The organism is Streptomyces sp. WG5, assembly GCF_049974565.1.
GTDB lineage: Bacteria > Actinomycetota > Actinomycetes > Streptomycetales > Streptomycetaceae > Streptomyces.
Genome location: NZ_JBNGGC010000001.1, coordinates 169505 through 282087, shown reverse-complemented (window position 1 = coordinate 282087; position 112583 = coordinate 169505). Strand labels below are relative to the sequence as shown.

Annotated in this window: 98 protein-coding genes, 4 tRNA genes and 1 pseudogene (1 of these 103 cut by a window edge); 56 read left to right on the top strand and 47 right to left on the bottom strand. The window is 72.2% G+C overall.

Annotated elements, in window-relative coordinates:
• Window positions 1-439: 439 nt before the first annotated feature.
• Entirely contained in the window at window positions 440-2290 is a 1851-nt protein-coding gene (locus ACP4IX_RS01220; RefSeq protein ID WP_426554474.1) for a glycoside hydrolase family 3 protein, read from the top strand.
• 123 nt (window positions 2291-2413) lie between these two features.
• Complete coding sequence (locus ACP4IX_RS01215) at window positions 2414-3091, top strand: hypothetical protein (protein WP_426554473.1); 678 nt, start codon at window positions 2414-2416, stop codon at window positions 3089-3091.
• Window positions 3092-3147: 56 nt separating this feature from the next.
• On the opposite strand, the gene ACP4IX_RS01210 is transcribed toward ACP4IX_RS01215, so the two are convergent.
• From ACP4IX_RS01210 to ACP4IX_RS01195, 4 genes are all read right to left on the bottom strand, one after another.
• Window positions 3148-4572 carry a S28 family serine protease gene (locus ACP4IX_RS01210; protein WP_426554472.1) on the bottom strand — a complete coding sequence of 475 codons (1425 nt, stop codon included), beginning with the start codon at window positions 4570-4572 and terminating at the stop codon, window positions 3148-3150.
• Window positions 4573-4665: 93 nt separating this feature from the next.
• On the bottom strand, window positions 4666-5058 hold the full coding sequence (locus ACP4IX_RS01205; protein ID WP_426516976.1) for a hypothetical protein: 393 nt from the start codon (window positions 5056-5058) through the stop codon (window positions 4666-4668).
• Between the two features lie 86 nt (window positions 5059-5144).
• Window positions 5145-8885: an ABC transporter ATP-binding protein gene (locus ACP4IX_RS01200; RefSeq protein ID WP_426554547.1), complete on the bottom strand. Its 3741-nt coding sequence runs from the start codon at window positions 8883-8885 to the stop codon at window positions 5145-5147.
• A 96-nt stretch (window positions 8886-8981) separates the two neighbouring features.
• Complete coding sequence (locus ACP4IX_RS01195) at window positions 8982-9971, bottom strand: esterase-like activity of phytase family protein (RefSeq protein ID WP_426554471.1); 990 nt, start codon at window positions 9969-9971, stop codon at window positions 8982-8984.
• A 92-nt stretch (window positions 9972-10063) separates the two neighbouring features.
• Between ACP4IX_RS01195 and ACP4IX_RS01190 the strand changes: the two genes are divergently transcribed.
• Window positions 10064-10435, top strand: coding sequence for a hypothetical protein (locus ACP4IX_RS01190; RefSeq protein ID WP_426554470.1), 372 nt, complete (start codon window positions 10064-10066; stop codon window positions 10433-10435).
• A 16-nt stretch (window positions 10436-10451) separates the two neighbouring features.
• Here ACP4IX_RS01190 and ACP4IX_RS01185 read toward each other — a convergent pair whose 3' ends face one another.
• A complete protein-coding gene (locus tag ACP4IX_RS01185; RefSeq protein ID WP_426554469.1) occupies window positions 10452-10643 on the bottom strand; it encodes a hypothetical protein in 192 nt (63 codons plus the stop codon).
• A gap of 100 nt (window positions 10644-10743) precedes the next feature.
• On the opposite strand from ACP4IX_RS01185, the gene ACP4IX_RS01180 reads away from it, so the two are divergent.
• Both ACP4IX_RS01180 and ACP4IX_RS01175 read left to right on the top strand, forming a co-directional pair.
• The gene (locus tag ACP4IX_RS01180) at window positions 10744-12966 is read left to right on the top strand and encodes an ArnT family glycosyltransferase (RefSeq protein ID WP_426554468.1); all 2223 of its coding nucleotides are present in this window, start codon (window positions 10744-10746) and stop codon (window positions 12964-12966) included.
• A gap of 157 nt (window positions 12967-13123) precedes the next feature.
• A complete protein-coding gene (locus tag ACP4IX_RS01175) occupies window positions 13124-13948 on the top strand; it encodes an endonuclease I family protein (RefSeq protein ID WP_426516966.1) in 825 nt (274 codons plus the stop codon).
• Window positions 13949-13952: 4 nt separating this feature from the next.
• Here ACP4IX_RS01175 and ACP4IX_RS01170 read toward each other — a convergent pair.
• The 3 genes and pseudogenes from ACP4IX_RS01170 to speB all read right to left on the bottom strand — a co-directional run.
• Window positions 13953-14279, bottom strand: a pseudogene (locus ACP4IX_RS01170) (sortase domain-containing protein); the annotation flags it as partial.
• Window positions 14280-14337: 58 nt separating this feature from the next.
• A complete protein-coding gene (locus ACP4IX_RS01165) occupies window positions 14338-16023 on the bottom strand; it encodes a thiamine pyrophosphate-binding protein (protein WP_426554467.1) in 1686 nt (561 codons plus the stop codon).
• Window positions 16020-17009, bottom strand: coding sequence for an agmatinase (gene speB / locus ACP4IX_RS01160; protein WP_426516962.1), 990 nt, complete (start codon window positions 17007-17009; stop codon window positions 16020-16022). The genes ACP4IX_RS01165 and speB overlap by 4 nt, the downstream gene beginning before the upstream one ends.
• Before the next feature lie 309 nt (window positions 17010-17318).
• Between speB and ACP4IX_RS01155 the strand changes: the two genes are divergently transcribed.
• Together ACP4IX_RS01155 and ACP4IX_RS01150 are read left to right on the top strand one after the other, a co-directional pair.
• Window positions 17319-19043: a helix-turn-helix domain-containing protein gene (locus ACP4IX_RS01155; RefSeq protein WP_426554466.1), complete on the top strand. Its 1725-nt coding sequence runs from the start codon at window positions 17319-17321 to the stop codon at window positions 19041-19043.
• 61 nt (window positions 19044-19104) lie between these two features.
• A complete protein-coding gene (locus tag ACP4IX_RS01150; RefSeq protein ID WP_426516958.1) occupies window positions 19105-19893 on the top strand; it encodes a phosphatase in 789 nt (262 codons plus the stop codon).
• 33 nt (window positions 19894-19926) lie between these two features.
• Here ACP4IX_RS01150 and ACP4IX_RS01145 read toward each other — a convergent pair whose 3' ends face one another.
• The 4 genes from ACP4IX_RS01145 to ACP4IX_RS01130 form a co-directional block, all read right to left on the bottom strand.
• Window positions 19927-20910, bottom strand: coding sequence for a cation diffusion facilitator family transporter (locus ACP4IX_RS01145; RefSeq protein ID WP_426554465.1), 984 nt, complete (start codon window positions 20908-20910; stop codon window positions 19927-19929).
• A 5-nt stretch (window positions 20911-20915) separates the two neighbouring features.
• Window positions 20916-21797, bottom strand: a complete 882-nt coding sequence (locus tag ACP4IX_RS01140; protein ID WP_426516954.1) for an acyl-CoA thioesterase — start codon at window positions 21795-21797, stop codon at window positions 20916-20918.
• Between the two features lie 10 nt (window positions 21798-21807).
• On the bottom strand, window positions 21808-22965 hold the full coding sequence (locus ACP4IX_RS01135; RefSeq protein WP_073723288.1) for an acyl-CoA dehydrogenase family protein: 1158 nt from the start codon (window positions 22963-22965) through the stop codon (window positions 21808-21810).
• 117 nt (window positions 22966-23082) lie between these two features.
• The gene (locus ACP4IX_RS01130) at window positions 23083-23748 is read right to left on the bottom strand and encodes a TetR/AcrR family transcriptional regulator (RefSeq protein WP_426516951.1); all 666 of its coding nucleotides are present in this window, start codon (window positions 23746-23748) and stop codon (window positions 23083-23085) included.
• A 105-nt stretch (window positions 23749-23853) separates the two neighbouring features.
• On the opposite strand from ACP4IX_RS01130, the gene ACP4IX_RS01125 reads away from it, so the two are divergent.
• From ACP4IX_RS01125 to glmS, 13 genes are all read left to right on the top strand, one after another.
• On the top strand, window positions 23854-25470 hold the full coding sequence (locus tag ACP4IX_RS01125) for a carboxyl transferase domain-containing protein (protein ID WP_426516949.1): 1617 nt from the start codon (window positions 23854-23856) through the stop codon (window positions 25468-25470).
• Window positions 25471-25507: 37 nt separating this feature from the next.
• On the top strand, window positions 25508-27439 hold the full coding sequence (locus tag ACP4IX_RS01120; RefSeq protein ID WP_426554546.1) for an acetyl/propionyl/methylcrotonyl-CoA carboxylase subunit alpha: 1932 nt from the start codon (window positions 25508-25510) through the stop codon (window positions 27437-27439).
• Window positions 27436-28401 (top strand): hydroxymethylglutaryl-CoA lyase, encoded by a 966-nt coding sequence (locus ACP4IX_RS01115; protein WP_426554464.1) that lies wholly within the window; start codon window positions 27436-27438, stop codon window positions 28399-28401. The genes ACP4IX_RS01120 and ACP4IX_RS01115 overlap by 4 nt, the downstream gene beginning before the upstream one ends.
• A 5-nt stretch (window positions 28402-28406) precedes the next feature.
• On the top strand, window positions 28407-29567 hold the full coding sequence (locus ACP4IX_RS01110; RefSeq protein WP_426554463.1) for an acyl-CoA dehydrogenase family protein: 1161 nt from the start codon (window positions 28407-28409) through the stop codon (window positions 29565-29567).
• Window positions 29568-29699: 132 nt separating this feature from the next.
• On the top strand, window positions 29700-30746 hold the full coding sequence (locus tag ACP4IX_RS01105; protein WP_426554462.1) for an ABC transporter substrate-binding protein: 1047 nt from the start codon (window positions 29700-29702) through the stop codon (window positions 30744-30746).
• A 28-nt stretch (window positions 30747-30774) separates the two neighbouring features.
• Window positions 30775-31635 carry a siderophore-interacting protein gene (locus ACP4IX_RS01100; RefSeq protein ID WP_426554461.1) on the top strand — a complete coding sequence of 287 codons (861 nt, stop codon included), beginning with the start codon at window positions 30775-30777 and terminating at the stop codon, window positions 31633-31635.
• Window positions 31636-31817: 182 nt separating this feature from the next.
• Window positions 31818-33260 (top strand): lysine decarboxylase DesA, encoded by a 1443-nt coding sequence (gene desA, locus ACP4IX_RS01095; protein ID WP_426516939.1) that lies wholly within the window; start codon window positions 31818-31820, stop codon window positions 33258-33260.
• Complete coding sequence (locus tag ACP4IX_RS01090; RefSeq protein ID WP_426554460.1) at window positions 33244-34524, top strand: lysine N(6)-hydroxylase/L-ornithine N(5)-oxygenase family protein; 1281 nt, start codon at window positions 33244-33246, stop codon at window positions 34522-34524. Before desA ends, ACP4IX_RS01090 begins: the two co-directional genes overlap by 17 nt.
• Window positions 34521-35078: a GNAT family N-acetyltransferase gene (locus ACP4IX_RS01085; RefSeq protein WP_426516935.1), complete on the top strand. Its 558-nt coding sequence runs from the start codon at window positions 34521-34523 to the stop codon at window positions 35076-35078. Before ACP4IX_RS01090 ends, ACP4IX_RS01085 begins: the two co-directional genes overlap by 4 nt.
• Entirely contained in the window at window positions 35075-36847 is a 1773-nt protein-coding gene (locus tag ACP4IX_RS01080) for an IucA/IucC family protein (RefSeq protein ID WP_426554459.1), read from the top strand. Before ACP4IX_RS01085 ends, ACP4IX_RS01080 begins: the two co-directional genes overlap by 4 nt.
• Window positions 36848-36929: 82 nt before the next feature.
• On the top strand, window positions 36930-37823 hold the full coding sequence (locus ACP4IX_RS01075) for a DUF4429 domain-containing protein (RefSeq protein ID WP_426516931.1): 894 nt from the start codon (window positions 36930-36932) through the stop codon (window positions 37821-37823).
• Between the two features lie 76 nt (window positions 37824-37899).
• Window positions 37900-38157, top strand: a complete 258-nt coding sequence (locus tag ACP4IX_RS01070) for a hypothetical protein (protein WP_311575464.1) — start codon at window positions 37900-37902, stop codon at window positions 38155-38157.
• A 33-nt stretch (window positions 38158-38190) separates the two neighbouring features.
• Window positions 38191-40008, top strand: coding sequence for a glutamine--fructose-6-phosphate transaminase (isomerizing) (glmS, locus tag ACP4IX_RS01065; protein ID WP_426516929.1), 1818 nt, complete (start codon window positions 38191-38193; stop codon window positions 40006-40008).
• A gap of 128 nt (window positions 40009-40136) precedes the next feature.
• On the opposite strand, the gene ACP4IX_RS01060 is transcribed toward glmS, so the two are convergent.
• Window positions 40137-40664 (bottom strand): universal stress protein, encoded by a 528-nt coding sequence (locus ACP4IX_RS01060; RefSeq protein ID WP_055417064.1) that lies wholly within the window; start codon window positions 40662-40664, stop codon window positions 40137-40139.
• 294 nt (window positions 40665-40958) lie between these two features.
• Here ACP4IX_RS01060 and ACP4IX_RS01055 point away from each other — a divergent pair, with 294 nt between their 5' ends.
• The 4 genes from ACP4IX_RS01055 (at window position 40959) to ACP4IX_RS01040 (ending at window position 43962) form a co-directional block, all read left to right on the top strand.
• A complete protein-coding gene (locus ACP4IX_RS01055) occupies window positions 40959-41330 on the top strand; it encodes a hypothetical protein (protein WP_426516926.1) in 372 nt (123 codons plus the stop codon).
• Window positions 41331-41717: 387 nt separating this feature from the next.
• Window positions 41718-42908 (top strand): helix-turn-helix domain-containing protein, encoded by a 1191-nt coding sequence (locus ACP4IX_RS01050; protein WP_426516924.1) that lies wholly within the window; start codon window positions 41718-41720, stop codon window positions 42906-42908.
• Window positions 42909-43166: 258 nt separating this feature from the next.
• Window positions 43167-43769, top strand: coding sequence for an oligoribonuclease (orn, locus tag ACP4IX_RS01045; RefSeq protein WP_426516922.1), 603 nt, complete (start codon window positions 43167-43169; stop codon window positions 43767-43769).
• 120 nt (window positions 43770-43889) lie between these two features.
• Window positions 43890-43962: transfer RNA gene (locus tag ACP4IX_RS01040), tRNA-His, on the top strand.
• Between the two features lie 221 nt (window positions 43963-44183).
• Here ACP4IX_RS01040 and ACP4IX_RS01035 read toward each other — a convergent pair.
• The gene (locus tag ACP4IX_RS01035) at window positions 44184-45239 is read right to left on the bottom strand and encodes a LacI family DNA-binding transcriptional regulator (RefSeq protein WP_426516920.1); all 1056 of its coding nucleotides are present in this window, start codon (window positions 45237-45239) and stop codon (window positions 44184-44186) included.
• Between the two features lie 363 nt (window positions 45240-45602).
• Here ACP4IX_RS01035 and ACP4IX_RS01030 point away from each other — a divergent pair, with 363 nt between their 5' ends.
• The 4 genes from ACP4IX_RS01030 (at window position 45603) to ACP4IX_RS01015 (ending at window position 50418) form a co-directional block, all read left to right on the top strand.
• Window positions 45603-46928 carry an ABC transporter substrate-binding protein gene (locus ACP4IX_RS01030; protein WP_426516918.1) on the top strand — a complete coding sequence of 442 codons (1326 nt, stop codon included), beginning with the start codon at window positions 45603-45605 and terminating at the stop codon, window positions 46926-46928.
• Between the two features lie 5 nt (window positions 46929-46933).
• Window positions 46934-47944: a carbohydrate ABC transporter permease gene (locus ACP4IX_RS01025; RefSeq protein WP_426517249.1), complete on the top strand. Its 1011-nt coding sequence runs from the start codon at window positions 46934-46936 to the stop codon at window positions 47942-47944.
• A gap of 12 nt (window positions 47945-47956) precedes the next feature.
• Window positions 47957-48865: a carbohydrate ABC transporter permease gene (locus tag ACP4IX_RS01020; protein ID WP_426516916.1), complete on the top strand. Its 909-nt coding sequence runs from the start codon at window positions 47957-47959 to the stop codon at window positions 48863-48865.
• Window positions 48866-48978: 113 nt separating this feature from the next.
• On the top strand, window positions 48979-50418 hold the full coding sequence (locus ACP4IX_RS01015) for a GH1 family beta-glucosidase (RefSeq protein ID WP_426554457.1): 1440 nt from the start codon (window positions 48979-48981) through the stop codon (window positions 50416-50418).
• 137 nt (window positions 50419-50555) lie between these two features.
• Here the strand turns inward: ACP4IX_RS01015 and ACP4IX_RS01010 are convergent, their stop codons facing one another.
• Window positions 50556-51965, bottom strand: a complete 1410-nt coding sequence (locus ACP4IX_RS01010) for a sensor histidine kinase (RefSeq protein ID WP_426554456.1) — start codon at window positions 51963-51965, stop codon at window positions 50556-50558.
• Window positions 51962-52747, bottom strand: coding sequence for a response regulator transcription factor (locus ACP4IX_RS01005; RefSeq protein ID WP_426554455.1), 786 nt, complete (start codon window positions 52745-52747; stop codon window positions 51962-51964). Before ACP4IX_RS01005 ends, ACP4IX_RS01010 begins: the two co-directional genes overlap by 4 nt.
• 120 nt (window positions 52748-52867) lie before the next feature.
• On the opposite strand from ACP4IX_RS01005, the gene ACP4IX_RS01000 reads away from it, so the two are divergent.
• Complete coding sequence (locus tag ACP4IX_RS01000; RefSeq protein WP_426554454.1) at window positions 52868-53434, top strand: hypothetical protein; 567 nt, start codon at window positions 52868-52870, stop codon at window positions 53432-53434.
• A 70-nt stretch (window positions 53435-53504) separates the two neighbouring features.
• Here ACP4IX_RS01000 and ACP4IX_RS00995 read toward each other — a convergent pair whose 3' ends face one another.
• Together ACP4IX_RS00995 and ACP4IX_RS00990 are read right to left on the bottom strand one after the other, a co-directional pair.
• Window positions 53505-54374, bottom strand: a complete 870-nt coding sequence (locus ACP4IX_RS00995; RefSeq protein WP_426516906.1) for a spermidine synthase — start codon at window positions 54372-54374, stop codon at window positions 53505-53507.
• A 61-nt stretch (window positions 54375-54435) separates the two neighbouring features.
• The gene (locus ACP4IX_RS00990) at window positions 54436-54819 is read right to left on the bottom strand and encodes a hypothetical protein (protein WP_426554453.1); all 384 of its coding nucleotides are present in this window, start codon (window positions 54817-54819) and stop codon (window positions 54436-54438) included.
• A 294-nt stretch (window positions 54820-55113) separates the two neighbouring features.
• Here ACP4IX_RS00990 and ACP4IX_RS00985 point away from each other — a divergent pair, with 294 nt between their 5' ends.
• The gene (locus ACP4IX_RS00985) at window positions 55114-56682 is read left to right on the top strand and encodes a hypothetical protein (protein ID WP_426554452.1); all 1569 of its coding nucleotides are present in this window, start codon (window positions 55114-55116) and stop codon (window positions 56680-56682) included.
• A gap of 264 nt (window positions 56683-56946) precedes the next feature.
• On the opposite strand, the gene ACP4IX_RS00980 is transcribed toward ACP4IX_RS00985, so the two are convergent.
• Window positions 56947-57543: a histidine phosphatase family protein gene (locus tag ACP4IX_RS00980; protein ID WP_426516900.1), complete on the bottom strand. Its 597-nt coding sequence runs from the start codon at window positions 57541-57543 to the stop codon at window positions 56947-56949.
• A 194-nt stretch (window positions 57544-57737) separates the two neighbouring features.
• Between ACP4IX_RS00980 and ACP4IX_RS00975 the strand changes: the two genes are divergently transcribed.
• From ACP4IX_RS00975 to ACP4IX_RS00945, 7 genes are all read left to right on the top strand, one after another.
• Complete coding sequence (locus ACP4IX_RS00975; RefSeq protein WP_426516898.1) at window positions 57738-58691, top strand: phosphatase PAP2 family protein; 954 nt, start codon at window positions 57738-57740, stop codon at window positions 58689-58691.
• Window positions 58588-59901, top strand: coding sequence for a hypothetical protein (locus ACP4IX_RS00970; protein ID WP_426516896.1), 1314 nt, complete (start codon window positions 58588-58590; stop codon window positions 59899-59901). Before ACP4IX_RS00975 ends, ACP4IX_RS00970 begins: the two co-directional genes overlap by 104 nt.
• Entirely contained in the window at window positions 59892-61520 is a 1629-nt protein-coding gene (locus ACP4IX_RS00965; protein WP_426554451.1) for a hypothetical protein, read from the top strand. Before ACP4IX_RS00970 ends, ACP4IX_RS00965 begins: the two co-directional genes overlap by 10 nt.
• On the top strand, window positions 61517-62878 hold the full coding sequence (locus tag ACP4IX_RS00960; protein ID WP_426516892.1) for an AAA domain-containing protein: 1362 nt from the start codon (window positions 61517-61519) through the stop codon (window positions 62876-62878). Before ACP4IX_RS00965 ends, ACP4IX_RS00960 begins: the two co-directional genes overlap by 4 nt.
• A gap of 54 nt (window positions 62879-62932) precedes the next feature.
• Complete coding sequence (locus ACP4IX_RS00955) at window positions 62933-63571, top strand: DUF5753 domain-containing protein (protein ID WP_426554450.1); 639 nt, start codon at window positions 62933-62935, stop codon at window positions 63569-63571.
• A gap of 8 nt (window positions 63572-63579) precedes the next feature.
• Window positions 63580-63774 carry a DUF397 domain-containing protein gene (locus tag ACP4IX_RS00950; RefSeq protein WP_426554449.1) on the top strand — a complete coding sequence of 65 codons (195 nt, stop codon included), beginning with the start codon at window positions 63580-63582 and terminating at the stop codon, window positions 63772-63774.
• Between the two features lie 69 nt (window positions 63775-63843).
• Window positions 63844-64944, top strand: a complete 1101-nt coding sequence (locus tag ACP4IX_RS00945) for an LLM class flavin-dependent oxidoreductase (protein WP_426554448.1) — start codon at window positions 63844-63846, stop codon at window positions 64942-64944.
• Here ACP4IX_RS00945 and ACP4IX_RS00940 read toward each other — a convergent pair.
• Window positions 64920-66857, bottom strand: coding sequence for a putative bifunctional diguanylate cyclase/phosphodiesterase (locus tag ACP4IX_RS00940; protein ID WP_426554447.1), 1938 nt, complete (start codon window positions 66855-66857; stop codon window positions 64920-64922). The genes ACP4IX_RS00945 and ACP4IX_RS00940 overlap by 25 nt on opposite strands.
• A 284-nt stretch (window positions 66858-67141) precedes the next feature.
• Here ACP4IX_RS00940 and ACP4IX_RS00935 point away from each other — a divergent pair, with 284 nt between their 5' ends.
• Window positions 67142-68518, top strand: a complete 1377-nt coding sequence (locus ACP4IX_RS00935) for a M6 family metalloprotease domain-containing protein (protein ID WP_426516882.1) — start codon at window positions 67142-67144, stop codon at window positions 68516-68518.
• A 135-nt stretch (window positions 68519-68653) separates the two neighbouring features.
• Here ACP4IX_RS00935 and ACP4IX_RS00930 read toward each other — a convergent pair.
• The 6 genes from ACP4IX_RS00930 to ACP4IX_RS00905 form a co-directional block, all read right to left on the bottom strand.
• Window positions 68654-68727: transfer RNA gene (locus ACP4IX_RS00930), tRNA-Lys, on the bottom strand.
• A complete protein-coding gene (locus ACP4IX_RS00925) occupies window positions 68718-69488 on the bottom strand; it encodes a bifunctional DNA primase/polymerase (protein ID WP_426554446.1) in 771 nt (256 codons plus the stop codon). Before ACP4IX_RS00925 ends, ACP4IX_RS00930 begins: the two co-directional genes overlap by 10 nt.
• A gap of 135 nt (window positions 69489-69623) precedes the next feature.
• Entirely contained in the window at window positions 69624-69995 is a 372-nt protein-coding gene (locus ACP4IX_RS00920; protein WP_426516878.1) for a hypothetical protein, read from the bottom strand.
• A 162-nt stretch (window positions 69996-70157) separates the two neighbouring features.
• A complete protein-coding gene (locus ACP4IX_RS00915) occupies window positions 70158-71726 on the bottom strand; it encodes a pectate lyase family protein (RefSeq protein WP_426516876.1) in 1569 nt (522 codons plus the stop codon).
• Window positions 71727-72299: 573 nt separating this feature from the next.
• Window positions 72300-73031 carry a maleate cis-trans isomerase family protein gene (locus ACP4IX_RS00910; RefSeq protein ID WP_426554445.1) on the bottom strand — a complete coding sequence of 244 codons (732 nt, stop codon included), beginning with the start codon at window positions 73029-73031 and terminating at the stop codon, window positions 72300-72302.
• Window positions 73028-73897 carry a maleate cis-trans isomerase family protein gene (locus ACP4IX_RS00905; protein WP_426516872.1) on the bottom strand — a complete coding sequence of 290 codons (870 nt, stop codon included), beginning with the start codon at window positions 73895-73897 and terminating at the stop codon, window positions 73028-73030. Before ACP4IX_RS00905 ends, ACP4IX_RS00910 begins: the two co-directional genes overlap by 4 nt.
• 187 nt (window positions 73898-74084) lie before the next feature.
• Here ACP4IX_RS00905 and ACP4IX_RS00900 point away from each other — a divergent pair, with 187 nt between their 5' ends.
• Entirely contained in the window at window positions 74085-75038 is a 954-nt protein-coding gene (locus tag ACP4IX_RS00900; protein WP_426516870.1) for a D-2-hydroxyacid dehydrogenase, read from the top strand.
• Window positions 75039-75066: 28 nt separating this feature from the next.
• Entirely contained in the window at window positions 75067-76461 is a 1395-nt protein-coding gene (locus tag ACP4IX_RS00895) for an amidase (RefSeq protein WP_426554444.1), read from the top strand.
• Between the two features lie 155 nt (window positions 76462-76616).
• Here ACP4IX_RS00895 and ACP4IX_RS00890 read toward each other — a convergent pair whose 3' ends face one another.
• Window positions 76617-77111, bottom strand: a complete 495-nt coding sequence (locus tag ACP4IX_RS00890; RefSeq protein WP_426516866.1) for a DUF3830 family protein — start codon at window positions 77109-77111, stop codon at window positions 76617-76619.
• 107 nt (window positions 77112-77218) lie between these two features.
• Between ACP4IX_RS00890 and ehuB the strand changes: the two genes are divergently transcribed.
• The 6 genes from ehuB (at window position 77219) to ACP4IX_RS00860 (ending at window position 81496) form a co-directional block, all read left to right on the top strand.
• The gene (gene ehuB, locus ACP4IX_RS00885) at window positions 77219-78148 is read left to right on the top strand and encodes an ectoine/hydroxyectoine ABC transporter substrate-binding protein EhuB (RefSeq protein ID WP_426516864.1); all 930 of its coding nucleotides are present in this window, start codon (window positions 77219-77221) and stop codon (window positions 78146-78148) included.
• Entirely contained in the window at window positions 78145-78852 is a 708-nt protein-coding gene (ehuC, locus tag ACP4IX_RS00880; protein ID WP_426516862.1) for an ectoine/hydroxyectoine ABC transporter permease subunit EhuC, read from the top strand. The genes ehuB and ehuC overlap by 4 nt, the downstream gene beginning before the upstream one ends.
• Window positions 78849-79499, top strand: coding sequence for an ectoine/hydroxyectoine ABC transporter permease subunit EhuD (gene ehuD / locus ACP4IX_RS00875; RefSeq protein WP_426516860.1), 651 nt, complete (start codon window positions 78849-78851; stop codon window positions 79497-79499). Before ehuC ends, ehuD begins: the two co-directional genes overlap by 4 nt.
• Window positions 79489-80274: an ectoine/hydroxyectoine ABC transporter ATP-binding protein EhuA gene (gene ehuA, locus ACP4IX_RS00870; protein ID WP_426516858.1), complete on the top strand. Its 786-nt coding sequence runs from the start codon at window positions 79489-79491 to the stop codon at window positions 80272-80274. Before ehuD ends, ehuA begins: the two co-directional genes overlap by 11 nt.
• A gap of 241 nt (window positions 80275-80515) precedes the next feature.
• The gene (locus ACP4IX_RS00865) at window positions 80516-81274 is read left to right on the top strand and encodes an IclR family transcriptional regulator (protein ID WP_426516856.1); all 759 of its coding nucleotides are present in this window, start codon (window positions 80516-80518) and stop codon (window positions 81272-81274) included.
• Between the two features lie 148 nt (window positions 81275-81422).
• A tRNA-Lys gene (locus tag ACP4IX_RS00860) sits at window positions 81423-81496 on the top strand.
• 90 nt (window positions 81497-81586) lie between these two features.
• Here the strand turns inward: ACP4IX_RS00860 and ACP4IX_RS00855 are convergent.
• The 3 genes from ACP4IX_RS00855 to ACP4IX_RS00845 form a co-directional block, all read right to left on the bottom strand.
• Complete coding sequence (locus ACP4IX_RS00855) at window positions 81587-82192, bottom strand: lytic polysaccharide monooxygenase auxiliary activity family 9 protein (protein ID WP_426516854.1); 606 nt, start codon at window positions 82190-82192, stop codon at window positions 81587-81589.
• Window positions 82193-82305: 113 nt separating this feature from the next.
• Window positions 82306-83463, bottom strand: a complete 1158-nt coding sequence (locus ACP4IX_RS00850; RefSeq protein ID WP_426516852.1) for an SPFH domain-containing protein — start codon at window positions 83461-83463, stop codon at window positions 82306-82308.
• Window positions 83464-83543: 80 nt separating this feature from the next.
• A complete protein-coding gene (locus ACP4IX_RS00845; protein ID WP_426554443.1) occupies window positions 83544-84617 on the bottom strand; it encodes a peptidoglycan-binding protein in 1074 nt (357 codons plus the stop codon).
• A gap of 206 nt (window positions 84618-84823) precedes the next feature.
• Here ACP4IX_RS00845 and ACP4IX_RS00840 point away from each other — a divergent pair.
• From ACP4IX_RS00840 to ACP4IX_RS00830, 3 genes are all read left to right on the top strand, one after another.
• Window positions 84824-84897 (top strand) — tRNA-Lys (locus ACP4IX_RS00840).
• 289 nt (window positions 84898-85186) lie between these two features.
• Window positions 85187-87178, top strand: a complete 1992-nt coding sequence (locus ACP4IX_RS00835; RefSeq protein ID WP_426516848.1) for a glycosyltransferase family 2 protein — start codon at window positions 85187-85189, stop codon at window positions 87176-87178.
• The gene (locus tag ACP4IX_RS00830) at window positions 87175-89112 is read left to right on the top strand and encodes a galactose oxidase-like domain-containing protein (RefSeq protein WP_426516846.1); all 1938 of its coding nucleotides are present in this window, start codon (window positions 87175-87177) and stop codon (window positions 89110-89112) included. The genes ACP4IX_RS00835 and ACP4IX_RS00830 overlap by 4 nt, the downstream gene beginning before the upstream one ends.
• Window positions 89113-89226: 114 nt before the next feature.
• Here ACP4IX_RS00830 and ACP4IX_RS00825 read toward each other — a convergent pair whose 3' ends face one another.
• The 12 genes from ACP4IX_RS00825 to ACP4IX_RS00770 form a co-directional block, all read right to left on the bottom strand.
• Entirely contained in the window at window positions 89227-90264 is a 1038-nt protein-coding gene (locus ACP4IX_RS00825) for a glycoside hydrolase family 6 protein (protein ID WP_426554442.1), read from the bottom strand.
• Window positions 90265-90451: 187 nt separating this feature from the next.
• A complete protein-coding gene (locus ACP4IX_RS00820; RefSeq protein ID WP_426554441.1) occupies window positions 90452-91183 on the bottom strand; it encodes a class F sortase in 732 nt (243 codons plus the stop codon).
• A gap of 6 nt (window positions 91184-91189) precedes the next feature.
• Window positions 91190-91759, bottom strand: coding sequence for a hypothetical protein (locus tag ACP4IX_RS00815; protein WP_426554440.1), 570 nt, complete (start codon window positions 91757-91759; stop codon window positions 91190-91192).
• 190 nt (window positions 91760-91949) lie between these two features.
• Complete coding sequence (locus ACP4IX_RS00810; protein WP_426516838.1) at window positions 91950-92729, bottom strand: HAD-IIA family hydrolase; 780 nt, start codon at window positions 92727-92729, stop codon at window positions 91950-91952.
• A gap of 119 nt (window positions 92730-92848) precedes the next feature.
• Window positions 92849-93901, bottom strand: coding sequence for a 2-aminoethylphosphonate ABC transporter substrate-binding protein (locus ACP4IX_RS00805; protein WP_426554439.1), 1053 nt, complete (start codon window positions 93899-93901; stop codon window positions 92849-92851).
• 38 nt (window positions 93902-93939) lie between these two features.
• On the bottom strand, window positions 93940-94737 hold the full coding sequence (locus ACP4IX_RS00800) for an ABC transporter permease (RefSeq protein ID WP_426516834.1): 798 nt from the start codon (window positions 94735-94737) through the stop codon (window positions 93940-93942).
• Window positions 94724-95593: a 2-aminoethylphosphonate ABC transporter permease subunit gene (locus ACP4IX_RS00795; protein ID WP_426554438.1), complete on the bottom strand. Its 870-nt coding sequence runs from the start codon at window positions 95591-95593 to the stop codon at window positions 94724-94726. The genes ACP4IX_RS00800 and ACP4IX_RS00795 overlap by 14 nt, the downstream gene beginning before the upstream one ends.
• On the bottom strand, window positions 95586-96767 hold the full coding sequence (locus ACP4IX_RS00790; RefSeq protein WP_426554437.1) for an ABC transporter ATP-binding protein: 1182 nt from the start codon (window positions 96765-96767) through the stop codon (window positions 95586-95588). The genes ACP4IX_RS00795 and ACP4IX_RS00790 overlap by 8 nt, the downstream gene beginning before the upstream one ends.
• Entirely contained in the window at window positions 96767-97459 is a 693-nt protein-coding gene (locus ACP4IX_RS00785) for an HAD family hydrolase (protein WP_426516828.1), read from the bottom strand. Before ACP4IX_RS00785 ends, ACP4IX_RS00790 begins: the two co-directional genes overlap by 1 nt.
• Before the next feature lie 8 nt (window positions 97460-97467).
• On the bottom strand, window positions 97468-98592 hold the full coding sequence (locus tag ACP4IX_RS00780; protein ID WP_426554436.1) for a TIGR03364 family FAD-dependent oxidoreductase: 1125 nt from the start codon (window positions 98590-98592) through the stop codon (window positions 97468-97470).
• Between the two features lie 132 nt (window positions 98593-98724).
• Window positions 98725-99480 (bottom strand): GntR family transcriptional regulator, encoded by a 756-nt coding sequence (locus tag ACP4IX_RS00775; protein WP_426554435.1) that lies wholly within the window; start codon window positions 99478-99480, stop codon window positions 98725-98727.
• Window positions 99481-99606: 126 nt separating this feature from the next.
• Entirely contained in the window at window positions 99607-100521 is a 915-nt protein-coding gene (locus ACP4IX_RS00770) for a hypothetical protein (RefSeq protein WP_426516822.1), read from the bottom strand.
• Between the two features lie 337 nt (window positions 100522-100858).
• Between ACP4IX_RS00770 and ACP4IX_RS00765 the strand changes: the two genes are divergently transcribed.
• Window positions 100859-102337: a PQQ-dependent sugar dehydrogenase gene (locus tag ACP4IX_RS00765; RefSeq protein WP_426516820.1), complete on the top strand. Its 1479-nt coding sequence runs from the start codon at window positions 100859-100861 to the stop codon at window positions 102335-102337.
• Between the two features lie 58 nt (window positions 102338-102395).
• Here the strand turns inward: ACP4IX_RS00765 and ACP4IX_RS00760 are convergent, their stop codons facing one another.
• Window positions 102396-103724 (bottom strand): ROK family transcriptional regulator, encoded by a 1329-nt coding sequence (locus ACP4IX_RS00760; RefSeq protein ID WP_426554434.1) that lies wholly within the window; start codon window positions 103722-103724, stop codon window positions 102396-102398.
• Window positions 103725-103840: 116 nt separating this feature from the next.
• Between ACP4IX_RS00760 and ACP4IX_RS00755 the strand changes: the two genes are divergently transcribed.
• The 3 genes from ACP4IX_RS00755 to ACP4IX_RS00745 all read left to right on the top strand — a co-directional run bounded on the left by ACP4IX_RS00755 (window position 103841) and on the right by ACP4IX_RS00745 (window position 106402).
• Window positions 103841-104944 carry a Gfo/Idh/MocA family oxidoreductase gene (locus tag ACP4IX_RS00755; RefSeq protein ID WP_426516816.1) on the top strand — a complete coding sequence of 368 codons (1104 nt, stop codon included), beginning with the start codon at window positions 103841-103843 and terminating at the stop codon, window positions 104942-104944.
• Window positions 104941-105423, top strand: a complete 483-nt coding sequence (locus ACP4IX_RS00750) for a heme-degrading domain-containing protein (RefSeq protein WP_426516814.1) — start codon at window positions 104941-104943, stop codon at window positions 105421-105423. Before ACP4IX_RS00755 ends, ACP4IX_RS00750 begins: the two co-directional genes overlap by 4 nt.
• 106 nt (window positions 105424-105529) lie before the next feature.
• Complete coding sequence (locus ACP4IX_RS00745) at window positions 105530-106402, top strand: LLM class F420-dependent oxidoreductase (RefSeq protein ID WP_426554433.1); 873 nt, start codon at window positions 105530-105532, stop codon at window positions 106400-106402.
• 173 nt (window positions 106403-106575) lie between these two features.
• Here ACP4IX_RS00745 and ACP4IX_RS00740 read toward each other — a convergent pair whose 3' ends face one another.
• The 3 genes from ACP4IX_RS00740 to ACP4IX_RS00730 form a co-directional block, all read right to left on the bottom strand.
• A complete protein-coding gene (locus ACP4IX_RS00740; RefSeq protein WP_426554432.1) occupies window positions 106576-107433 on the bottom strand; it encodes a fumarylacetoacetate hydrolase family protein in 858 nt (285 codons plus the stop codon).
• A 159-nt stretch (window positions 107434-107592) separates the two neighbouring features.
• The gene (locus ACP4IX_RS00735) at window positions 107593-108309 is read right to left on the bottom strand and encodes a YidC/Oxa1 family membrane protein insertase (protein ID WP_426554431.1); all 717 of its coding nucleotides are present in this window, start codon (window positions 108307-108309) and stop codon (window positions 107593-107595) included.
• Between the two features lie 101 nt (window positions 108310-108410).
• Window positions 108411-108740 carry a DUF6412 domain-containing protein gene (locus ACP4IX_RS00730; RefSeq protein WP_426554430.1) on the bottom strand — a complete coding sequence of 110 codons (330 nt, stop codon included), beginning with the start codon at window positions 108738-108740 and terminating at the stop codon, window positions 108411-108413.
• A 150-nt stretch (window positions 108741-108890) separates the two neighbouring features.
• Between ACP4IX_RS00730 and ACP4IX_RS00725 the strand changes: the two genes are divergently transcribed.
• Both ACP4IX_RS00725 and ACP4IX_RS00720 read left to right on the top strand, forming a co-directional pair.
• Entirely contained in the window at window positions 108891-109916 is a 1026-nt protein-coding gene (locus tag ACP4IX_RS00725; protein ID WP_426554429.1) for an SEC-C metal-binding domain-containing protein, read from the top strand.
• Window positions 109917-110005: 89 nt separating this feature from the next.
• Window positions 110006-110425: a DUF3592 domain-containing protein gene (locus ACP4IX_RS00720; protein ID WP_426554428.1), complete on the top strand. Its 420-nt coding sequence runs from the start codon at window positions 110006-110008 to the stop codon at window positions 110423-110425.
• Between the two features lie 81 nt (window positions 110426-110506).
• On the opposite strand, the gene ACP4IX_RS00715 is transcribed toward ACP4IX_RS00720, so the two are convergent.
• Complete coding sequence (locus tag ACP4IX_RS00715) at window positions 110507-111091, bottom strand: dihydrofolate reductase family protein (RefSeq protein ID WP_426554427.1); 585 nt, start codon at window positions 111089-111091, stop codon at window positions 110507-110509.
• Between the two features lie 587 nt (window positions 111092-111678).
• On the opposite strand from ACP4IX_RS00715, the gene ACP4IX_RS00710 reads away from it, so the two are divergent.
• On the top strand, window positions 111679-112583 hold the 5' portion of the coding sequence (locus ACP4IX_RS00710) for a DNA cytosine methyltransferase (protein WP_426554426.1). It continues 445 nt past the right edge of the window; only the first 905 of its 1350 coding nucleotides appear in the window; its start codon is at window positions 111679-111681; its stop codon lies beyond the right edge, outside the window.

Here is a 112583-nt window from a genome sequence, read left to right as displayed (position 1 = left end):
GCCGCTCCCGGCACCGCGGCCACTCCGCCGCCGTGACCGAGTAGACCGCGTCCCCGGCGCCCCCGCCGTCCCCTCAGCCCCACGGCTCCCGTGCGCACCGACTTGGAGAAACCCCTCCCGACCGGGAACCCCTCCCCGGTCCCGGTCGTCCAATCCGCACGCTGCCGGACGAGTCTTCGCGGTGCGGTGTCGGCCTCGCTGCTGGCTGCGATCGCTGACCACCCTCTCCAGCCGTACCGCGGCCGGCGGCCCGCCGCCGTCGGCGCGCCCCCCTCCCTGGCGCCGACGGCGGCCCCACCAGCTCGGTCTTCGCCGCTTCGGCCGACTCCTGTGCGCTCCCTTGACTGGCAGAAACTTCCCGGATATTGGTGACTCCTTGGAAGTTTCCTTCAGCAGCTCTCCAGCGATTCCCCAGCGGATCACTCCGGAAGGAGCGCACGTGCACCACAGCAGCACGGCCGGCCCGGGAAGCACCGCACACCCCTCCAGACGTACCGTCCTCACCGCCACCGCGGTCGTCGGCGCGACGCTCGCGGCCGGCGGCGGCACCGCGTTCGCCGACGCCGCCCGCGGGCCCGACGACGACAAGCTCCGCGCCCTCATCTCGCGCATGACGCTGGAGGAGAAGGTCGGCCAGCTCTTCGTCATGCGGGTCTACGGCCACTCCGCCACCGACCCGGACCAGGCCGACATCGACGCCAACCTGAAGGAGATCGGCGTCCGCACCGCGGCCGAGCTGGTCGCCGAGTACCGGGTCGGCGGCATCATCTACTTCGCCTGGGCGCACAACACCCGCGACCCGCACCAGATCGCCGAGCTGTCCAACGGCATCCAGAAGGCGTCGCTGGAGCTGCCGCGCGGCCTGCCCGTGCTCATCTCCACCGACCAGGAGTACGGGATCGTGGCTCGCGTGGGCGAGCCGGCGACCCTCTTCCCGGGCGCGATGGCCGTCGGTGCCGGCGGTTCGCGGTCCGACGCCCGCACCCTCGGGCGGATCGCGGGTGCCGAGCTGCACGCCATGGGCATCCGCCAGGACTACTCCCCCGTCGCCGACGTGAACGTCAACCCGGCCAACCCGGTGATCGGCGTACGGTCCTTCGGCGCCGATCCCCGCGCGGTGTCGGACATGGTGGCCGCCGAGGTGACGGGATACCAGCGGTCCGGGGTCGCGGCGTGCGCCAAGCACTTCCCGGGACACGGCGACACGGCCACCGACAGCCACACCGGCCTGCCGGTCATCACGCACAGCCGCGAGCAGTGGGAGGAGCTGGACGCGCCGCCCTTCCGCGCCGCCATCGAGGCGGGCATCGACGCGATCATGACCGCCCACCTGGTGGTCCCGGCGCTCGACGGCTCCGGCGACCCGGCCACCCTCTCCCGCCCCATCCTCACCGGCATACTGCGCGAGGAACTGGGCTACGACGGGGTCGTGGTCACCGACTCCCTCGGCATGCAGGGCGTACGCACGAAGTACGGCGACGAACGGGTGCCGGTGCTGGCGCTGAAGGCCGGCGTCGACCAGCTGCTCAACCCGCCGAACCTGCCGCTCGCCTGGAACGCCGTCCTGACGGCCGTGCGCGAGGGCGAACTCACCGAGGCGCGGCTCGACGAATCGATCCTGCGGGTGCTGCGGCTGAAGGCGAAGCTGGGGCTGTTCCGGGACGCCTACACCAGCCGCCGGGACGTCGACCGCACCGTCGGCACCCGCGGCCACCTGGAGGCGGCGGACCGGATCGCCGAGCGGTCCACCACGCTGCTGGTCAACGAGGGGCGGCTGCTGCCCCTGTCGCGCCGGGAGCACCGCCGGCTGCTCGTCGTCGGCGCCGACCCCGCGTCCCCCTCCGGCACGACCGGGCCGCCCACCGGTGTCCTCGCGGGCGCGCTGACCGAGCTGGGCTTCGCCGCCACCGCCCTGTCGACCGGGACGGCACCGTCCGCCGCCGTCATCGACCGGGCGGTCGCGGCGGCCGGGGACGCCGACGCGGTGGTGGTCGCCACGTACAACGTCACGGCGCGCAGCAGTCAGCGCACGCTGGTCGCGCGGCTGCTGGAGACCGGGAGGCCGGTCGTCGCGGTCGCGGTCCGCAATCCGTACGACGTGGCCCACCTCCCGGACGTCCCCGCCCACCTCGCCGCCTACTCCTGGACCGACGTCGAGGTGCGGGCGGCGGCCCGGGTGATCGCCGGGCGGGTACGGCCGCGCGGGAAGCTGCCGGTTCCGGTGGTGCGGGCGGACGACCCGGCGGCGGTGCTGTTCCCCCTCGGGCACGGGCTGTCGTACCGGTCGTAGGACGTAGCGCGGCCTACGCCACGCGCCGGGGGCGCTCCCGTCACCCGTGCGCAATGCACCCCGCGCGTCTGGCGTGCCCCGCCGCGGCCGGGCACGCTGGACCGGGGGTCCGGGGGGTTGACGATGCGTGAGAGATGGTCCGCGGGGGTGTTCTGCACGCTGTCGATGCTGTGCGCCGTTCTGCTGACGGGCTGTCAGAGCCCGGCGGGCCCGGCGGGCGAGGACGACGGCGCGGGCGGAGACGCGAACGGGGACGCCCGGATCGGCGGGGAGGCCGCCCCGGGTTCGGCCCCGGCCGCCGTCCGGCCGTCCGGGTACGGCGCGGTGTTCCTGGCGATCGACGAGTGCAGCTCGTTCGGGACGGTCAGCTTCACCGAGGTGCCGTGCGGCAGTGAGCGGGCGGCGGCGCGGGTCGTGGCGCGGGAGGACGGCCGTGCGGACGACGGTCCGCCGTGCCCCGCCACCACCGACTTCGTCCTGCACATCAGCGAGCAGCGCCCTTCCGCCGACGAGGACGGCGACGGGGCCGTGCCGCAGGGTTACGCCTGCATGCGCAAGCTCCAGCCGCCGCACCCCGGTGATCCGGGCGGCGGGGGCGGCCCGCGCACCATCGTCGGCGACTGTGTCTACGACGCCGGGAGCGGCCAGGTCCGCGAGACCGCGTGCGACGGCAAGGGTGAGAGGAAACCGCAGTTCAAGGTGGTCGAGGCGGTCGCGGCCCGGGGGGACTGCCCTGCCTCGACCGGTCTCTACGTCCGTCTCGGCGGCGAACGGCCGGTGGGCTGCGCCCGGCCGCTGTGACCGGCCGCGAGCCTCAGGGGCTCGCGGTCCCAGCGGTACCGGACGCAGTCACCGTCCTACGGGCGCAGCATCGGTTCGCGCTGCACGTCCCGCTTGTCCAGCTCGGTGTCGAACGTCGCCAGCGGCCTGGCCGCCGACGGGTTCTCCTGGACCTCGGTGGAGGCGACGCCCGCCCAGTCGAGGATGCGGGCCGTGGCGAGGGCCTTCTCCTCGGGCACCAGACCGGCGACGTTGGCGCCGTGGTTCATGCCGGGCGCGGTGAGGACGTAGGAGTCACGCGCGCCGTGCCCGAGGCGGAAGGGCTCGGCACCCCACGGGTCGTTCTCGCCGTACACGAACAGCATCTGGTCGGCGTTGTGCCGCACCCAGCGGTCGACGTCCCGCATCACCCACGGTTCGAACCGCATCGGGATCGACCGGGGCACGAAGTTGCGCGGCGGCTGGTAGCCGTAGCGGATGTACTTCTTCTCGATGTGCGGGAAGTGGATCGTCGGCGCGCCGAGCTGGGTGCCCGCCTGGTAGTAGTACGGCGTGTAGGGGGCGAGGCCCTGGTCCGTGTAGAAGGAGAAGCCGGAGATGGTGTTCACCGACTCCCAGATCGCCTCGTCGGTGGCGTTCTCGGCGTCGGCCGGGATGCCGGCGCAGTCCTTCACGGTGCTGTACTGCCAGAAGCCCCAGACGTAGTCGAGGACGACGGCCTCGTAGGCGCGGTCCAGGCTGCCGATGGTGTCGAAGGTGTAGCCGTTCTCGGCCGCGTACGCCTCGTACTTCTCCTTGAGCGGCGCCCGGCGTACCAGTGCCTCGCGCTGCACGCCGTTCAGCCGGTCGCGGCACTCTTCGGTGCCGACGCGGGCGAAGAAGCGGTCGTAGGCGGAGTCCTCGCGGTTCACCACGTCGTTGGGGGCGACGTAGGCGACGACGCCGTCCATGTCGTGCGGGTAGAAGCGCTCGTAGTAGGTGGCGGTCATGCCGCCCTTGGAGCCGCCGGTGGAGATCCAGTTCTCGGAGTAGACCGGCTTCAGTGCCTTGAAGATGCGGTGCTGGTCGCTGGCGGCCTGCCAGATGTCCAGCTTGGACCAGTCGGCGGGCTCGGGCCGGGACGGGGTGAAGTAGCGGTACTCCATGGAGACCTGGTTGCCGTCGACGATCTGGGTCGGCTCGCGGCGGCTGGGGTTCGTGGAGACGCTGTAGCCGCCGGTGTAGAAGACCGTCGGGCGGGCCGTGTCCTTGTGCAGCACGGTGATCCGCTGCTGGAACGTGCCCTTGGACGGGCGCCGGTGGTCGACCGGCTGGGTGTAGTTGAGGACGAAGAAGCGGTAGCCGGTGTACGGCTTCTCCTCGATCAGGCTCATGCCCGGTACGGACAGCAGCCGGTCCTTGATGTCGACGGCCTTCGGCTCGGCGGCGGTGGCCGCGCCCGCCGTGCTGACGGTGCCTATGAGCACCGCGAGCGCCAGCAGCCATCTGAGCGCCTTGCGCATGCACCCTCCCTGTGAAACGGATGTGCGCCGGAAGCTATCGGAGCAAGTCGTCCGCACACCAGGGGAGATGGCGAATTGGCAGCCGAGGGCCCTTCAGCACAGGATCCAGCCGGAGCTGACCGAGCCCCGGGACACCTTGCCCCTCACCCACACGCAGCGCTTCCCGACGTGCACGGTCACCGGCCCCGCCCGGTAGGCGAACCGCCCCGCGTCCACGACCGGCCGGCCGCCGCGCGCCTGCACGCTGACGGACATCTGGCGCTTGGTGCCGGGGTTCCTGGGGACGGTGACGGCGCAGACGTAGCTGCCCCGCTTGTGGACGAGGACGGAGCCGGTGGAGAACTGCAGCGTGCGCACCTTGCGGCCCGGGCACACCGCGGCGGCCTGTGCCTCCTGCGGTACCGCGACGGCGAGCAGCCCGGCCGCGGTCAGCAGGGCCGTGCCGTGCGCCAGCCACCGTCGTATTCCAGCCCCGCCCTGGCCCACCGCGGTCCCCTCCGCCTCCGTCGTACGGCGATCACCGACGTACGGATGTACGGACGCACGGCATCCGTCGAATGGTTGCCCGGGTGTCAGCGCAGTGCGCCGACCGGCTCCTCCGGCTCGGCCGCGCCGACGAAGGTCCGCCACAGTCGCGCGTACCGTCCGTCGAGCGCCAGCAGCTCGTCGTGCGTGCCGTCCTCGGCGACCCGTCCGCCGTCCATGACGACGACGCGGTCCGCGCGGGCGGCGGTGGTGAGCCGGTGGGCGACGACCAGTGTCGTACGGCGGCCCGCGACACGGTCGGTGGCCTGGTTGACCTGCGCCTCCGTGGCCAGGTCCAGGGCCGCGGTGGCCTCGTCGAGGAGCAGTACGTCGGGGTCGACCAGCTCGGCGCGGGCGAGCGCGATCAGCTGCCGCTGTCCGGCGGAGAGGTTGCGGCCCCGCTCGGCGACCTCGTGGAGGTAGCCGCCCTCCAGCGTGGCGATCATCTCGTGGGCGCCGACCGCCCGCGCCGCCGCCTCCACCTCGGCGTCGGTGGCGTCCGGGCGGCCGTAGGCGATGGCGTCCCGGACGGTGCCGGGGAAGAGGTACGCCTCCTGCGGGACGACTCCCAGCCGGTGCCGGTAGGAGGTGAGGTCGAGGGCGCGCAGGTCCTGCCCGTCGACGGTCACCCGTCCGCCCGTCGGGTCGTAGAACCGGGCGACCAGCTTGACCAGGGTCGACTTGCCCGCGCCGGTCTCGCCGACGAAGGCGACGGTCTGGCCGGCGGGGATGCGCAGGTCGATGCCGGTGAGGGCCGCGTCCTCGTCGTCGGCGCCCGCGTACCGGAAGTGGACGTCCTCGAAGGCGATGTCGCCGCGCAGGGGTCCGACGCCGAGCGGCTTGTCGGGGGCCTTCGTCGACGTCGGTTCCCGCAGCAGTTCCTGGATGCGGCCGAGGGAGACGGACGCCTGCTGGTAGCCGTCGAAGACCTGGGAGAGCTGCTGGACGGGCGCGAAGAACAGGTCGATGTACAGCAGGTACGCCACCAGCGCGCCGGTCGTCAGCGTCGCGTCGTCGATCCGCGCGCCGCCGACGATCAGTACGGCGGCGACCGCGGCCGAGGACAGCAGCTGCACGAACGGGAAGTAGACCGAGATCAGCCACTGGCCCCGGATGCGTGCCTGCCGGTAGCTGTCGCTGTGTTCGGCGAACCGCCGGCCGCCGTCGTGCTCGCGCCGGAAGGCCTGCACGATCCTCAGCCCGGCCACCGATTCCTGGAGGTCGGCGTTGACCGAGGAGACCCGCTCCCGGGCCAGTTCGTACGCCTTCACGCTGGCCCTGCGGAAGAAGTACGTGGCGATGATCAGCGGCGGCAGGGTCGCGAAGACGACCAGCGCGAGTTCCACGTCGATGACCAGCAGGGCGACCATGATGCCGAAGAAGGTGACGACCGAGACGAAGGCGGTGACGAGTCCCGTCTGCAGGAACGTCGACAGCGCGTCCACGTCCGTCGTCATCCGGGTCATGATCCGCCCGGTCAGTTCGCGCTCGTAGTAGTCGAGGCCGAGCCGCTGGAGCTGGGCGAAGATCTTCAGCCGGAGCGAGTAGAGGATCCGCTCCCCCGTCCGGCCGGTCATGCGGATCTCACCGGTCTGCGCCGTCCACTGGGCGAGCACGGCGAGCAGCCCCAGCAGCGAGGCCGCCCAGACCGCGCCGAGGGCGGCCTGGGTGACGCCCTCGTCGATGCCGTGCCGGATCAGCACGGGCAGCAGCAGGCCCATGCCGGCGTCCACGGTGACCAGGGCGAGGCTGATCAGCAGCGGCGCGCGGAAGCCGCGCAGCAGGCGGCGCAGGCCGTAGGACTCCTCCGGTTCGACGGCCCGCGCCTCGTCGATGTCCGGGGTTCCGTCGGCGGGGGGCAGCGCGTCGACCTGGGCGAGCAGTTCCGGGGTGGCGGGGGTGCCGGCGAGGGCGGTGTCCTTCGGTACGCGGTCGCCGGTCCACAGCCGTGGGGTGAGGCCGCGCTCGGCGTCGAACTCGGCGTCCAGCTCGTCGCGGACGGAGGTGTCCTCGGCGGGCGCGGCGGGCCGCGCGTGCCCCGGTGACACCCCGCCCAGCTCGTCGGGGTCGGTGAGCAGGCGCCGGTAGAGGGCGGAGCGCTCCTGGAGTTCCTCGTGGGTGCCGAGGTCGGCGAGGCGGCCGTGGTCGAGGACGGCGATGCGGTCGGCGAGGCCGAGGGTGGAACGGCGGTGGGCGATGAGGAGCGTGGTGCGGCCCCGCATGACCTGCTTCAGCGCGTCGTGGATCTCGTGCTCGACACGGGCGTCCACGGCGGACGTGGCGTCGTCGAGGACCAGCAGCCGGGGGTCGGTGAGGATCGCTCGGGCGAGGGCGACGCGCTGGCGCTGGCCGCCGGAGAGGGTCAGGCCGTGCTCGCCGACGGTGGTGTCGTAGCCGTCGGGCAGTTCGGTGATGAACCGGTGGGCCTGCGCGGCCCGGGCGGCGGCCTCTATCTCCTCGTCGGTGGCGTCCGGACGGCCGTAGGCGATGTTGGCGCGCACGGTGTCCGAGAAGAGGAAGGAGTCCTCGGGCACCAGCCCGATGGCGGCCCGCAGCGAGTCCAGGGTCAGCTCGCGCACGTCGTGGCCGCCGATGAGGACGGCGCCGCGCGTCACGTCGTAGAAGCGCGGCAGGAGCAGCGAGAGTGTGGACTTGCCGGAACCGGAGGAGCCGACCACGGCGAGGGTCTCGCCCGCGCGGATCTCGAAGGAGAGACCGTCGAGGACGGGCCTGCTCTCTCCGGAATCCGTGGCGTAACCGAAGGCGACGTCGTCGAACTCGACGGTCGCGGGCGCGTCGGCGGGCAGGGTCCCGGTGCCGTCCTCGATCACGGGCTCGGTGTCGATCAGCTCCAGGACGCGTTCGGTGCCGGCGCGGGCCTGCTGGCCGACGGTGAGGACCATGGCGAGCATGCGGACCGGGCCGACGAGCTGGGCGAGGTAGGTGGAGAAGGCGACGAAGGTGCCGAGCGTGATGTTCCCGCGTACGGCGAGCCAGCCGCCGAGGGCGAGCATGGCGACCTGGCCGAGGGCGGGGACGGCCTGGAGGGCGGGGGTGTAGGTGGCGTTCAGTCTGATCGTCCGCAGCCGCCCGGCGAAGAGCCTGCGCCCGACCTCCCTGAGCTTCCCGGTCTCCTGCTCCTCCTGTCCGAAGCCCTTCACCACGCGTACGCCGCTCACCGAGCCGTCGACCACGCCGGCGACGGCGGCGGCCTGGGCCTGGGCGTACCAGGTGGCGGGGTGCAGGCGGGTGCGGCTGCGGCGGGCGATGAACCACAGCGCGGGGGCGACGGCGAGGGCGACGAGCGTGAGCGGCGGGGACAGCCACGCCATGATGACGAGGGAGATCAGGAAGAGCAGGACGTTCCCGATGGTCATCGGGAGCATGAACAGCAGGCTCTGGATCAGCTGGAGGTCACTGGTCGCCCGTCCGACGACCTGTCCCGTGGACAGCTCGTCCTGACGCTGCCCGTCGAGCCGGGTGATCGTCCCGTACATGTCGGTGCGCAGGTCGTGCTGGACGTCGAGGGCGAGCCGGCCGCCGTAGTAGCGGCGGATGTAGGTGAGGACGTAGACGACGACCGCGGCGCCGATGAGGAGACCCGCCCAGAGCGCCATGTCCCTGGTCTTGTCGCCGATCACGTCGTCGATGATGACCTTGGTGATCAGCGGGACCAGGGCCATGACGGCCATGCCGCCCAGCGAGGCGCCGAGGGCGAGGACGACGTCCTTGGGATAGCGCCAGGCGTAGCCCGCCAGTCGTCGTGCCCATCCCCGTTGCGCGTCCACGCCGTGCCCTCCGGTCATTCGTCGGTCGTCCTGCTCACCTGATCTACCGGAAGGCACCAACACGGGCGAGCGGGGATTTCATCCCGCGGCAGCGATTCAGGCGCGGACCCGGAGCCTGAGGAAGCGGGTCGTCTGTGCGGCGTTCTGGTTGTCGTCGCTGACGAGCAGGACCTCCAGGCGGCCCCTGCTCCGGCCGGTGACGGTCATCCCCTCGAAGTTGTCGAGGAGCGGGTTGGGCTGGGGCTGCCCGGCGGTGGCGCCGAGGGAGGGGCAGTCGGCGAGGTCGGCGAGGAGGGTCTTCTCGAGGGTGGTGCCGCGCCGGTCGGCCAGGTAGAGGCGGACGGTGTTGCCGACGCCGGAGGTGAAGCCGCGCTCCAGGACGAGGAGGCGCCCGCCGGGGGTCGCGGTGGTCTCGGAGACGCCGAGGCCGGTGTCGGTCCGGTAGGTGTACTGGGCGCCGAGCCGGAAGTGTCCGTGCCCCGTCCGCTGCCAGGTCTGGAAGCGGACCAGGTCGGCGGGGTCACCGGCGAGCGGGTACTCCATGGAGGCGATCAGGGTCCGGCCGCCGGGGAGGGCCGTGAGCCCCTCGAAGCTGCCGTTGGTCCGGGCGCGGCCCTCGGGGGCGGTGCGGAGGGCGTCCGGCACGGGGAGGCGGTCGAGGATCCGCCCGGTGCGGGAGTAGCGGCGGACGGACGGCTCGGTCTCGGAGGAGACGAGGTACGTGCCGTCGCGGGAGACGACCAGTCCTTCGGCGTCGAGGGCCCCGCCGTTCTCGTCGGCGAGCGGGACGACGTCCTGCGGCTCCAGGGTGCGCGCGTCCAGCCGGAAGAGGGAGGAGCGGTCGGCCAGGGCGGCGAGGGAGCCGCCCCGGTCGCGGGAGAGGGCGGAGAGGTTGCCGACGTAGGTGCCGTCGTGGGTGGTCTTGTCGAGGGCGTCGGAGAAGCCGGTGAGGGAGACGGAGGGCGAGCAGTCGTTCCTCGGCGGCCTCTCGTGCGCGGCGGCGGGTCCGGCGGCGGTCAGGCAGCCGGCCGCCGCGAGACCTGCGGTGAGGATGGCGAGGGCGGTACGGAGGGTTCTCGGGCGCATGACCGTCACCGTAGGGCGCAGGGGTGGCCGGAAGTTGGCCGCTTTTCGAAGGGCGGGGTGCGGGAGGGCGTTCCGACGGCAAGTAATGAGACATGGCAGAGCAGAGGGAGAGCGGTCAGAGGCTGGCCGGGCGGCTGTACGCGACGCTGCGGGTACTGAAGTTCCTCGTCGACTCCGGCGCGCCCAAGCCGGCGGTCCGCGACAAGTTCGAGGGGAAGGACAGTCCGCGCCGGCGGATCCAGGACCTGGAGCTGGATCTCTTCGACGACCTGGTGACCGCTGTCCAGCGGGAACGGCACGCGAAGGCGGTGGGCGAGGTGTTCGGCGCGATAGCCGCCCTGGTGCCCACGCAGGCCGTCGCCCTCGACAAGAACCTGGGCCTGCCGGAACTGGCCGATTTCAACGCCGGACATCGCGCTCAGCTCGCCGCGCTCAAAGAGGAGTTCCCCGAACTGGTCGAGTGACGGGCCGCGGTCGGCGTCACCGCGTGCCCCGGCTCACCGCGATGCGGTGCACGTCCGTCAGCACCTCGCCCGTCCGGGCCAGGAGGAAGCGGAGCTGCTCGGGTGCCGGCCGCGCTTCGACGAGCAGGTCGGCGGCGTGTTCCAGCAGGTCCTCGGCCATGTCGAGCTGGGTGGTCTCGATGACATCGGCGATCCGTGACCCCGTCACCCGCCCCCTGATCCACACCGAGTGCCCCCGTCACGGGATTCACAGCCCACCCCCAGTCGAAGCACAGCCCGTGCCCATCGGACGCGGACACGGTGGTGTGGTGACATCTGCCACCGCTCCACCGCACGCGGCCACCGAGCCGCCCGTACCGTCCCCCACCCCCGGCACGCCACGATGGTCGCTGCCGGTCCTGTCGGCGATCCTCGTCCTGGCGGCGGTCCTGTACTCCTGGAACCTGTCCGGGGCCGGCCTGAACAGCTTCTACAGTGCCGCCGTGCTCAGCGGCACCGAGAGCTGGAAGGCGTGGTTCTTCGGCTCACTGGACGCGGGGAACTTCCTCACCGTGGACAAGCCGCCCCTCGCCCTGATGGTCATGGGCCTGTCCTGCCGCCTCCTCGGATACGGCACCTGGCAGATGATGCTGCCGCTGATCGTGGCCGCGCTGGCGACGATCTGGATCCTGCACTCCTCCGTGAAGCGGGTCTGGGGGCACGGCGCGGCGGCGGTCGCCGCGCTGGTGCTGGCGCTCACCCCGATCACGGTCGCCATCAACCGGGACAACAACCCCGACACGCTGCTGGTGTTCCTGATGGTGGCCGGGGCGGCCCTCGGCCTGCGCGCGGTCCGGGGCGGCCGGCTGCTGCCCCTGCTGGGCGCGGCGGCCTGCTTCGGGCTCGCGTTCCACACGAAGATGCTCCAGGGCTACATCGCACTGCCGGCGGTCTTCGCCGTGTACGCGTACGCGACGGACCTCGGCTGGACCAAACGGATCAGGAACCTGGTGCTCGCCGCCGTCACCCTGGCCGCCTCCAGCTTCTGGTGGGCGGCGGCGGTGTCCCTGGTGCCCGCCTCCCAGCGGCCGTACATCGGCGGTTCGACGGACGGCACGGCCTGGGACCTGATCACGGGCTACAACGGGTTCGGCCGGATCTTCGGCGGCGACGGCAACATGGGCGGCGGAGGCGGCGGCGGCTTCTCGGGTGCGGCGGGCATCGGCAGGATGTTCAACGACGTCCTCGGCGGCCAGATCTCCTGGCTGCTCCCCTTCGCGGGCATCGCACTCGTCGGCGGCCTGGCGCTGTGCGGCAGGGCGCCCCGCACCGACCCCACGCGCGCCGCGCTGGTGCTCTGGGGCGGCTGGACGGTCCTGCACTACCTGACCTTCGCCATGGCCGAGGGCACCATGCACCCGTACTACACGACCGCGCTCGCGCCCGGCATCGCGGCGCTGTGCGGGGGCGGCGGCGTCATGCTGCTGCGCGCCTTCCGGGCCGACCGGCGGTGGGCGTGGGTGCTGCCGCTCGCCCTCGGTGTCACCGGGGTCTGGGCGATCGTGCTGCTGCGCCGCGCCTCCGGCTGGAACACCTGGCTGTGGCCGACGGTCGCGGTGGTGATGGCACTGGCCATCACGGGGCTGCTCGTGTTCCGTTCGGGGCGCCGGGTGCGGCTGCTGGCCGTCTCCGTGGCCGCGGCCGTCGTCGCCGGGGTCGCGGGTCCGGCGGCGTACGCGTGGTCGGTGCCGACCGGTTCGGGCGGCGGCATGGGCGGCACCAACCCGACCGCGGGTCCCTCGACGGGCGGCGGAATGGGCGGCGGCCCGGGCGGCGGAGGTGGCGGCCGGGGCGGATTCCCCGGTGGCGGGTCCGGCGAGGGACCCGGCGGTCAGCCGGGCGGTCAGCCGCAGGGCGGCCAGGACACCCCGGCCGGCGGCACCGCCCCGGGCGGCGGCGAGCTGCCCGACGGCGGCGGGAACGGCCCGGCTCCCGGCGACGCCGGCGGCACACCCCCGAACGGCACTCCCCCGGGCAGCGGGACGACCACGGATGACAGCACTGACGCCGGCACGGGCGCGGACGGCAACACGGGCACGGGCAGCCGGCCGAACGGTGCCGGTGGCGGCGGCATGGGCGGCGGTGCGGGCGGCGCGAGCAGTGAGCTGATCGCCTACCTGAAGAAGCACCAGGACGGCGCCAAGTGGCTGCTGGCGGTGTCGAGTTCGCAGAGCGCCGCCCAGCTCATCCTCAGCAGCGGCGAGCCGGTCATCTCCATGTGGGGCTGGTCCGGCAGCGACAACGCGATGACCCTCGCCCGGCTCAAGGAGCTCGTGAGGAAGGGCGAGTTGCACTACATCCAGGTCGGCGGCGGCATGGGTGGCGGCATGGGCCGCGGCTCCGGGGTCAGCACCCAGGTGACCCAGTGGGTCCAGGAGCACGGCACGGCCGTGGCGGAGAGCGACTACGCCGCCACCTCCACCGAGAAGTCCGCCTCGCAGGCGGAAAACACGTCGGCCGTATACCGGTTGGACCCCTCGGACGTCACCTGACACCCGGCACACCCGGCACATCCGGCACAGCGGCCCCCGACCACCACGGTCGGGGGCCGCCGTCACGCAATCGCCACTCTCCGTACACCCCACCTCCTACATGTCCATGCCACGCTCGTCGTACCGCTCCAGTCAACCCGCGTAGATCGGACACCCCATGCTCGCTATACGCATACGCCCCCGGAAAGCGGTGGCCCTCGCCACGGCCGCCGTCCTCGCCGCCCTCGCCGCCCCGTCGCTGACCGTCACCCCGGCCACGGCCACGACAGCCGCGCCGGCGACGACGGCCTCGGACTACGACTCGACGTACTACAGGAACGCGGTCGGCAAGACGGGCGACAGCCTCAAGTCCTCGCTCCACACGATCATCAGCGACCAGACGAAGCTCTCGTACTCGGCGGTCTGGAACGCGTTGAAGTCCACCGACCAGGACCCGGCCGACAGCGGCAACGTGATCCTGCTCTACTCCGGCATCTCCCGCAGCAAGTCGCTGAACGGCGGCGACACCGGCGACTGGAACCGCGAGCACGTGTGGGCCAAGTCCCACGGCGACTTCGGCACCTCGACCGGACCCGGCACGGACCTGCACCACCTGCGTCCCGAGGACGTCCGGGTCAACAGCATCCGGGGCAACAAGGACTTCGACAACGGTGGCAGCGGCTTCACCGACAGCGGCGGCAGCCTCACCGACTCCGACTCCTTCGAGCCCCGCGACGCCGTCAAGGGCGACGTGGCCCGCATGATCTTCTACATGGCGGTCCGGTACGAGGGCGGCGACGGCTGGGCCGACCTGGAGGTCAACGGCAGCGTCGACAACGGCAGCAGCCCGTACATCGGCAAGCTCTCCGTACTGAAGGCGTGGAACGACGAGGACCCGCCGGACGCCTTCGAGGAGCGCCGCAACCAGGTCATCTACGACTCCTACCAGCACAACCGCAACCCGTTCGTCGACCACCCGGAGTGGGTCGAGGCGATCTGGTAGGCGGTCAGCCCGCGAGGTCGGCGTAGACGATGATGTCGTCCGGGCGGTGGCCGTCGGTGATCTCGCCGCCGCAGGTGATCAGGCGCAAATCGGGGCGGTCGGTCCTGCCGTAGACCTTCTCGGTGGGGAACGCGTCCTTGTCGACCTGTTCCAGCGCGGTGACGGCGAAGACCGCCCGGGTGCCGTCCTCGCGGGTGACGTCGATCGTGTCGCCGGGCGTGATCCTGTCGACGTTCCTCATGACCGCCGGGCCGTTCACCGTGTCGAAGTGGCCGACGAGGACGGCCGGCCCGGTCTCGCCGGGCGTGACGCCGTTCCCGTACCAGCCGGGCCCTGCCCGTCGCAGCAGTGCCCTGCGGTGCCGCCGGGTGCCGTCGGGCGCGCCGCCGTCAGTCCGGGTGCGTCGGCGCGAACCCCCGCAGGACGGCGGGGAGGACGACCACCGACGGACCCGGCGAGGCGAGGGCCTTCGCCAGGTCCGCCTCCAGGGTCCGCGGAGAGGTGCGTACGCCCGGCACACCGAAGGACTTCGCCAGCGCCACGTAGTCGGGACGGGTCGGCTCCGTCGCCGTCGGCTGCCCGGAGGCGTCCGTCGTGTACTCGCGCGGGACGCCCTCGCCGCCGTCGTCGACGATCAGCCAGGTGACGTTCAGGTCGTACCGGCGGGCCGTGGCGAGTTCGGCGACGGAGTACAGCGCGCTGTCGTCGCCGGACACCGCCAGCACCGGGTGGGTGGGATCGGCGACTGCGGCTCCCAGCGCCGCCGGGAAGCCGTAGCCGAGGCCGCCCGCGCCCTGGGCCGAGTGCATCGTGTTGGGGGCCTTGGCGTCGAAGGCCGACCACGCCCAGGAGGTGAGGACGGTCATGTCCCAGAAGGACGGGGCGCCGGCCGGAAGGGCCCCGCGGACCGCCGCCAGTACGTCCTGCTCCAGGGTGAGCCCCTGGGACGCGATGCGCTCGCGGACCCTGCCCAGTACCTCCCGCACACGCTCCCGGGCGGTGGGATCGGGGCGCTCCTCCACCGTCTCCAGGAGCGCCTGGAGGGCGAGGCGGGCGTCGGCGTGGATGCCGAGGGCCGGGTGGTTGGACTCCAGTGTGCCGAGGTCGGCCTCGATCTGGATCACCCGGCCGCGCGGCCGGAACGTGTGGTGGTTCGAGGAGAGCCCGCCGAGGCCCGAGCCGACCACCAGGAGTACGTCGGCGTCCTCCAGGAAGTCCGTCGTGTGGCGGTCCTCCAGCCAGGACTGGAGGGAGAGGGGGTGCGTCCACGGGAACGCGCCCTTGCCGCCGAAGGTCGTGACGACGGGGGCCTGGAGGCGCTCCGCCAACTGCCGCAGCTTCTTCGACGCGTCCGCCCGTACGACTCCCCCGCCCGCGATGACGGCCGGACGTTCCGCGCGCGACAGCAGGTCGGCGGCGACCGCCGTCAGTTCGGGGCGCGGCGGCAGTTCCTCGGGGAAGGTGTCGCCGCCCGTCACCACCGGGATCGACGTCCGCGCCAGGAGGACGTCCTGCGGGATCTCCACCCACACCGGGCCGTGCGGCACGGTCAGCGCCGACGTCCACGCCTCCGCGATCGCGGACGGGATCTGGGACTGGGTGCGGGCCGTGTGGACGGACTTCACCACGCCGCGGAAGGACGCCGCCCGGTCCGGGAGTTCGTGCGGGTGGCCTCGGCGCCCGCCGCCCGGGCCCGCCGTCGGGACCTGGCCGCCGATCGCCAGCACGGGCGCGGAAGCCGCCCGCGCCTCCTGGAGCGCGGCCAGCGCGGTGAGCCCGCCCGGGCAGGCCGACAGCAGCAGCGGGGCCGCCTCACCGGTGATCCGGCCGTACGCGTCCGCCGCGAAACCGGCGTTGTTCTCCATCCGCAGGCCGATGTGGCGCAGGTCGGAGCGGCGCAGCGCGTCGAACACGCCGAGGGCGGGCCGGCCGGGCAGGCCGAAGACGGTGGTCGCGCCGAGCCCGGCCAGGGTCTCCACGACCAGGTCTCCGCCGGTGCGGCCGGGGGGAGGGTTCAGTGCGGCCTCCGTCTGCGCGGCGGTCGGGCGGAGCACCAGGTCGTGGTCGTGGGTCACTTGTTCTCGGTCTCCTGGTCCGTCGCGCGCGCCCGGGCGATCTGGCGGCTCATGATGGTGGTCAGTTCGTACGCGGTGTGGGACGCGGCCACCGACGTGATCTCCGCGTGGTCGTACGCGGGGGCCACCTCGACGACGTCGGCCGACACCAGGTTGCAGGATGCCAGGCCGCGCAGGATCTCCAGCAGCTCGCGGGAGGTCATGCCGCCGGCCTCGGGGGTGCCGGTACCGGGGGCGTGCGCGGGGTCCAGGCAGTCGATGTCGATGGAGATGTAGAGGGGGCGGTCGCCGATGCGCTGGCGGAGCTGGTCGGCGACCTCGTCGGCGCCGCGGCGGTAGACGTCGGCGGAGGTGACGATGCCGAAGCCCATCTTCTCGTCGTCGGTGAGGTCCTGCTTGCCGTACAGGGGGCCGCGGGTGCCCACGTGGGAGAGGGCCGACGTGTCGAGGATGCCCTCCTCCACCGCGCGCCGGAACGGCGTGCCGTGCGTGTACTCGGCGCCGAAGTAGGTGTCCCAGGTGTCCAGGTGGGCGTCGAAGTGGAGCAGGGCGACCGGGCCGTGCTTCCTGGCCACCGAGCGGAGCAGCGGGAGGGCGATGGTGTGGTCGCCGCCCAGGGTCATCAGGCGGGCGCCGGTGCCGAGGAGGTCGTCGGCGGCGGCCTCGACGGTCTCGACGGCCTCGTTGATGTGGAAGGGGTTGACGGCGATGTCGCCGCCGTCGGCGACCTGGGCGAGGGCGAACGGAGAGGCGTCCTGGGCCGGGTTGTAGGGGCGCAGCAGACGGGAGGCCTCACGGATCGCGTTGCCGCCGAAGCGGGCGCCCGGCCGGTACGAGACACCCGAGTCGAACGGCACGCCGACGACGGCGACATCGGCGGTACCGACCTCGTCCAGGCGGGGCAGCCGGGCGAAGGTCGCCGGACCCGCGTACCTCGGCACGCGGGAGGAGTCGACCGGTCCGCGGGGCGTCTCGTTGCTGCTCATGTACTGCCTTCCTTCTTACGCTTCGTCGCGTATGTACTGCCGCTGCCCGACTCTACCGGTGAGCCGGAAATGCCGGTTCGGACCGGATTTCGGGGTCGTCCGCGCGTGCCCGGGGCTGCCGGTCGGGTTCCGGTGCGCATTACGGTCCGCGTCCGGTCCGCGTCCGGTCCGCGTCCGGTCCGCATCCGGTCCGCATCCGGTCCGCTTTCGGTCCGCTTTCGGTCCGGAATGACACTAGGTGGCTGAAAAGCGGATGCGAAGTGTACGTTTCATCCACTCGGACTCGCTTCGACGGAGGAAACGTCCACCATGCAGGAACCGGCCGTTCCGCCCGCGCCTCCCGGACCCTCCGGATCTTCCGGACCTTCCGGACCTTCCGGACCTCCCACGCCTCCCACGCCCCCGGTGCCGCTCGCGGCCCTGCTGGCCCGCGACGACCTGGCCCTGCGGCAGCTCGCCGGGCCGCCGGCCGCGGACGTCACGGTCCGCTGGGCGCACGCCTCGGAGATGTCCGACCCCTTTCCGTACCTGCTGGGCGGCGAGCTGCTGCTGACGGCGGGCGTGCACGTCCCGGAGGGGGCCGGCTCGGGGCCGTACTTCGACGGCTACGTGTCCCGGATCGTGGCGGCGGGCGGTGCCGCGCTCGGCTTCGGGGTGGCACCCGTGCACGACACCGTGCCGGGGGCGCTGGTCGCGGCCTGCGAGGCGTACGGGCTGCCGCTGGTGGAGGTGCCGCCGCGGACGACGTTCTCGAGCGTGGCCCGCTCGGTGTGGCAGCTGATGGCGCAGGCCCGGCTGGCCGAGCTGCGCCGGGTCTCCGAAGCCCAGCGGGGCCTGGCCGCCGCGGCCTCCCGTCCGGACCCGGTGCCGTCGGTACTGCGCCGACTGGCCGGCCGGCTCGACGGGCGGGCGGTGCTGTACGGGCCGGAGGGCACGGAGATCGCGGCGGCGGGACGGGAGCCCGGGGCCGAGGTGCGGCGGGCGCTCGCGGAGCTCGCCCGGTTCGTCACCGGCCACGCCCCCACCACCGCCACGGACACCGTCGCCGGCACCCGCCTCGCCGCGTACGCCCTCGGCACCGGGCGGGGCTTCGTCCTCGCGGTCGCCGCCCCGCACCGGGAACCCGGGGACCACACCATCGCCTCGGTCGCCGCCGTCCTGCTCTCCCTCCTCACCGGCGAACACCGGAGCGGCACGGGCGCGGCCCGCTCCTCCGCGCTCGTACGGCTGCTGCTGGGCGCCCACCCCGAGGAGGTCGCCCCGCTGCTCGGCGGCGGGGACGGCGACGGTGCCGCCCGCTGGCACGTCGTCCACGCCCACCCCCACGCCGGCACTCCCGACCCGGTCTCCGCCTCGGCGCTGGGCGCGGCCCTGGGCTCGCCCCTGGTCGACGCGGCCGGGGACGTCGTGCGGGTACTGGTTCCGGCCGGGCCGGAAGCCGGCTCCGACCGGGCGGCCACCACCGGCCCTCCGGACCCCACCGACCAGCAGAGCCCGGCGGCCACCACCGGCCCGCAGGTCTCCACCGGCCCGCAGGTCTCCACCGGCCCGCAGGTCTCCACCGGCCCGCAGGTCTCCACCGGCCCGCACGGCCCCGGCGACCGGCAGGGCTCCGCCGCCGTCCCCGGCCCCGCCGCTCAGCCCGGCTGGACCCTCGGCGTCAGCGCCCCCGTCGCCCCCGCCGAGTGGCCGGCCGCCGATGCCCAGGCGGCCCGCGCGCTGGCCCGGGCCAGGGCCACCCGGGTGCCGCTGGTCCGGCACGGCGCGCGGCCCGCGTTCGCCGACCTCGTGCCGGACGGCGAGGCCGAGGCGCACGCGCGGGCACTGCTCGCGCCGGTCGCGGCCGTCCCCGCGCTCACCGAGACGCTGCGCACCTGGCTCTCCCTGCACGGCAGCTGGGACCGCACCGCCGTCGCCCTGTCCGTGCACCGCAACACCGTCCGGCAGCGCGTCGCCCGCTGCGCGGCCCTGCTGGGCACCGACCTCGACGACCCGGACGTACGGATGGAGTTGTGGTTCGCGCTGCGAAGGTGACCCGCGTCGCAGCGTGCGGCATGCCGAAGACGCCGAGCGGCGGCTGCCCCACAATGGAGCCATGCCGATATCCGGGACACCCAGCCGCGCCGAACTCGCCGAACACCTCGTCAGAACCCGTATCGCGGGCGACGTCGCCACGCCCCGCGAGAACAACCTCTCCCACTACCGCAAGCTGGCCAACGGCGACCGGGGCTTCTGGCTCGGCCTGGAGCTGGGGGACCGCTGGCGTGACGAGCAGGACGTGCTCGCGGTGATGGCCGAGCGGGTCGGCGTCAACGACGACCCCGAATACCGGTACGGCCAGGACACCATCGACCCGGAACTGACCGTGGCCGCGCTGGAACGCATGGCCGGCCGGCTGCGCAAGGCGGCGGACGGCGGTCAGCGGGTGCTGTTCGCCACCGGCCACCCGGGCGGCCTGCTCGACGTGCACCGCGCCACGGCCGACGCGCTGCGCACCGCCGGATGCGAGATCGTCGTGATCCCCGAGGGGCTGACGACGGAGGAGGGATACGTCCAGCAGTTCGCCGACGTGGCGGTGCTGGAGCACGGCGCCACGCTGTGGCACACCCATTCCGGTGAACCGATGAAGGCCATCCTCACCGGCCTGGAGCGTGCCGGCCGTCCGCTGCCCGACCTGGTCGTCGCCGACCACGGCTGGGCGGGTTACGCCGGTCAGCACGGCGTCGACTCCGTCGGCTACGCGGACTGCAACGACCCGGCGCTCTTCCTCGCCGAGTCCGAGGGCACCCTCCAGGTCGCGGTGCCGCTGGACGACCACGTGGTCAGCCCGCGCTCCTACGACCCGATGACCGCGTACCTGCTGACGGAGGCCGGGCTGAAGTAGCCCCACCGTCCGCCCTCCGCCCCGACGGCCCGGTCACGGCCAGGGGTTGAGCCCCTCCGAGCGGCGCTGCGCGAACCCGGGCGTCGGGTCCAGGTAGACCCGGCGCACCACGGGGAACTCCTCCCGCAGCCGCTGCTCGGCCCGTTCGCACGCCCACTCGATCTGCGCCGCCGTCGCGACGTCCCGGAAGTCGACCTTGGCGGCGACCAGCGCCTCCCGCGGGCCCTGCACGAGGGTGGTCAGTTCCAGTACGGCGTCGATGTGCTCGACGGCCACCAGCTCCGCCCTGATCCGGTCCCGCACGGTGCGGGGCAGCGGGCGGCCGATGAGGAACTCGGCGTTGGAACGGCCGAGCACCCAGGCGACGTACAGCAGCAGGGCGCCGATGCCGAGCGAGGCGGCGCCGTCCCAGACGTGGGAACCGGTGAGCTGACCGCCGAGCAGGCCGCCCGCGGCCAGCAGCAGCCCGACGAGGGCGGCGGAGTCCTCCATGACGACCGCCTTCACCGCGGTGTCGGGGGTGCGGCGCAGATAGCGGCCGAACGGCACCTTGTAGTGGCGGGCCTCGCCGTGCGCCTGTCTCAGGCCGGTGCGCAGGGAGTAGCCCTCCAGGAGGAAGGCGAGGGCCAGGACGATGTACGCCAGCAGCGGGTCGCCGGGTTCCTCGGCGTGGGTGAGGGCGTGGAAGCCGTCGTAGAGGGCGAAGACCGCGCCGCCCACGAAGGTGGCGACGGCGGCGAGCAGCGCCCAGATGTAGCGCTCGGGGCCGTGCCCGAGGGGGTGGTCCTCGTCGGCGGGGCGGGCGCTGCGTTTGAGGGAGGTCAGCAGCAGCACCTCGGTGACGGTGTCGGCGACCGAGTGCGCGGCCTCCGACAGCATCGCGCTGGACCCGCTCAGCACGCCGGCCACCGCCTTGGCGAGGGCGATGCCCAGATTGGCGAGGGCGGCGACGAGCACCGTGAAGGTGCTGTCGCCGCCGCCGTTCGTCTCGTGCCGCTCGCGCCCGGGTTCCGCCATGCCCCTCAGTGTTCCCGAGGAACGCGGACCACGCCTTCCTGGATGACCGAGAGGGCCAGCCGCCCGTCCTGGGTGTAGATGCGGGCCTGGCCGAGGCCGCGGCCACCGGACGCGGACGGGGATTCCTGGTCGTACAGCAGCCACTCGTCGGCGCGGAAGGGCCGGTGGAACCACATCGCGTGGTCCAGCGAGGCCCCGACGACGTCACCGACGGCCCAGCCGCCACGGCCGTGCGCGAGCAGCACCGAGTCGAGGAGGGTCATGTCGGAGACGTAGGTGGCGAGGACGACGTGCAGGAGGGGTTCGTCGACGGCGCCGCCGAGTTTGCCGTTGGTGCGGAACCACACCTGGGAGTGCGGCTCGCGCGGGGTGCCGAAGTCACCGAAGGGCGGCTCGTCGACGTAGCGGAGGTCGACGGCCGCGCGGGCCTCCAGGAAGCGTTCCACCGTCTCGGCGGGCAGGTGCGGGTAGCCCCGCAGCCGCTGCTCGCCGGTGGGGAGCGTCGCCGGGTCCGGGGCGGGCGGCATCGGGGCCTGGTGGTCGAGGCCCTCCTCGTACGTCTGGAAGGACGCCGACAGGCCGAAGATCGGCTTGCCGTGCTGGACGGCGACCACACGGCGGGTGGTGAAGGAGCGGCCGTCGCGCAGGCGGTCGACGTTGTAGACGATGGGAGCGTCGGGGTCCCCGGGGCGCAGGAAGTACGCGTGCAGGGAGTGCGCGTGCCGGTCGGCGGGGACCGTGCGCCCGGCGGCGACCAGCGCCTGGGCGGCCACCTGCCCGCCGAAGACCCGGGGGACGACGGCGGAGCGGGAGTGGCCGCGGTAGATGTCCTCCTCGATCCGCTCGAGGTCGAGCAGATCGAGGAGGGACCGGAGTGCTTCGCTCATGCCCTGAGGGTCACAGGCCCATGTTCTTCGCGATGATCATCTTCATGACCTCGCTGGTACCGCCGTAGATGCGGTTGACCCGGTTGTCCGCGTACAGGCGGGCGATCGGGTACTCGTTCATGTAGCCGTAGCCGCCGTGCAGCTGGAGGCAGCGGTCGATGACGCGGTGGGCGACCTCGGTGCAGAACAGCTTGGCGCTGGCGGCCTCGGCGGGGGTGAGCTCACCGGCGTCCAGGGCCTCGGTCGCGCGGTCGGCGACGGCCTCGGCGGCGTCCACCTCGGCCTGGCAGGCGGCCAGCTCGAACTTGGTGTTCTGGAAGTGGGCGACCGGCTTGCCGAAGACGGTGCGCTCCTGCACGTACTGCGTGGCGAACCGGACGGCGGCCTTGGCCTGCGCGTACGCGCCGTAGGCGATGCCCCAGCGCTCGGACGCCAGGTTGTGGCCGAGGTAGGAGAAGCCCTTGTTCTCCTCGCCGAGGAGGTCCTCGACGGGCACCTTGACGTCGACGAAGGCCAGCTCGGCGGTGTCGGAGGTGCGCAGGCCCAGCTTGTCCAGCTTGCGGCCCACCGAGTAGCCCTCGGACTTGGTGTCCACGGCGAACAGGGAGATGCCGTGGCGGCGGTCCTCGGCCGTGGGGGCGGCGGTGCGGGCGCAGACGATCACCTTGTCGGCGTGCACGCCGCCGGTGATGAAGGTCTTGGCGCCGTTGAGGACGTAGTGCGTGCCGTCCTCGGAGAGCTTGGCGGTGGACTTCATGCCCGCGAGGTCGGAACCGGTGCCCGGCTCCGTCATCGCGATGGCCCACATCTCCTCGCCGGTGACGAACTTCGGCAGGTAGCGCTTCTTCTGCTCGTCGGTGGCGAGCATGTTGATGTAGGGCAGGGCGAGCAGCACGTGCACGCCGGAGCCGCCGAACTGGACGCCCGCGCGGGCGGTCTCCTCGTAGAGGACGGCCTCGAACTTGTGGCTGTCCATACCCGCGCCGCCGAACTCCTCGGGCACGTTGATGCCGAATATGCCCAGCTCACCGAGCTTGTAGTAGAAGTCGCGCGGCGCCTGGCCCGCGGCGAACCACTCGTCGTAGACGGGGACGACCTCGGCCTCGATGAAGGCGCGGAGGGTCTCCCGGAACGCCTCGTGGTCCTCGTTGAACACCGTACGGCGCACCGCGCCACCTCCAGGGTACGTATCTAAGCGCTTGCTCAGACACCGTACCGGCGGGTAGGGAGAGGCGTCCAGAGCGGGACGCGGGTAACCCTCGTCACTCCCCCGCCCCGTCGGGCGTCAGCCCTCCCCCACCGCCGCGAACGCCCCCCGTGCCATCCGGTGCAGCAGCGCCGCCGTCACCGCGCGGCCCGGCAGGGAACCCGGGCGGCCCAGGTGCGGGGTGGAGTTCAGGAGGCCGAAGACCGAGTGGACCGCGGAGCGGGCGGCGGGCTCGGCGACCGCCGGGTAGACCTCGCGGAGCACGCCGACCCACAGCTCGACGTACTGCCGCTGCAACTGCCGCACCAGCTTGCGGTCGGTGTCCCGGAGGCGGTCCAGCTCGCGGTCGTGCAGGGTGATGAGCGGGCGGTCGTCGAGCGCGAAGTCGATGTGACCCTCGATGAGCGAGTCGAGGACCGCCTCGGGACCCGCCCCGACACCGGAACCGGCCCCGGCCCCAGGGCCGGAACCGGCCCTGGGGCCCGCGCCGGAGCCGGTCACCCCCTCGGCCTCCGCCAGCCGCCGCTTCGCCCCGGTCAGCAGCGAGTCGCTGATCCCGACCAGCAGCTCGGCGAGCATCGCGTCCTTGCCGGCGAAGTGCCGGTAGAGGCCGGGGCCGCTGATACCGACCGCGGCCCCTATCTCGTCGACGCCGACCCCGTGGAAGCCGCGCTCGGCGAAGAGCCTGGCGGCCTCCCTGAGGATCTGCTCGCGGCGGGTGGGGGCGTCGGTTCTGGTGGCCATGGGATCAATTCTAGACAGGGCGGTTAGCGGTCGTTAACCTGAGGGAAATGCGTTAACGCTCATTAACCGATCGACCGATCGACCATCGGGTGAGGGGACCGCAGGATGCACGAGGCACCGGAGCTGACGACGGCGGCAGATCCCGCGTCGGAGGCCTTTCGGGCCAACGAGGAGGCGCACCGCGTCCTCGTGGAGGAGCTGCGCGCCAAGCTCGCGGCGGCCCGGCTCGGCGGCGGCGAGCGGGCACGGGCCCGGCACACCGCGCGCGGCAAACTGCTGCCGCGCGACCGCGTGGACACGCTGCTCGATCCGGGCTCGCCGTTCCTGGAGCTGGCGCCGCTCGCGGCCGACGGGCTCTACGACGGGCAGGCCCCGGCCGCCGGCGTGATCGCCGGGATCGGCCGGGTCAGCGGCCGGGAGTGCGTGATCGTCGCCAACGACGCCACCGTCAAGGGCGGCACGTACTACCCGATGACCGTGAAGAAGCACCTGCGGGCGCAGGAGGTGGCGCTGGAGAACCGGCTGCCGTGCCTGTATCTCGTGGACTCCGGGGGCGCCTTCCTGCCGATGCAGGACGAGGTCTTCCCGGACCGCGAGCACTTCGGGCGGATCTTCTACAACCAGGCCCGGATGTCCGGCGCCGGCATCCCGCAGATCGCGGCCGTCCTCGGCTCCTGCACGGCGGGCGGCGCGTACGTCCCGGCGATGAGCGACGAGGCGGTGATCGTCCGCGATCAGGGCACGATCTTCCTGGGCGGCCCGCCGCTGGTGAAGGCGGCCACCGGCGAGGTGGTCACCGCGGAGGAGCTGGGCGGCGGCGAGGTCCACTCGCGGGTGTCCGGCGTGACCGACCACCTGGCGGAGGACGACGCGCACGCGCTGCGGATCGTGCGGCAGATCGTCTCCACGCTGCCCCCGCGCGGCCCGCTCCCCTGGGGCGTGGAGCCCGCCGTGGAGCCGAAGGCCGACCCGCAGGGCATGTCCGGCGCGGTCCCGGTCGACTCCCGCACCCCCTACGACGTGCGCGAGATCATCGCGCGGGTGGTGGACGGCTCCCGGTTCGCCGAGTTCAAGTCCGAGTACGGGCAGACCCTGGTCACCGGCTTCGCCCGCGTCCACGGCCACCCGGTCGGCATCGTCGCCAACAACGGCATCCTGTTCTCCGAATCCGCCCAGAAGGGCGCCCACTTCATCGAGCTGTGCGACCAGCGCGGCATCCCGCTGGTGTTCCTGCAGAACATCTCCGGGTTCATGGTGGGCAAGGACTACGAGGCCGGCGGCATCGCCAAGCACGGCGCCAAGATGGTGACGGCGGTGGCGTGCACCCGCGTACCGAAGCTGACGGTCGTCGTCGGCGGGTCGTACGGCGCGGGGAACTACTCGATGTGCGGGCGGGCGTACTCGCCGCGCTTCCTGTGGATGTGGCCCAACGCCAAGATCTCGGTGATGGGCGGCGAGCAGGCCGCGTCCGTGCTGGCCACGGTCAAGCGGGACCAGCTGGAGGCGCGCGGGGAGGAGTGGCCGGCCGAGGAGGAGGAGTCCTTCAAGGCGCCGGTCCGTGCGCAGTACGAGCACCAGGGGAACGCCTACTACGCGACCGCCCGCCTGTGGGACGACGGGGTGATCGAGCCCGCCGACACCCGGCAGGTGCTGGGCCTGGCCCTGACCGCGTGTGCCAACGCGCCGCTGGGCGAGCCCCGGTTCGGCGTCTTCCGGATGTGAGGAGGGGACTTCGATGGGAAGCGCGATGGGGAGCTTGATGTTCGACACGGTGCTGGTGGCCAACCGCGGTGAGATCGCGGTGCGGGTCGTCCGGACGCTGCGCTCGATGGGCGTGCGCTCGGTGGCGGTCTTCTCCGACGCCGACGCGGACGCCCGGCACGTGCGGGAGGCCGACGAGGCGGTACGGATCGGCCCGGCACCGGCGGCGGAGAGCTATCTCTCCGTCGAGCGCCTGCTGGAGGCCGCCGCCCGCACCGGCGCGCAGGCCGTCCACCCGGGGTACGGCTTCCTCGCCGAGAACGCCGGTTTCGCGCGGGCCTGCGAGGAGGCGGGGCTGGTCTTCATCGGGCCGTCCGCCGACGCCATCGCCCTGATGGGCGACAAGATCCGTGCCAAGGAGACGGTGAAGGCGGCCGGGGTGCCGGTGGTACCGGGCTCCAGCGGCAGCGGCCTGACGGACGCGCAGCTCGCGGAGGCCGCCCGCGGGATCGGCACGCCGGTGCTGCTGAAGCCGTCGGCCGGTGGCGGCGGCAAGGGCATGCGGCTGGTACGGGACGCCGCCGTGCTCGCCGACGAGATCGCCGCCGCCCGCCGCGAGGCCCGCGCCTCCTTCGGCGACGACACGCTGCTGGTGGAGCGGTGGATCGACCGGCCCCGGCACATCGAGATCCAGGTCCTGGCCGACGGCCACGGGAACGTCGTGCACCTGGGCGAACGCGAGTGCTCGCTGCAACGCCGGCACCAGAAGATCATCGAGGAGGCGCCGAGCGTGCTCCTCGACGAGGCGACCCGCGCCGCGATGGGAGAGGCGGCCGTGCAGGCGGCCCGCTCCTGCGGCTACCGGGGCGCCGGCACGGTGGAGTTCATCGTGCCGGGCGAGGACCCCTCGCAGTACTACTTCATGGAGATGAACACCCGCCTCCAGGTGGAGCACCCGGTGACCGAGCTGGTCACGGGCCTGGACCTGGTGGAGTGGCAACTGCGGGTGGCGGCGGGCGAGGAGCTGGGCTTCGCCCAGCAGGACGTGCGGCTGACCGGGCACGCGGTCGAGGCCCGCCTGTGCGCGGAGGACCCCGCACGCGGCTTCCTCCCCTCCGGCGGCACGGTGCTGCGGCTGCACGAGCCCGAGGGCGACGGGGTGCGCACCGACTCCGGGCTCAGTGAGGGCGGCGAGGTCGGCAGCCTCTACGACCCGATGCTGTCCAAGGTCATCGCGTACGGCCCCGACCGCGCCACCGCCCTGCGCAAGCTCCGGGCGGCCCTCGCCCGGACGGTGACGCTGGGCGTGCAGACCAACGCCGGGTTCCTGCGCCGGCTGCTCGCCCACCCGGCGGTGGTGGCGGGCGAGCTGGACACCGGGCTGGTGGAGCGGGAGGTCGATTCCCTGGTCGCCACGGACGTGCCGGAGGAGGTGTACGAGGCGGCGGCGGCCGTACGGCTGGACGCGCTGCGTCCGCGCGGGGACGGCTGGACGGACCCGTTCTCGGTGCCGAACGGGTGGCGCATGGGCGGCGAGCCGAAGCCGGTCACCTTCCACCTGCGGGTCACCGACCCGGTGGAGCACACCCCGCGCGGCACCCACACCGTCACCGAGGACCGGGTGTCGGTGACGCTGGACGGTGTCCGGCACACCTTCCACCGCGCCGCCGACTGGCTGGGCCGCGACGGCGACGCCTGGCAGGTGCGCGACCACGACCCGGTCGCCGCCTCCCTCACCGGTGCCGCCCACGCGGGCGCCGACTCGCTGACCGCGCCGATGCCGGGCACGGTGACGGTGGTGAAGGTCGCCGTCGGCGACGAGGTGAGCGCGGGGCAGAGCCTGCTGGTGGTGGAGGCGATGAAGATGGAGCACGTCATCTCCGCCCCGCACGCCGGCACCGTCGCCGAACTGGACGTGGCACCCGGCACGACCGTCGCCATGGACCAGGTACTCGCGGTCATCACCCCGGCAGAAGAGGAGACGGCGTGAACACCCCCGCACTGGGCCTGCCCATGCCCGTACCGGCCGAAGGACTGCCCGCCCGCGTCCGCATCCACGAGGTCGGCGCCCGCGACGGCCTGCAGAACGAGAAGGCGACCGTCCCGGCGGAGGTGAAGGCGGAGTTCATCCGCCGCCTGGCCGGCACGGGGCTGACCACCATCGAGGCGACGAGCTTCGTGCACCCGAAGTGGGTGCCCCAACTGGCGGACGCGGAGCAGCTCTTCCCGGCGGTCGCCGGCCTGCCCGTCGAGCTGCCCGTCCTGGTGCCGAACGAACGCGGCCTCGACCGGGCCCTCGCGCTCGGCGCCCGCCGCGTCGCGGTCTTCGCCAGTGCCACGGAGTCCTTCGCCCAGGCCAACCTCAACCGCACGGTGGACGAGGCGCTGGCCATGTTCGAGCCGGTGGTGGCGCGGGCGAAGGGGTCGGACGTCCACGTCCGGGGCTACCTGTCGATGTGCTTCGGCGACCCGTGGGAGGGCGCGGTCCCCGTCCAGCAGGTGGTGAAGGTCTGCCGGGCCCTGCTGGACATGGGCTGCGACGAGCTGAGCCTCGGCGACACGATCGGGGTGGCGACCCCGGGCCACGTGAGCGCCCTTCTCACCTCCCTCACCGACGCCGGCGTTCCGGTGGACGCGCTCGGCGTGCACTTCCACGACACGTACGGCCAGGCCCTGGCCAACACCTACGCCGCCCTCCGGCACGGCGTGACGACCGTGGACGCCTCCGCCGGCGGCCTGGGCGGCTGCCCGTACGCCAAGTCCGCCACCGGCAACCTCGCCACCGAAGACCTCGTGTGGATGCTGCGCGGCCTCGGCATCGACACCGGGGTCGACCTCGGCTCTCTCGTCGCCACCAGCGTCTGGATGGCCGCCCGCCTGGGCCGACCCAGCCCGTCCCGCACCGTCCGGGCCCTCGCGGGCCCGGGCGACGACTCCGACCAGGAGAAGTGACAGCCATGGACCACAAGCTCTCGCCCGAACTCGAGGAACTCCGCCGCACGGTGGAGGAGTTCGCCCACGACGTCGTGGCACCCAAGATCGGCGACTTCTACGAGCGGCACGAGTTCCCGTACGAGATCGTCCGGGAGATGGGCCGCATGGGCCTGTTCGGCCTGCCGTTCCCGGAGGAGTACGGCGGCATGGGCGGCGACTACCTGGCGCTCGGCATCGCCCTGGAGGAGCTGGCCCGGGTCGACTCGTCGGTGGCGATCACGCTGGAGGCGGGCGTCTCGCTGGGCGCGATGCCGATCCACCTGTTCGGCACCGAGGAGCAGAAGCGCGAGTGGCTGCCCCGGCTGTGCTCCGGCGAGATCCTCGGCGCCTTCGGCCTGACCGAGCCGGACGGCGGCAGCGACGCGGGCGCGACGCGGACCACGGCCCGCCTCGACGAGGCGACGAACGAGTGGGTGATCAACGGCACCAAGTGCTTCATCACCAACTCCGGCACCGACATCACCGGTCTGGTGACGGTCACCGCGGTCACCGGCCGCAAGCCGGACGGCCGGCCCCTGATCTCGGCGGTCATCGTGCCGTCCGGCACCCCGGGCTTCACGGTGGCCGCCCCGTACTCGAAGGTCGGCTGGAACGCGTCGGACACCCGTGAGCTGTCCTTCGCCGACGTCCGGGTCCCGGCGGCGAACCTGCTGGGCGAGGAGGGCCGCGGTTACGCGCAGTTCCTGCGCATCCTCGACGAGGGCCGGATCGCCATCGCCGCGCTGGGCACGGGGCTGGCGCAGGGCTGCGTGGACGAGTCGGTGGCGTACGCGAAGGAGCGGCACGCCTTCGGCAGGCCCATCGGCGCCAACCAGGCCATCCAGTTCAAGATCGCCGACATGGAGATGAAGGCCCACACGGCCCGGCTCGCCTGGCGCGACGCGGCCTCCCGGCTGGTGACGGGCGATCCGTTCAAGAAGGAGGCGGCGCTGGCGAAGCTGTACTCGTCGACGGTGGCGGTGGACAACGCCCGGGACGCGACGCAGATCCACGGCGGCTACGGCTTCATGAACGAGTACCCGGTGGCCCGTATGTGGCGGGACGCGAAGATCCTGGAGATCGGCGAGGGCACGAGCGAGGTCCAGCGGATGCTGATCGCCCGGGAGTTGGGGCTGGCCGGCTAGGTCCATTTCCGGCGGCCGGCGGTCCGGGCGGGGCAGGTCACGGCCCCGCCCTCTGGACAAGATCTGAGGTTAGGCTAACCTACCTTCGACTTGTCCCGCGGAGGCTCCGCACCGTTCGAAAGCAGCCACACCATGCCCAACGCCAGAGCTACCCACCTGACCCGCCGTGGAATCCTCGCCGCGGGCGGCGCACTCGGTCTCGGTGCCGCGCTCACGGCCTGCGGCGGCGACGACGCGAAAAACGGTGGCTCGGACGACGGGACGGCCGCCGCCAAGTCCGGCCCCTGGTCCTTCAAGGACGACCGCGGCACGACCGTGAAGCTGGACAAGGTCCCGACGAACATCGTCGCCTTCACCGGCGTCGCCGCCGCCCTCTGGGACTACGGCATCCAGGTCAAGGGCGTGTTCGGGCCCACCACCACCAAGGACGGCAAGCCCGACGTCCAGGCCGGCGACATCGACGTCGACAAGGTCACCGTGCTCGGCAACGAGTGGGGCAAGCTCAACATCGAGAAGTACGCCACCCTCGCCCCCGAGGTGCTCGTCACCACGACGTTCGACACCGCGGGCACCCTCTGGTCCGTCCCGGAGGACTCCAAGGACAAGATCGCCAAGCTCGCCCCGAGCGTCGCGGTCTCCGTGTTCGACCGCCAGCTCACCCAGCCGCTCCAGCGCATGTGGGAGCTGGCCGAGTCGCTCGGCGCGGACATGAAGGCGAAGAAGGTCACCGACGCCAAGGCCGCCTTCGAGAAGGCCGCGGCCCGGCTGCGCGCCGCCGCCAAGGCCAAGCCGGAGATCAGGGTGCTGGCCGGCTCCGCGAGCGCCGAGCTCTTCTACGTCTCCGGCACCAACCTCTCCGTCGACCTGGAGTACTTCAAGGCCCTCGGCGTGAACTTCGTCGAGCCCTCGGAGGAGGCGAAGAAGGCGACCGGCGGCTGGTTCGAGTCCCTGAGCTGGGAGAACGTCGACAAGTACCCGGCCGACGTCATCATCATGGACGACCGCGCCTCCACCATCCAGCCCGCCGACATCACCGAGGGCACCTGGAAGCAGCTCCCCGCGGTCAAGGCCGGCCAGGTCATCTCCCGCTCCCCCGAGCCGATCCTGTCCTACGACAAGTGCACGCCGCTCCTCGACAACCTGGCCGAGGCGATCGAGAACGCCAAGAAGGTCGGCTGACCTTCCCCCTTCTCCCCCGGAGCCCTCCATGACGACGGCCGTGGCCGCCCCGTTCCGTTTCTTCTCCCTCCAGGTCGTACGGACGAGGCGGCTCGGCCCGTCTCTGGCCCGGGTCACCTTCGCCGGCCCCGACCTGCACGCCTTCCACTCCGACGGACGGGACCAGTCCCTGTCGCTGTTCCTGCCGCACCCGGGACAGCCGGAGCCCGCCGTGCCGGTCGAGCTGGGCGACGGATGGTGGCAGGGATGGCGGGAACTGCCCGACGACGTACGCGCGGTGATGCGCTCGTACACGCTCCGGGCACTGCGCCGGGACGCCGACGGCCGCACCGCCGAGATCGACATCGACTTCGTCCTGCACGGCGTCGACCCGGACTCGCCGGTCCAGGCGGGCCCCGCCGCCCGCTGGGCCGCCGACGCCGCCCCCGGCGACCGCGTCGTCCTGCTCGGCCCGGCGGTCGCCGACAACCGGGCGATCCGCTTCCGCCCGCCCGAGGACACCGACCTGGTGGTGATCTGGGGCGATGAGACCGCCGTACCGGCCGCCTGCGCTGTCGTCGAGTCCCTGCCGCCCGGCACCCGCGCCCGGGTCTGGCTGGAGGTGCCGCACCCCGCGGACGTGCAGGACCTCCACACGGCGGCGAGGGCCGAGGTCACCTGGCTGGTCAAGGACGCCGCGGCCGGCCCGGAGGCCACCCTCGCCACCCTCCGCGCGGCCGGACTGCCGCCCGCCGCGCACCCGTACGTCTGGATCGCCGGCGAGTCCGGCCGCGTCAAGCAGCTGCGCCGGCACTTCGTCGGCGAACGCGGCATCGACCGCCGTCGCGTGACCTTCGTCGGCTACTGGCGCCAGGGCCTGACGGAGGAGCAGCTCCGCGAGCAGGGCTGACGCTCGGCGCTCCGACGGCACCCCAACTCACCCTCCGTGACGTACGGATGGGGCGAGAGTGACGGCAGTCACGTACTGGTGCACGTTTGATCGATCATAATTAGGTTAGGCTAACCTAAGTCGAAGCCCGGGCCCCGCCCTCTCCCGTCCCTCTCGGACCGTCCCCACCGGAGGACCCCCACATGCGCTCGCACCTGCTCAACGACACCACCGCGGAGCACTACCGCCGCTCCGTGACCGAAGGAGTCGAGCGGGTGGCCGCCAAACTCGCCACCACCGACCGCCCGTTCACCGGTGTCACGGTCGACGCCCTCTCCCCCCGCATCGACGAGATCGACCTCGACCAGCCGCTGCACGACACGGCCGCGGTCCTCGACGAGCTGGAGGACGTCTACCTCCGCGACGCCGTCTACTTCCACCACCCCCGCTACCTCGCCCACCTCAACTGCCCGGTCGTGATCCCGGCCGTGCTCGGCGAGGCGGTGCTCTCCGCGGTCAACTCGTCCCTGGACACCTGGGACCAGTCGGCCGGCGGCACGCTCATCGAGCGCAAGCTCATCGACTGGACCTGCGCCCGCATCGGCCTCGGCCCGGCGGCCGACGGCGTCTTCACCTCCGGCGGCACCCAGTCCAACCTCCAGGCGCTGCTGCTGGCCCGCGAGGAGGCGAAGACCGACAACTTCGCCGACCTGCGCGTCTTCGCCTCCGAGGTCAGCCACTTCAGCGTGAAGAAGTCGGCGAAACTGCTCGGCCTCGGCCCCGACGCCGTCGTGTCGATCCCCGTCGACCACGACAAGCGCATGCAGACCGTCGCCCTCGCCCGCGAGCTGGAGCGCTGCGCGGAGGACGGCCTGGTCCCCATGGCCGTCGTCGCCACCGGCGGCACCACCGACTTCGGCTCCATCGACCCGCTGCCGGAGATCGCCGGGCTGTGCGAGCAGTACGGCGTGTGGATGCACGTGGACGCGGCCTACGGCTGCGGACTGCTCGCCTCCCTGAAGTACCGGGACCGCCTGACCGGCATCGAGCGGGCCGACTCGGTCACCGTGGACTACCACAAGTCCTTCTTCCAGCCGGTGAGTTCGTCGGCCGTGCTGGTCCGGGACGTGGCCACCCTGCGCCACGCCACCTACCACGCGGAGTACCTCAACCCGCGCCGCATGGTGCAGGAACGTATCCCCAACCAGGTGGACAAGTCCCTCCAGACCACCCGCCGCTTCGACGCGCTCAAGCTCTGGATGACGCTGCGCGTGATGGGCGCCGACGGCATCGGAGAGCTCTTCGACGAGGTGTGCGACCTGGCCGCCGAGGGCTGGGAACTGCTCGCGGCCGACCCCCGCTTCGACGTGGTCGTCCAGCCGTCCCTGTCCACCCTGGTCTTCCGCTACGTACCGGCGGCCGTCACCGACCCCGCCGAGATCGACCGCGCCAACCTGTACGCCCGCAAGGCCCTGTTCGCCTCCGGCGACGCCGTGGTCGCGGGCACCAAGGTGGCCGGACGCCACTACCTGAAGTTCACCCTGCTCAACCCCGAGACGACCACGGCCGACATCGCCGCCGTCCTCGACCTGATCGCCGGCCACGCCGAGCAGTACCTGGGAGAGTCCCTTGACCGCGCTTCCTGAAGCCAGTGCCCCGTACGACTTCGTGGGGATCGGCCTCGGCCCCTTCAACCTCGGACTGGCCTGCCTGACCGAGCCCATCACCGAACTGAACGGCGTCTTCCTGGAGTCCAAGCCGGACTTCGAGTGGCACGCCGGGATGTTCCTGGACGGCGCCCACCTCCAGACCCCGTTCATGTCGGACCTGGTCACCCTCGCCGACCCGACGTCCCCGTACTCCTTCCTCAACTACCTGAAGGAGAAGGGCCGGCTGTACTCGTTCTACATCCGGGAGAACTTCTACCCGCTGCGCGTCGAGTACGACGACTACTGCCGCTGGGCCGCGAACAAGCTGAGCAGCGTCCGCTTCTCCACGACGGTCACCGAGGTGACGTACGACGAGACGGACGGGCTGTACGCCGTCGCCACCACCTCCGGCGACACCTACCGCGCCCGCCGCCTGGTCCTCGGCACCGGCACCCCGCCGCACATCCCCGACGCCTGCCGCGGCCTGGCCGGCGACTTCATCCACAACTCCCGCTACGTGCAGCACCGGGCGGAGCTGGTGAAGAAGAAGTCGATCACGCTGGTGGGCAGCGGCCAGTCCGCCGCCGAGATCTACTACGACCTGCTCGGCGAGATCGACGTCCACGGCTACCGGCTGAACTGGGTCACCCGCTCCCCCCGCTTCTTCCCCCTCGAGTACACCAAGCTCACGCTGGAGATGACCTCCCCGGAGTACGTGGACTACTACCGCGCGCTCCCGGAGGACACCCGCTACCGCCTCACGTCCGAGCAGAAGGGCCTGTTCAAGGGCATCGACGGCGACCTGATCAACGAGATCTTCGACCTGCTCTACCAGAAGAAGCTCGGCGGCCCGGTCCCCACCCGCCTGCTCACCAACTCGGCCCTGACCGGCGCCCGGTACACGGACGGCGCGTACACCCTCGGCTTCCGGCAGGAGGAGCAGGGCACGGACTTCGAGATCGAGACCGAGGGCCTCATCCTGGCCACCGGCTACAAGTACGCCGAGCCGGAGTTCCTCAAGCCCGTCCGCGACCGGCTGCGCTACGACTCCCGGGGCAACTTCGACGTGGCCCGCAACTACGCCGTCGACGTCACCGGCAACGGCGTGTTCCTGCAGAACGCGGGTGTCCACACGCACAGCATCACCAGCCCCGATCTGGGCATGGGTGCCTATCGCAACAGCTACATCGTCCGAGAGCTGCTCGGCACCGAGTACTACCCGGTCGAGAAGTCGATCGCGTTCCAGGAGTTCAGCGCATGAGCACCACCACCCCCACGGTCGCCGGCATCGGCGCCCTCACCCTCCGCCCCCTCGACCCGCTGAGGGACGCCGGCCTGCTGCACGGCTGGGTCACGCACCCGAAGTCGGCGTTCTGGATGATGCAGGACGCGAAGCTGGTGGACGTCGAGCGGGCGTACATGGAGATAGCCGCCGACGAGCACCACCACGCGTACATCGGCCTGCACGACGGCGTCCCCGCCTTCCTGATGGAGAAGTACGACCCGGCCCACCGCGAGCTGACCGGCCTGTACGAGCCGGAGCCGGGCGACGTCGGCATGCACTTCCTGGTCGCCCCCACCGACCGGCCCCTGCACGGCTTCACCCGCGCCGTGCTCACCGCCGTGATGACCGAGCTGTTCGCCGACCCGGCGACCGCCCGCGTCGTCGTCGAGCCGGACGTCGGCAACAAGGCCGTCCACGCCCTGAACGCAGCCGTCGGATTCGTGCCCGAGCGCGAGATCCAGAAGCCGGAGAAGAAGGCGTTGCTGAGCTTCTGCACCCGCGAGCAGTTCGAGAAGGCGGTGTCCGCATGAGCCTCGCCGACGCCGTCGCCCACCTGACCCCCGAGCACTGGGAGCAGGCCAACCGCCTGCTGATCCGCAAGGCGCTGGCCGAGTTCACGCACGAGCGGCTGATCACGCCGGAACCGTCCGCGGGTGACGCGTACGTCGTCCGCTCCGACGACGGCACGACCGCGTACCGCTTCACCGCCACCGTCCGCGCCCTGGACCACTGGCAGGTGGACGCCGCCTCGATCACCCGCCACCGCGACGGCACCGAGCTGCCGCTCGCGGCCCTGGACTTCTTCATCGAGCTGAAGGAGTCCCTGGGCCTGAGCGACGAGATCCTCCCCGTCTACCTGGAGGAGATCTCCTCCACCCTCTCCGGCACCTGCTACAAGCTCACCAAGCCGAAGGTCACCTCCGCCGAGCTGGCGAAGAGCGACTTCCAGGCCGTCGAGACCGGCATGACCGAGGGCCACCCCTGCTTCGTCGCCAACAACGGGCGGCTCGGCTTCGGCATCCACGAGTACCTGTCGTACGCCCCGGAGACCGCGAGCCCCGTCCGGCTGGTGTGGCTGGCCGCGCACCGCTCGCGGGCGGCGTTCACGGCCGGCGTCGGGATCGAGTACGAGTCCTTCGTGCGCGACGAGCTGGGCGAGGCGACCGTCGACCGGTTCCACGGCGTCCTGCGCGACCGCGGCCTCGACCCGGCCGACTACCTGTTCATCCCGGTCCACCCCTGGCAGTGGTGGAACAAGCTCACCGTCACCTTCGCCGCCGAGGTCGCCCGCGGGCACCTGGTCTGCCTCGGCGAGGGCGACGACGAGTACCTGGCCCAGCAGTCCATCCGCACCTTCTTCAACACCTCGCACCCCGAGAAGCACTACGTGAAGACGGCGCTGTCCGTCCTCAACATGGGCTTCATGCGCGGCCTGTCGGCGGCGTACATGGAGGCGACCCCGGCCATCAACGACTGGCTCGCCCAGCTCATCGAGAGCGACCCGGTGCTGAAGTCGACGGGCCTGACGATCATCCGGGAGCGGGCGGCCGTCGGCTACCGGCACCTGGAGTACGAGCAGGCCACCGACCGCTACTCGCCGTACCGCAAGATGCTGGCGGCGCTGTGGCGGGAGAGCCCCGTCCCGTCCCTCCAGGACGGCGAGACCCTGGCCACCATGGCCTCCCTCGTCCACGTCGACCACGAGGGCGCCTCCTTCGCGGGCGCGCTGATCGAGCGGTCGGGGCTGGCGCCCACCGAGTGGCTGCGGCACTACCTGCGGGCGTACTTCGTCCCGCTGCTGCACAGCTTCTACGCCTACGACCTGGTCTACATGCCGCACGGCGAGAACGTGATCCTGGTCCTGAAGGACGGGGTGGTGCAGCGGGCGGTCTACAAGGACATCGCCGAGGAGATCGCGGTGATGGACCCGGACGCGGTGCTGCCGCCGGAGGTCTCCCGCATCGCGGTGGACGTGCCCGAGGACAAGAAGCTCCTGTCGATCTTCACGGACGTCTTCGACTGCTTCTTCCGCTTCCTCGCCGCGCATCTCGCCGACGAGGGGATCGTGGAGGAGGACGCCTTCTGGCGGACCGTCGCGGAGGTCACCCGCGCGTACCAGGAGTCGGTGCCGGAGCTGGCCGAGAAGTTCGACCGGTACGACATGTTCGCGCCCGAGTTCGCGCTGTCCTGCCTCAACCGGCTCCAGCTGCGCGACAACAAGCAGATGGTGGACCTCGCCGACCCCTCCGGCGCGCTCCAGCTCATCGGCAACCTGAAGAACCCCATCGCGGGCCTGTAGGCCACGGCCCCGCACAGACGGACGGGCACCCCGGAGACGGTCCTCCGGGGTGCCCGTCGGGCGTCGGTGGAACAATCCCCGCATGGCGGAAATCATCCAGAAGGACGGAACGTGGGTCTTCGACGGCGACACCCTGCGGCTGACCCCCGGACGGGACAAGAACGTCAGCCTGCTCCGCAGGGAACTGGGTGAACTGCTCGTCCCCCTCGCGGCGTTGGCGGGCATATCGTTCGAGCAGGGCAAGAGGTCGGGGCGGCTGCGGCTGCGGCTGCGGGACGGCGCCGATCCGCTGCTGCACGCGACCGGCGGCCGGCTGGCCGAGCCGCACGACCCGTACCAGCTGACCGTGGAGTCCGACCGGTACGGCGTCGCCGAGTACGTCGTGGACGAGGTGCGCAACGCCCTGCTCCTCGACCAGGTCCCCTCCGGCCCGGTCGACTCCTACCTGCTGCCGGGCCCCGCCGTCCCGCTGTCGGTGTCCGCCGGGGACGGCGTCGCGAGCTTCGACGGCGAGCGGGTGCGGCTGGAGTGGAAGTGGCAGGCGGAGGAGGCCAAGTCGGCCGCCGGCCCGCGCACCCTGCCCCTGGCCGACATCGTCGCGGTGGAGTGGCAGCCGACGGTCGGCCTGGAGAACGGCCACCTCCGCTTCACCGTGCGGGGCGCGCCGACCAAGGCGCCGCCCAAGTACGACCCGAACGCCGTGGAGCTGTGGGGCTTCAAGAAGGACCCGCTGATGGCCCTCATCGCCGCGGCCGTGCAGGCCCGCCTCCCGCACCCGTCCGCACCGGCCGCCCACGCGACGCCGGAGGACGCCCGGCCGGCCGCGGCGGCGCCCGCCCCGCCCCCCGCCGCCGCCGAGGACGACCACGACGCGCTGCTGCGGCGGCTGCGGGAGCTGGGCGATCTGCACCGCTCCGGGGTGCTGACGGACGAGGAGTTCAGCCTCGCCAAGCAGGCGGTACTGAAGCGCATGTAGGCACAGCCACGCGGAACCTGCCCGAAATCGGGCAGGTTTCTTGCGAAACCTGCCCCCGTGCCCCAGGATCTACCGGGTGCACGACGAACTGGTTGATCATCTGACGCGGTCCACTCCCCTGAACCGGGGCGAGGCACTGCGTGTGATCCAGGACGTGCTCGCCTACTTCGACGAGACGACCGAGGAATACGTCCGTCGCCGCCACCGCGAGCTCCAGGCCCAGGGCCTGGTGAACGCGACGATCTTCGAACGGATCGAGGCGGAGCTGAAATACCGGGCGGTGGCACCACCGGAGCTGTCGCTCCGCCAGCTGCGCCGCATCGTCTACGGCTGAGAAGCCGAAGAGGGACACGAGGTTTACGTATACATGTGCGGAATCGTCGGATACATCGGCAAGCGTGACGTCGCGCCCCTGCTCCTTGAGGGCCTCCAGCGCCTGGAGTACCGCGGCTACGACTCGGCGGGCATCGTCGTCACGTCCCCGAAGGCGGCCGGCCTGAAGATGGTCAAGGCCAAGGGCCGGGTCCGCGACCTGGAGGCCAAGGTCCCGGCACGCTTCAAGGGCACCACCGGCATCGCACACACCCGCTGGGCCACCCACGGCGCCCCGTCCGACGCGAACGCCCACCCGCACATGTCGGCCGACGACAAGGTCGCCGTCGTGCACAACGGCATCATCGACAACGCCGCCGACCTGCGCCGCAAGCTGGAGGCGGACGGTGTCGAGTTCCTCTCCGAGACCGACACCGAGGTCCTCGTCCACCTCATCGCCCGTTCCGAGGCCGCCAAGCTCGAGGACAGGGTCCGCGAGACCCTGCGGGTCATCGAGGGCACGTACGGCATCGCCGTGATGCACGCCGACTTCCCCGAGCGCATCGTCGTCGCCCGCAACGGCTCGCCGGTCGTCCTCGGCATCGGCGAGAAGGAGATGTTCGTCGCCTCGGACATCGCCGCGCTGGTCACCCACACCCGCCAGATAGTCACCCTCGACGACGGCGAGATGGCCACCCTCAAGGCCGACGACTTCCGCACCTACACCACCGAGGGCACCCGCACCACCTCCGAGCCCACCACCGTGGAGTGGGAGGCCGCCTCCTACGACATGGGCGGCCACGACACGTACATGCACAAGGAGATCCACGAGCAGGCCGAGGCCGTGGACCGCGTCCTGCGCGGCCGGATCGACGACCGCTTCTCCACCGTGCACCTCGGCGGCCTCAACCTGGACGCCCGCGACGCGCGTGCCGTGCGCCGGGTGAAGATCCTCGGCTGCGGCACCTCGTACCACGCGGGCCAGATCGGCGCCCAGATGATCGAGGAGCTGGCCCGCATCCCCGCGGACGCCGAGCCCGCCTCCGAGTTCCGCTACCGCAACGCGGTCGTCGACCCCGACACCCTGTACATCGCCGTCTCCCAGTCCGGTGAGACGTACGACGTGCTGGCCGCCGTGCAGGAGCTGAAGCGCAAGGGCGGCCGTGTCCTCGGCATCGTCAACGTGGTCGGCTCGGCGATCGCCCGCGAGGCCGACGGCGGCATGTACGTGCACGCCGGCCCCGAGGTCTGCGTCGTCTCCACCAAGTGCTTCACCAACACCTGCGTCGCCTTCGCGCTGCTCGCCCTGCACCTGGGCCGCACCCGCGACCTCTCGGTCCGCGACGGCAAGCGGATCATCGAGGGACTGCGCAAGCTGCCCGCGCAGATCGCCGAGATGCTGGAGCAGGAGGAGGACGTCAAGAAGCTGGCCGCGCAGTACGCCGACGCCCGCTCGATGCTCTTCATCGGCCGTGTCCGCGGCTACCCCGTCGCCCGCGAGGCCTCCCTGAAGCTGAAGGAGGTCTCCTACATCCACGCCGAGGCCTACCCGGCCTCCGAGCTCAAGCACGGGCCGCTCGCCCTGATCGAGCCGGCCCTGCCGACGGTCGCGATCGTGCCGGACGACGACCTGCTGGAGAAGAACCGTGCGGCCATGGAGGAGATCAAGGCCCGCAGCGGCCAGATCCTCGCCGTCGCCCACCAGGAGCAGGAGAAGGCCGACCACACCATCGTCGTCCCGAAGAACGAGGACGAGCTGGACCCCATCCTCATGGGCATCCCCCTCCAACTCCTCGCCTACCACACGGCCCTGGCCCTGGGCCGCGACATCGACAAGCCGCGCAACCTCGCCAAGTCGGTGACCGTGGAGTAGGACTCCTCAGCAGAATCCCGGCAGGGCTTCGGAACCCCGGCAGGGCTTCAGAAGGACGGGACGGCAGGGCTTCGGCGTCCGGAGCGGCCCCCCGTGTGCCACCGGCACGCGGGGGGCCGTCCGGCGTGTCAGGGGATGACCACCACGGGCCGCTTCGCCCGCTTGGCGAGCCGGCCGGCGACGGAGCCGAAGAGGCGGCCCACCAGGCCGTGGCTGGAGCCGACGACGATGGCGTCCGCCTCGTACTCCCGGCCCACCTCCTCGAGTTCGTGGCAGATGTCGCCGCCGCGCTCGACCAGGATCCAGGGCACTTCGGCGAGATAGTCCGCACACGCCAGCTCCAGACCCAGCACCTCGGTGCGGTGGTCCGGTACGTCGACGAAGACGGGGGGTTCGCAGCCGGCCCACACGGTGGTGGGCAGCCGGTTGGCGACGTGCACGATGACCAGGCCCGAGCCGAGCCGGCGTGCCATGCCGATGGCGTACGCGAGGGCACGCTCACTGGAGGTGGAGCCGTCGAAGCCGACGACGACACCGTGCTTGAAGGCTGGGTCGCACGACTGGCGTGGCTCTTCGGCCGCCAGGGGCTCGGCCGCCGTAGGTTCGGCGACGGGCCGCTTGCGGTCCGCGGGTTCGAAGAATTCGTGACCGGCCATGGCTGTCTCGGCGTTTTTATCCTCTGTGGGGGACAACAGTGTGCGGCGAAGCTGTGTGTCCGGGAATCATCTTCCCAAGCCCATACCCCCAAGGGTACGGCGCCACGCCTCCTTCGCCCAGATCCCGCACGGAGTCCGCCACGGGTTCCCCGGAGCATGCCCGAGGGGGCGCCCGTAACGCAATGGTTGCTGCGCTGTACAGGCGGTTTGCACGGGGTTCACCTGTCCGTGACCGTCGTGACCGACGCGTCGCACGGGCGTTGATCCCCATGCCGTCAGCCCCAGGGAGCACGCATGTCCGGACCGCACCACCCCGCCGATCCGCAGTCCGGCGCCCCCGACACGTCCGCCACCCCCGACGGCCCGGAACCGGCCGCGCCCCTGCGGGACGGCGTCACCGACCTCGTCCGCTGGGCGGCCTTCAGCTGCTTCCTCGTCCCGGTCGTGCTCCTCTGGTACGGCACCTCCTTCGCCGGCGCCGCCGGCACGGCCCTCGGCCTGGCCGCCGTCACGGGCGCCTGCCGCCTGCTGCTGCGCCGGTCCGAGCGCGTCGCGGCCCGGCCGCCCGGCGGCGATTCCGCGGGCCGGGCCGGCCGCCGGCACCGGGCCGGACGGCCGGTGCGCAGGGGCGGGCGGCACGCCGGGCACAAGACACCGGTCGACTGACCGGTTTCCGCGCACACGTCCGCTTCTTTTCAGCCAACTTCCATGGGTGGGGCGTTCCGGTCCCCCACCACCCCCCATATCCCGTTCCACCTGCACGGAAAGGGTCTCCAGGCCCATGCGCACCCTACGGGGATTGGCCACTGACACAAGGCGCACTTCCCTGTGGCGCCCCGGAGTGCAACGCTTCGTGATCGACAGCTTCACGCCAAGTTGCCATGTCGACAATGTCCCAAGTGCCGAACCGGCCACCTCGGCGCGACGGGACACAGTAGATTCGATCTTGACTGTCTACGGCGGGGGACTCGTGCAGGACCGAGGGGAAACGTGTTGGAGCGACAGACCCGAAAGGACCAGGGCGCCGCGACCACCGAGGGGGGCTTAGCGGTGATGAGCCACGACTCCACTGCCGCGCCGGAAACCGCGGCCCGGAAGCTCACCGGGCGACGCCGCAAGGAGATCGTCGCGGTGCTGCTGTTCAGCGGCGGCCCCATCTTCGAGAGTTCCATACCGCTGTCGGTGTTCGGGATCGACCGCCAGGACGCCGGCGTGCCGCGCTACCGACTGCTGGTGTGCGCCGGTGAGGAAGGCCCGCTGCGGACCACAGGGGGCCTGGAACTCACCGCACCACAGGGTCTGGAGGCGATCTCGCGGGCCGGCACCGTCGTGGTGCCCGCCTGGCGGTCGATCACCTCTCCGCCGCCGGCGGAGGCGCTCGACGCCCTGCGCAGAGCGCACGAGGAGGGTGCCCGCATAGTCGGGCTGTGCACCGGCGCCTTCGTGCTCGCCGCGGCCGGCCTGCTGGACGGCCGCCCCGCCACCACCCACTGGATGTACGCGCCGACGCTGGCCAAGCGCTATCCGTCGGTGCACGTCGATCCGCGCGAGCTCTTCGTGGACGACGGGGACGTGCTGACGTCGGCGGGCACGGCGGCCGGCATCGACCTGTGCCTGCACATCGTGCGCACGGACCACGGCAACGAGGCGGCCGGCGCGCTGGCCCGCCGGCTGGTGGTCCCGCCGCGCCGCTCGGGCGGCCAGGAGCGCTACCTCGACAGGTCTTTACCGGAGGAGATCGGCGCCGACCCGCTCGCCGAGGTCGTCGCCTGGGCGCTGGAACACCTCCACGAGCAGTTCGACGTGGAGACGCTGGCGGCCCGCGCCTACATGAGCCGCCGCACCTTCGACCGCCGCTTCCGCTCCCTGACCGGCAGCGCGCCGCTGCAGTGGCTGATCACCCAGCGGGTGCTCCAGGCGCAGCGCCTGCTGGAGACGTCCGACTACTCGGTGGACGAGGTCGCGGGCCGCTGCGGCTTCCGCTCGCCGGTGGCCCTGCGCGGCCACTTCCGCCGCCAGCTCGGTTCGTCCCCGGCCGCCTACCGGGCCGCCTACCGGGCCCGCCGCCCGCAGGGCGAGAGACCGGTGGACCCGGAGGCCGGCACCGCGGGAGCCCCCCGGCCCCCGGCCCCGCCCGAACCGGCCGCCCTGCCCCCCGGGAGCGCCGTCCCGTTCCAGACCCGCCGCACGGCGACACCGATGCCGACGGCGGCGAGCCTGCCGGGCCAGCGCAGCGCGCCGTGACCCCGTGAACGCCGGACGGGTACAGCGGCCCGTCCGGCGTTCGCCGTCAGGCGTCGGTGTCCCGGTTCCGGTGGCCGGCGTTCACCGTCCCCGGCATCAGGCATCGCGTCCGGCGGGCGCGGACGAGGCCGTCCGGGCCGGTGGCCGGGGCCGGAGGCGGCGGCCCCGGGCGACGCCCGCGCTGACGCCGGGTGACCCCGCGCATACGCTCACGCACAGGCCGGCCCAGTCCCGGGACGGGCACCGTAGGGTGTCCGCATGAACGATCGCATGGTGTGGATCGACTGCGAGATGACCGGCCTCTCGCTGTCCGACGACGCGCTCATCGAGGTTGCCGCCCTCGTCACCGACTCCGAGCTGAACATCCTCGGCGAGGGGATCGACATCGTCATCCGCCCGCCGGATCGGGCCCTGGAGACGATGCCGGAGGTGGTGCGTCAGATGCACACCGCGTCCGGCCTGCTCGCGGAGCTCGACGGCGGGACGACGCTGGCGGACGCCGAGGCGCAGGTCCTGGCGTATGTGAGGGAGCACGTGAAGGAGCCGGGCAAGGCCCCGCTGTGCGGCAACTCGGTCGGCACCGACCGCGGCTTCCTGCTGAGGGACATGGCGGCGCTGGAGAACTACCTCCACTACCGGATCGTCGACGTCTCCTCGATCAAGGAGCTGGCCCGCCGCTGGTACCCGCGGGCGTACTTCAACAGCCCCGAGAAGACCGGCAACCACCGCGCGCTCGCCGACATCCGCGAATCCATCGCCGAACTGCGCTACTACCGGGAAGCGGTCTTCGTCCCGCAGCCGGGCCCCGACAGCGACACCGCGAAGGCGATCGCCGCGAAGCACATCGTGTCCGCCGAGTAGGTGCCGGACGGCCGGAGAGCGGTGTCCCGAAAGCCTGGCGCGAGCACCCCTTCGGACCCTGTACACTTTTTCTCAGCCGGTCGGGGAACCCCGCCACGCGGGATTCGACTACCGGCCTTGGTGGGTGTAGCTCAGCTGGTAGAGCACCTGGTTGTGGTCCAGGATGCCGCGGGTTCAAGTCCCGTCACTCACCCTGAGTAATCAGCCGGTGGCCTTCTGGAGAAGGCCACCGGCTGATTCGCGTTTCCGGAGCGGATCGTACCGGCGGATCGTACCGGCGGAGCGAATCGGACCGGCGGGCCGGCGAAACGGTCGTATCGGCGGACCGGCGGACCGGCGGACGATCGAACAGTCGGGCGGTACGGCGGTCCGGCCACCGCACGGAGGATCACGCGCGGCCCCGCCGACGCGGCCTCACGACGACCTGCGCTCCACCAGCTCCGTCGCCAGCACCACCTGATGCCGCTCCAGCCCCCGCGAGACCGCCGGACGACGATCCGCGATCTCGGTCAGCAGCAGGTCTATCATCGCGCGGCCCATCTCCTCGATGGGCTGCCGCACACTGGTCAGCGGCGGCTCCATGTGGCGGGCGATGACCGAGTCGTCGTAGCCGACCAGCGCCACGTCGTCCGGAATGCGCCGGCCCACCTCCCGCAGGGCCTGACGGGCACCGGCCGCGGTGACGTCCGAGGCGGCGAAGACCGCGTCCACCTCGGGGCGACGGCGCAGCAGCTCCAGCATGGCGCGGCGCCCGCCCTCCTCGGAGAAGTCCCCCGCCTCGATCAGCTGCTCGTCCGCGGGATGGCCCGCGTCGCGCAGGGCCTCGCGGTAGCCGTCGACACGCCGCTGGGCACCGTAGACGTCGAGGCGGCCGGTGATGTGCGCGATGTGCCGCCGTCCGCGCGACAGCAGGTGCTCGACGGCCGAGCGGGCACCGCCGAAGTTGTCCGAGTCCACCGACGCCAGGGACTCCGCGGCCGAACGCGGGCCACTGATCACCGCGGGGATCTCCAGCTGGGACAGCAGGTCGGGCAGCGGGTCGTCGGCGTGCACCGAGACCAGCAGGACACCGTCCACGCGGTGCGCGGCCAGGTACTGGGCGAGTCGCTGCCGCTCCCGGTCGCTGCCCGCGAAGATCAGCAGCAACTGCATCTCGGTGTCGGACAGTTCCGAGCCGACACCCTTCAGCATGTCCGAGAAGTACGGTTCCGCGAAGAACCGGGTCTCCGGCTCGGGCACCACCAGCGCGATCGCGTCCGTGCGGTTGGCGGCCAGCGCGCGGGCCGCCGTGTTCGGTACGTAACCGAGTTCCGCGACCGCCGCCTCGACCGCCGCCCGGGTCGCGTCGCTGACCCGGGGAGAGCCGTTGATCACCCGGGAGACCGTGCCGCGGCCGACGCCCGCCCGTGCCGCCACCTCTTCGAGGGTGGGCCGGCCACCGCTCCGCCCACGCGCTCCGTGGCCTGCCATCGGCTCCGCCTCCCGTCGACACCCCGCACTATGCGGCTGGCCTGGAATTTAACAGGCCGGTCAGGTGTAATGACCGGCTCCGGGCCGCCGCCCGCCGCCCGGAGGTGTCTCCGCGCCGCCCGACACGTCCAGTTAACAGGCCGATAACTGAACGCGTTTCGCCGCGTCCGCTCCCTTGACACCCTCGCCCGGACCGACGACTCTTCAACACATCACTTGTGGGAGCGCTCCCACACTACCTGGCACATACACATCCCGCACGTTCCCCGCCCGAGCCGCAGCGACGAACGAACGACATGAAGCAGCGGGCCCAACCATGTAGTTGGCCGGGGGGTCGGCACGTCAGGGCAACAGGAGGACGCAATGCGAGCAGCACGTACACGATCCGCCCGCAAGGCGGTGGTCATCGCGGCCATCGCGTCGCTGGGCGCCGGGCTGCTGGCCGGCTGCGCCGACGACGGCAACGACGAGGACAGCTCGTCGTCGGGCGACAGCAGCGGCAAGACCACCATCACCCTCGGCCTGTTCGGCACCATGGGCTTCAAGGAGGCCGGGCTCTACGAGGAGTACGAGAAGCTCAACCCGGACATCAACATCGAGGAGACCGTCACCGAGCGGAACGAGAACTACTACCCCGCTCTGGTCAACCACCTCACCACCGAGAGCGGCCTGCAGGACATCCAGGCCATCGAGGTCGGCAACATCAACGAGGTCGTCGAGACCCAGGCCGACAAGTTCGTGGACATGTCCAAGGTCCAGGGCGTGCAGGCGAGCAGCTGGCTGGACTGGAAGTGGAAGCAGGGCACCACCAAGGACGGCAAGGCGGTCGGTCTCGGCACCGACGTCGGCCCGATGGCGATCTGCTACCGCAAGGACCTCTTCGAGAAGGCGGGCCTGCCGACCGACCGCGAGGAGGTCGGCGCGCTGTGGGCCGGCGACTGGAACAAGTTCGTCGAGGCCGGCGAGAAGTACAAGCAGGGCGCCGGCAAGGACACCTACTTCATGGACTCGCCCGGCGGTCTGATCAACGCCATCCTCAGCAGTGAGGAGGAGAAGTTCTACGACTCCTCCGGCAAGGTCATCTACAAGACCAACCCCGCCGTCAAGAAGGCCTTCGACCTGACCGCGGAGGCCGCCGAGAAGGGCCTGGTCCAGGCGCAGACCCAGTTCCAGCCGGCCTGGGAACAGACCATCTCCAACAACCTGTTCGCCACCGTCGCCTGCCCGCCGTGGATGCTCGGCACCATCAAGGCCAAGTCCCAGCCCGAGGCGGCCGGCAAGTGGGACGTGGCCGCGGCGCCGAAGGCCGGCAACTGGGGCGGCTCCTTCCTGGGTGTGCCCAAGAGCGGCAAGAACGTGAAGGAGTCGGAGAAGCTCGTGGCCTGGCTGACCGCACCGGAGCAGCAGGCCAAGCTGTTCGCCGTGCAGGGCAGCTTCCCGAGCGCGCCGGCCGCGTACAAGCTGCCGCAGGTGACCGACGCCAAGAACGAGATGACCGGTGACACGCCGCTCGGTGACATCTTCGCCAAGGCCGCCGACGCCATCCCGGCCCAGGTGATCGGCCCGAAGGACCAGATCATCCAGCAGGGCCTGACCGACAACGGCGTCATCCTCGTCACCCAGGGCAAGTCGCCCAAGGATGCCTGGGAGAACGCCACCAAGACCATCGACAACAACCTGGAGAAGTGACCGGAATGACCACCCGGCACGACACCGCCGCGCCCCCCTCGAAGGGGGGCGCGGCCCCGGGCCGACCGCCCGGTGACGCGGTCTCCCCCGAGGCGGCGAAGAAACGGGCCCGGCTCTCCCGCCGCTGGCAGCGGGACATGCGCTGGAGCCCGTACGCGTTCGTCTCCCCGTTCTTCCTGCTCTTCGCCGCGTTCGGCCTGTTCCCGCTGCTCTACACCGGCTGGGCCTCGCTGCACTCGGTGCAACTGACGGCGCCCACCGACATGGAGTGGGTGGGCCTGAAGAACTTCACCAGGCTCTTCGACGACGACTTCTTCTGGAACGCCGCGAAGAACACGCTGACCATCGGCATCATCTCCACGGTGCCGCAGCTCCTGATGGCGATGGGCCTGGCGCACATCCTCAACTACAAGCTGCGCGGCTCCACCTTCTACCGCGTCGTGATGCTGGCGCCGTACGCCACCTCGATCGCCGCCGCCTCGCTGGTCTTCATCCTGCTCTTCGGCCGCGACTACGGGATGATCAACTGGGCGCTCGACTCGGTCGGTCTGGGCAAGATCGACTGGCAGAACGACAAGTGGGCCTCCCAGATCGCCGTCTCCACGATCGTCGTCTGGCGCTGGACCGGCTACAACGCGCTGATCTACCTGGCGGCGATGCAGGCGATCCCGCAGGAGCTGTACGAGTCCGCGGCGCTGGACGGTGCCAGCCGTTGGCGGCAGTTCATCCACGTCACGCTGCCCCAGCTGCGTCCGACGATCCTCTTCACGGTCATCGTGTCGACCATCGGCGCCTCGCAGCTGTTCGGTGAGCCGCTGCTGTTCGACGCCAACCGGGGCGCGTCGGGCGGCTCCCAGCACCAGTTCCAGACGCTCGGCCTGTACATGTACGAGCAGGGCTGGATCAACCAGCACCTGGGCCGCGCCTCCGCGATCGCCTGGACGATGTTCCTGATCCTCATCGTGATCGGGCTCGTCAACTACGTCATCTCGCGCCGGCTGCGCGCCAGTAGTTAAGGAGAACCGGCCGTGACGACGACCCTGACGAAACCCCCGGCCGAGCCGGCATCCGAGCCGCCCAGGCGGCGCCTGCGGTCCAAGGCGTCCCGGGCCGGCGGGCAGCACCACGCCGGACCGATCGCGTACATCATCCTCGCCGTGTTCACCATCGGATCGCTGTTCCCGCTGGTGTGGACGGCGATCGCCGCCTCCCGCGACAACCAGCGCCTGGCCCAGACGCCACCGCCGTTCTGGTTCGGCGCCAACCTCTTCGACAAACTGGAGATCGCCTGGAAGGACGCCAACCTGGGCGAGGCGATCCTCAACACCACCATCGTGGCGGGCATCTCGTCGATCACCGTCGTCCTGCTGTCGACGGTCGCCGGTTTCGCCTTCGCCAAGCTGAAGTTCAAGGGCCGCAACGCCCTGATGCTGATCGTGGTCGGCACGATGACGGTGCCGCCGCAGCTCAGCGTCATCCCGCTGTACATGATGGTCGCCGAGCTCGACTGGACCGACCAGCTCCAGGCGGTGATCTTCCCGTCGCTGGTCAGCGCGTTCGGCGTGTTCTTCATGCGGCAGTACCTGCTCCAGGCGCTGCCGGACGAGATCATCGAGGCCGCCCGCGTGGACGGCGCCAGCAGCTGGCGGGTGATCTGGCACGTGGTGTTCCCGACGGCGCGGCCCGCGATGGCCGTGCTGGGCATGCTGATGTTCGTGCAGGTGTGGAACGACTTCCTGTGGCCGTTCCTGGTGCTGACACAGACCGGCAGCCCGACCGTGCAGGTCGCGGTGGCGGGTCTCGGCCGCGGCTTCACCCCCGACCAGGCCCTGATCATGGCCGGCGCGCTGCTCGGCACGCTGCCCCTGCTGCTGGTCTTCGCGATCTTCGGCAAGCAGATCGTGGGCGGCATCATGCAGGGCGCCGTCAAGGGCTGACGCCACGCCCGCGGGGGTCGGGTCACCGCCGCCCCGGCCCCGTCTTCCCCCCCTCGTCCTTCGTACCCGTCGGTCTTCCACGACCAGCCACGACCCGCTATGGGAGCGCTTCCATGCTTGAGTCCGCAACGCCGGTGACCCCGGTGACCTTCCCCCCTGCCTTCCTGTGGGGCGCCGCGACCTCGGCGTACCAGATCGAGGGCGCGGTGCGGGAGGACGGCCGTACCCCCTCGATCTGGGACACCTTCAGCCATACGCCGGGGAAGACGGCCGGCGGCGAGACCGGTGACATCGCTGTCGACCACTACCACCGCTACCGCGACGACGTGGCGCTGATGAAGGATCTGGGTCTCAGCGCCTACCGCTTCTCCGTCTCCTGGCCCCGGGTGCAGCCGACCGGCCGCGGCCCCGCCGTCCAGCGCGGCCTGGACTTCTACCGCCGCCTGGTGGACGAGCTGCTGGCCGCCGGGATCAAGCCGGCCGTCACGCTCTACCACTGGGACCTGCCGCAGGAGCTGGAGGACGCGGGCGGCTGGCCGGCGCGGGACACGGCGTACCGGTTCGCCGAGTACGCGCAGATCGTCGGCGAGGCGCTCGGTGACCGGGTGGAGCAGTGGATCACGCTCAACGAGCCGTGGTGCGCCGCCTTCCTGGGCTACGCCTCCGGGGTGCACGCCCCCGGCCGTACCGACCCGGCGGCCTCGCTGCGCGCCGCGCACCACCTGAACCTGGCGCACGGCCTGGGCACGGTGGCGCTGCGTTCGGTGATGCCGGCCCGCAACTCGGTGGCGATCAGCCTCAACACCTCCGTCGTCCGGCCGCTGTCGCAGCAGCCGGCGGACCTGGCGGCGGCGCGGAAGATCGACGACCTGTCCGGCGGCATCTTCCACGGGCCGATCCTGCACGGTGCCTATCCGCAGACCCTGCTGGAGGCGACGGAGTCCGTCACCGACTGGTCGCACGTCGAGGACGGCGACCTGGGCCTGATCCGCCAGCCGCTGGACGCGATCTGCCTCAACTACTACACGCCGACCGTGGTGTCGGCGGCGGACGCCGGCTCGCGCGTCCCCGGCGCCGACGGTCACGGCGCCAGCGACCACTCGCCGTGGCCCGCCGCGGACGACGTGACGTTCCACCAGCCGCCGGGCGAGCGCACGGAGATGGGCTGGAGCGTCGACCCGACCGGTCTGCACGAGCTGATCATGCGCTACAACCGTGAGGCTCCCGGACTGCCGCTGTACATCAGCGAGAACGGCGCCGCCTACGACGACAAGCCCGGCGCGGACGGCACGGTGCACGACCCCGAGCGGGTCGCCTACCTGGACGGCCACCTCAGGGCGGTCCACCGGGCCATCGCCGACGGCGCCGACGTCCGCGGCTACTACCTGTGGTCCCTGCTGGACAACTTCGAGTGGGCCTACGGCTACGAGAAGCGGTTCGGCGCGGTGTACGTCGACTACGTCACCCAGCAGCGCATTCCGAAGTCGAGCGCCCAGTGGTACGGGCGGGCGGCCCGGGCGGGCTCCCTGCCGCCGGTGGAGTCGGCCGAGTAGCCCACCGTCCCGGGGAGGCGGGGGCGCGGCGTTCCACGGGGGGTGCCGCGCCCCCGCTTGCGGGACGTCGAGTGCGACGGGTGGTCGCCTCGGGGACGACGTCGCTGACGCCGGCCCCGGCGCGACCGTGGGTGCGCTCAGCGGAGGGATCGGGTCCGGTCGGTGGCCGGTGCCGACCGGGGTTGCCGGCGACGGCGGACGGCCCCGCGGTGTCCGCGCCGTTGCGTGGCCGCCCGCCCGTTCAACTGGATCCAGATCCGCACCTCGGTGCCGCCCAGCACGGAGGAGCCGATCCTCACGTCACCGCCCGTCGACTCGGCGAGCCGGCGCACGATGTCCAGGCCGAGGCCGGTGGATCCGTGGTTGCCCGAGCCCCGGCCGCGGGCCATCGCCGCCTCGGGGTCGGCTATGCCGGGGCCCGCGTCCGAGACGAGCACGATCACCGCGTCCTCGCCGTTGTGCAGGTCGACGGCGAAGGCCGTGCCCTCGGGGGTGTGCCGGAAGACGTTGCCCAGCAGGGCGTCGAGGGAGGCGGCCAGGTCGGCGCGGGCCACGGGTATGCGCACCGGCCGGTCGGTGCCGGCCACCCGCCATGTGCGGCCCTCGTCCTCGGCGAGCGCGGACCAGAACTTCATCCGCTCCCGGACCACTTCGGCCGCGTCGCACCCGGCTCCGGGACCGGCCGCGGCCGTCTGCGGCTTGGCGTCCCGGGCGGTGCGGATGATCGTGTCGACCTCGCGTTCCAGCTGCTCGACGGCGGCCCGGGTCTGGTCGGCGGCCGGCCCGTCGCCGAGCGAGGCGGCGTTGAGCCGCAGCACGGTGAGCGGGGTACGGAGTCGGTGGGACAGGTCGGCGGCCAGTTCCCGCTCGTTGGCCAGGAGCTGGACGACCTGGTCGGCCATGGAGTTGAACGCGACCGCCGCGAGCCGCAGTTCGTTCGGCCCCTCCACGGGCACCCGTGCGCCCAGTTTCCCCTCCCCCAGTTCGTGCGCGCCCTCGACCAGGCGCCGCGCGGGCTGCACCATCCGTACGCCCAGCCGGTCGGCGACGGCGACCGAGCCGACGATCAGGGCGGCGCCGACCGCGGCGAGCACCGCCCAGGCCGTGCCGACGCCGTTGGTGACCTCGGACTCGGGGACGTACACCTCGACGACGGCGATCTCGCCGGAGCTGAGCGCGACCGGCTGGAGCAGTGTGGAACCGCCGGTGACCTCCGTGGTGGAGGCGCGCCCCATCCGGCGCACGGCGGCGATGTCCTCGTCGGTGGCGCGCTGCCGGCCGATGCCGGTGGCGCCGTTCCTCTCGCCGGAGGCCGGTATGTGCACGGCCATCCCGGCGTCCGAGCCGACGGAGGCGACGACGCGCTCCAGCTGGTCGCGGTCGGTGGTGATGGACAGCGCCGGGGCGACGGCGGCGGCCTCGCGCTCGGCGTTGCTGAGGGCCCGGTCGCGGGCCATCTCCCGGACGACCAGCCCCAGCGGCACCGCGAAGGCGACCACGACCATCGCGGTGACCGCCAGCGACACCTTGACCAGGGCCCACCTCATCGTGGCGGCTCCGCTCCGGGAGGCGCCGCCGGCCCCGTGGGCGGCCCCGTGGGCGGGTGCGTGGGCGGGTGCGTGGGCGGGTGCGTGGGCGGATGTGTGGGCGGCTCCAGTTTCACGCCGACACCGCGCAGGGTGTGCAGGTATCGCGGCCGGGCCGCGGTCTCGCCGAGTTTGCGCCGCAGCCAGGACAGGTGGACGTCGATGGTCTGGTCGTCGCCGTAGGACTGCTGCCAGACCTCGGCCAGCAGTTCCTTGCGGGGGACGACGACTCCCGGCCGGCCCGCCAGGAAGGCGAGCAGGTCGAACTCGCGGCGGGTCAGGTCGAGCCGGGTGCCGTCCAGTTCCGCCTGGCGGCGCAGCGGGTCGACGGTGAGGCCGCCGACCCGGATGACGGCCGGGGGTGCCGTCCGAGCGGCGCCGGTCCGGGCGCGGCGCAGTACGGCCGCCATCCGGGCCGACAGGTGCTCGACGGAGAACGGCTTGGTGAGGTAGTCGTCCGCGCCCGCGTTCAACAGCCGTACGACCTCCGCCTCGTCGTCCCGGGCGGTGGCGACGATCACCGGCACGTCGGTGATGCCGCGCAGCATCTTCAGCGCCTCGGAGCCGTCCAGGTCGGGCAGTCCGAGGTCGAGGATCACCACGTCGAAACGGAAGTGGGCGACCTCGCGCAGCGCCTCCAGCGCCGTCCCGACGCTGCGCACGGTGTGCGAGGCGTCGGTCAGCTGCCGGATGAGCGCCGACCGTACGAACTGGTCGTCCTCGACCACGAGCACACTTGCCATGGGCGGCACCGTACGCCATGCGGGCGAGCCCGGTGCGGGCCCTGTGGACAACTCCGGTGCGTTCCCGTTCCGGTCGGGTTCGGGCGACAGGCGCGTGACGCGTGCGGCAGTATGGCCGCGATGCGCAGAGGACTCGTACACGTGCTCGCCTGGCTGCTCGCCACCGGCGCGGCGGTCACGCTGTCGTGGTGGGGTGTCCACACGGTGTTGGCGGGCACGGCCTACGACCGTCCCCGCGCCCTGCCCATCACGGCGGCCGACGCGTCCGTGCGCGACTCGCGGGAACCGGACGCCGCGGGGGGCGCCGACGGCTCGGGGTCGTCGGCCTCCTCCACCAGGAGGCCGTCCCCGTCGGGCAGTCCGTCGCCGGCGCCGAGCACTCCGCCCCGCGAGCCGAGTCCCGCGCCGTCGCGGACGGCGACGGCCACGGCTCCCGCCGCCCCCGGTCCGGCCCCCACGGCTTCCGGCCGGGTCAGGAGTTACGACACCGACGGCGGCCGCGCGGTGTTCGACCTCGGTACCTCGTCCGCGTCCCTGGTGTCGGCCACGCCGGGAGCGGGCTGGTCGATGCAGGTGTGGAAGACGGAGTGGTGGATCCGGGTGGAGTTCACCTCGGGCGGGGACCGGGTGTCGGTGTTCTGCACCTGGCACGACGGGCCGCCGCGGGTGGAGATCGGAAGCTACTGAGTCACCGGGCCCGGCGGACCCGGCCGGCCCGGTCGGCTCAGTGACCTGTCGGGATCACCGGATCACCGGATCACCGGAAGACGGAGGCCGGAGGTGCCGGGGAGGCCACCGCCGCCGCGTCCGTCACGGGTGCGGCGCCGCCGGTGAAGTCGGTCAGCGCGCGGCCGTGTTCCACACGCGCCGGCTGCGGGTCGGAGGCGGCACGGCGGGTGAGTTCGGCGACCGGCAGCGGGTGGTCGGAGGCGACGAGGACCGCGTTGCCGAAGCGTTTGCCGCGCAGTACGGCCGGGTCGGCGACGACGGCGAGTTCGGGGAAGCGGTCGGCGGCGGTGGCGATCTGGCCGCGCAGGTGGGCGAGCGGCGGGCCGTCGGCGAGGTTGGCGGCGAAGACACCGCCGGGCGCGAGCGCGCGCCGGACCTCGTCGAGGAACTCGGTGGACGTCAGATGGGCCGGGGTGCGGGCCCCGCTGAACACGTCCGCGATGACCAGCTGTGCCCAGCCGTCGGGAACCTTGGCCAGCCCGGCGCGGGCGTCGGTGGAGCGCACCCGGATCCTGAGGCCGGGGTCCAGGGGGAGCTCCCGGCGGACCAGTTGGACGAGGCCCGCGTCCTTCTCGACGACCTGCTGGGTGGAGCGGGGCCGGGTGGCGGCGACGTAGCGGGCGAGGGTGAAGGCGCCACCGCCGAGGTGCACGGCCTGGACGGGCCGGCCCGCCGGGGCGGCCAGGTCGATGACGTGCCCGAGGCGGCGCTGGTACTCGAAGGACAGGTACGCCGGGTCGTCGAGGTCCACGTGCGACTGCGGGGCGCCGTCGATCAGCAGCGTCCAGGCCCGCGTCCGTTCCCGGTCGGGGACCAGCTCGGCGAGCCCGCCGTCGACGTTCTCGGTGACGGTTTCGACGGCAGCGCGCCCGCGGCGGGCGTTCCTGGACTTTCCCATCGGTCCATTATCGGCGCACGGGAACGCCACCGACTGCCGTGCCGGTGTCTGGGGGTGTGGCTCAGCGGCAGCTGTCCGCGGCCTCGATCAGCCGGGCCGCCTCGCCCAGCGCGGCGCGCAGCACGGCGGGGTCGGTCGCCGGGTCGGCCTCACCGGGCGGCAGCAGCCAGTCCGAGCCGTCCACGGGGGGCTCGGGGGCCGGGTCGAGGTGCAGTCCTCGGCCGTCCGCCCCCGTGCAGGTGCTGCCGGGCACGTCCCAGGCGGCGGCCGTGCCCGGGGGCACCAGGAACCCCAGGGTGTCGCAACCGTCGTCGTGGATCACCGGGCCCACCCCCTCACCGGCACCGCGCCTGATGATGTCGACCGCTTCCAGGCCCTGCCGGGCCGGCACGGTGACCACGTCGCAGACATCACGGGGGGGATCACCGATCCGCCTGGTATCCATCCCGGCCTCCACCACGGAACTCCTCCTCCAACGAGCGGGTCGGGAGTCGGGAGCCTCCCGGCCCACAGGGTTCAACGCGTGGGAGCGTCAACGGCTACGGCACGAGTCGGCCGTAAAGGATGGCAGTTCATGGCAGATCACGGACGGGATATCCGGTTTGTAGCCGAACACCGTGTGATCGCTCGGTCACAGCCGGTACGTTCTTGCTCGCCGGAAACAGGGCTGACAAAGGGAGAAGTCCTCACCCGTCCCTGTCCCGGCATGGTTCGACGGTTCGCACGAGAGGACCCGGCCATGGCGTCGACGACAGTGCCCTCCGCCCAGCCCGAACGGCCGCCTCGGCCGAACCTCGCCTTCCGGCGGTTGCGCGGAAAGCGCTCGCCGGCCGAGTTCGCCGCGGCGGTGCGCCGGGCCGCGCGCGAGATCGGCGAGCGGGTCAGCTGCGACGCGCGCTACGTCGGGCGGGTCGAGGCGGGCGAGATCCGCTGCCCCAACTACGCGTACGAGCGGGTGTTCCTCCACATGTTCCCCGGCCGCACGCTCACCGACCTGGGGTTCGCGCCCCGCTCGTCGGTACGCGGGCGCCGGGCGCACACCGTCGAGGACGCGTTCCCGGCGCACTCCGAACGGTCACCGCGCGCCGCGATGGAGACGCGGGGGCCCGACGCGGCGTATGAGACGCGGACCCCTCAGAACACGAACGGCACACAAGGCAGGCATGACACACACGACACCCATGACCATCCGCACGACAGGCATGCCCCGCACGACCCGCACGACCCGCACGACCCGCATGACCCGCATGACCCGCATGACCCGCATGACCCGCACGACAACAATGAGGAGAGCGACGTGCTGCGTCGCGCATTCATGACGAGCGGTGCCACGGCGGCCGCCGCCTCGCTGGGCCCCCTGGGGCTCGCCCTCGACGCCGCGGCGGTCGAACGCCCCGTGCGCCGGGCCGGGGCGGGCGACGCGGGCGCCCTCGAAGAAGCCGTCCGCCGGATCCGGCTGCTCGACGACCGGCACGGCGCGGACGGTCTCTACCGGCGCGCGGCGGCCCCGCTGCGTACCGCGTACGCACTGCTGGACGCCGGCGCGACCCGGCAGGCGACGGCGGACCGGCTCTACTCGGGCGCGGGTGAGCTGGCGATCTCCGTGGGATGGCTGGCGCACGACTCGGGACGCTTCGACGACGCGCGCTCCCACTACGCCGAGGCCCTCGCCACCGCCCGGATGACCGGCGACCCGGCTCTGGAGGCGCACGCCTTCTGCAACATGGCGTTCCTGGCCCGCGACGCCGGCCGGCCGCGCGAGGCGGTTCGGGCGGCCCAGGCCGCTCAGCGCGCCGCCCGACCGCTGGGCTCCGGCCGGCTGATGTCCCTGCTGGCGCTGCGCGAGGCGGGCGGCTGGGCGGGGCTCGCCGACCGCGTCGGCTGCGAGCAGGCGCTGGCCCGCGCGCAGGCCTTCTACGAGCGGGGCGCCTCGGACGCCGACCCCGAGTGGATGAGCTTCTACGGCGAGGCCGAGCTGGAGGGGCTGGAGGCGCAGTGCTGGTCCACCCTGGGCGACTGGCCGCGGGCGGCCCGGCACGCACGACGGGCGGCCGGTCTGCAGGACCCGCACTTCGCCCGGAACCTCGCGCTGTACTCGGCGGAACTGGCGGACGACCTGGCCCGCGGCGGACACCCCGACGAGGCGGCGGGGGCGGGTATGCGGGTCCTGGACCTCCTGGGCGAGGTCCAGTCGTCCCGCATCCGTACGATGCTGGCCGGCACAGCCCGGGTGCTCCTCCCCCACCGGCGGACCTCGGGGGTGGCGTCCTTCCTGGACCGCCACGCGTCCCTGCCGCGGACGGCGTGAGATCCGTCACCGCCGGGCGGTCGTGGACGGTCGTTCCGCGCGGGGCGGCACGGTGGGCGACGGGGAGGCACCCCGCGGCGCCGGGCGGCGCGCCCCCCGCCCGCACCGGCGCCGGGCCGGGGCAGGCCGGAGTCAAGCCGGGCCGGGCCGGAGTCAAGCCGGAGCAGGCCGGAGCCGGGCCGGGGCAGGCCGGAGTCGGGGCAAGCCGGAGCCGGACCGGAGCCGGACCGGAGCAGGCCGGAGCCGGGCCGGGGCCGGACGAGGTCAGCCGGCCAGGTGTCCCAGGTCGTTCCAGCTCTCCAGTGCCGGCTCCCCGTACGCCCACCCCAGCACCGACAGCGACGTCGGATTCAGTCGTATCCGCGCCGCGAAGTCCAGCGGAAGCCCCAGCCACCGCGCGCCGATCGACCGGAGGATGTGGCCGTGGGCGAAGACGAGGACGTCGCGGTCCGCCTCACGCGCCCACGCCACGACCTCGTCGGCCCGCGCGGTGACGTCCGCCAGGCTCTCCCCCTCCGGAACCCCGTCCCGCCAGATCAGCCAGCCGGGCCGGACGGCCTGGATCTCGTCGGGGGTCATGCCCTCGTACGCCCCGTAGTCCCACTCCATCAGCGTGTCCCACGCCTGGGCGCGCTCGCCGAAGCCGGCGAGTTCGCAGGTCTCCCGCGCGCGGACCAGGGGGCTGGTGCGCACCTCGACCCCGGGCAGCCCCTCCAGCGGCGCCCGGTGCAGCCGCTCGCCGAGCAGTTTGGCGCCGCGCCGGCCCTCTTCCAGAAGCGGCACGTCGGTCCTGCCGGTGTGTCTGCCGGACAGCGACCACTCCGTCTGTCCGTGCCGTGCCAGCAGGATGCGCGGTGCCATGAAGGGGGCCTTTCCGGGAGGGTGTCGGAGGGGACGCCTCCATCATCGCGCACGCCGCGCACGGGCAACCCGGCGGGCGATGTGGGCGTCTATCAGGGCCGAGGGTGCTCCGTGAACCGGGCGCACGAAGGCCGTAGAGTGGCACGCCCGTGTCCGTCCGAGGCGCGCGAGAACGAAGGGGGAGGGCGATCGGATTGCCGCACACCGAGACACCGGGCACCGAGGCGATCCCGAAACCCCGGCCGCGCTGGTGGACCGAGCTGCCGCTCATCGTCCTCGTGTACGCCTGCTACTCCGCGGGCCGCCTCCTCGTCCGGGGCGACGTCTCCGACGCCGTCGATCACGGTCTGGCCATCCTGCGCATAGAGAAGGTGCTGTTCCTCAACGCGGAGCACCCGCTCAACCGCCTCTTCACCCGCGAGCCGTGGATCGGCATACCGGCCGACTTCTGGTACGCGTCACTGCACTACCTGGTCACCCCCGCGATCCTCATCTGGATCTTCCGCTCACGCACCGTGCGCTACCGGGCCGCCCGCACCTGGCTGATGACGTCCACGTTCATCGGTCTCATCGGCTTCACCCTGCTGCCGACCTGCCCGCCCCGGCTGCTGGACGCGAGCCACGGCTTCGTCGACACGATGGCCCAGTACAGCACGTACGGCTGGTGGGGCGGCGAGGCGAGCGCGCCGCGCGGCCTGGGCGGGATGACCAACCAGTACGCGGCCATGCCCAGCCTGCACGTGGGCTGGTCCCTGTGGTGCGGTGTGATGCTGTGGCGCTACGGCGGCACGCGCACGGCGAAGGCGGCGGGCGTCGTCTACCCGCTGGTGACCACGATCGTGGTGATGGGTACCGCGAACCACTATTTCCTCGACGCCGTGGCGGGCGCGGCCGTGATGGGCGCGGGGCTGCTGCTGACGCCGTTCGTGCTGCGGAGCGCGGACCGGGTGCGGGTGCGGTTCGCGACCCGCGCCACCCCGGCCGCACAGGCCCCGGCCGGCGTGAGTTCCGCGATTGTCAGTGGTGGATGCCAGACTTCCGCGGGTGAGCGATTTCCACGGCAGCGCGAGCAGCGGTTCGGAGCGGGAGCCGAGCCGGACCCCTCCCCCGCGGACGCGGGGGACGAGACTCCGGCACCGGCTCGCTGAGCTGCGCGGTCCCGACGTACCGGCCAAGGCGCTGGACGCGCGCGCCCTGGCCGCACTCGCCGCCAACCCCGGGTGCCGCCGTCGCGCGATCCTCGACGGCGCCGGGGTGGACAAGGCGTCGCTCGCGAGCGCACTGGGCTCGCCGTCGGTCTTCGGGCAGTCGCAGTTCGCCTTCGTGCGGGGCAACGCCTTCGAGGCGCGGGTCAAGGCGGACGGCGGCGCCGAGCTGCTGCGGCTCGTGCACGAGAAGCTGGACCGGGGCGCCGAGCCGCCCTCCGGCGCGCACGTACCGGACCTGTCCGCGGCGGGCCCCGAGGGCCGCGCGGCCCGGACGTCGCTGGCGCTGCGGGAGGCCACCGGCACACCCGGGGCCTCGAGTGCGCCAGCAACGTCCGGTGCACCCGGTGCTCCTGGCTCGTGGACGCTGCTCGACCACCCGATGCTCGCCCTCGACGTCGCCGGTTCCCCCGCCTTCCTGGAGCCGGACGCCGTGGTGGTGCATCCGGACGGCAGCTGGACGGTGGTCGAGATCAAGTCCTTCCCCATGCTGGACGGCTCCGCCGACCCGGCGAAGGTCGGCGCCGCCGCCCGGCAGGCGGCGGTGTACGTGCTGGCCCTGGAGCGGGTCGCCGCCCGGCTGGATCCCGCCCCGCGCGTGCGCCACCGGGTGCTCCTCGTGTGCCCCGAGGACTTCTCCAACCTGCCCACCGCCTCCGCCGTCGACGTGCGCAAGCAGCGCGCGGTCACCGACCGCCAGCTGGCCCGCCTGACCCGCATCGAGGACATCGCCGACGCGCTCCCCGAGGGCGTCTGCTTCTCCCCCGCGCTGCCGGCCGAGGAGCTGACGGCCGCGGTCGAGGCGGTCCCGGCGACGTACGCGCCCGAGTGCCTGTCCGCCTGCGAGCTGGCCTTCCACTGCCGCGGCCGGTCCCTCGAGGCCGGCGCGGTGACCGCGCTGGGCCGCCCGGTACGGGCCGAGCTCGGGGGGCTGTCGACGGTGGAGGACGTGCTGGCGGCGGCCCGGGGGGAGGCCGGCGATCCGGACGACCCTGCGGTGGCCGCGCTGCGCAGGGCGGCCCGGCTGCGTGCGGAGGCCCTCGCGACGGCCGGCAGCGGGGTCGGCGGACACGGCGTCGGCGGACACGGGGCCGGCGGGAGCGGGATGACCGGGCACGGGGTCGGCGGGAGCGGGGTGGCCGGGTGTCACTGATCACCACGCTCGCCCGTCTGGAGGCCCTGCGCACCGGCCGCGCCCAGCCCGCCGCCACCGTCCGGCACCGGCACCTGTCCGACCGTCCGCTGGTCTTCGTGCCGCTGATCACCGCCGGTGAGGCCGGTGCCCCGCTCGGTGCCCTGATCGGCACCGACCGGGACGCCCCGCATCTGCTGGTCGTCCCGCAGCCCCGCGACCGCGACCTGCGGTTCGCGTTCCTGGCCGAGCTGGCCGGCATCGTGCTGCCGCACATCGAGGCGTACGCCGACAGTGTCGAGACCGCCGAGCGCACCGAGACCGACCCGGAGACGGGCAAGCGCGTCAAGGTGGAGGTCGACCTGTGCGCGGACGCCGCGCAGATGGTCGTGCCGAGCCGCGCGGGCATCGACTTCGTCCGGCTGCTGGGCCGGTCGATGCGGTTCCGGCGTACGGCGGAGGAGGACCCGGACACGCCGCATCCCGCGCCGCCGAGGGTGCCGTTGCTCGGCCGGTGGCTGACCCACTACGGCGAGCGGGCCCGGGTCCCCGGCTCCTCCCTTCTCCTGGCCATGACCGATCTGCTGGGCCGGCAGTGGGCGACCGGTCAGTCCTCGTTGGAGGACCAGCACCTGGGGGCGCTGCTGGCCTGGATCGACCCGGAGGCCGACGCCGCCGGACTGACCGGCGCGCAGGCCGCGCGACGCGCCGAACTCGCGCGTGACGCCGACGGCCAGTTGCTGTGCCCGCCCGCGGGCCCGGCGACCGACCCGGCCTTCGACAACAAGCTGCTCGCCCCCGCCATCGAGCGCTACGACCGCGCCCGCACCGCGCTCGCCGCCGCCGAGGACGGCCTGGAGGCCGACGACCGGCTCGGCGCCCTCACCACGGCCGAGCGGGAGATCCGCGCCCTGGTCGAGAGCCGTACCCGCCCCACCTGGGACAGGGTGTGGCGGGGTCTCGACCTGCTGCGGGAGCTGCCCGCCGGCGCGCATGTCGAGGAACGCTGGACCCGCGACCGCTGGTCGTTCACCTCCCACCGCGATCGCGTGCTGTCCGGCGAGCCCCCGCAGCCGCGCCGCGACGACGCGGTGACCGCGGCGAACAAGCTCGCCACGCGCGAGCGCGAACAGGCCCGGCTGGAGGCCCAGGAGGCGCTGGACGATCCGCTGGTGATGGCCGGGCGGCGGCTGTCCGGCGAGGCGTTCGCCGGTGAGGTCACCGACGTGGTGATGGCGTACAGCGAGAGCAGGCGGCCCAGTCCGCGCCCGCTGGTCACGGTCCGCACGGACGACCGCCCGCACCTGGGCGAGCGCGTGAAGGTCTACCGGTCGCTGAACGGCAAGCCGCAGGCGGCGGAGTACGTCGGGCCGGCCGACGCGGACGGGGACGGGGACGGGGTCGGGGGCGGACTGGTCCTGCGGATCGTCGACAGGATGGGCCGCGGCAAGGAGCCCGAGGCCGGATCGGTGCCCGAGAAGGGGGACCTGGTCTGCTTCACCCTCTTCGAGCACGAGCAGCGGGGCGGCGCGAAGCTGCCCGACCCGGAGCGGACCCCGTGGACGCACGGCGGACCGCCCGGCGAGACGGCGGCCGTACCGGAGGCCGCGGACGCCCAGACGGAGGAGGACATCCTGTGACCGCCGAGGCCACCGCCGTTCCCGTCGGGGCCGGGTTCGACCCGGGCGCCGAGGCCGCCCGCGCCACCGCGGCGATCCTCCACGACACCCTGCACGGCACCGAGCGCGGTGTCGTCGTCGACTCCCCGCCCGGCGCCGGCAAGTCCACGCTCGTCGTCCGGGCGGCGCTGGAGCTGGCCGAGGCCGGCCGCCCCCTGATGGTGGTGGCGCAGACCAACGCCCAGGTCGACGACCTGGTCCTGCGTCTCGCCGAGAAGAACCCCGACCTGCCGGTGGGCCGCCTGCACAGCAGCGACGCCGACCCGTACGACAAGGCACTCGACGACCTCGCGAACGTACGCAAGTCGGCGAAGGCCGCCGACCTCGCCGGGCAGGCCGTCGTCCTGTCCACGGCCGCGAAGTGGGCGCACGTCACGGTGGACGAGCCGTGGCGGCACGCGATCGTCGACGAGGCGTACCAGATGCGCTCCGACGCCCTGCTGGCGGTCGCCGGTCTCTTCGAACGGGCGCTGTTCGTGGGCGACCCGGGCCAGCTGGACCCGTTCGCGACCGTGGGCAGCGAGCAGTGGGCGGGCCTGTCGTACGACCCGTCGGGCTCCGCGGTGACGACACTCCTCGCGCACAATCCGGGCCTGCCGCAGCACCGGCTGCCGGTGTCGTGGCGGCTCCCGGCGTCGGCGGCGCGGCTCGTCTCCGACGCGTTCTACCCGTACACGCCGTTCCGCAGTGGCACGGACCACGGCGACCGGAGTCTGGCCTTCGCGGTGGCGTCGGACGGCTCGGGCCCCGACCAGGTGATCGACGAGGCCGCCCGCTCGGGCTGGGGCCTGCTGGAGCTGCCCCCGCGGCACACCCCGCGCACCGACCCGGAGGCGGTGCGGGCGGTGGCGGCGGTGGTCCGGCGGCTCCTCGACCGGGAGGGCGCGGCGACCTCCGAACGCTCCCCCGACCCCGCCCCGCTGACCGCCGGCCGTATCGCCGTCGGCACGGCGCACCGGGACCAGGCGGCGGCGGTACGGGCCGCGCTGGCCGACCTCGGGGTGAGCGGCGTGACCGTAGACACGGCGAACCGGCTCCAAGGCCGCGAGTACGACGTCACCGTCGTCCTGCATCCGCTCTCCGGCCGCCCCGACGCCACCGCCTTCCACCTGGAGACGGGCCGCCTGTGCGTCCTGGCCTCCCGGCACCGGCACGCGTGCATCGTGGTCTGCCGGGAAGGGGTGGGCGAGCTGCTGGACGACTATCCGTCCACGGAGCCGGTCCAGCTGGGCACGCTGGTGAAATTCCCCGACGGCTGGGAGGCGAACCACGCCGTCCTCGCCCACCTGGCGGAGCACCGGGTGGCCTGGCGGCCCTGACGTGGGCGCCACGCGCCACCGGTCCGCGCCACGGGTCCGCGCAACTGGCCCGGGGTGGCGAACGCGGAGGGGCTGGGGGGTCTCCGCGGTGAGGACGATCTGATGGTTTTGTATCGGGGCTCATTGCCCCACTCGTTCCTCGACCTCTCGGAGTTGGAGCATCACGCCTCCCTCCGCCGGGACGTCGATTTCCTACACGTCCCCGGGCTCCTCCAGACCGAGGATTACGCCCGCGCGCTCTTCCACTACGTGAACCCCCAGTTCTCGGAGGAGGAGGTGGAGCGCTGGGTGGAGCACCGTATGAAGCGACGGGGCATCATCGAACAGCCGCAAGCGGTTCCGTACGAGGCGGTCGTCCACGAAGCCGCCCTGCGCATCAAGGTCGGCGACAGTGCCGCGATGAGGGCTCAGCTCGACCATGTCCTGGACTTCGCCACTTCCGGCCACGTCACCGTGCGCGTCATCCCCTTCACGGTGGGAGGCTTCGCCGGCGCCGGGAGCGCCATGGTGTACGCGGGCGGCCCCGTCCCCCAGTTGGACACTGTCGTTCGCGACACCCCTCACGGCACCGTCTTCGTCGACGCCGAAGCTCAGCTGAGCCACTTTCGAACACTGTTCCATAAGGTGAGAGAAGCCGCGTTCGAGCCCGAGCGTTCGCGTGACTTCATCCACAGGCTGGCAAAGGAACTGTGAGGCATCCGGTGACCACCCCCGAGAACTGGCGGAAGTCTTCCTACTCCGGCAGCGGCGACGGCAACGCCTGCGTAGAGGTCGCCCGCCGCCACCCCCACATAGCCGTCCGCGACTCCAAGGCTCCCGCCCGCGCCGTGCTCACCTTCCCCGCCCCCGCCTTCACCGCCTTCCTCGCCGCCCTCAAGACCCCCACCGGGGAATAACCGGAGACCGCCTCCTGTTACGTCGCGCAGCGAACCGCGAACGTCCCACCACACAGGAGGCACCCCACGATGGCCGCAGACGCCGCAGAGGAGATCCGGGGCCCGGTCCACGGCACCGCACCCGTTCCCCTCTCCGTACTGGACCTGGTGACCGTCGGCGCCGGTCGCACCGCCACCGACGCCCTGCGGACCAGCGTGGACATCGCACGCCTCGCCGAGGCCCGCGGCTTCCACCGGTACTGGGTCGCCGAGCACCACTCCATGCCCGGCGTCGCCTCCTCCTCACCCGCGGTGATCCTGGCCCACCTGGCGGCCCACACCGACCGCATCCGGCTCGGCTCGGGCGGCGTGATGCTGCCGAACCACGCCCCGCTGGTGATCGCGGAGCAGTTCGGCACCCTCGAAGCGATGGCCCCGGGCCGCGTCGACCTCGGTCTCGGCCGCGCCCCCGGCACCGACGGGGCCACCGCCGCCGCCCTGCGCCGCACCGACCGCCTGAACGAGGGCGCCGACGACTTCCCGCAGCAGCTCGCGGAGCTGCTGCGGTTCCTGGACGACGATTTCCCCGACGGGCACCCCTACCGCCGTATCCACGCCGTGCCCGGTCCCGTGCAGGCGACCTCCCCCGGCGGTGTCCAGTCCCCGCACCGGCCGCCGGTCTGGCTGCTCGGCTCCTCCGGCTTCAGCGCGCGGCTGGCCGGCACCCTCGGGCTGCCCTTCGCCTTCGCGCACCACTTCTCGGCGCAGAACACCGTCCCGGCGCTGGACCTGTACCGGGAGTCCTTCCGGCCGTCCGCCGTCCTCGACGCGCCCTACGCGCTCATCGGCGTCTCCGCGCTGGCGACGGACGACGAGAAGGAGGCCCGCCGGCAGGTGCTGGCCGCCGCGCTGAACATGGTCCGGCTGCGCTCCGGGCGCCCCGGGCTCGTACCGACGCCGGAGGAGGCCGAGGCGTACGACTTCAGCCCGATGGAGCAGGAGTTCGTGGCGTCCTGGAACTCCAACGTCATCCACGGCACCCCGGACGAGGTCCGGTCCGGCCTCGACGACCTCCAGAAGCGCACCGGAGCCGACGAGCTGATGCTCACCGCCAACGCCCACGGCGGCGACGTACGGCTGCGCTCCTACGAGCTGATCGCCGACGCCTACGGGTTGCCGACACCGGCCTGAACCCCGGCGGCCCCGGCGGTGCCGGCCGCCCCGTGCCCGCCGGAACCGAGCAGTGCGGAGATACGATCCGGCGCCACCGGTCGGGAGTACAGCCAGCCCTGACCGGTGTCGCAGCCGATGCGGCGCAGACGGGTCGCCTGGTCGGAGGTCTCCACGCACTCGGCGGTGACGGTCAGCCCGAGCCGGTGGGCGAGCTGGACCATCGCCTCGACGATGACCTCGTCGGCCGGGTTGGCCGAGGCCGCGTCGGCCGCCGGGTCGGCGTCGGTGTCCTCCCCGGCGCCCTGGATCCCGCCGTCCCGCGCCCCGTCGTACTGGAACCCCCGGACGAACGCACCGTCCAGCTTCAGGACCGAGACGGGCAGCCGGCTCAGGTACGCGAGGTTCGAGTACCCCGTGCCGAAGTCGTCGATGGCGATGTGGACACCCATGTCGCTGAGCGCCTTGAGGGCCTGGAGCGGGCGGCCCGCCGAGCCCATCACGGCCGACTCCGTCAGTTCCAGCTGGAGCAGGTGCGGGGCCAGGCCCGTCTCCTCCAGGGTCGCCGCCACGTCTGCCACCAGGTCGGAGTCCCAGACCTGGCGGACCGCCACGTTGACGCTGACGAAGATCGGCGGGTCGTCCGGGTGGGCCAGCTGCCAGCGGCGGGCCTGGTGGCAGGCGGTGCGCAGGATCCAGCGGCCCAGGGGAACGATCGAACCGTCCTCTTCCGCCAGTGCGATGAACCGATTCGGCGCCAATACGCCGAACTGAGGATGATTCCAGCGGATGAGCGCCTCCACGCCCCGCACCCGGCCGTCCTCCATGCCGACCAGCGGCTGGTACTCCAGGGCGAACTCGCCGCGCTCGATGGCGGGGCGGAGCGTGGCGGCGAGGGCCTGGCGGGTCATGCGGTTCGCGTTGCGCTCGGGGTCGAAGAGCGTCCAGCGGGCCCGGCCGTCGGCCTTGGCCCAGTACAGGGTCGTGTCGGCGGCCTGCATCAGGGCGGTGGGGGTGGTGCCGACGGTGTGGCGTTCGACGACACCGACCGACGCGGTGACCGACAGGCGGCGGTCGGCGAGCTCGAAGGGCGCCTGGAGGGCCGTCAGGACCGATTCGGCCAGTTCGGCGAGCTGGTCGGTACCCGTGGAGTCCTCCACGAGCAGGGCGAACTCGTCGCCGCCGAGCCGGGCGACCAGCGGGGCGCCGGACCGGGCGTGGGCGGCGTCCTCCGCGCACCGGGTGAGGCGTTCGGCGACGGCGGCCAGCAGCCGGTCGCCGACACGGTGGCCGAGGGTGTCGTTGATGGCCTTGAAGCCGTCCAGGTCCAGGTAGCACACGCCGATCCGGCCGGTGCCCCCGTGCTCGTGCGACTCCGCCTCCAGCGCGGCCGTCAGGCGCTCGAAGAACAGCGCGCGGTTGGGCAGCCGGGTCACCGGGTCGTGCATCTGGAGGTGGCGCAGCCGGGCCTGGAGCTCGCGCCGGGCACTGATGTCGGCCACCGACAGCAGCAGCCCCTCCTGCGCGTCCCCGGACTCGGCCAGGGGAGCGACCGTCACCTGCACCCACAGGGAGTGCCCGTCGGCCCGCTTCAGCCGCCGGGTGCAGCGCAGCCGGGGCTGCCGGCCCCGCAGCACCTCGCGGTACGCGTGCCAGGTGCCGGCGTCGGAGGCGAGGTCGACGAGGTCGGCCGCCGGGCTGCCGGCCAGCGCGGCCGGGTCGGTGCCGAGCAGGGCGCCCAGCGATGCGTTGGCGCCGACGACCAGGCCCTCGGTGTCGACGACGGCCATGGCCAGGGGGGCGGCCGTGAACGCCGACCGGTAGGCCGGGGACCCCGTACACGGAGTACGAGACGCCAGATGGTTGTCACTGTCCGTGACGGCCGACCGGTCGAGGTCTGCCGCGGGCGCCGGCCCTTCGGAGGTTCCGTTCACCGCTCGCTCCCGCAGTGCCTCGATCTCTGTTCGTGCTCTGTTCGTGCAGGAAAGTGTGCCGATCATAGAGGCTGCCAACGGGCCCTTCCACCCGCCGTTCCGCGTTCGGGACCAAGTGATCTCTCCGACAGATCGTTTCTGCTCACACCTGGACGGGTTTCACGCACCCCCGACCAGTTGTGACGTTCTGTGAGTGACCCGAAGGTGCCGGCCAGGAGTCCTCCGGCGAAATTCCGGGCGGCTCACCCATCCGGTGCAGGCGAACAGGGCGCAGTACGACAAACATGCACAAGCTGAGTGCGGTGTCCCGTCAACCGCACCCGGAGGTCCATGTGCCGCGCCAGCTCCCCCTGAGGCGACTCCCCCGGGAAGCCCTCAAGAGGCTCGGCGCGGACCGGCGGACCGCGGGGGCGGTCCGGCCCAGGCTGCGCAGCACGACGGCGGTGTGCACCACGATGTCGGCCCTCGCCGCGACCTCCCTGGTCACCGCCCCCTCGGTCGCGGAGCCCTTCTCCCCCGAGCCCTGCGCGCTCCGGCGCACCGACGTGCACCACTCCGAGGGCCTGGACACCTGGAACGCCGCCTATCCGCGGCCCGTCCGCGCCCTGGACGCGGTGATGGTGTTCCTGTCCTTCCCCGACTCCCAGCCGCTGACCGCGCCGGCCGAACTGGCCGCCGACCACTTCCCGGCCACCACCCGCTTCTTCCGGCGCGCCTCGTACGGCACGTTCACGCTCCGCCCGCACCCGCTGCGCACCTGGATCTCCATGCCCCGGCCCTCGACCTGGTACGACATACGGCGCGACTGGAGCCCCCGGCACCGGGCCGCGTACCTGCGGGACGCGCTCGACGCCGCCGACCGGCACGTCGACTTCTCCCGCTACGACGTCGTCTACTTCGTCGCCGACCCGGACGCGCCCGGCGTGGACTCCGACGCCACGAAGGTCGTCAACCTGGACACCCCGATGCGGGCCGACGGCACCGACATCCGGCGGGTCGTCACGGTCTTCGAGAACCATCCGCCGGACCGGCTGGTCCTGGCCCACGAGACCGGGCACGTCTTCGACCTGCCCGACCTGTACCAGCGGCCCGTCGACGGCAAGGGCGACTGGGACACCCACGTCGGCGACTGGGACCTCATGGGCAGCCAGTTCGGACTGGCCCCCGACCTGTTCGGCTGGCACAAGTGGAAGCTGGGCTGGCTGCAGCCCCGGCAGGTGGCGTGCGTGCGGGGCAGCGGCCCCACCCGGCTGACGCTGGAGCCGCTGGGGGCGGGGCCGGGGGTGGTGGTGACGGGCGCGGCCGGGGCGCCGGCCTTCGGTCTCGGCCGGGGCACCAAGCTCGCGGTGGTGCGCACCGGGGCGGACAGCGTGCTCGCCTTCGAGGCACGGGGGCCGGTCGGCAACGACGCGGCCGCCTGCCGGGCGGGGGTGCTGGTGTACCGGGTGCGCAGCGGGGCGGAGTCCGGGGGCGGGCCGGTCGAGGTGGTCGACGCCCACCCGGACACCGAGGCCTGCTGGGAGGACTCGGTCTACCCGCCGCTCGCCGACGCCCCGGTGAGCCTGGGCGAGAGCTTCACGGTGCCGGGCGAGGGCGTACGCGTGGAGGTGGCGGGGCGGACGGTGTCGGGGGCGTGGACCGTGCAGGTCACGCCGGGGTGAGCCACCTGCCCGAGGTCACGCCGGCCGAGGGGGTGCGGGCGGGCGGAGCCCCCGCCAGGCACGGCGAAGCCGCGCGGGAACAACGATGGCGAGACCGGTCCGCGTTTCCGCGAACCCGCCTCGCCATCGACAACGTGCGCCGCCAGGGACTCGAACCCCGGACCCGCTGATTAAGAGTCAGCTGCTCTAACCAACTGAGCTAGCGGCGCCTGCTGACGTCGTAGACCTTAGCATCCTGGTCGGCGGAGGGAAAAATCGAAATACGGACGGCGGCGCGGGCCGCCCGCACGGCCGCCCACAGCAGGATCTCCGGGCCCGGCAGCCACGGCCGGCGCGTGTCCGGAGCCACCAGCCAGCGGGAACCGGAACGGGCGGGCTCATCCGCCGGGGCCTGCCGGACCGCCGCACCCACCCGGGCCGGCACGGTCACCGCGTCCACCGGGACCCGCCCGGCCGCCTCCTCCACCGGGACCCGCCCGGGCACCTCCTCCACCGGGACCCGCCCGGCCGCCTCCTCCACCAGGCCCCGCCCGGCCACCGCGTCCACCGGGGCCGGCACGGTCACCGCGTCGCCGGCGCCGTGGCACAGCAGCGGCGGCACCGCGCCCGCACGGCCGTCCTCCCGGCCCCGCGCGCCCCACTCCTCCCACTCCAGCAGCGACGGCAGCCGCTGGGCCGTGCCCGGCGCGGCGAACAGCAGCATGCGGCCCCGGAACTCGGCCACCGGCCCCGAACCCGGCCCCTCCTCCCACATCCGGTCCAGCATCCGGCGCCCGAAGATCGCTGGAGCGCTCACCACGTCGAAGACGGAACCGCAGGGCAGGACGACCGGGGCCCCGGGGCGCTCCTCCCAGAGCGTGAGCGCGCTGCGCGGGTACGGGTCCGCCGAGGCCAGCCAGGCAGCGCCGTCCGAGGTGACGTCCGAGGTGCGGGGGGCGGATTCGAGGGCGACTTCACGCATGCTGCTCATGCCGCATACATGTACCGGGCGTGAGGGGCCGACTCCGAGGAGTTGCGGGAAACCGGGACAGGAGGGAGGGGGACGGAGTATCTTGCCCACCCGCCTGGCATATGCGAGAGGACCGGCCGGGGGCGCGGGGGCCCGTCAGGGCGCGGACCGACCGGGGTGCGAGCCGCCCTCGCCGCCGCGCATCAGGTCCCGGCCGAACTCCACCATCTTCTTGGCGTAGTCCTCGGTCCACTCGGCCCGCCCGGCGATGTCCGCGGCCGTCAGCCGGTCGAACCGCCGGGGGTCGGCCAGCTGCGCCGCCGCCATCGCCTGGAACTCCATCGCCCGGTCCGCCGCCGCCCGGAAGGCGTGCGTCAGCTCCGTCGCCCGGTCCAGCAGCGCACGGGGGTCGTCGATCGACTCGAGGTCGAAGAAGTGCTCCGGGTCGGCGGCCGCCTCCGCCGGCTCGAAGAGCAGGGGCGCGGGGCGTAGCCGCGGTTCGTTCCGACGCGGCGTGGGCTCCGCCATGTCTTCTCCTCCTCGTGCGCACGACGGCCCTCCCCGTGGACCGGGGCACTCCGGGTGGAGCGGGCCACCGTCCATTGTCCCGCGCCCGTGCAAGAGGGCGAGGCGTGCCGGTACGCGCGTACCGGGCACCCCTCGCCCACTCCCGCGGGACCACGCCGCTCGCTAGCCGGCGTAGGTCTCGAACTCGGCGACCTTCGGTGTGCCGCCGGAGCCGGTGATCTGGAAGGTGATCTTCTTCAGCGAGGTCCGGTCGAAGCCGATGACGCCCGCTCCGCTGCCGGAGGCCAGTACGGAGCCCGTGTCGTGGTTGATGACCCGCCAGGTTCCGATGCGGCCCTCGGAGCCCGCCGCCTCCCGGATGTTGATCTTGGAGACCGTGGTGGCGGTCCCCCACTTGACGGAGACGGAACCGGTGGAGCCGGACGGGGACCAGTAGGTGCTCATGTCGCCGTCACGGACGTTGCCGTAGCTCGTTCCGTCGGCCTTGGAGGACCCGTCGGAGCCGGCCCCGATGCTGAGGTTGGTCCCGGTGGGCGGGTCGGTGGGGTCGGGCTCGGTCGGGTCCGGGTCCGGGTCGGTGGGGCCGGGGTCGGTCGGGCCCGGATCGGTCGGGTCCGGGTTCTGCGGCGTGCAGCTGCCGTCCGACACCTTCAGGCCCTTGTCGGCGCCCGCCGTCTGGCTCACGACGCCCGGCACGCAGTCGGCCGCGTCGAGGTCGTAGGAGTACGGGATGCTGACGCTGGTGTTGGACTGCGGGTCGGGGCCGGCGGGGTTGGTGTCGCCCTCGCGCTCGGACCAGGTCACGTTGTCGAAGATGTTGCCGCTGACCTGCCAGTAGCCGGCCTGGTCCGTGTAGAAGGTGCCGAGGACGTCCTTGGAGTCCTCGAAGTAGTTGTTGTCGACCTTGGCCTTCGCGCCGGCCCGGGAGTTGATGCCGGACTCGTTGAGGCTCACGTAGTGGTTGTTGTAGATGTGGGCGATGCCGCCGCGCAGCAGGGGCGCGCGGGAGTCGATGTTCTCGTACTTGTTGTGGTGGAAGGTGACGTAGCCGTTGGAGCGGTCGCTCTCGCTGGAGCCGATCAGTCCGCCGCGGCCGGAGTTGCGCAGGACGCTGTACGACAGGGTCACGTACTTGGTGTCGTCCTTCATGTCGAAGAGGCCGTCGTAGCCCTCCGACTCCCCGCCCGACGCCTCGAGGGTGGTGTGGTCGACCCAGACGTTGCGGACGCCGCTCTCCATGCCGATGGCGTCGCCGCCGTTGGAGGTGGGCGAGCCCGACTTCTTGACGTTCCGGACCGTCACGTTCTGGATGATGATGTTGCTGGACTCCCGGATGTGGATGCCCAGCTGGTCGAAGACGGCGCCGCCGCCGACGCCGACGATCGTGACGTTGCTGATCTGCTTGAGTTCGATCTTGTCCGCGGCGGTGCTGCAGCTGTCACCCGACACCTTGGTGGTGTTGCCGTGGTTGATGGTGCCCTCGACCTCGATGGTGATCGGGGTGCTGCTGCTGGCCCGGCCGCAGAGGGCCTGGTGGATCGCGGTCCCGGTGGTGGCCCGGACCGTCTGTCCGCCCGCACCGCCGGTCGTACCGCCGTTCTGGGTGGCGTAGCCGGTGACGCCACCGGCCGCTGCCGCCGCCTCGGGCATCGACAGCACCACACCGGTCGCGGCGGCCACGGCCAAGGTGGCCAGCGCCGCGTTGAGTCGCAGCGCGACAGGTCGTCTCATCCTCGGTCTCCCCACTCGTCTTCACATGCCGGAACGGCATGCTTGTCGCGATCATGTCAATCTCATCGCGGAAAGCGCTTTCTCGGCGTGAGAATAGGGGCGCCCCCGAAGGCTGGCAAGGGATTGAGCACGTTCAGAATGAAGGCCGTTGTACATGTGCGTGAACAGTGAGTGAGTTCTCGTACCTCCTCGTCCCCGCCGCACCGAGCCGATGTGCACCCGGGGCGGAGCTGCGATACGATCATCCTGCCAGCTCGCGGGGGCCAACCCCCGGCGAACGGCAGTGCGTTGGTGGTCCAAGGAAAGACGCCCCACTTCCCGTGGGGAAATGCAGGTGCAAGGCCTGCCCAGCGCTCGACGAGAACCCCGGCCCCGCTCCAGCGGGACCGGGGTTCTTTCCTGTGGTCCGGGCCACGCCGTCTGCCCGCCGGTGACGGCGGGCCGGCCGCCCGCACGGCTCGCACCGCGGTCCCGACGCCCCGGCCGACGCGATCCGCTTCCCGACCGTGGTCCGCTTCCCGACCGGGATCCACGTCCCGACCGGCATCCGCGCTCCCGACCGGGAACCGCGCCTCAGGCCTGCACCACCGGCTCCCGGGTGAACAGCGCGCCCAGCTCCGGTGCGTTGACCCGGCGGTCGGCCAGGCGCAGGCCCTCCCAGACGGTGACCTGGTTCGCGGTGAGGACCGGCTTGCCCAGTTCCTTCTCCAGGGCCGGGATGTGGGCCGCCGTGTGCAGGGCCGTGTCCGGGAGGAGGACGGCCTCCGCGTCCGGGCGGTCGGCGGCGCGGGCCAGGGCCAGCACCTGCGACGCGGTCCAGGTGCCGACCTCCGCCGCCGTGACGATGCCGGAGCTGACGACGCCGGCCGCCCCGAGGCCGGCGGCGGCGAGGAAGTCCGCGAAGAGCCGCGCCACGTCGTCCGGGTAGGTCGCGCCGATCGCGACCCGCCGCGCCCCGATCTCCTTCGCCGCGCGCACGAAGGCGAAGGAGGTGGAGGAGGCCGGGAGGCCCGCCGCCCGGGCGAGGGCGCGCACCTGCTCCTGCGCGCCCTCCCAGCCGTGCACGAAGCTTCCGCTGGTGCAGGCCCACACCACGGCGTCGGCGCCGGCCAGGCGCAGCTCCTCGATGCCCGCAGCGAGCCGCCGCGGTGAGCCCATCTCGCGCAGCGCGTCCACCCGGTGCGCGTCCTCGCCGATGTCCGTGTGCACCAGGTCCACCCGGATGTCGCTGCCCAGGAGCTGCTCGATGCGTGGATAGTCGTCCTCGCCGGAGTGGCCCGGGTACAGGAATCCCAGTGCTGTCATGTCCACCCTTCCTGCTGCTGTTCCGTGTCCGGGGCGTCACCGACGCCCGGCAGGTCCGCCACCGCGGGACCGACCGGGCCCGCCACCGCGGGACCGACGGGCCCCGGCACCGCGGGGCCGATGCGCGCGGCCGGATCGGTCAGCGCCTGGTACGGCCCCACGGCAGGGGTACCCAGTCGGCGCAGCGCTGCCCACATCGTCACTTGGTTGGCCGAGATCACCGGGATCCGCAGCTCGGCCTCCAGCTGCGGGATGACGTCGTAGGTGGGGAGATTGGTGCAGGAGATGAACAGGGCGTCCGCCGTCCCCGGGCGCGGTACCGCCCGGCGTGCCATGTCGGCCACGTCGCGGTACGGCACCTGCCAGATGTGCCGGGTCAGCCCCATGAAGGCGCAGCCGGTGACGGTCACGCCGGCCTCGGCGACGTACGCCTCCAGCGCTCGGGTCACGGACACGGTGTACGGCGTCACCAGCGCGACCCGGCGTGCGCCCAGCTCGGCCAGCGCGTCCAGCAGCGCGCCGGAGGTGGTCACGGACGGGACCGCGCCCGCCCAGGTGATCGCCTCGCACATGGCGCGTTCGCCGGCGACGCCGCCGACGAAGCTGCCCGAGGTGCAGGCGTAGGCGACGACCTCGGGCGTGACGGCGTTGAGGGTGCGCACCGCCTCGCCGAGCGTCTCGTGCTCGCTGACCAGCCGGGCGAGGTCCAGACTGACCTCGACGGGCACGAACGGGGTCCGCGTCATGTGCAGTGACACGTCGTCGGGCACCCACCGCCACAGCTCGCGGTCGAGCGCGAAGTCGAACGGGGCGACCACGCCGACCCCGCGTTGCGGAGCTGGTCCGCCGAGAAAGGAGATGTCCATGGCACGCACCGGCCTCACACTGAGAAAGGAGAGGGCAACGCACCGTTACGCACGGCCGTGTTGACGAAGGTAGGTTCCGGTGCGAGCGTGGTCAATCCGCCCGCGTCACCTCCAGGTCAACAGCCGGTCGAGATCCCCGTCCACCACCGAACGCCCTCGCTCACACCGACCGGAGACAGGCCTGCCGATGACCACGCCCACGCCCACGCTCCTCGTCCTGGACGCCGAACCCCTCCCCCGCCTGGGCCGGCTGACCGGCCGGGCCCGGATCGAGCACGCCGACGGGACGACCCTCGCCGAGCGGCTGCCGCACGCCGACGTCCTGCTCGTGTGGGACTTCACCTCGCACGCCGTACGCGAGGCGTGGCCCGGCGGCGGCCCCCGGCCGCGCTGGGTGCACACGGCGAGCGCCGGTGTGGACCATCTGATGTGCCCGGAGCTGGCCGGGTCGGACACGGTGGTGACCAACGCGCGCGGTGTCTTCGACCAGCCGATCGCCGAGTACGTCGCCGCGCTCGTCCTGGCGATGGCCAAGGACCTGCCCACGACGCTGCGGTTGCAGGGCGAGCGGACCTGGCGGCACCGCGAGTCGCTGCGGGTGGCCGGAACCCGCGCCTGCGTGGTGGGTTCCGGGCCGATCGGGCGGGCGATCGCGGGGACGCTCAAGGCGCTCGGCATCACGACCGCGCTGGTCGGCCGGACCCCCCGTACCGGTGTCCACGGGCCCGGTGACCTGGACCGGCTGCTGGCCCGGGCCGACTGGGTGGTCGCGGCGGCGCCCCTCACCGACGACACGCGCGGCATGTTCGACGCCCGGCGGTTCGGGGTGATGCAGCCCTCCGCCCGGTTCGTGAACGTGGGGCGGGGTCAGCTGGTCGTCGAGGACGCTCTCGCCGAGGCGCTGACCGGGCGCTGGATCGCGGGCGCCGCCCTGGACGTGTTCAGCCACGAGCCCCTCGCGCCCGACAGCCCGCTGTGGCGGGTCCCGGATCTGATCATCTCGCCGCACATGAGCGGGGACACGGTCGGCTGGCGGGACGAACTGGGGGCCCAGTTCGTGGAGTTGTTCGAGAGCTGGGCGGCGGGCGAACCGCTGGCCAACGTGGTCGACAAGAAGCGCGGATACGTGCCCGGACACTGACGTCCCCAGAAACGCGGGAGGGTGCTGCATGACCGACCTCACCGAGCTGACCGCGGTACAGCTCGTCGACGGTTACCGCAAGGGTGCTTTCAGCCCCGTGGAGGTGACCCGGGCGGCCCTGGAGCGGGCCGAGCGGATCCAGCCGGAGCTGAACGCGTTCGTCCGGCTGACCGGCGAGGAGGCACTTGACCAGGCACGGCGGGCCGAGGAGCGGTGGCGGCGCGGGGAGCCGTGCGGGCGGCTGGACGGGGTGCCGGTCACGGTGAAGGACATCCTGCTGACGCGGGGCCACCCGACGCTGCGCGGTTCCCGGGCCGTCTCGCCGGACGGGCCCTGGGACGAGGACGCGCCGTCCGTCGCCCGGCTGCGGGAGCACGGCGCGGTGTTCGTCGGCAAGACGACGACGCCCGAGTTCGGCTGGAAGGGCGTGACCGACTCGCCGCTGTCCGGCGTCACCCGCAACCCGCACGACCCCAGCCGCACGGCGGGCGGTTCCAGCGGGGGCGCGGCGGCGGCCGTCGCCCGCGGGGCGGGGCCGCTGGCGCTGGGCACGGACGGCGGCGGCAGCGTGCGCATCCCGGCGTCGTTCTGCGGGATCTTCGGCCTGAAACCGACGTACGGCAGGGTCCCGCTCTACCCGGCGAGCGCGTTCGGCACGCTCGCGCACGTCGGCCCGATGACGCGGGACGCGGCGGACGCGGCGCTGATGCTGGACGTCATCGGCGCCCCGGACGCCCGGGACTGGTCGGCGCTGGGGCCGGCACCCGGGTCGTACACCGAGGCGCTGTCCGGCGGGGTGCGGGGGCTGCGGGTGGCGTACTCGCCCTCGCTCGGCGGGCAGGTGGCGGTGCGGCCGGCGGTGGCGACGGCGGTCCGGCGGGCGGTGGAGCGGCTGGCGGAGCTCGGCGCGTACGTGAGCGAGGCCGACCCGGACTTCGCGGACCCGGTGGACGCCTTCCACGCGCTGTGGTTCAGCGGGGCGGCACGCGTGGTGCAGCGTCTGCGGCCGGGTCAGCGGGAGTTGCTCGACCCGGGGCTGCGGGAGATCGTCGGCGCGGGGGCGCGGTACTCGGCACTGGAGTACCTGGCCGCGGTGGACGTGCGGATGGAGCTGGGCCGGCGGATGGGCCGCTTCCACGAGGCGTACGACCTGCTGGTCACGCCGACGCTGCCGATCACGGCGTTCGAGGCGGGCGCCGAGGTGCCGAAGGGCTCGGGGCACCGGCGGTGGACCGGGTGGACGCCCTTCACCTATCCGTTCAACATGACCCAGCAGCCGGCGGCGACCGTACCGGTCGGGGCCGACGGGGACGGACTGCCCGTCGGCCTTCACCTGGTGGCGGCCCGCCACCGGGACGACCTGGTCCTGCGCGCGGCACACGCCCTGTACGAGGCGGGCGCGGTGCCCGCCCGGGATGCGTAGGTCCCGCACGAGAGGACCGCCGCGGGTGTGGCGGACGCGGCGGGCCCGCCCGGCGGACCGTGCCGCGCGCGGGGGCGCGGCACCTGACGAGGTGCCGTGCACCCGCCCCGGGCCGGTCCGCCGGAGGTCCGGCCTACGCCCGCCGGAGGTCCGGCCTACGCCCGCCGGAAGCTGAGCGTCTCCCCCGCCGCTCCCGTGCGCCACAGGTCGTTGCAGGCCTCGGCCATCTCGCCCAGCCCCTCGACGACCTGCCCCCAGACGGTGCCGGGGACCCAGCCGACGTCGCCGTTGAGCAGCAGGTTGTTGCGTTCGTAGAACAGGGCCAGGTCGACGAGGGTGGTGCCGGCGCGGACCTCGCGGTCGTAGCCGTACGCCTTGGTGCCCAACTCGGCACCCGCGAAGGCGAAATAGCACAGGTCGCCCGGAATGGGCGTCACCGTCGGGTTCTCCAGCGGTGGTTCGGATGCCGCGAAGGGCGGGAAGAGGGCGTAGATCTCGTTTCGCGCGTATTTGGCGTGATACACGTCGCCGCCGAGGGGGAGCGCGTCCCAGACCGCCGCGCAGGTGACCGGTGCCCGGTCCTCCAGGAGTCGGGCCGTGCACGTGATTTCGCGCCTGACCAGCGAGACTTCGATGTAGCGATCAGCCATGCCCTCCATGGCAGTGCCCGGCGCCGCCCGGGTCAAGGGTGCCGTGCCGTCGTACCGGACCGAAAAAGATCGGCATAACCTGACCGGCTTCGGGTAGCTGCGCGCCCATGGCTCCACCACACAGAACCCCTCCATGGGGTATATCCGACCAAAGGTCCAGGACAGCCGGGCCCACCCGCCGGTCGCTGCTCGCGGGGGTCGCGGCGCTCGGCGCGCTGGGGGCGGCCGGCTGCTCGCGGGTGGCCACCGGGTCCGGCGTGGAAGGCGGCGATCTCCTCGACCGGCTCCGGGCCCAGGGCGTGGCCCGGCTCGGCATCGCGGGGGAGATCCCCTTCGGGTACATCAACAAGGACGGTGAGCTGACCGGCGAGGCCCCGGAGCTGGCGAAGGTCATCTTCAAGCGGCTCGGAGTGGACCGGGTGCAGCCGGTGCCGACGGAGTTCGGCTCCCTCATCCCGGGGCTGGCGTCCCAGCAGTTCGACGTGGTGGCGGCCGGGATGTACATCAACCCCGACCGCTGCCAGCAGGTCATCTTCTCCGACCCGGACTACCAGATGCTCGACGCGTACATCGTGCGCAAGGGCAATCCGCTCGGGCTGCACAACTACAAGGACGTCTTCCGGAAGAAGGCCAAGTTCGCGACCGGCACCGGCTACGCCGAGATCGCCTACGCGGTGGAGCACGGGATCAAGGAGGACGACATCCTGATCGTCCCCGACCAGGTGGCCGGACTCAACGCCGTCGAGTCCGGGCGCGTGGACGTCTTCGCGGGGACGGCGCTGACCGTCCGCGAGGTGGTGAAGAAGTCCGGCAAGGCCGAGGCGACCGAGCCCTTCTCGCCGGTCATCGACGGCAAGCCGAAGGTCGACGGCGGTGGTTTCGCCTTCCGGCCGACCGAGACGAACCTGCGGGACGCCTTCAACGTCGAGCTGCAGAAGCTCAAGAAGAGCGGTGAGCTGCTCCGCATCCTCAAGCCCTTCGGTTTCACCGAGAACGAGATGACCGATCTGACCGCGAAGGAGCTCTGCGGCGGATGACCCCGGGACTGTGGGAACTCGTACTCCAGGGCGTCTGGGTCACGGTCCAGCTGCTCGTCTTCAGCTCACTGCTCGCGGCGGCCGTCTCCTTCGTGGTCGGTGTCGCCCGCACCCACCGGCTGTGGATCGTCCGCTTCCTGGCGGGCGTCTACACCGAGGTGTTCCGCGGGACCTCGGCACTGGTGATGATCTTCTGGGTGTTCTTCGTGCTGCCCCCGGCCTTCGGCTGGCAGCTGGTGCCCATGTGGGCGGGCACGCTGGCGCTGGGCCTGACCTACGGGGCGTACGGCTCCGAGATCGTGCGCGGCGCGCTCGGCGCGGTCGACCCGGCGCAGAAGGAGGGCGGCATCGCCCTCAGCTTCACGCCCTGGCAGCGGATGCGGCTGATCATGCTGCCGCAGGCGGTGCCGGAGATGATCCCGCCGTTCTCCAACCTGCTGATCGAGCTGCTCAAGGGCACCGCGCTGGTGTCGATCATGGGTATGGGCGATCTGGCGTTCAGCGGCAACCTGGTGCGCCTCGCGCTGCAGGAGAGCGCGGAGATCTACACGTACATCCTGCTGATCTACTTCGTGATCGCGTTCCTGCTCACCCGGGTGATGCGCGGTCTGGAGAAGAAGCTGAAGGCGGGCGTCGGGAAGACGGCACCGAAGCGCGAGGCCGCCGCTCCTGAGCCGGCCGCCGGGATCGGGGGTGTCCGATGAACTGGGACTGGAGCGCGGTCTCCGACTTCATGCCGCACTTCTGGGACGGACTGCTGGTCACCCTGCAGATCCTGGTCCTGGGATCGCTGGTCTCCTTCGTCCTCGGACTGGTGTGGGCGCTGCTGATGCGGGTGCCCTCCCGCTGGGTGACCTGGCCCGTCGGCGTGGTCACCGAGTTCGTCCGGAACACCCCGCTGCTGGTGCAGCTGTTCTTCCTCTTCTACGTGCTGCCCGAGTGGGGAGTGACCGCCTCCGCGCTCACCACCGGTGTGCTCGCCATCGGCCTGCACTACTCGACGTACACGATGCAGGTCTACCGGGCCGGCATCGAGGCGGTGCCGGTCGGCCAGTGGGAGGCCGCGACGGCGCTGAACCTGCCGCTGAAGCGGACGTGGACGGCCGTGATCCTGCCGCAGGCGATCCGCCGTGTGATCCCCGCCCTCGGCAACTACGTGATCTCCATGCTGAAGGACACGCCGCTGCTGATGGCGATCACGGTGCTGGAGATGCTCGGCGAGGCACGGCTGTTCTCGCAGCAGAACTTCCAGTTCACCGAACCCCTGACGGTGATCGGCGTGGCCTTCATCGTCATCTCCTACCTGGCCTCCCTTGCCCTGCGAGCCCTGGAGCGACGCCTTGCCCACTGACACTCTCCCCCATCCCGAGAAGAGCCCCGAGCGCGGCTCCGGCGAGCTGATACGCCTGGAGCAGGTCACCAAGCGGTTCGGTGAGAACACCGTCCTGGACCACCTCGACTTCTCCGTCGACGCCGGCAAGCACGTCACCCTGATCGGCCCGTCCGGGTCGGGCAAGACGACGATCCTGCGGCTGCTGATGACGCTGCTCAAGCCCGACGAGGGCACGATCACCGTGGACGGGCAGAAGCTGTTCCCGGCGACCGAGAAGGAGCGGCGCGAGGTCCGCAAGCAGATCGGGATGGTGTTCCAGCAGTTCAACCTGTTCCCGAACATGAGCGTCCTGCGCAACATCACCGAGGCGCCGGTCACCGTGCTCGGCATGTCCAGGGACGAGGCGGTGGAGCGGGCCAAGGGCCTGCTCGACATGGTGGGCCTGGCCGACAAGTGCGACGCCCGGCCGGCCCAGCTCTCCGGCGGGCAGCAGCAGCGCGTGGCGATCGCCCGGGCGCTGGCGATGCGGCCGAAGGTGCTGCTCCTCGACGAGGTGACCTCCGCGCTCGACCCGGAGCTGGTCGCGGGCGTCCTCGACCTGCTGCGGGACATCGCCCGCAGCACGGACATCACCATGCTCTGCGTGACCCACGAGATGAACTTCGCCCGGGACATCTCGGACCAGGTCCTGATGTTCGACTCGGGGCGGGTCATCGAGACCGGTCCGCCGGAGAAGATCTTCACCGAGCCGGAACACGACCGGACCCGGGAGTTCCTCGGCGCGGTGCTCTGACCCCGCGCGCCCCTCTCCCCGTGCGGCGTCGCCGCCCCAACGCCCGAGGTCGGCGCGTTGGGGCAGGCCGCTGGCATATGCCAGCGGATCAGCGCCGCAGTTGAGGGCCCTGGAATCTCGCCAACATCCCCTCCCGTCCGGCCCGTTGGCCGCTATCGTGAAGGGGATCCGCTGTCCGGATCGGGGGCACAGGCAGGGACAGGGACAGGGGCCTACCAGCCAAGCGCAGGGGGAGACCACCGTGGCGCTGCAGTACAAGCCGACCGCGCCGCACCACTCGGCCCAGAACGCCCTGCGCGTCCTGGAGACAGTGGCGCGGCAGACCACCGGAATCACCGACACCGACGTCGCCCGGCAGACCGGCCTCGACCGGGAGCGCCTGACCACGCTCCTGGGCATGCTGTGCCGCGAGGGCTACGTCGAGCAGACCGCCGACGGCGTGTACACCGCCGGCGAGACCCTGGCCCGCCTGAGTTCGGCCCACGGCCGCGAGGAGGCGCTGCGCGACAAGCTCCAGCACACCCTGGACCGGCTGCGCGACTCGGTGGGCGCCGCCGTCTACATCAGCCGGTACGTCGACGGCGAGGTCAGCGTCACCCAGTACGCCGACAGCCCGGCCACGCCCAAGGTCAACGAGTGGGTGGACTTCCGCGTCTCGGCGCACGCCACCGCGGTCGGCAAGAGCCTGCTGACCCAGCTGGACCACGCGGGCCGACGCGACCACCTCGCCCGGCACCGGATGGCCCGCCTCACCTCGCGCACCATCACCAGCGACAAGCTGCTGCTGTCCCGGCTGGAGTCCCAGCCGCCCACCGTGCCGGTCCTCGACCTCCAGGAGTACGCGGTGGGCACGGTCTGCGCGGCCGTCCCCATCACGGCCGGTTCCGCCGTGGGCTGCCTGGCCCTGTCCCTCCCGGTCGCGCACGCCCACCGGCTGCGCCGGGCCGCGGACGAGCTGAACCGGAACGCGGCACCGGTGCTGCTGTCACTGGCGCTCTAGCGGCCGCCGTGACCGGGCCGCCCCGTCGGGGCCGGCCCGCCCTCCGACGACGACCACCGCCGGCTCCCGGCGGTGGTCAGAAGCACCCCTGAGGACCGGGTAGTATTTTCGTCGTCGCCGGCCGCGGGAAGCGGACGGCGGGAGTCATGCGCCGCTAGCTCAGTTGGTTAGAGCAGCTGACTCTTAATCAGCGGGTCCGGGGTTCGAGTCCCTGGCGGCGCACAGAAGGAGGGCCCCTCGCCCAGGCGAGGGGCCCTCCGCTTGTTCCGGAAGGTCACGTCCGCTCGTTCCGGAAGGCCACGTCCGCTCGTCTCAGAAGGTCACGTCCGAGCACGCGTAGAACGCGTTGGCCGTGTCGGCGACCGTCCACACCGCGACGATGACGTGGCGCCCGCTCAGCCCGGACGGCAGCGTCCCGCTGTGGGAGAGCGTGGCCGGCGGCTGCTTGCCGCCGTAGGGCACCGTGAAGAACGGCGTGAGGTTGAGGTCGGACCGGGACAGGTTGTGGTTCTGGTTCCAGCCCGGCTTGGTGACGTAGTACCTGAAGTCGGTCGTGGCGTGCCGGGCGGTGAACTGCCAGCGGAAGGTGTAGCTCTGCCCGCCGTTCACCCTGGTGGTCGGCCACGCCTGGCCGTTCGGCGTCCTCGGGCTGTCGAGCTGGGCGAACCGGGTGTTGTTCGCGGAACATATCCGCCCGTCGGCCGGCCCGCCCGCCGGGAAGCCCTTGGGGCCCTCGACGCTGTGCGGCTCCCACCGGATGTCGCCGCAGCCGCTGACGGTGCCGTTCTGGCAGACCTTCTGCCGGCTGACCGGCAGGTCGGTGTATCCGTGGCCGCTGGCGCCGCCGGACGAGAGCACGAGGGCTCCGGTGGTCGCCATGGCCACCGCGGCGGCGTACAACGTGGTCCTTGTGCGCATACTGCTGCTCCTGTGACGTGGGGGAGGTTCAGTGAGCCGTGCAGGTCTAGACCAAGTCCCAGATTATTGCCGCGGATTGAACATGTCCATACCAATAGCTGAACTCGAATCGTTCAGGGCCCCGCATCCCCCCGCCCCGCGCAGAACGCCACCGTCAGGTCCTTCACCAGGACCTTGCGCTCGTAGTCGTCGAGTTCCACCAGCCCGCGCATGGTCAGCCGGGTCACCGTGTCCTCCACCGAGTCCACGACCGACGTGAGCACGCTCACCCGCTGGGCCGCGTCCAGCGCGGCGATCCGGCGCTGGTGCATCGCGGCGGCGACCTCGGGGTCGTACTCCACCCGGACCGGCCGCACCGAGAACACCTCCAGGCCGACCGGCGCCGTGTCCGCCGCCACCAGCCGGGTCAGCGTCTCCCCGGCCACGTCCGCAGAGCTGCGGACCGTGCCCAGCGGCTCCACCGGGACCCGGGCCAGCGCCGCCTCCACGCACTCGCGCAGGTAGGCCTCGTGGTCCTCGACACCCAGCGTGGCCTTCACGGTGTCCCGCACCCGCCACACCACCAGCGTCACCGCCCGGAGCGCCACCCCGTTGCCGTCGGCCGCGGGCATCGGCTCGCTCCGCCAGTGCCGCAGCCGCACGTCGACCCGGCGGCGCAGCAGCAGCGGGTTGACCCACATCAGACCGGTGCGCCGGACGGTCCCCCGGTAGCGGCCGAAGAGGCCGAGCACCCAGGCCCGGCCGGTCCGGCCCCGGGCCAGCCCGCCGAACCCGAACAGCCCCAGCGCCCCGGCGGCCGCGTACGCCGCCCACTGCGCGGGCCCGAGCCCGGACCCCGTGTGCGCCCCCAGCCCCAGCGCCTCGGCCGCGAGGGGCGGTACGGCCCCGGCCCACCAGGAGGTGACCGCGCAGCCCGCCACTCCGCAGGCGCCGGCGACCACGCCCGCCGCGCCGGGCAGCACCCGGGCCGGACGCTCCGCCAGCTCCGGGTCGACGCCCGGCACCGGGCGGGCGCGCGCGGCGACGGGGCGCCGCCCGCGGGGCGGCTCCCCCGCCCCCGCCCGCCCGCCAGTGACCGCGGACCGCGACGGTGCCGGCGCCGCTGCCGGTGCCGGATCGGGGTCGTCGCGGAACAGCAGGTGGACGGGGATCTCGGTGGTGGCCTCGTTGTGGATGAGCCGGACGGACCGGTGGCCGGCCCCCGCCGCCCCTTCGGGCTCGGGAGCGGCCGGCGGCCTGGTCTCCGGGTTCGTGGGAGAGGTCGTACTCATGCGTGCTCCAGCCTCCGCGCCAGATGCGTCACGAACGGGGGGAAACGGGGGGAAACGGGGGGCACCGCGGGAGCGGACGGTCAGGAGAAGAGCCGCCGCCAGGTCTCGGGGCCCGGGTAGCCGTCCGCCGCGCCGCCGCGCCAGCCCTGGGCACGCTGGAAGGCCTCGACACCACGCCGGTCCGCCTCGCCCCAGCGCGGACCCGGTCCGCTCGTGTAGTACGTGCCGAAGCCCCGCTCCACCAGCCGCCTGCCGAGCCGGGTGACGTACGGGTTGTCGGCGCCCGGCCGGAACATCGCCCGGCCGGGGTATCCGGCCACTCCGTGCGAGGCGGGGGCCGTGGCGGCCGGTGAGGCGGGGGCCGTGGCGGCAGGCGCCCCGCCCGCCGCCACGGCGGTGCCCGCCGTGCCGCCGGTGAGGCCCTTGTAGCGGTAGGGCAGGTACGTGGCGGAGTTGCTCCAGTAGGCGTAGGGCGTGGACTGCTTGCGGGTGTGCGGCGGGGTCTGCTCGTAGGCCGTGTAGGTGGTGTGCGCGTCGTCCGTCCAGCCGCCGAAGACCACCACGTGGGAGCCGTTCTGGGGGTCGGCCGCGTTGTGGAACAGCAGGATGTCGCCGGGCAGCAGGTCCGCCTTCGTGATGCGGTCGGCGAACGTGCCGAGGCTGCCCGTCCATTCGTTCGTGGGCAGCTTCCAGGCCATCGACACATAACCCGAACAGTCCTGCCGGTAGCCGTCGGACCAGTAGGCGGACGTGCTGTACGGCACCTTCGCGGTGACCCAGGTCTGCGCCCGGGCGATGATCTCCGTACGGGTGATCGCGGCCAGTTCCGCACCGGCCGGGGGCGCCGCCGGACGGCCGGGCGGCCCGTACAGCGGGGCCCTGACCCCCTGGGGGGTGTCAGGCTCGTCACCTGCCGAAACGCCCGGCCGGTGGGGTGCGTGGGCGGCGGCCGGGGCTGCCGCCGCCTGGCCGGCGCCAAGAGCCGAAGCCGCGGTGGCGGCGGTGGCGGCGGCCACGATCAGCGCGCGGCGGGCCGCCGGGTGGGCGGGGGCGCGGCCGTCCGGGGAATGCGGCAGGACGCGGCGCCAGTGGCGGCAGCCGGGGCAGTCGCAGTCGCTCGCGGGCTCGATCTCCTCGAATACGGGAGCATCCATGCGATTCCCCTCACACTCCCGGCGAACATGTCCGCAGTGGTGCACTTGTGTACATGCCGGTCAGTTTCTCAACTGTCTTGTTCACGCGCATGTTGACGGTCCGAATGATGTACACGGCCGCGGGGCGCCACCCCGGGGGCTCGCGGGGCGCCCGGGAGCGGTCCGGAGCACCTGCCGGCGTCCGGTAGAGTTGTGCAGGTCAGCAGGCGCCGCTAGCTCAGTTGGTTAGAGCAGCTGACTCTTAATCAGCGGGTCCGGGGTTCGAGTCCCTGGCGGCGCACCGACGACCGAAGGCCCCTCGTAGCACACGAGGGGCCTTCGGTGTATCCGGCCCCGTGCATCTTGCGATCATGACAACAGCGTAGAACCCTGGTCCGGTTGGGGGGCCGGGTGCCGTGGGGATGCCGAGGGGGGCATCATGCAACCGGGGGTCGCTGTTCCATGTCTATATAAGGTGTGGATGCCGTGGTGACAGCAACCCACCACAGTTACGTCCGTGAAGGTCGAGGGGGACCGGAGCGGGCGATGGAAGCGACGAAACACGCGTGATGCGTGTGGGGGGATGACTCATGACGTCGACGCCGACGGGCGCCGGGCAGGACCACGACCCGTCCCAGACCACGCAGCTCCGGGTGCCCGCGCATCGGACCTGGAACACCGGCTCGTTCCGCCGGATCAAGAAGACTCTGCCGAGGTACGACTACGAGCACTACAGCCGGCTCGCGGGCCCCCTCACCCAGCCCGACCCGCACAAGCCGTACAAGGTGCAGTACCGGTCGCTGATCTCGCAGGAGCCGCACCGCATCCGGGTCGCGCTGATGCTGGCCGCCGCCCCGCTGCTGTCCGTGGTGCTGCTGGTCTGGCTGCTGCAGCCCACGCACTGGACCGAGCGCGACTACCCGGCGTTCGACTGGCTTCCCACGCTCGACATCGTGATGCTCGTCTCGATCGGCCTGATCGAGCTGTTCCGCTGCCTGAACGTGCTGTCGAACGCGCACGCCACCCTGGTCGCCCGGGACCCGATCCCGGTGGTGCCGGAGACCGGCACCCGGGTCGCCTTCCTCACCTCCTTCGTGCCCGGCAAGGAGCCGCTGGAGATGGTGACGAAGACCCTGGAGGCGGCCGTGAAGATCCGCCACCGCGGTCTGATGCACGTCTGGCTCCTCGACGAGGGCGACGACCCCGAGGTGAAGGCGGTCTGCGAGCGCCTCGGCGTCCACCACTTCTCCCGCAAGGGCGTCGCGAAGTGGAACATGCCCAAGGGCCCGCACCGCGCCAAGACCAAGCACGGCAACTACAACGCCTGGCTCGACGCGCACGGCGACGACTACGACTTCTTCGCCTCGGTCGACACCGACCACGTGCCGCTGCCCAACTACCTGGAGCGGATGCTCGGCTTCTTCCGCGACCCGGACGTCGGCTTCGTCATCGGCCCGCAGGTCTACGGCAACTACGACAACCCGATCACCAAGGCCGCCGAGTCGCAGCAGTTCCTCTTCCACGCGCTGATCCAGCGCGCCGGCAACCGCTACGGCTCCCCCATGTTCGTGGGCACCTCGAACGCGGTGCGCATCAAGGCGCTGAAGCAGATCGGCGGCCTGTACGACTCGATCACCGAGGACATGGCGACCGGCTTCGAGATCCACCGCCACAAGAACCCGGTCACGGGCCGCAAGTGGCGCTCGGTCTACACCCCGGACGTGCTCGCCGTCGGTGAGGGCCCGAACGCCTGGACGGACTTCTTCACCCAGCAGATGCGCTGGTCGCGAGGGACGTACGAGACGATCCTCAAGCAGTACTGGAAGGGCTGGTACTCGCTCCCGCCGAGCAAGCTCTTCAACTACACGATGATGATCATCTTCTACCCGATGTCGGCCCTGAACTGGATCCTGGCGGCGCTGAGCTGCTGCCTGTTCCTGGGTCTGGGTGCCTCGGGCGTCAACATCGACCCGGCCGTCTGGCTGATGCTCTACGGCAACGCCTCCGCGCTCCAGATCGGCCTGTACGTCTGGAACCGCCGCCACAACGTCTCGCCGCACGAGCCGGAGGGCTCCGGCGGTGTGGCCGGCATGGTGATGTCCGCGCTGTCGGCGCCGCTCTACGCGAAGGCGCTCATCGACTCCGTGCTGCGCCGCAAGAGCAAGTTCGTGGTGACGCCCAAGGGCGACTCGGCCAGCCCCGACACGTGGTTCGGGACCTTCCGGTACCACTGGTACTTCATCGTGATCTTCGCCGGCTCGATCACCGCGGGCTACGTCTACGGGCACGCGCACCCCGCGATGATCATCTGGGCGACGTTCGCGCTGCTGATCACCGCGTCGCCGATGTTCGCCTGGCGCCACGAACTGCGGAAGGCGAAGAAGCAACCGCCGGCCGCGGCGGCGGAGCCCGAGCCGCGGGTCCCGTCGCAGCAGTCGGCACCCGCGGACGCGCCGCAGGCCCACGCGCCGCATGCGCCGCACGCGCCGCAGCAGAAGCCCAGCTGGGCTGCCTCCGCCGACGGAGGCAGCGACCAGACCATGCAGATCGCCCTTGGTGGACTTGGGGGACGTAAGGAATGAAGGACCGTGCCGGCCGCCGCCGGGCCCGTCGCTTCGCGATAGGCACGGCGGTGGTAGTCGCGCTGGCCGGGATGAACGGGCCGTGGCTCTACCGCTTCGGAACCGAGAAATACCACCAGTACAAGATCAATCAGCCGGAGTACAAGGCCGCCAACGGCAAGTGGGAGATCATCGAGTTTCCCGAGGAGTACCGGCAGAACACCATCCACGCGGCGCTGCTGCGCACCGGCAAGGTGCTGCTCGTCGCCGGGTCGGGCAACAACCAGGACAACTTCGACGCGAAGCAGTACGACACCCGGATCTGGGACCCGGTCAAGGGCAGCATCAAGAAGGTGCCGACGCCGACCGACCTGTTCTGCACCGGCCACACCCAGCTCGCCAACGGCAACCTGCTGATCGCGGGCGGCACCAAGCGGTACGAGAAGCTCAAGGGCGACGTCACCAAGGCCGGCGGCCTGATGATCGTCCACAACGAGAACCCGGACAAGCCGATCACCCTGCCTGCGGGCACCAAGTTCACCGGCAAGGAGAACGGCAAGACGTTCGTCTCCAAGGACCCGGTGCTGGTGCCGCGGGCCAAGAAGGTCTTCGACCCGGAGACCGGCAGGTTCCTGCGCAACGACCCGGGGTTCGGCCGGATCTACGTCGAGGCGGAGAAGAGCGGCGCCAAGTACGAGACGGGCACGCAGGACAACTACACCATCGCGGGCCTGTCGGGTGACGACGCGCGCAACACGTACGGCATCGCGGAGAAGCTCGCGCTCGACAAGAAGGACTTCCAGGGCATCCGGGACGCCTTCGAGTTCGACCCGATCGCCGAGAAGTACATCAAGGTCGACCCGATGAAGGAGGCCCGCTGGTACCCGACGCTCACCACCCTGAGCGACGGCAGGATCCTCAGCGTCTCCGGCCTCGACGAGATCGGCCAGATCGTGCCGGGCAAGAACGAGGTCTACGACCCGGAGACCAAGACGTGGGAGTACACCGGCAAGGTCCGCCAGTTCCCGACGTACCCGGCGCTGTTCCTGATGCAGAACGGCAAGATCTTCTACTCGGGTGCGAACGCCGGCTACGGCCCCGCCGACGTGGGCCGCGACCCGGGCGTGTGGGACCTGGACACCTACGAGTTCACCAAGGTCCCCGGCATGAGCGACCCCGACATGCTGGAGACCGCCAACACGGTGCTGCTGCCGCCGGCGCAGGACGAGAAGTACATGGTGATCGGCGGCGGCGGGGTCGGCGAGTCCAAGAAGTCCAGCGAGAAGACCCGGATCGTCGACCTGAAGGCGGACGACCCGAAGTTCGTGGACGGGCCGTCGATGGACAAGGGCACCCGCTACCCGCAGGCCTCGGTCCTGCCGGACGACAGCGTGCTGGTCTCGGGCGGCTCGGAGGACTACCGGGGCCGCGGCGACTCCAACATCCTGGAGGCCCGGCTGTACCACCCGGACACCAACGAGTTCGAGCAGGTCGCCGACCCGCTGGTGGGCCGCAACTACCACTCGGGTTCGATCCTGCTGCCCGACGGACGCCTGATGTTCTTCGGGTCCGACTCGCTCTACGCCGACAAGGCCAACACCAAGCCGGGCAAGTTCGAGCAGCGCATCGAGATCTACACGCCGCCGTACCTGTACCGGGACTCGCGGCCGGACCTGTCGGGCGGGCCGCAGACCATCGAGCGCGGTGAGTCGGGCACGTTCACCTCGCGGGCGGCGAAGTCGGTCAAGAAGGTGCGGCTGATCCGGCCGAGTGCGTCGACGCACGTCACGGACGTCGACCAGCGGTCGATCGCGCTGGACTTCAAGGCGGACGGGGACAAGCTGACGGTGACGGTGCCGGAGAACAAGAACCTCGTCCAGTCGGGGTGGTACATGATGTTCGTCACCGACGGGGAAGGAACGCCTTCCAAGGCGCAGTGGGTGCGCGTGCCGTAGCGCCGCGCGGGCCGGCCGTCGTCCCGTCCGCTGCTCAGCCGTGGCCGGCCGCGCGCACGCGGCGCCGCCGCACAGGCCGGAGCCCCGCGCCCCTCGGGCGCGGGGCTCCCGCCGTCACTCGGAGGCCTCGGCCAGCTTCTGGGCGTACTCCTGCCACCACTCGCCCGCCTTCGGTCCGCCCTTGCACTCGCCGTCCGACTCCCCCGGGCGCTTGACCCACAGGTAGGCGTCCACGAGGGGGTCGGCCGTCTTCGTCGTCGGGGTCTCACCGAGGGCGCGGCCGGGCGGGTTGCACCAGCGTTCGCCCGGGTCGCCCTCCGTGTAGGGGCCGTTGCCGTTGCGGCTGGTGTCGATGACGAAGTGCTTGCCGCCGACCTTGGCGGAGAGCTGCTTGCCGTAGGCGATGGAGTCCTCGGTGGTGTAGAAGTTCGAGACGTTGACCGAGAAGCCGTCGGCCTGGTCGATGCCCGCCCACTTCAGCGGCTCGAAGATCTGGTCGGGACTGCCCCAGCCGGCGTTGCCCGCGTCCAGGTAGACCTTGGTGTTCGGCAGCGCGGAGAGCTTGGCGATGGCGCCCTTGAGGAGGTCGTAGCGCTCCTCGTGGAACTGATCCGGGGTGCAGCCGTCCACCAGGTGGAGCACCGCGTCCGGTTCCAGGATGACCGTGGCGGAGCGGTCGCCGATGCCCTTGGCCACGCCGTCGATGAAGGCGCGGTAGGCGTTGCCGTCGGCGGCGCCGCCGCCCGAGTACTGGCCGCAGTCGCGGTGCGGGATGTTGTAGAGGACGAGCAGCGCGGTGCGCCCGGCCGCGTCGGCGGCCTCGGTGAAACCGCGGGCCTGCTCCTCGGGGTCCTCCGGGCTGATCCACTCGCCGGTCGGCTGCTGGGCGATCTTGCGGATCTGCTCGGCCTGCTCCTTCTTGTCGGACTTCTCCAGGGCCGCCAGCTGCCGGGCCGCGTTGCCGTCGGGGTTGACCCAGAAGGGGTCGGCGTCCTTCGGCTGCTGCGTTATCCCGGCGCCCGCGCCCTTGTCCTTCTTCTCGTCCTCGCCGCCCGAGGACGAGGAGCAGCCCGCGAGCAGCAGTGCCGCCCCCAGCACCACTGCGGACGCTCGCCTCGTGGACAAGGTTCCGGCCCCCCTGCTGCCGTACATCCAACCCCCCTGGGTGCACTGTTCCGAGAGTCAATCCTGACATACGCCTGTGGCACCCACGAGGGTCCCGGGCACCGGCCCGGGGGTTGCGGAGGTTTCCGAGGTCCCGGAGGGCTTGGAGGTCCCGGAGGGCTTGGAGGATCCGGAGGTCCCGGAGGTCCGGGGAGGCCCCGGACACCTCCGGGAGTCATTGAGGTCCGGTGCCCGTGAGGTACGCCGAGACGACGACGTTGGCCGTGTAGCTGCCGGTGGCGCGGTCGAAGGTGCCGCCGCAGGTGATCAGGCGGAGTTCGGCGCGTCCCGTGCGGTGCGCGCCGTAGGCCTGCTGTGCGTCGAAGCCGTCGCGGGGGAGGACCTGGACGTCGTCGACGGTGAACTCGGCGACCCCGGCGGCACCTGCGCGGACCACCCGGATCGTCTCGCCGGGTTCCAGGGTGCTGACCTCGTGGAAGACGGCGGGCCGGGTCTCGGTGTCGACGTGTCCCACCATCAGCGCGGTGCCGGCCGCGCCCGGCGTCACGCCGGCCGCGTACCAGCCGACGGAGCCGGGCCGGTCGAAGGGCGGTGGTTCGATCGCGCCCTCGGCGTCGAGGCCGCGGGCCACGACCGGGGCCCGGACACCGAGTGCGGGGATGTCGAGCCGCTGCGGCGGGGCGTCGCCGAGGGGCGCGTGGGCGGGCGGCAGCGGGACGTCGGGGGGCCGGCCGGCCGCCGCCATGTCGCCGGTGGCCGGCCGGGACACCTCCTCGCGCACGTCGGTGGCCTCGCGGCCCCACAGCCACAGCCCGAGGAGCAGCACCACCCAGGCGATGCCGGTCACCAGGCGGCCGGAGCCGGTGGCGTCCTGATGGTCCTGCCAGGTCCGCTGGTCCTGCTGGTCCTGCTGGTCCTGCTGGTCCTGCTGGTCCGGTTCGGGCATGGTCGGTCAGTCCGTCCCGCGGCTCCGGCTGCGGACACCGCGCAGCGCGACGGCGACGGCGGCGATTCCCGCGAGGACCAGGCCGGTCACGGTGTGCGCCGTGCCGGGGGGATCGGGGCGGGCCTCGTCGCGGGCGTCGGCGGCCAGGCGCGCGGTGCCGCCGCCGCCCGCGTCGACGGGCGCGACGGGCGAGGCGGGGGCGGCCTGGCGCGGCTGTCCGACGACGGTGACGGTGCCCTCGCGCGCCTCGTGCGCGTCGTTGCCGCACTCGACGCGCACGCTGTACGCGCCCGCCGCCGTGGTGGAGCGGATGCTGCTCGCCCCGACGAGGACGCCGTCCTGCGCGGACGGGGTGAGCGGTGCGTCCGAGACGAACGCCGCCGACACGGCGACGGCCGTCTCCTCGGCGCAGCCCGCCACGCGGAGCTTGACGTCGCTGCCGGGCGCGGGTGTGGACGGTGACACCGAGACGCCTCCCCCGCCCGTCGCGTACGCGGTCGTCGCGAGGGGTGCGATCGGTGCGAGCACCGCGGTCAGGGCGGCCACGGCACGGAGAGTGGCTTTCAGTGAGCCCATCGTGCACCTCCAGTCACCTGGAGACTCCCCCGCGGGACGGGCCCCCGCATCCTGCACGGGGGCCCGGTTGCTCCGAACGGGTTGTACCGAGGGGCTGCGGGTTTACCTGGGTCGTCCGTTCACATGGATCCACGCGAGTTCACGAGTTCACGAGTTCACGAGTTCAGGTGTTCAGGTGTTCACGCGGGTTTCAGACCCGTTCGACGAGGTCCGCGATCGAGTCGACCACCTTGGACGGGCGGTACGGGAAGTTCTCGACCTGCTCGGGCCGGGTCAGGCCGGTCAGCACCAGGAAGGTCTGCATCCCGGCCTCCATGCCGGCCAGCACGTCGGTGTCCATGCGGTCGCCGATCATCGCGCTGGTCTCGGAGTGGGCGCCGATCGCGTTGAGCCCGGTGCGCATCATCAGCGGGTTGGGCTTGCCGGCGAAGTACGGCTGCTTGCCGGTCGCCTTGGTGATCAGCGCGGCCACCGCGCCGGTCGCCGGGAGCGGGCCCTCGGTGGAGGGGCCGGTCTCGTCGGGGTTGGTGCAGATGAACCGGGCGCCGGCGTTGATCAGCCGTACCGCCTTCGTCATGGCCTCGAAGGAGTACGTACGGGTCTCACCGAGGACCACGTAGTCGGGGTCGTGGTCGGTGAGGATGTAGCCGATGTCGTGCAGGGCGGTGGTCAGGCCCGCCTCGCCGATGACGTACGCCGAGCCGCCGGGCCGCTGGTCGTCCAGGAACTTGGCGGTGGCCAGCGCCGAGGTCCAGATGGACTCGATCGGCACCTCCAGCCCCATGCGGCGCAGCCGGGCGTGCAGGTCGCGCGGGGTGTAGATCGAGTTGTTGGTGAGGACCAGGAAGGGCTTGCCGGACTCGCGGAGCCTCTTGATGAAGGCGTCGGCGCCGGGGATCGGCACGCCCTCGTGGATGAGGACACCGTCCATGTCGGTGAGCCACGACTCGATGGGCCTGCGTTCTGCCATGTGCGGGATCTCCTGCCTGAGCGGTCCTGCGTGCGCCCCAGCCTAAACGGCGGCCCGATCATGGGGAACGGCCCGTTCCCCGGTCCGTTCCCGGGCCCGTTCCCCGGCCCGTTCCCGGGTCAGCTGCCGGTCGCCTCCTTCCAGGCGTCGACGTACGACGTGAGGTTCTTCTCGATGTCGTCCCAGTCGGGCTCGAAGACCTCGACGCCGTCCATCAGCCTGGTGAGCGCGATGGCGTTGGCGTCGGTGGCCTTGACGTCCTGGCGGGCCGGGAAGCCGCCGCCGATCTCGCTGACCTGCTGCTGTGCCTTCTGGCTCAGCATGTGGTCGAGGAGCTTCTTCCCGTTCTCGGTGTGCGGGGCGTCGGTGACGAGGCCGGCCGCGTAGGGCAGGGCGAAGGTGGTGGGCTCGCCGCCCTCGCGGGCGGGGAACCAGATGCCGAGGTTGGGCAGGGACTTGGACTGGGCGTAGTTCATCTGGACGTCCCCGTTGGCGACGAGGAGTTCGCCCTTGTCGACCTTGGGCGCGAGTTTGCCGGTGGAGGCGGACGGGCCGACGTTGTTGGCCTGGAGCTTCTTCAGGTACTCCATGGCGGGCTTCTCGCCGCCGAAGTCGTGCATGGCCTTGATGAGGACGGCGGTGCCGTCGCCGGCGATGCCGGGGGTGGAGTACTGGAGCTTGTTCTCGTACTTCCCGTCGAGCAGGTCCTCCCAGGTGGCGGGGGCCTGCTTCAGCTCCTTCGTGTTGTGGACGAACCCGAAGTAGTTGTTGACGACGGCGGTCCAGGCGCCGTTCGCGGCCTTGTCGGCGCCGCCGACCCGGTCGGCTCCCTCGGGCGCGTACTTCTGGAGGAGGCCCTTGGTGTCGGCCTGCTGGATGAAGGGCGGGAGGGTGACGAGCACGTCGGCCTGCGGGTTGCGCTTCTCGCGGGCGGCGCGCTGCACCATCGCGCCGGAGCCGCCCTCGACGTACTCGACCTTGATGCCGGTCTCCTTCTCGAAGTCGTCGAAGACCCGGTCGTACCAGCCGTCGCCGTTCTCGCCCTTGAGGCCGTCGGCGCTGTAGACGGTGACGACGTTCTCGTCGGAGGCGGCGGTGCCGGTGCCGCAGGCGGTGAGCGGGAGGGCGAGGACGCAGAGGGCGGCGAGCGGCTTGACGGCGTTCCTGGGCATGGCGAGGTGGACTCCTTGCGCGAGGGCGGGGAAGGGGGTCAGCGGTACGAGGCTCTGGTGCGGATCCGGGAGACCGCGAGGAGGACCAGCACGGTGGCCGCCATGAGGACCACGGCGATCGCCGAGCCGGTGAACAGGGCACCCCGGTCGGTGGCCGCGTAGATCAGGACGGGCAGCGGGGTCCAGTCGGGCGGGTAGAGCATCATCGTGGCGCTCAGCTCGCCCATGGACAGGGCGAAGCAGAGTCCGGCGGCGGCGGTCAGGGACGGCAGCAGCAGCGGCAGTCTCACCCGCCACAGGACGTAGGCCGGGGAGGCGCCGAGGGACGCGGCGGCCTGCTCGTAGGCGGGGTCGAGGCGGGTGAGCGCGGCGGAGACGGACTGGTGGGCGAAGGCGGTGACCAGGACCGTGTGGGCGATGACCACGATCCAGCGGGTGCCGTTGAGCAGCATCGGCGGCTGGGAGAAGGCGACCAGGGTGGCGAGTCCGACGACGACGGAGGGCACGGCGAGGGGCAGCACGAACAGGGCGTCGAGCACCTTGCGGTGCCGCTTCCTCAGCGCCGCCGCGGCGAGGGCGGCCCAGGTGCCGGTGGCGAGGGCGAGCAGGCTGGCGGTGACGGCGGTGACCAGGCTGGTGGTGAGCGCCTGGAGGGCCTCACCGCGGGTGGCCGCCTGGAAGTTGGCGGTCGTCATGCCGGAGGGCAGGACGCTCGACCAGTTGGTGGCGAGGGAGGCGCCGAGGACCACCAGGAGGGGCAGGGCGAACAGGGGCAGGAAGAGGAGGAGGAAGACCGCCCACACGGCCCACCTCGCCCCGCGGCTATGCACCAGCACGGCGGCTCACCACCCGGTAGAGGCTGTAGAGGCCCACGGAGATCAGGACGTTGACGACGGCGACCACGCAGGCGCCCGGGTAGTCGGACTCCAGGATCGCCTTGCCGTAGACGAGTGTCGGCAGGGTCGTGACGCCCTTGGCGCCGGTGAAGAGCACGATGCCGAACTCGTTGAGGCACAGGACGAGGACCAGGCTGCCGCCGGCCGCGAGGGCGGGCAGCGCCTCGGGCAGGATGATCTGCCGGATGATGCGCGGCGCGCGGGCGCCCAGTGAACCGGCGGCCTCCAGCTGGGCGGTGTCCAGTTGGGAGAAGGCGGCGAGCAGCGGGCGCATCACGAACGGCGTGAAGTACGTGATCTCCGCGAGCAGCACACCCCACGGCGTGGTCAGGAACTGGAACGGCCCCTCCGCGGCGCCCGTGGCGTCGGTCCACGCGCCGTTGGCCATGCCGACCGTGCCGTAGACGAACAGCAGGGCGAGCGTGATCAGGAAGGACGGGAAGGAAAGGAAGACGTCGATGAACCGCGACACCGCCTTCGCCCCGGGGAACGGCACGAACGCGATGACCAGCGCGAGGACGAACCCGAGCACCAGGCACCCGGCGGTGGCGGCCACCGCCAGCCACACGGTGGTCCACAGCGCCTCGCGGAACGCCTCCGAGGCGAAGACGTCGGCGTAGGGCTGGAGCGAGGTGCCGCCGGTGTCGGGCTGGAAGGACTGCTGGACGACGAGGGCGAGGGGGTAGAGGAAGAACAGGGCGAGGAGGGCGACGGGGGGCAGGGCCCAGACCCAGGCCGGGACCGAGGCACGGGTCCGCTCCTTCGGGGCCGGGGCGCCGATCGTCGTACTAGCCATGGCCGCCCACCTCGGCCGGAAGCAGCACCGCGTCGTCCGGGGCGAAGTGCAGGGTGACCTCGTCCCCGTACGCGGGCGGGTCCCGCAGCTCACGGAGGTCGGCCATGACACGGTGGCCGGCGACGTCGACGTAGAGGCGGTGGGTGGCGCCTCGCCACTGGATCTCGCCCACCGTCCCGGTGAGCCGGTTGGGCCCGTCGTCCGCACCGAGTCCGACGAGGTGGGGGCGTACGCACAGGGTGGCCGACGCGCCCCGCGCGACACCCGCCGTGTCGACCTCGATCCCGGCGCCGGCGAAGGTCACTCCGCCCGCGCCCACCGTCACCGGCAGCAGGTTCGCGTTGCCCACGAAGGACGCCGTGAACGCGTTGGCGGGCTCCCGGTACAGCTCGCGCGGGGTGCCGCAGGCCTGGAGGCGCGCCTTGTCCATCACGGCGATCCGGTCGGCGAGGGTCAGCGCCTCGACCTGGTCGTGGGTGACGTAGAGGATCGACACGTCGGGCAGCTCGCGGTGCAGCCGCGCCAGTTCGGCGAGCATGCCGGAGCGGAGCTGGGCGTCGAGCGCGGACAGCGGTTCGTCGAGGAGCAGGACACCGGGCCGGATGGCGAGCGCGCGGGCGATGGCGACGCGCTGCTGCTGGCCGCCGGACAGCTCGCGGGGGTAGCGGCGGGCGTAGGCGCCCATGCCGGTCATGTCCAGGGCCTCGGCGACCCGCTCCCGTAGGCCGGCGCGGGCGGCCTTGCGGGCGCGGAGCCCGAAGGCGACGTTGTCCTCCACCCGCATGTGCGGGAACAGGGCGTACTGCTGGACGACCATGCCGATACCGCGCCGGTGCGGGGGCAGGCCGGTGACGTCGCGGTCGCCGAGGAACACCCGCCCGGAGACGGGCCGTACGAACCCGGCGACCGCCCGCAGCGCGGTGGTCTTGCCGGATCCGGACGGCCCGAGGAGCGCCATGACCTCGCCGGGTTCGACGGTGAGGTCCAGGGCGTCGAGGACGACGTTGCCGCCGTAGGCGACGGTCACCGCGTCGAAGCGGATGCCGGTGGTGGCGTTGGGGGCGTTGGTGGCGTTGGTGGCGTTGGTGGCGTTGGTGCCCCTGCGGGCGGTGGCGGGGGTGGCGGTGGCCGGGGCGGCGGGGGTCGCGGTGGCGGGGGCGGCGGTGCTGTCCATCAGCCGGCTCCCCTCAGGAGGGCGGGCAGGTCGGCGACGGAGTCGAGGACGTGGCCGGCGCCCGCCTCGCGGAACGCGTCGTCGCCGTGCGCCCCGGTGCGTACCCCGGCGACCAGGCCCGCACCGGCCCGTACGCCGCTGAGCACGTCGTACGAGGTGTCGCCGACGACGGCGACCTGGCGTACGGCGTCGGCGGCCTTCGTGCGCAGGAAGGCCTCCAGCACCATGTCCGGGTACGGCCGTCCGCGCCCGCCCGCGTCGGCGGGGCACAGGGTGAGCGGCACCAGGTCCTGCCAGCCGAGGGCGGCGAGGATGGCGTCCTGGGTGACGCGGGCGAAGCCGGTGGTGAGGACGACGGTGCGACCGTCGGCGGCCAGCTCCTCGACGGCCTCGCGGGCGCCGGGGACCGGGGCGATCAGGCCGCCGTCGACGAGTGCGCCGTACGCCTTCTCGAAGGCGGCGTTGGCCTGCCGGGCGCGGTCCTCGTCGCCGAACAGGTGCCGGAAGACGGAGATCTTGGACTCGCCCATGGTGGCGCGGACGTAGGCGAGCTTGTCGGCGTGGTCGTCGGTGCCGGGTTCGACGCCCAGTTCGCGGGCGGCGGCGAGGAAGGCGCGCTCGACGAGGCCGCCGTCGGCGACGGTGGTGCCGGCCATGTCGAGGACGACGAGGCGGATGTCTGTCGTGGTCATAGGGGTGTTCACCAGCCCAGTTCGTTCGCGGTGGTCTCGGCTATCGCGGGTGAGCAGGTCATGCCGCGCCCGCCCGGCCCGGTGACCAGCCAGACGCCGTCGCGGACCTGCTGCCGGTGCACGACCCGGCTCTTGTCGGTGCACTGCGCGTACACCCCGGCCCAGCGGCGGCGGATCTTCGGCAGCGGGCGACCGAGGAGGGACTCGACGACGCCGGTGAGGTGCTCGTAGGGGTCCTCGACGGTGTCGAAGGCGAAGGGGTGCTCGTACTCGTGGGTGTCGCCGATGGTCAGGCCGCCGTCGGCGCGCTGCACCATCAGCAGCTGCATACGGTGCTCGGCGGCCGTGGCCGGCTGCGGCTGACGCGCGTTCAGCTCGTCCAGGGCGGGCGAGCCGTAGGCGGGGTAGTAGCGGAAGCTGTCGGCGTCGGCGACGGAGGTGGTCAGCGGTTCGCCGAGGGGGTCGGTCTGCATCATCTGGAGGCGGACCCGGCGCACGGGCAGGCCGGGTCCGGCGAGCTCGCGGACGAGGCCGCCGAGCCAGGCGCCGGTGCACAGGACGACGACGTCGCCGGTGTGCGTGTCGCCGTGGTCGTCGCGGACGGCCCGCTCGCCGATGACCTCGCGGACCTCGCGGCCGGGCAGGAACGTGTACGTCGGGGACCTGCGCAGCTCGGCGCGCAGGGCGATCTGCGCGGTGCGGGGTTCGACGGCCGCGTCCCGCTCGCAGTACAGGGCGGCGTCGAACTCGCCGCGCAGGGCCGGGTTCAGAGCCCGGGCCTCACCGGGGGTGAGGAGCTTGTGGCCGCGGGCGGCGGCGTCCGGGCGGGCGACGGCCGCCTCGGCGACCGCGCGTTCCAGGTCGCCGCGGACCGGGGTCAGGGAGCCGTTCGGACGGAAGCCCAGCGCCGGGATCCGGCCGCCGATCTCCTCCCACAGCTCCCGCGCCCGCAGCGCGGTCTCCAGCTCCTCTCCACCCGCGCGGCCACTGACCCAGATCTGGCCGAAATTGCGCAGTGAGGCGCCGCGTGCCTCGGTCTCGCGCTCGATCTGTACGACCTCGTGGCCGCGGTTCACTGCGTGCCAGGCGTGCATGGTGCCCACCACGCCGGCTCCGACGACTATCACTCTCACGACCGCCACGCTCCTCGGCACCGGGGAACCGGAGGAATCCGGCCGACGACGAGAGCGTGAACTGGTCATCACGTTTGGGCTAGACCCGTTATCTTTTCGTTATGCGTCTGGGGTGAGGGGATGCGGTGGTTTTCAGCCGCGGAGGTGGGTCGTGAAGGAGAAGCGGTCGCCCCGGTACAGCGTCCGTACGCGTTCCAGTGGGCGGCCTTCCGTGTCCCGCGAGACGCGGTGGATGAGCAGCATGGGGAGGGCCGGCGGGGTGCCGATGAGCAGCGCCTCGCGCGGGGTGGCGAGCACCGTCTCGATGCGTTCGTCGGCGTCGCCGAAGGCGATGCCCTGGGCGGCGAGGTGGGCGTAGAAGGAGGAGTCCGGGTCGAAGGCGGTGTCCAGGTCGGGGATGCGGGCCACGGCGACGTAGGTGCTCTCCAGGCCGACCCGCTCGTCGTCCGCGAGCAGTACGCGCTCCAGGTGCCAGACGGGCTCCCCGCGCGTGAGGCCGGTCTCGGCGGCGAGCGCGTCGGGGCAGGGGAAGCGGTCGAGGGTGACGAGCGCGCGGCCGGGGGTACGGCCCTGGCGCCGGACGCCCTCGGTGTAGCTGGCCAGGGACAGCGGCTGCGCCAGCTTGGGGCCGGCGACCACGGTGCCGCGTCCCCGCCGGCGCAGCTTGCCCTCCAGTACGAGTTCCCGCAGGGCCTGCCGGACGGTCTCCCGGGCGACCTCGTACCGCTCGGAGAGGTCCCGCTCGGTGGGGATGGCGCTGCCCTCCCCCAGTTCGGCGACCAGACGGTCGATCCGCGCCTTGACGGCGTAGTACTTCGGCACGCGGCCGTGCTCCGGGATCCCGGAGCGGACGGGGGCGCCCGGGGCCTGGTCGTTCGGGTAGTCCACGCAGGGATGGTCGCAGACGGGGGTGACGGGGGCGCAGGGTGTCCCGGCGTCCCGGCGTCCCGGCGTCCGGCACTCATGGGTACCCGTCGCCCGGGCGCCGTACGCGTCAGCCGGGCGCCGTACGCGTCAGCCGCGCCTGCGGGCCAGCAGGACGGCCGCGCCGCCAGCGGCGACGAGCAGGGCGGCGGCTCCCAGGGCCGCGCCCGTCCGACCCGGTCCGGTGCCGGCGAGTTCGTCGGCGAACGGGACGCCGGTGCCGTCCTGGGCGTCCGGGATGGCGGAGGGGGTGGCGGGGGCGGCGGGATCGGTGCCCTGTCCGGTGCCCGACTCGTCGGCCGGTCCGTCGGTCGCGCCGTCGGGGGAGTCACTGGTGGAGTCGCCGGTGGAGTCGCCGGTGGGCTCGCCCGCCCGGATGCGGAAGCGGTAGTCGTTCGACTGGCCGATCCACTCGCCGTCGCCGCCCCGGCGCTGGACGACGGCCGCGTTGGCGGTGACCTCGCCCGGGGCGGCGTCGGAGGTGAGCGCGAGCCGGACCTTGACGGTGAGGGTCTTGCCCGGGCCGACGGTGAAGCCGGGGAAGCCGTCCTCCCGCTCCCCGTCTCCCTCCGACCCCCCGTCACTCTCCCCCTCCCCCTCCCTCTCCGCCTCCCCTTCCCCGAAGGCGCCGATCAGTTCGTCCCGGTCGGTCGTCTCGAAGCCGACGGGGCGCGGGCGGGAACCGTCGTAGAACTCCAGGCGGGGCTGCGACGGTTCCAGCGCCCGCTGTTCGTCGACGAGGACGACGACCGGGTGGATGCCCTCGCAGGTGCGGGACGTGGTGTTGGTGAGGTCCAGGTACCAGGTGCCGTAGCCGCCGCCCGCCTCATAGCCGGCGGGGCCGCCGTGGATGCGGGTGGTGAGGGGGAAGGTGTGGTCGTCCGGGGCCGTACAGGCGGGCAGCGGCGCCCGGGGGTCCGCGTACGCGGGACAGACGGACGCGGAGGCCGCGAGGAGGGCGGCTGTCGCCACCAGGGAGGGGGACGCGGGCGTGAACAGTCGCATAAACACATGAGCGTGCCGGTGGAACACGGCTTCGGGCACCGCCATTCGGGCCATGACGCCCGGACGGAGGACAGGCGTCCCCCGATCGGCGACCGCGGCGCGCCGAGCGGCAGTGTTTGCGCCAGGCGGCGTGAAAGTGGCGCAATCACGCGTTGCCGCTCCGCTTCATGAGCCGCAGCCTGAGTGCGGGAGCGCTCCCAGACCCCGGCCCCTCGACCCCCGTACACGGAGAAAAGGACTCATGGACGCTCTGGCTTGTCATATACATGCCCATCACTTATGGCGCCGTCTCCCGCTTGTCCTGACCGCTCTCACCACGGCTCTCCTGCTGATCACCTTGATCCCCTCCCCCGCGGCAGCAACAACGGAGAAGGCGGCCGGGAAGGCGCCAGGACAGGCGTCGTCCCCCGTCCCCCTCCCCTCGCTCAGCGCCACCACCACCCAGGTCGCCTCCGGGCTGAGACGGCCCACCGCGCTCGCCGCCCCCGACGACGGCACGGACCGGCTGTTCATCACGGAGAAGCGGGGCACCATCCGCGTCTACCACCCGGACACCGGCCTGGCCGGGACCCCGCTGGTCGACATCACCCCGTCCGTGGACGAGTCCGGGAACGAGCGCGGCCTGCTCGGCCTCGCCCTGCCGCCCGACTTCGCCGACAGCCGGGTGCTGTATCTGGCGTACACGGCACTGCCCGACGGCGCGGTCACGCTCGCCCGCTACCGGCTCGACGAGTCCCGCCTGGAGGTCCTGCTCTCCCAGGAGCACGCCGAGTTCAGCAACCACAACGGCGGGCAGCTGGCGTTCGGCCCGGACGGCAACCTGTACTGGAGCATCGGCGACGGCGGCGGCTCCGGCGACCCCTTCGACACCGGGCAGCGGCTGGACACCCTGCTGGGCAAGATCCTGCGGATCGACGTGAGCCGCTCCTGCGGCCCGCTCGCCTACTGCGTCCCCGACGACAATCCCTTCGTCGGCACCCCCGGCGCCCGTGAGGAGATCTGGCTGTACGGGCTGCGCAACCCGTGGCGGTTCTCCTTCGACGCCGCCGACGGCTCCCTGTGGATCGGCGACGTGGGCCAGGGCCACTGGGAGGAGATCGACCACCTGCCCGCCGGGCAGGGCGGTCTGAATCTCGGCTGGTCCTGCTACGAGGGGCTGGAGAAGTTCACCGACGGGGACTGCCCGCCCGGCGAGGAGTACACGGAGCCGGTCTTCACCTACTCCCCCTACACCGGCGGCTGCTCGGTCATCGGCGGCCACGTCTACCGGGGCGAGCGGTACGCCGGCCTGGTGGGCGGCACCTACATCGCCACCGACTACTGCTCGTCCACCGTCTGGGCGCTGCGCCCCGACGGCCGGGGCGGCTACGAGCAGGCCGAGATCGGCGAGATGCCCACCCAGGTGACGAACATCGGCACGACGGTGGACGGGGAGTTCTACGTCGTGAACGACCTGCCCGGCGGCCTGCACCGGGTGTCGTTCACGCGCGAGGAACCCACCTGCCGGGTGGACCGCACGGTGACGGCCTGGGGCACCGGTTCGACGGTCGACCTCACCGTCACCCACACCGGCGACGCCCCGGTGAACGGCTGGACGCTCGAGTTCCCGCTGCCCCTCGGGCAGACGGTCGTCTCCGACTGGAACACGGAGCTGACGCAGAGGAGCAACATGGTCTGGGCGGGCAGCGCCCCGCACAACGCCGTGATCGCGCCGGGCGCGAGCGTCACGCTGGGCTACCTCACCGACCACACCGGTGACGCCTCACCGCCGCCGCGGTTCATGCTCAACGGGGACGCGTGCGCGGTGGGCCGCTGACCGGCGGCGCAGGCCCGCACGGGGCCCGGCCGGGCATCGGGACGCCGGCCGGGCCCCGTCACGCGTCTCCTCGCCCGAACAGCGGCGCGAGCAGCAGCTGAGCGGCGCCCTCCGCGACCCCGCGCGTCCCTCCGGGTGCGATCCGCACCGGTACGGGGCCGTCGCGTCCGCCCTCGCGCCGGGCCCGCGCGTCGAGGACGGCGCCGACTCCGTGGACGAAGGCCTCGGGGGCGGCGGCGACGGTACGGCCGCCGAGCAGCACCAGGTCGATGTCCAGCAGCCCGACGAGGTTCGCGGCGCCCGCGCCCAGCACCCTGGCCGCCTCCGCGAGGTCGCCGCGGGCGACGGCATCGAGGCACAGGGCCTCTATGCAGCCGCGGGCGCCGCAGGTGCAGGGCGGCCCGTCCAGTTGGACGACCTGGTGCCCGAACTCCCCGGCGCCGGTCCGGGCGCCCCGGTGCACGCCGCCGCCGAAGACGAGGCCGGCGCCGAGTCCCGTACCGAGGTGCAGGTAGGCGAAGGAGCCACCCGCGCCGCTGTCCGCGCCGCCGCCCGCGCCGCCACCCGGGCGACCGCCCTGGCCGTCACCGTCAAGGCCACCCGCACCGTCCCCGTGACGGCCACCCGCACCGCCCCGCTCGCCGCATCTCTCACCGCCCGTGTCACCGCCCTTGCCGCCGACCGCGAGACCGACCGCGAGGCCGAGTGCCGCCGCGTTGGTGTCCTTGTCGACGACGACCGGCACCCCGAGCCGCTCCGCCAGCGCGTCCCGCAGCGGGAACCCGTCCCACTCCGGGAATCCGGTGACCCGGTGCAGCACCCCCCGGACGTGGTCGAGCGGCCCCGGCAGCGCGACGCCGAGGCCGAGCAGGGTGGGCGCGGCGGAGAGGTCGCTCCCGGGCGGGGCCAGGGTGCCGGCGACCAGTTCCCGGGCCGTCCGCGCCACCGCCTCCACCACGGCCTCCGCGCCCGCGCCGAGGTCCAGCGGGGAGCGTCGCTCCGCCACCACGGCACCGTCGAGATCGACCAGTACCGCCCGCAGCTCGTCCCGGTCCAGGTGGACGCCGACCGCGTGGCCCGCCCCCGGTTTCAGGCGCAGTACCGTGCGCGGCTTGCCGCCCGTGGACGCGCGGCGTCCGGCCTCGGCGGCGAGGCCCTCGTCCCGGAGCCGGGCGGTGATCTTGCTGACCGCCTGCGGGGTGAGCCCGGTCCGCTCGGCGAGTTCGAGCCGGCTGATGCCCCGGGCCCCGGCGGTGCGCAGCAGGTCGAGCACCAGGGCGGTGTTGTGGCTGCGCAGGGCGAGCAGGTTGGCGCCCCCCACCGCCCCGCGCATACCGCCGCCCCTCACGGCGCCCGCACCCGCACCGAGGTCCGTGCCCGTACCCATACCCGCGCCCGTACCCATACCTGTGCCCGTACCCGCGCCTCCACCGTTCGTCCTGTTCACACCCCCCATTGTCTCCGGCGCTTGCACTTTGGCAACACCGTTGCGAAAGTAGGGGCATGACTGCTACTCCCCCCGGCAACGCCCCTGGTAACGCTCCGGGCGGCCCGCTGCGCGTCGGCCTCGTCGGCTACGGCCTCGCGGGCTCCGTCTTCCACGCTCCGCTGATCGCCGCCACCGAGGGCCTGGCCCTGGACACGGTGGTCACCTCGAACCCGGAGCGGCAGCGGCAGGCCCGCGCCGAGTTCCCGGACGTGCGGACCGTCGCCACGCCCGACGACCTGTTCGACCGGGCCGCCGACCTGGACCTGATCGTCATCGCGTCCCCGAACAAGACGCACGTACCGCTGGCGGCGAGGGCCCTGCGGGCCGGCCTGCCGGTCGTGGTGGACAAGCCGGTCGCGGGCACGGCGGCCGAGGCGCGGGAGCTGGCGGCGCTTGCCGAGGAGCGCGGCCTGCTGCTCTCCGTCTTCCAGAACCGCCGCTGGGACAACGACTTCCTCACCCTCCGCAAGCTGCTCGCCGAGGACGCGCTGGGCGACGTGTGGCGCTTCGAGTCCCGCTTCGAACGCTGGCGGCCGAAGCCGAAGGGCGGCTGGCGCGAGTCCGGCGACCCGGCAGAGATCGGAGGTCTCCTCTACGACCTCGGGAGTCACGTCGTCGACCAGGCGCTCGTCCTCTTCGGCCCGGCCACGCAGGTGTACGCCGAGTCGGTCGTCCGGCGCGCGGGCGCGGAGGCGGACGACGACACGTTCGTCGCGATCACGCACGCCAACGGCGTCCGCTCCCACCTCTACGTCTCCTCCACCGCCGCCCAGCTCGGCCCCCGTTTCCGGGTCCTCGGTTCGAAGGCCGGGTATGTCAAGCACGGCCTGGACCCGCAGGAGGCGGCGCTGCGAGAGGGCAGGCGGCCCGGCCCGGGCTGGGGCGAGGAGGACGCGTCGCTGTGGGGCCGCGTGGGCTCGGGCGAGTCCCCGCCGACCGGCGGCGGACGCGTCGAGGCGACCGTGGCGGGTGACTACCCCGCGTACTATGCGGCGGTGGCGAAGGCCCTGCTGGAGGGCGGCCCGAACCCGGTCGGTGCCCGGGAGGCGGCCGACGCCCTGGACGTACTGGAGGCGGCCCGCCGGTCCGCCCGCGACGGAATGGTGGTCACCCTGTGAGTTACTCCCCCGGCACGGCCGCCCCGACCGTGGAGGAGCTGGAGGCGCAGGAACGCCGCCTGGTCTTCCGCCGGTTCACGAACGACGACGCGTGGGCGCTCGGTTCCCTCCTGGTGGAGCTGGCCCGGGAGCGTCGGGCGCCGGTCGCCATCGACATCCACCGCGCCGGCCAGCAGCTCTTCCACGCGGCGCTGCCCGGTTCGGCCCCCGACAACGACGCCTGGATCGCCCGCAAGCGCCGGGTGGTGGAGCGGTACGGCTGCGCGTCGTACCTGGTGGGCTGCCGTTTCCGGGCCAAGGGCACGACGTTCGAGGAGTCCTCGCGGCTGGACGCCGACACCTACGCGGCGCACGGCGGCTCCTTCCCGGTCACCGTCGCGGACGTCGGCGTGGTCGGTTCGGTGACGGTGTCCGGGCTGCCGCAGGTGGAGGACCACCGGCTCGTGGTGGAGGCCCTGGAGCGCTTCCTGGGCGAATAGCCCGACTGGCCCCGGGCGGTGTGATCGGGGAATCAGCGGTGGGTACCTGTGGTTGGCAGTCAGGCACGCAGGATGATCACGGCGCCCACCGGAGGGATCGCAACCGATGAACGACGCGACGGCTTCTCTGAAGGAATCGGTCGGACGGTACGGCGTCTGGAGCGCGCAGCTGCGCTCCGGGGACCCGGACCGCGCCGGGGAACGGGCCGAGGCCGTCGCCGAGTTGGAACGGCTCGGCTTCGGTGCCGTGTGGCTGGGCGGCAACACCGCCGCCCAGCACGCCGCCCCGCTGATCGAGGCGTCCTCGCGCATCGTGGTCGGCACCAGTATCCAGAGCATCTGGGAGCACGAGGCCGCCGCCACCGCCGCGGCCTTCGCCGAGCTGGAGGTGGCCCGTCCCGGCCGCTTCGTGCTCGGCCTCGGCGTGAGCCACGGCCCGATGGTGGGAGGGTACAAGCGCCCGTACTCGACGATGGTCGGCTACCTCGACGACCTCGACAGGGCGGGGATGCCGGCCGGGCGCCGGGTGCTGGCCGCGCTCGGCCCGAAGATGCTGGAGCTGTCCCGGGACCGGGCGGCGGGCGCGATCCCGTACCTGGTCACCCCGGAGCACACGGCGCAGGCCCGCGAGAGGCTCGGCGAGGGCCCGCTGCTGGCCCCGGAGTTCAAGGTCGTCCTCGACTCCGACCCGGCCCGCGCCCGCGCGACGGCCCGCGCCTACCTCTCCGGGTATCTGAAACTGCCGAACTACACCAGGAACTTCCTCAGCCTCGGCTTCACCGACGCCGACGTCGCCGACGGCGGCAGCGACCGCCTGATCGACGCGGTCTTCGCCTGGGGGGACGAGGAAACGATCCGCGCCCGCGTGGACGCGTTCCACGACGCCGGCGCGGACCATGTGGCCCTGCAGGTGGTGGAGGACGACACGGCGCCGCTCCCCCGGGAGGGCTGGCGCCGCCTCGCTTCGCTGCTGGGGTGAGGCAAGGCGCCGAGGGGGGCGCGGGGCTGTGACATGTGCGGCTCCGCCGCGTGGGCGCGACCAGCCGGCGACGGCCCGCGGCCGACCACGCACCGCAGTCCCGCGGCCGACGACGCACCGCGCTCCCCGCGCCCCGCGCCCCGCGCCCCGCGCCCCGCGCCCCGGTGGAGCGTCTACGCGTCCTTCAGCTCCTGCCGCTGCCGCCCGAGCCCGTCGATCTCCAGCTCGACGACGTCCCCGGCCCGCAGGTAGGGCTTCGGCTCGGGCCGCCCCATCGCCACCCCCGCCGGTGTCCCGGTGTTGATGACGTCGCCGGGACGCAGCACCATGAACTGGCTGACGTACCGCACGACCTCCCCCACCGGGAAGATCTGCTCGGCGGTCGTCCCGTCCTGTTTCAGCTCGCCGTTCACCCACAGCCGCAGCGACAGCCGCTGCGGGTCGGGTACCTCGTCGGCGGTCACCAGCCACGGCCCCAGCGGGTTGAACGTCTCGCAGTTCTTGCCCTTGTCCCAGGTCCCGCCGCGCTCGATCTGGAACTCCCGCTCGGACACGTCGTGTGCGACCGCGTACCCGGCGACGCACGCGAGGCCCTCCTCGGCCGACTCCAGGTAGCGGGCCGTACGCCCGATCACGACCGCGAGCTCGACCTCCCAGTCGGTCTTGGCGGAGCCGCGCGGCACGAGCACCGTGTCGTCCGGTCCGACCACGGTGTCGGGCGCCTTGAAGAAGACGACGGGCTCGGCGGGCGGCTCGGCCCCGGTCTCGCGGGCGTGGTCGTGGTAGTTGAGGCCGATGCACACGATCTTGCCGATGCGTGCCACGGGCGGTCCGACGCGCAGTCCCGTGCCGTCCAGGGCGGGCAGTTCACCGGCGTCGGCGGCGGCCCGTATCCGGCCGAGCGCGGCGTCGTCGGCGAGCAGCGCCCCGTCGATGTCCGGCACCACGCCCGACAGGTCTCGCAGGGTTCCGTCGGCGTCGAGCAGTGCGGGTCGCTCCGACCCCGCCGTACCGACTCGCAACAGCTTCATGATCCCCAACTCCTCGTTCGCGGGCAGCCCGCCCGATGAGGTGCGCCTGGATGCGGCCGTGCGCAGCCATCGGAGGACTGGTCGATCGTCCAAGGTCGGGGTCCACTCCGCAATACCCCGTTCACGTACTGGACCGTAGCCGTGTCGTCCGGCTGTGGTTCACCGGTACAGGACGGCCCGTTCGACGGCGCTCCACGTCGTGCTGGTGACGACGTAGAGGGCGGCGGCCAGCGGCACCACGGCCACGGTGACGAGCGTGAGGAAGGACATGAACGGCATGATCCTGGTGATCGCGCCCAGTCCCGGAACCTGTTCCCCGTCACCGGTCGGCGCTGCCGGGCGGCCGGTCGTCGTCCGTTTGGTGGTCCGGTAGCTGAAGAGGGCCACCGCGGTGACGCACGCGAACAGTGCGGCGTACACGAGTCCGGTGTTCCCGAGCGGCCCGCCGCCGTCGCCGAGTGTGTCGGCCCACCGTCCGCCGAGCGGGGCGGCGAGGAGCTGGTGGGAGAGCAGTGTGTTGGGCTCGCCGCCGATCGACGGGCTGGAGAAGAGGTGGTAGAGGAGGAAGAAGGCGGGCAGCTGGCACAGGCTGGGCAGGCATCCGGACAGCGGGGACACTTTTTCCTCGGTGTGCAGTGCGAGCACGGCCCGTTGGAGCTTTTCGGGGTTCTTGGCGTGCTTGCGGCGCAGTTCGGCGATTCTCGGCTGCAGTTCGGTGCGTGCCTTCTGCCCGCGCGCGGCGGCCCGGGACAGGGGGTGGAGGAGGAGCCGTACGAGGGCGGTGAACAGGATGATGGCGGCGGCTGCGGCCGAGGCGCCGAACAGCGGCTGGAGCAGGTCGGCGAGGTGCTCGACCAGGCTGGCGCATACGGACATGGGTGGGTGAGCCCTCCGGGGGGTCTCGTCGTGCCGGGTGAAGGGGATGGCGGCATGACGACACGGCCGGCGTGGGGCCAAGTGTGGGGGGTGGCTGTGCCCTACGCGGTGGTCGCCGGGAGGGCGTGTCCGGGTGCTCGGGGGCGGCGGCGGCCGCGGGCGTCGGGGTCGCGTTGCGGCAGGAAGGCGGTGCGCAGGTCCCGGTCCTTGATGGCCGTACGCACCCGGGTGGGTGGTACGGCGGGCGCGCAGCGTGCGGCGATGACGGCGCACACGGCGAGTGCGGTGCCGGCTGCGGCGGTCGCGGCGAGCGCGACGGTGGCGGAGAGGCTGCCGGCGTCGACGAGGGCGACGGGGAGGAGCACGAGCAGCAGGACGAGCAGGGGGCGCAGGGCGCGCAGGGGGTGCGGGGTGGCCGGTCCTCGGGCCATCGGCCGCTTCCCTTCTCGTGTGCGTGTTTGCCCCAGTTATACAGGAGCCGGCTGGTGTCCGGTATGGGCACCGTCGTGTGCCGTTCCGGCCCGGGTCTCGGGTCTGCGGGGGCCTCACCTTCGTCACCTGTCGGCAGTACGGTGTCCCCCATGCGCCCCGACACGCCTGCCGAGAACGTCGACCATCCCGCCGAGGCGGCACGCCTGGAGCGGACCGCCGGTCTCTATCCGGAGGACGCCGAGGCTCTGCTCCTGCGTGCGGCGGCCCACCTGGAGCTTTCCGGTGACCGCCCTGCCGCGACGAAGCTCTACGACCGCCTGTTGTCTTCCGGTTCCGCTGCCGCGGCGCTGGAGAACCCGTCCCTGGTCCGTGCCCTCAAGGCGTCGAACCTGTGGGAGTACGGCCATGAGGCGGAGGCCCGGGCGATCATCGACGGCGTCCGTGCGGCGTCGCCGCGCGATCCTGCCCCGTGGGTGATCGTGGCGGAGTCCTTGGAGGCCCATGACGAGTTGGAGGCGGCGCACGAGTCGTTCACGGAGGGTGCTCGTCTGCTTCTGACGGATGTGGCGGAGCCCCCGTACTCGGCGCATCCTCTCCTGTACGGCCGCCACCGGGTCCGCAGGATGCTGGGTTTGGCCCACGACGAGTGGGACGCTCTCGCCGACACCTTGCATTCCATGCCGGTGTCCCTGGACGAGTTGCACGACCCGAAGCGTGTGTGGTCGCTGGGTTCGGAGGATCCGGCGGATCTGGAGGCGGAGATCTCCCGCCTGCGCGCCGAGCTGGGTGCTTACCGGGAGGCTCTGTCCCGTCCTTTCCCGGTGGCGATGCTGCACTGGCCGGCGGACGAGCTGGCGGAACTCGTCGAGGCGTATCCGCCGCTGGCGGCCGAGTACCCCTCGTACGGGGAGCACGTGGCGGCCATAGAGGCGGCGCTGCGGGAACTGGCGTCGTCCGGCACCCCGAACCTGGGTGTGGTCCGGGGGACGGTGCCGTCGTACGAGGCGTTCGCGGCGTCGGAGGGTGTGTCTCCGGCCGATCCGGCTCTTCTCCCCCAGTACGCGACGACGCTGGCGGCGCGGGGGCGTGCGGTGGTGTGGCCGCCGCAGCGGGGGGCGGCGTGCTGGTGCGGTTCGGGCCGTCCGTACGGGGAGTGCCACGGAACCGGGGTGTGACGGGGCGCGTCTTCCCGGTCACCTGACGCCGGTGCCGGGCCTGGACGCCGTCCGGGGGTGACTGTCGTGTGCTTCGGGGGGAGCCTGCCGTGTCGCAGCCCTGGTCGACCATCGCGTTGCTCTTCGCCGCCGGCTGGACGGCCTTCGGTGTCCGTGTCGTCCACCTCGCCCTCCGCGGCCGGCGGGGCCTGCGTCTTCTCGGTGTCCGGGGGGCTCGCGCGGAGGGCGAGGTCGCCCGCGGTCCGCGGCGCGAGGGTTCGGTCCTTCACCCGGCGCAGGTTCGTTACCGGGCGGGCCCACGTCATCAGACGTATCGCCGCGTTCCTCTCAACTCCGGCCTTCACACGCTCCGCGTCGGGTACTCGGTCGTGGTGCGGTACGACCCGGCGGATCCTCGCCGTGTGGTCGTGGTGCGGACGCAGAAGACGTTCGCTCCGACGGCGGGCCTGGTGTGGGGGGTGCTGTTGTGCCTGTTCGGGCTGGGGTTGGGGGTGTGGGCGGTCGTCTGAGGCCGGACCGGCGGGCGTGTCGCGCCGACGTGGTGTGCCGGCGGGCCCGGACGGGGGCGGCCGGCGGGTAGCCCGATGGGCTCAGCCATGCAGGGTGGGCCGGTAGACGAGCTCCTGGGTGTGGCCGTCGAGCGTCCGGTGCTCGATCAGCTCGAGGTCGAAGTCGGCCGCACCCCGGAAGACCGGGTCCAGCCCGGTCCGCCCGGTGATCACGGGGAAGATCGTCACCTGAACGCGGTCGACCAGACCGGCGGCCATCAGCGCCCGGTTCATCGACAGGCTGCCGTGCGAGCGCAACGGCACCTCGGACTCCTCCTTGAGCCGCGCCACGACGTCGATGGCGTCGCCGCCCACGACGTCCGCGTCCGGCCAGTCGAGGGGCCCTTCCAGCGTGGTCGACACCACCGTCGCCGGCAGGCTCCTCATCCGCGTCACCCACGGGTCACGCACCTCGGACTCCTCGGTACTCTCGGCCACCATCCGCGCGAACCCTCGATACGTGTTGGCCCCGAAGACCATCCGCTGCTCCTCGCCGTACAGGGCGAGACGGTGATCGAGGAGCTCGGGACCCTGCTTGCCCCAGTAACCGCCCCAGTCGCCGCTGCTGCCGTAGGAGCCGTAACCGTCGAGGCTGGAGAAGACGTCGAATGTGTAGGTGGCGGTCATGGTGCTCTCCTCGCGTGCGGTCGATCGCCTGTCGGAGATACAGACCGACGGCCACGGCGGAATTCATCGCCTCGGGCTCCTGGACTCCGGCCGCCCCGGACGGACTCCCGCACTCCTGCACTCCTGGAGTCCGCCCGCCCCGGACGCGGCCCGGAGGCTGCGTCACGGCGGAGAAGGTGCTGAGGTCACGAGAACAATGCGGCCCGATCGGATTCCGCCAGCAACGCGCAGAACACGTTGCCCCGGGTTGGCGAGAACGACCCGGCGCCGGGCTTCGGGCTTGCGGCGATCGATCGCCGCCCACGCTCAGCAGCCGCTCGGCCTCGGCGCCACTCAAGGTGTCGGGGCGCAGGTACAGATGGATCCTGTCTAGCCCGACTCGCGCTCCGGCACTGCGCTGAAGTGCGAGGCCGGGCCGCCGGGCAGCTTGATCTCAGTCTCACCGGAAGCTGCTGGCTTCGCCTCCCTCCCCTCTCACCTCACGTGGGATGCCTCAGTGGCCCAGCAAAAGTGCGAGACTCTTGATGTCGAGAGGCTGGCACATGATCATCGCCTCTCCCGGAACAACCACCTTCAGGAGGAGCGGCATGCCCCGCAGCGGCCAGACGCGACCGCGGTTCGCCTCGCCATTGACCTCGATCGAGATCTGTGCGGGTGCCGGGGGGCAAGCCGTCGGACTTCACAACGCCGGTTTCGATCATCGCGCCCTCGTTGAGTGGGACCCGCACGCCGTGGCTACCTTGCGGGCCAACGTGGGCGGCTGGCCCGGCTGGAATCAGCACAAAGCTGACAATATCCACCCTATGGACGTCAAGGATTTCCTGGACTCCGAGGTACGAAAAAATCTCGGCCTTGAGCCAGGAGAACTCGACCTGCTCGCTGGTGGAGTGCCATGCCCCCCGTTCTCCTTGGCCGGACGCCGGCTTGGCCCGGACGATGAGCGCGACCTTTTCCCGGCAGCGCTTGACATCATCGACGCTCTCAGGCCGAAAGCGGTGATGATCGAGAACGTCAGAGGCATCCTTGAGCCTCCGGAAGTCTTTATTGAGTACAGGAATTCCATTCTTGACACGCTGCGTAATCTCGGTTATCTAGTCCCTGAGATTGACCAGAATCAGTCAGCCAGTGCACAAGACGTGGCTATGCGAAAAGTCTGGCGCCGGATGGACGCGAAGCACTTCGGAGTACCACAGCTCCGGCCTCGTGCAATTTTGGTAGCTATTCATCAGGATGCGGTAAAGCCGGGACATCCCGGATTCCAGTGGCCTACGAGCACAAAGGGTAGCGCGGCTACTGCTTTCGAGAAGCTCGATAAGAGCATGCTCGCACGCTGCAAGGCGTTCTGGGATAAGAACGCGGATGGCAAACCTGCCCGGCCCGGCGAGCGAACCGGGCAGATGGTCTATGAAGACTGGAAGAGAAACATCTCCCTCGCCGCAGCAGCGGGTAAGAAAGTTGCCCCGACACTCGTAGGCGGCTCGAGGAAGCACGG

What these genes read in the sequence shown, in the direction of transcription:
- ACP4IX_RS01025 (WP_426517249.1), top strand. Translation starts at nt 46,934, where the DNA reads ATGACCACCCGGCACGACACCGCCGCGCCCCCCTCGAAGGGGGGCGCG.
- orn (WP_426516922.1), top strand. Translation starts at nt 43,167, where the DNA reads ATGAACGATCGCATGGTGTGGATCGACTGCGAGATGACCGGCCTCTCG.
- ACP4IX_RS00925 (WP_426554446.1), bottom strand. Translation starts at nt 69,488, where the DNA reads ATGAGCAGCATGCGTGAAGTCGCCCTCGAATCCGCCCCCCGCACCTCG.
- ACP4IX_RS00740 (WP_426554432.1), bottom strand. Translation starts at nt 107,433, where the DNA reads ATGAAGCTGTTGCGAGTCGGTACGGCGGGGTCGGAGCGACCCGCACTG.
- ACP4IX_RS01110 (WP_426554463.1), top strand. Translation starts at nt 28,407, where the DNA reads ATGGACCACAAGCTCTCGCCCGAACTCGAGGAACTCCGCCGCACGGTG.
- ACP4IX_RS01080 (WP_426554459.1), top strand. Translation starts at nt 35,075, where the DNA reads ATGAGCCTCGCCGACGCCGTCGCCCACCTGACCCCCGAGCACTGGGAG.
- ACP4IX_RS01055 (WP_426516926.1), top strand. Translation starts at nt 40,959, where the DNA reads ATGTCCGGACCGCACCACCCCGCCGATCCGCAGTCCGGCGCCCCCGAC.
- ACP4IX_RS00725 (WP_426554429.1), top strand. Translation starts at nt 108,891, where the DNA reads ATGCGCCCCGACACGCCTGCCGAGAACGTCGACCATCCCGCCGAGGCG.
- ACP4IX_RS00715 (WP_426554427.1), bottom strand. Translation starts at nt 111,091, where the DNA reads ATGACCGCCACCTACACATTCGACGTCTTCTCCAGCCTCGACGGTTAC.
- ACP4IX_RS01140 (WP_426516954.1), bottom strand. Translation starts at nt 21,797, where the DNA reads ATGAGCGAAGCACTCCGGTCCCTCCTCGATCTGCTCGACCTCGAGCGG.
- ACP4IX_RS00810 (WP_426516838.1), bottom strand. Translation starts at nt 92,729, where the DNA reads ATGGCAGAACGCAGGCCCATCGAGTCGTGGCTCACCGACATGGACGGT.
- ACP4IX_RS00745 (WP_426554433.1), top strand. Translation starts at nt 105,530, where the DNA reads ATGAACGACGCGACGGCTTCTCTGAAGGAATCGGTCGGACGGTACGGC.
- ACP4IX_RS00890 (WP_426516866.1), bottom strand. Translation starts at nt 77,111, where the DNA reads ATGGCTGATCGCTACATCGAAGTCTCGCTGGTCAGGCGCGAAATCACG.
- ACP4IX_RS00730 (WP_426554430.1), bottom strand. Translation starts at nt 108,740, where the DNA reads ATGGCCCGAGGACCGGCCACCCCGCACCCCCTGCGCGCCCTGCGCCCC.
- ACP4IX_RS00900 (WP_426516870.1), top strand. Translation starts at nt 74,085, where the DNA reads ATGACCACGCCCACGCCCACGCTCCTCGTCCTGGACGCCGAACCCCTC.
- glmS (WP_426516929.1), top strand. Translation starts at nt 38,191, where the DNA reads ATGTGCGGAATCGTCGGATACATCGGCAAGCGTGACGTCGCGCCCCTG.
- ACP4IX_RS00825 (WP_426554442.1), bottom strand. Translation starts at nt 90,264, where the DNA reads ATGTACGGCAGCAGGGGGGCCGGAACCTTGTCCACGAGGCGAGCGTCC.
- ACP4IX_RS01125 (WP_426516949.1), top strand. Translation starts at nt 23,854, where the DNA reads ATGCACGAGGCACCGGAGCTGACGACGGCGGCAGATCCCGCGTCGGAG.
- ACP4IX_RS00805 (WP_426554439.1), bottom strand. Translation starts at nt 93,901, where the DNA reads ATGCCCAGGAACGCCGTCAAGCCGCTCGCCGCCCTCTGCGTCCTCGCC.
- ACP4IX_RS00830 (WP_426516846.1), top strand. Translation starts at nt 87,175, where the DNA reads ATGAAGGACCGTGCCGGCCGCCGCCGGGCCCGTCGCTTCGCGATAGGC.
- ACP4IX_RS01145 (WP_426554465.1), bottom strand. Translation starts at nt 20,910, where the DNA reads ATGGCGGAACCCGGGCGCGAGCGGCACGAGACGAACGGCGGCGGCGAC.
- ACP4IX_RS00845 (WP_426554443.1), bottom strand. Translation starts at nt 84,617, where the DNA reads ATGGATGCTCCCGTATTCGAGGAGATCGAGCCCGCGAGCGACTGCGAC.
- ACP4IX_RS00935 (WP_426516882.1), top strand. Translation starts at nt 67,142, where the DNA reads ATGCACAAGCTGAGTGCGGTGTCCCGTCAACCGCACCCGGAGGTCCAT.
- ACP4IX_RS01150 (WP_426516958.1), top strand. Translation starts at nt 19,105, where the DNA reads ATGCCGATATCCGGGACACCCAGCCGCGCCGAACTCGCCGAACACCTC.
- ACP4IX_RS00855 (WP_426516854.1), bottom strand. Translation starts at nt 82,192, where the DNA reads ATGCGCACAAGGACCACGTTGTACGCCGCCGCGGTGGCCATGGCGACC.
- ACP4IX_RS00795 (WP_426554438.1), bottom strand. Translation starts at nt 95,593, where the DNA reads ATGGCTAGTACGACGATCGGCGCCCCGGCCCCGAAGGAGCGGACCCGT.
- ACP4IX_RS01190 (WP_426554470.1), top strand. Translation starts at nt 10,064, where the DNA reads ATGGCAGAGCAGAGGGAGAGCGGTCAGAGGCTGGCCGGGCGGCTGTAC.
- ACP4IX_RS00995 (WP_426516906.1), bottom strand. Translation starts at nt 54,374, where the DNA reads ATGGGAAAGTCCAGGAACGCCCGCCGCGGGCGCGCTGCCGTCGAAACC.
- speB (WP_426516962.1), bottom strand. Translation starts at nt 17,009, where the DNA reads ATGAGCAGCAACGAGACGCCCCGCGGACCGGTCGACTCCTCCCGCGTG.
- ACP4IX_RS00755 (WP_426516816.1), top strand. Translation starts at nt 103,841, where the DNA reads ATGACTGCTACTCCCCCCGGCAACGCCCCTGGTAACGCTCCGGGCGGC.
- ACP4IX_RS00770 (WP_426516822.1), bottom strand. Translation starts at nt 100,521, where the DNA reads ATGCGACTGTTCACGCCCGCGTCCCCCTCCCTGGTGGCGACAGCCGCC.
- ACP4IX_RS00990 (WP_426554453.1), bottom strand. Translation starts at nt 54,819, where the DNA reads ATGGATACCAGGCGGATCGGTGATCCCCCCCGTGATGTCTGCGACGTG.
- ACP4IX_RS01030 (WP_426516918.1), top strand. Translation starts at nt 45,603, where the DNA reads ATGCGAGCAGCACGTACACGATCCGCCCGCAAGGCGGTGGTCATCGCG.
- ACP4IX_RS01085 (WP_426516935.1), top strand. Translation starts at nt 34,521, where the DNA reads ATGAGCACCACCACCCCCACGGTCGCCGGCATCGGCGCCCTCACCCTC.
- ACP4IX_RS00915 (WP_426516876.1), bottom strand. Translation starts at nt 71,726, where the DNA reads ATGAGACGACCTGTCGCGCTGCGACTCAACGCGGCGCTGGCCACCTTG.
- ACP4IX_RS00980 (WP_426516900.1), bottom strand. Translation starts at nt 57,543, where the DNA reads ATGGCACCGCGCATCCTGCTGGCACGGCACGGACAGACGGAGTGGTCG.
- ACP4IX_RS00835 (WP_426516848.1), top strand. Translation starts at nt 85,187, where the DNA reads ATGACGTCGACGCCGACGGGCGCCGGGCAGGACCACGACCCGTCCCAG.
- ACP4IX_RS00735 (WP_426554431.1), bottom strand. Translation starts at nt 108,309, where the DNA reads ATGTCCGTATGCGCCAGCCTGGTCGAGCACCTCGCCGACCTGCTCCAG.
- ACP4IX_RS01130 (WP_426516951.1), bottom strand. Translation starts at nt 23,748, where the DNA reads ATGGCCACCAGAACCGACGCCCCCACCCGCCGCGAGCAGATCCTCAGG.
- ACP4IX_RS00820 (WP_426554441.1), bottom strand. Translation starts at nt 91,183, where the DNA reads ATGCCCGAACCGGACCAGCAGGACCAGCAGGACCAGCAGGACCAGCAG.
- ehuB (WP_426516864.1), top strand. Translation starts at nt 77,219, where the DNA reads ATGGCTCCACCACACAGAACCCCTCCATGGGGTATATCCGACCAAAGG.
- ACP4IX_RS00985 (WP_426554452.1), top strand. Translation starts at nt 55,114, where the DNA reads ATGGCGTCGACGACAGTGCCCTCCGCCCAGCCCGAACGGCCGCCTCGG.
- ACP4IX_RS01060 (WP_055417064.1), bottom strand. Translation starts at nt 40,664, where the DNA reads ATGGCCGGTCACGAATTCTTCGAACCCGCGGACCGCAAGCGGCCCGTC.
- ACP4IX_RS00945 (WP_426554448.1), top strand. Translation starts at nt 63,844, where the DNA reads ATGGCCGCAGACGCCGCAGAGGAGATCCGGGGCCCGGTCCACGGCACC.
- ACP4IX_RS00910 (WP_426554445.1), bottom strand. Translation starts at nt 73,031, where the DNA reads ATGACAGCACTGGGATTCCTGTACCCGGGCCACTCCGGCGAGGACGAC.
- ACP4IX_RS01005 (WP_426554455.1), bottom strand. Translation starts at nt 52,747, where the DNA reads ATGGCAAGTGTGCTCGTGGTCGAGGACGACCAGTTCGTACGGTCGGCG.
- ACP4IX_RS00905 (WP_426516872.1), bottom strand. Translation starts at nt 73,897, where the DNA reads ATGGACATCTCCTTTCTCGGCGGACCAGCTCCGCAACGCGGGGTCGGC.
- ehuC (WP_426516862.1), top strand. Translation starts at nt 78,145, where the DNA reads ATGACCCCGGGACTGTGGGAACTCGTACTCCAGGGCGTCTGGGTCACG.
- ACP4IX_RS01100 (WP_426554461.1), top strand. Translation starts at nt 30,775, where the DNA reads ATGACGACGGCCGTGGCCGCCCCGTTCCGTTTCTTCTCCCTCCAGGTC.
- ACP4IX_RS00760 (WP_426554434.1), bottom strand. Translation starts at nt 103,724, where the DNA reads ATGGGTACGGGCACGGACCTCGGTGCGGGTGCGGGCGCCGTGAGGGGC.
- ehuD (WP_426516860.1), top strand. Translation starts at nt 78,849, where the DNA reads ATGAACTGGGACTGGAGCGCGGTCTCCGACTTCATGCCGCACTTCTGG.
- ACP4IX_RS00815 (WP_426554440.1), bottom strand. Translation starts at nt 91,759, where the DNA reads ATGGGCTCACTGAAAGCCACTCTCCGTGCCGTGGCCGCCCTGACCGCG.
- ACP4IX_RS01195 (WP_426554471.1), bottom strand. Translation starts at nt 9,971, where the DNA reads ATGCGCCCGAGAACCCTCCGTACCGCCCTCGCCATCCTCACCGCAGGT.
- ACP4IX_RS00895 (WP_426554444.1), top strand. Translation starts at nt 75,067, where the DNA reads ATGACCGACCTCACCGAGCTGACCGCGGTACAGCTCGTCGACGGTTAC.
- ACP4IX_RS01075 (WP_426516931.1), top strand. Translation starts at nt 36,930, where the DNA reads ATGGCGGAAATCATCCAGAAGGACGGAACGTGGGTCTTCGACGGCGAC.
- ACP4IX_RS01035 (WP_426516920.1), bottom strand. Translation starts at nt 45,239, where the DNA reads ATGGCAGGCCACGGAGCGCGTGGGCGGAGCGGTGGCCGGCCCACCCTC.
- ACP4IX_RS01010 (WP_426554456.1), bottom strand. Translation starts at nt 51,965, where the DNA reads ATGAGGTGGGCCCTGGTCAAGGTGTCGCTGGCGGTCACCGCGATGGTC.
- ACP4IX_RS00785 (WP_426516828.1), bottom strand. Translation starts at nt 97,459, where the DNA reads ATGACCACGACAGACATCCGCCTCGTCGTCCTCGACATGGCCGGCACC.
- ACP4IX_RS00790 (WP_426554437.1), bottom strand. Translation starts at nt 96,767, where the DNA reads ATGGACAGCACCGCCGCCCCCGCCACCGCGACCCCCGCCGCCCCGGCC.
- desA (WP_426516939.1), top strand. Translation starts at nt 31,818, where the DNA reads ATGCGCTCGCACCTGCTCAACGACACCACCGCGGAGCACTACCGCCGC.
- ACP4IX_RS01000 (WP_426554454.1), top strand. Translation starts at nt 52,868, where the DNA reads ATGCGCAGAGGACTCGTACACGTGCTCGCCTGGCTGCTCGCCACCGGC.
- ACP4IX_RS01175 (WP_426516966.1), top strand. Translation starts at nt 13,124, where the DNA reads ATGCTCGCTATACGCATACGCCCCCGGAAAGCGGTGGCCCTCGCCACG.
- ACP4IX_RS00920 (WP_426516878.1), bottom strand. Translation starts at nt 69,995, where the DNA reads ATGGCGGAGCCCACGCCGCGTCGGAACGAACCGCGGCTACGCCCCGCG.
- ACP4IX_RS01050 (WP_426516924.1), top strand. Translation starts at nt 41,718, where the DNA reads ATGAGCCACGACTCCACTGCCGCGCCGGAAACCGCGGCCCGGAAGCTC.
- ACP4IX_RS00850 (WP_426516852.1), bottom strand. Translation starts at nt 83,463, where the DNA reads ATGAGTACGACCTCTCCCACGAACCCGGAGACCAGGCCGCCGGCCGCT.
- ACP4IX_RS01215 (WP_426554473.1), top strand. Translation starts at nt 2,414, where the DNA reads ATGCGTGAGAGATGGTCCGCGGGGGTGTTCTGCACGCTGTCGATGCTG.
- ACP4IX_RS01105 (WP_426554462.1), top strand. Translation starts at nt 29,700, where the DNA reads ATGCCCAACGCCAGAGCTACCCACCTGACCCGCCGTGGAATCCTCGCC.
- ACP4IX_RS01155 (WP_426554466.1), top strand. Translation starts at nt 17,319, where the DNA reads ATGCAGGAACCGGCCGTTCCGCCCGCGCCTCCCGGACCCTCCGGATCT.
- ACP4IX_RS01015 (WP_426554457.1), top strand. Translation starts at nt 48,979, where the DNA reads ATGCTTGAGTCCGCAACGCCGGTGACCCCGGTGACCTTCCCCCCTGCC.
- ACP4IX_RS01210 (WP_426554472.1), bottom strand. Translation starts at nt 4,572, where the DNA reads ATGCGCAAGGCGCTCAGATGGCTGCTGGCGCTCGCGGTGCTCATAGGC.
- ACP4IX_RS01120 (WP_426554546.1), top strand. Translation starts at nt 25,508, where the DNA reads ATGTTCGACACGGTGCTGGTGGCCAACCGCGGTGAGATCGCGGTGCGG.